This window comes from Curtobacterium salicis (genome assembly GCF_011759505.1).
In the GTDB taxonomy this organism is placed as follows: Bacteria; Actinomycetota; Actinomycetes; order Actinomycetales; family Microbacteriaceae; genus Curtobacterium; species Curtobacterium salicis.
This window is the reverse complement of record NZ_JAAOYO010000003.1, coordinates 456,747-570,484: the sequence shown is the minus strand read 5'-3', so window position 1 is coordinate 570,484 and position 113,738 is coordinate 456,747. Positions and strand designations below refer to the sequence as shown.

The following is a 113,738-nucleotide window of genomic DNA, read 5'->3' as shown; positions in this document are numbered from 1 at the left end:
CGGGCGATCCCTGGATGAGGTACCGGAGGAGCGAGAACTCCTTGACGCTCAACGGGAGGTCCCGGCCGCCCACGCTGGCCCGGACCGCGACGACGTCGAGTCGGACGTCGGCGGCCTCCACCACCGTGGACCCCGCTGCCCGCCGCCGCAGGTGCGCGCGGATCCGGGCGTTGAGCTCGGCGATCGCGAAGGGCTTGGTGAGGTAGTCGTCCGCGCCGGCGTCCAGGCCGAAGACCCGGTCGTCGACGGCGTCCCGGGCGGTCACGAGGATCACCGGCAGGTCCTGTCCCATCTCCCGCAGGCGCCGGCAGATCTCGAACCCCGACATCTCCGGCAGCATCACGTCGATCGCCGCGGCGTCGAACGGGTCCGCTCGCGCTGCGGTCAGCGCTGCGATGCCGTCGGTCACCACCGTGACGGCGTGCCCTTCGTCGCCGAGGCCCTGCGCCACGAGGGCCCCCATCTCCGGGTCGTCCTCGACCACCAGGATCTTCGCCATCTGGACCTCCCGCTCCGCGCCCGCAGCACCATCATGCGGGAGCGGTGGTGCGCACCGCACCCGGTCGCACCCGGACGGGGGTTCGTGTGTGGTCTCGAACGAACCGAGCACCCGGCACGCAGTCCACGAGCGGCGGGTTCCGGTTGCCTGGACCGGTGCGGCCGACCTGGGTCGCCCCGGCACGGAAGGTCCGACATGGACTGGCAACTCGGCGGACTCCCGCTCCACCCGCTCCTGGTCCACCTGACCTCGGTCGCGGTCCCCGTGGCCGCACTGGTCGCGATCGCCGTCGCGGTCTGGCCGGCCGCACGCCGGTGGCTCGCCGTCGGCGCGCCCCTGATCGCGCTGGTGGCGCTGGTCTCCGTGCCCCTGGCGACGTCCTCGGGCGAGTGGTTGGAGTCACGCGAGAAGGAGACCGCACTGCTGCAGCGGCACACCGAGCTCGCCGACGGCCTGCTGCCCTGGTCGATCGCGGTGTTCGCGCTGCTCGTCCTGTGGTGGGGCTGGCACCGCTTCGGCATCGCACGCGTCACGAACGGCGGCGCCGTCCGCGCGGTCGCGGTCGTCGGACCGGTCCTGCTCGTCGCCGTCGGCGTGGTGTCGCTGGTCGAGGTCGTGGTGATCGGCCACGCCGGGGCCGTCTCGGTGTGGCAGGGCTGACGCCGGTCAGCCGCCGTACTGCGCCGACACGACGACGTTCGACCCGGCTTCCCGACAGGCGGTCGTGATCGTCCGCCCCCGGAGGTCCCAGTCGGCCGTCGTGTCGTCGATCACCGGGCCCGGGTGCTGCTCGAGGTACCGCTGAGCGGACTCCACCGCGGGCGACACCTTCGGGTCGGAGCTGGCGAGGTGCTCGAACCCGAACCGGACGGCCGCCGCCAGGGCGTCGGACTGCGCCCGGGTGAGCGTCCCGCGGGCGAGGCCGTCGTGCGCGTTCAGGGCGATCGACTCGAGCGCGCTGACCTGGCCGCACGTCGCCGCGGCGCTGCCGTCCGCGTCCATGTCGACGGGTGCCGGGCTGGCCTGCTCCGGGTCCACGGCCGCGGTCACCGCGCTGGAGGGGGTGCGCGACGGGTCCGCGGCGGCGCCGGCGGGGTCGGCTGCCGAGCACCCGGCGAGCGCCGACGATGCGAGCAGTGCGACGGCGGCGGCGATGACGGACGTCCGGACGGTTCGGTGGTTCCCCATGCGGACGATCCTGACGGAGCGCGCCGGTCCGCCGACGGGCCGATGCGGGATCGAGACCGGCCCGAGACCGACTCGTGACCTCTCCGGGAGGCACGTGTCACCCGGGCAGACCGGCTCGTGACCCACGAACGGGCGCGTTCCCCCGGACCCGTGCTGCCGGTAGCGTCGAGCCCTGATGACGAAGACGCCTGCCGGTCCGACCGTCGTCCCGGACACCGCGGTCGACCGAGCGGGCGCCGCCCCCGGGCGGACCGGGGCGAGGACGACCCCGGTGACGAACCAGGCCGTGATCGCCGTGGTGTCCGTCCTCGCCGCCGTGTGCAGCGTCCTGCTGCCCTGGTTGACGGTGACGGACGCGACGAGCATGTGGACCGGGACGGCACTCGCGGTCGTGGGGCTGGCGTTCACCGTCCTGCTCACGGCCCGACCGTCGCTGCTGCGCTTCGAGCTCCTGGTGCCGGCGCTCGACTTCGTCGCGATCGGCCTGCTGCGGTACGGCACCGGTGACGCGCGCTCCCCGTTCCTCGCCGCGGTGCTGTTGCCCCTGATCTGGATCGCCGCGCGACCGGGCCGGCAGAACGTCCTCTACCCGTTGGTCGGGACGGCGGCGACCTTCCTGGTGCCGATGCTCCTCGGGCACGCGGACCTGGGCGCGAGCGAGGTCGTCCGGCTGGTCGTCGTGCTGGTCGTCTTCACCGCGGTCGCCGGCGTCACCAACGAGCTCGCTCGCCAGGGGGCCTTCCGGCTGCAGACCGTGCAGGAGCTGCGGCAGCAGGCCGAGGCCGAGATCTCGCAGGCGGCCCTCGTCCAGCGCTCCCTGTTGCCCGTGTCGACGGCGGACCTGCCGGCGGTGTTCACGGTCCGTGCCGTGTGCCTGCCGACCCGCTCGGTCGGTGGCGACTTCTACGACTGGTTCCCGACCACGGACGGCGCGGCCTTCACCCTCGGCGACGTGATGGGCAAGGGCGTCGGCGCGGGCATGATCGCCGCGGTGGTGCGGTCGGTCCTCCGTTCGTCGGTCCGGGTGGGCGCGCCCGACGAGGCGGTGAGCCGGACGGCGACCGGTCTGGACGTCGGTCTGGACGCCCCGGCGACCGAGCAGTTCACGACGTGCTTCCACATGCACCTGGACGTCGACGGGGTCGCCCGGTGGGTCGACGCCGGACACGGTCTGGCCCTGGTGCTGCGTGCGCACGGGGGCCACGAGTGGCTCCGGAGCACGGACACCCCGATCGGCGTCGGGACGAGTTGGACGACGCAGGAGACGGTGCTCGGCCACGGCGACGTGGTCCTCGTCGTCAGCGACGGCGTGCTCGACCTCTTCGGCGACGGCATGGACGCACTCGACCGGTTCGAGGCGTTCGCCGTGGCGGAGTCGGACCCGGAGCGCCTGGTCTCGCAGCTGGAGGAGCTCGGACGCGCCGGCCACCACTCGGACGACGTCACGGTGCTCGCCGTCCGGTACGACGCGCGTCCGGACGGGGCCGTCACTCCCCCGCGGTGAGGGTGGTCAGCGTCCGCATCAGCGCCGCACGCTGCGGTTCGTCGAGCGGCGCGAACAGCTCGTCGAGCACGCGGGCGGCCACTCGGTGTCCGTCGTCGAGCGCCTCGCGCCCGGTGTCGGTGAGGGTGTGCACGAGTCGACGCCCCCGTCCCGCCGTCCGCTCGATGAGCGCGCGCTCGACGAGTCGCGTCGCGAGCGTCCCGAAGGCCTGGTCGCTCTGGAACGTGGCGACGGCCAGGTCGTGACCGGACGCGCCGGGCATCCGGTCGACGGCGCGCAGGGCGTCCCACTGCACCAGCGTCACCCCGACGTCCTGCAGCGCGAGGTCCATCGTGCGGTGGTTCCGGTACTGCGCCCGCTTGATCGCCTGCCCGAGCCGTTCGAGGTCCGTCGTCATGGTGCTACGGTATCAACACATTTAGATCAACATGTTGATTCAGGAGACCCGACCATGCCGAACACCCTCCCCGACGACCTGCCCGTCCTCCGCGCCGGCGACCCCGCCGCACCGACCGCCCTCGTGCTGCACGGCGGCGGCGGACCCCGGACGGTCGCCCCGGTCGTCGGACACCTCGCCGCCTCCCGGTCCGTCCACGCCCCCACCCACCCGGGCTGGGACGGCACCGAGCGACCGGGGTCGATCGCGTCGGTCGCCGACCTGGCGTCCGCGTACCTGGCCCGGCTCCTCGACCACGGCGAGCGCGACGTGCTGGTCGTCGGCTCCTCGATCGGCGGGTGGATCGCGCTCGAGATGGCCGTGCAGGCCGCGGCGGACGAGCGGTTCGCCGGCGTCCTCGGCAGCGTGGTCGTCATCGACACCGTCGGGGTCGTCGTCGACGGGGAACCGATCGCGGACTTCTTCGCGCTCGACGCCCGCGGTCTGGCCGAGGTCGCCTGGCACGACGCCGAACGCGGCTTCCAGGACCCGGCACTCGTGACCGAGGAGCAGCGCGCGATCCTGCGGTCGAACGGACAGACCATGGCCGTCCTCGCCGGGCGGGACATGAGCGATGCGACCCTGCTCGGACGCCTGGCGGCGGTGGACGTGCCGACCCTCGTGGTCTGGGGCGCCAGCGACCGCGTCGTCACGCCGACCTACGGGCGCGCGGTCGCCGGAGCCGTCCCCGGTGCCGTGTTCGCCGAGGTCCCCGCGGCCGGACACCTGCCGCACCTCGAGGCACCCGAGGCGACCTGGGCCGTGCTCGACCCGTTCGTCACGCAGCACTGAGCGGACGGCGGGCATGGCTCACTCCGCGGTGACGCCCGCCCACCGCAGCGCCTGCGCCACGAGCAGCCCGTGGCGGTGCGACCCGAGCTCGGCGATCGGCACCCACGCCGCCAGGTCCGTCGTCCCCTCGGCCTCGTGGCGCAGCGCACCCCCGACGACCCGCGCGCGGTGCACCACCTGCACGGCCTTCATCGGTCGGCCGTTCCGGGTCTTCCGACGCTCGGGCGGGACGACGTGCGACCGCACCCCGAGCAGTTCCTCGACGACCACGTCGTACCCGGTCTCCTCGAGGACCTCGCGGACCGCGCCCTCCTCGACGGTCTCGTCGAACTCGACACCACCGCCGGGCAACGTCCAGAGCCCCGCGTCCGGCCAGCTCAACCGGGCGAGCAGCACCCGGTCCCCGTCGGTGACGACGGCGTAGGACGCCAGCCTGGTGTCGTAGTCGGTGTACTCCATGTCCCGACCATCCCAGGGACCGGACCGATGGCGGAGCGCCGCGCCGCGCCTGGCGACCGACCTGCATCGAAGGACGCAGGGCCCGACAGTCCCACCGTTCGGCCCTGGGGCGGCGACCCGCGCGTTCCTAGCGTGGACGGCGTCGTTGCGAACCCGCGCACCGCCGAGCGAGGAGTCCCCCGTGTCCACAGCCATCCGCCCCGAACCCGGCACCGTCGCCCGCCGCACCGGCGCCGCCGTGCACCTCGACCAGGTCACCAAGACGTACCCGAACGGCCCGTCGACCGTCCGCGCCCTCGACGGGGTGAGCCTCGACGTCGCCGCCGGCAGCTTCACCGCCGTGATGGGTTCGTCGGGCTCCGGCAAGTCGACCTTCCTCAACTGCGCCGCCGGCCTCGACACCCCCACGAGCGGTCGGGTCGTCATCGGCGGGGTCGACCTCGGCACGCTCTCCCCGGACGCGGTCACCCGGTTCCGCCGCGACCACGTCGGTTTCGTGTTCCAGGGCTACAACCTGGTGCCGCACCTGACCGTCGGCGAGAACGTCCAGCTGCCCCGCACCCTGGCCGGTGTCCGCGAGGACGACCACCGGGTGACCGAACTGCTCCACGCCGTCGGGCTGGAGGGCATGGCCGACCGCCTGCCGGGCGAGCTGTCCGGCGGGCAGGCGCAGCGGGTCGCGATCGCCCGCGCGCTCGTCGCCGGGCCGGACGTGGTGTTCGCCGACGAGCCGACGGGGGCGCTCGACACCGCGACCGCTGACCGGGTCCTGCAGCTCCTGCAGCACGCGGTGCGGTCCCTCGGGCAGACGCTGGTGCTCGTCACGCACGACCCCCGCGCCGCTGCCTTCGCCGACCGCGTCGTGTTCCTGGCGGACGGGCGGGTGCAGGGCGACCTGGTCGCCCCGACCCTCGAGTCCGTCACCGCCCGCGTGCTCGGCCTGGGGCACTGAGTCGTGCGCGCCGCGCTGCGTTCGCTGCTCGTCGTCAACCGGGCCGCGGTGTCCGGCGCCGGGGTCGTGGTGGCCCTGGCCGCCGTGCTCCTCGGGGTCACCGCCGCGTGGCTCGAAGCGGGGGTCCGGCACCCGGAGCTGCCGTTCCTGTCCAGCGTCGCCGGGTCCTTCGCGGGCACGCTGCTCCTCATCACCGTGTTCATGGTCGCGAACGTCTTCTCCGGGGTCCTCCGCGAGCGCCGCCGCGAGTTCGCCCTGCTCCGTGCGGTGGGCGCGACCGCCGCCCAGATCCGCGGCACCGTCCGGACCGAGGTGCTGCTCCTGCTCGCTCTCGTCGCCCCCGTCGGTGCCGTCGTCGGGACGTTCGCCGCCGCCTCGGCCACGCCGCTCCTGCGGGCGAGCGACATCGTCCCGTCGGGCTTCACGCTGACGGCGAGCATCGTGCCGCTGGTCGGCACACTGGTCGTCCTCGTGCCGACCGGGCTGCTCGCCGCCGCGATGGCCGCCCGGGCCGCGACCCGTCCGAGTCCGACGGACGCCGTCCGCGCCAGCACCACCGACGTGCCGACGCTGTCCACCGGTCGCCGGATCGCCGCCGGGGTGACCGCCCTCGCCGGACTCGGCATCGCCGCCACCCCCTTCTTCACCCCGGGTCTCGTCGGCAGCGCCACCGGTGCGACCTCGGCGATCGTGCTGGTCGTGGCCGCGGCCCTCGCCGGACCGCTCCTGGTGCAGTGGACGGCACGTCGCGGGCTCGCCGTCGCGCGGTCCGGAGCCGGCGGAGCGGCCAGCGTCCTCGCCCTCCTCAACGCGCGTGGTGCCTCCCGGCGGCTCAGCGCGGCCGTCGTGCCGCTCGCACTCCTCGTGGCGCTCGGCACGGTGCAGACCGGGACGGACGCCGCGCTCGGCCGGGCCACGGCGGACCAGCTGGTGGCGGGCCTCCCGTCCGACTTCGTCGTGACCACCACAGGCGGTGTCACGGCAGACCAGGCGCGGCGGATCGCCGCCCTGCCGGGCGTGAGCGGGACCACGACGATGCGCGACCGCTCCGGATCGGTGCAGGTCGAAGCCGACGACGAGGACCTCGGCGCCCTCGGTTGGGAGCCGACGGTCGTCCGCGGCTTGTCCGCCGACACCCGCTCGGTCGACCCCGACGTCCGGTCCGGATCGCTGGCGGCGCTCGACGCCCCCGGCACCGTCGCGGTGAGCAGTGACCTCGTCGCCCTGACGCCCACCGGCCTCGGTGACACCGTCCAGCTGCGGACCGGGGACGGTCCGGCCACCTCGGCCCGGGTCGTCGCGGTCTACGACCGCGGGCTGGCGTTCGGGGACCTGCTGGTCCGCGACCGCTCGGCCGGTCCCACCGACACGCTGCTGGTCGACGTCCGTCCCGGCGAGGGTGCTGCCGTCCGGGAGGCGCTCCTCGGCCTCGACCTGCGGGTCACGTCCGTCGACGCGTACGCCGCGACCGTGCTGCGGTCCGGCGACGGCGACCGGCGGCTGTCCCTGGTGCTCATCGTCGCGCTGCTCGCGTTCGTGGCGGCCGCGGCGGGGAACACGCTGCTCACCGCGATGCGGGGTCGGCGGGACGAGTTCGGGCTGCTGCAGCGGACCGGGGCCACGCGCGGACAGCTGCTGCGGATGGCGGGGGTCGAGACGGTGTTCACGGCGGTCGCGGCCGTGGTGATCGGGACGGTCGCCGTCCTGCCGGCACTGGTCGGGGTCGGGCAGGGGCTCGCCGGGGCGCCGGCCTCGGGGTTCGACGTGCCGGCGTGGGCGGGCTTCTCGGGCGCCGCTGTCGTCGTGGCGGTGCTCGGGGTGTTGCCCGGGGTGCGGCGGATCGTGCGGGGCCGGTGAGGAGCGCCGCGGCAGCGCACCGGTCTCGGTGCTAGGTTGACGACACGCAGTGTCATCGATCCGGAGGTCGACATGGAAACGCAGCGGATGGACGGCACGACCGTCCTCGTCTCGGGCGGCTCGTCCGGCGTGGGGCTCGCGGTCGCGAAGGGGCTCGCTCGCCTCGGTGCGCGGACGGTGCTGCTCTCACGGGACGCCGACCGTGGGCGCGATGCCGTCCGTGCCGTCCAGGAGGCGACGCCCGGTGCCGACGTCGACGTCGAGTCCCGCGTCGCCGACCTGACGTCCCCGGCCTCGGTGCGTCGTCTGGTGGAGGACCTCGGCGGCACGGTCGGCAGCCTGGACGTCCTCGTGAACGCCACGGGATCGGTGGGCGAACGTGGTGACCTGCGGCCCGGCATCCCGCGGAGCTTCGCGACGAACGCCCTGACGCACTTCCTCCTGACCCGAGCAGCGTTGCCGCTCCTCCGCGACGCTCCGGAGGCCCGCGTCCTCACGGTCGGCGTGGCGCCGGCACTCGTCCGGCGCCTGAAGGACTTCGCCGTCGACGGCGTGGACGCGAACGCCTCCGGGGTACGGGTCCTGACGCAGGCGGTCGCGTGGAAGCTGCTCATGTCGCGGCACCTCGCCGAGACCGGAGCCGGCATCAGCGCCGCGGTCTTCCACCCCGGGTTGATCACGTCCGACCTGCTCGGTCGACAGGCGCTGCCACTGCGGATCGTCGGCACCATCGCGAACCGGTTCGCGCGCACCACCTGCCCGGTCGCGGAGCACCTGGGGTCACGCACCGCCGACCTCGGGCCGGTCGGCGGGATGGTCGACGACCGTGGACGGACGGTCGCCCTGCCGCCGACGATCAGCACCGCGAACGCCGCGCGGTCGTGGGCGGCGAGCGAGGCCCTGGTCGACCAGCTGGAGTGACTCCGGCTGGAGCCGGCCCGGCACCTCGTCAGAGCACGAACAGGGCGGTGACCAGCGACAGCAGCAGCAGGCACGACGTCAGGACGGTCGCGACGATCGTCGTCACACGTGACCGGTCCGGACCGCGGGTGCGCCACCAGGCGACGACCGTGCACATTGCGGCGACCAGTGCCAGCGGGAGCACGACGAAGAGGTCGCCGATCCGCGTGATCTGCCGGAACAGGCCGCCGTGTCCGGCCTCGCCCTGACTCGCGGCGTAGATCAGCCCGCTCCCGAGCAACGAGGCCACTCCCAGCACAGCACCGATCAGCGCGGCCGCGAACCCGACCGCCGCGACGACGATGCCCTCGACGGCCCAGACGGACCCGCGACGACGCGTCGGTACGGCCGGCGGTCCACCCCACACCGGTACCGGACTCCCGTTCCCCCACTCCTGCATGGGACGAGCCTGCCATGCTCCGGGCGTCCCGCCGGAGCTGACGGACGGGAGGCGCGGTGCCGGTGACCTCGTCGGCCCACCGGCACCGCGCCTCCCGTCCGGTCCGCTGCGGACGCGGCGTCGGCGACGTCAGCTCCGGATGAACGCGAGGATGTCCGGGTTGATGACGTCGGCGTGGGTGGTCAGCATCCCGTGCGGGTAGCCCTCGTAGACCTTCAGCGTGGCGTCGCTGAGGAGCTCGGCCTGCTTCAGGGCGGCGGCCTGGTACGGGACGACCTGGTCGTCGTCGCCCTGCAGGACCAGGACCGGCACGGTGATCGCCTGCAGGTCCTCGGTCTGGTCGGTCTCCGAGAACGCCTTGATGCCCTCGAGGTGGGCGAGGGCGCTGCCCGCCATGCCCTGACGCCACCAGTTGGCGACCACGGGCTCGGACGTGGTCACGCCGGGACGGTTGAAGCCGTAGAACGGGCCCGAGGCCACCGCCTGGAAGAACTCGGCGCGGTTCGCGGCGAGCGCGGCGCGGAACCCGTCGAACACCGAGATGTCGGTGCCCTCCGGGTTGGACTCCGTCTTGAGCATCAGCGGCGGCACCGCGGACACGAGGACCGCCTTCGCGACCCGTCCCTGCGGCTGGCCGTACCGGGCGACGTACCGGGCGACCTGGCCGCCGCCGGTGGAGTGGCCGATGTGGATCGCGTCGTGCAGGTCGAGGTGCTCGACGACGGCGGATACGTCACTGGCGTAGTGGTCCATGTCGTGGCCGGTGCCGATCTGCGACGACCGTCCGTGGCCACGGCGGTCGCTCGCGACCACGCGGAAGCCCTCGGCCAGGAAGTACAGCATCTGCGCGTCCCAGTCGTCCGAGGACAGCGGCCAACCGTGGTGGAACACGATCGGCTGCGCGTCGGGGTCCCCCCAGTCCTTGAAGTAGATCTCTGCCCCGTCGTCGGTGGTGATGTAGCCCATGTGTGGTGCCCTCCTGTGGTGGTCGTGCGGTGTGCTGGGTCGGTCGGTCGGTCGTCAGCTGAGCTCGGCGACGGCGTCGGTGATGACGCCGGCGACCTCGGCCGGATGGGTCTGCATCACCAGGTGCGGCGCGTCGATCTCGGTCACCGTGCGGACTCCGGCCCGCTGGTAGCCGAAGCGCTCGACGTCCGGGTTGATGGTGTGGTCGGCGCTGGAGACGATCCCCCAGGACGGCTTGGTCTTCCACGCGGCGACGGACGCGGGCTCGCCGAACGCGACCGCGGACAGCGGGCGCTGCGAGACCGCCAGGACCGTCGCCACCTCCGGTGCGAGCCCGCCGGCGAACACGGCGGGGAAGGCGTCGATCGCCACGGAGACGTCCGTGCCGGGTTCGGCACCGTCCACCGGGTACGGCGCGTAGACGAGGGCTGCGGCGAGGTCGCTGTCGGGGAACCCGCCCTGGAGGGTGCCGAGGCTCTCGCCCTCCTCGAGCGCGTAGGCCGCCACGAACACCAGGCCGACGACGTTCTCCGCGACACCGGCGACGGTGATCACCGCGCCGCCGTACGAGTGTCCGGCGAGCAGGACCGGTCCGTCGATCTGCTCGACGAAGGACCGGATGTACGCGGCATCGCCGGACAGGCTGCGGTTGGAGACCGGCGGGACGAGGACCCGGTGGCCCTGGTCGAGGAGGAGCTTCGTGACGGGTGCCCAGCTGGCGGCGTCGGCGAATGCTCCGTGGACGAGGACGATGGTGGGGGATCCGGACATGGTGCGTGCGCTCCTTCCTGGTCCGCAGCCGGTGGCGCGGACCAGCGTCGGTGGTGGAGGTGCGTGGTTCCGTTCCCGACGGTACGAGCGGACACGACCGGTGCACATCCGTCACGGTGACCGAGATCCGCCACCGGGATGACCTAGATGCCCGCCGACCGACCGGTGGTCGCCCCGGTCTCGTCGGACTCGTCCGCCACGAGGACGTCCGTCACGATCACGCCGGACAGCTGCTGCCGTGTCGAGATCCCGAGTTTCTGGAACGCGGCGTACAGGTGGGCGCCGACCGTCCGGGGCGAGACGAACAGGTGCTCACCGATCGCCCGGTTGCTCATCCCCTGGGCGGCGAGCGTGCAGACCCGGAGCTCCTGCGGGGTGAGCAGGTCGACGCTCCGCCGTCCGGAGGCCGGCAGGCGCTCCCCCGTCGCCCGGATGGCGTCGCGTGTCCGCTCCGCCCAGACCGGGGCGGGCATCGCCTCGAACAGCTCCAGGGCGGCGTGCAGGACGACGCGTGCGGTGGCGCTCCGTCGCGCGCGACGCAGACGACGACCGAGCCGCAGGAGCGCTCGGGCCTGGAGGTACGGCATCGGCCAGTGCGCGTGCCGCAGGGTCGCCCACGCCGCCTCGAGCTCGTCGTCGGGGATCAGCGCGAGCCGGGCGTGGTCGACCGCCGTCCGGACGAGCGGTGCGCTCCACCGGGTCATGAGTTGCTCGAGGTCCGCCAACCGCTGCTCGGCGTCCACCCGACGCCCCGCCTCCAACGCGGCGTCGACGAAGTCGTGCGAGGTCGCGACGCCGAACCACGGGTGGTACGCGTCGTCATCGGGGTCGAACAGACCGCGGAGACCCTCGAGTGCATCCGCCGCCCGTCCAGCGAGCAGGTCGACCACGCCCTGCGCGCCGCGGAGCGTCGCGCGCATCGCACCGGAGCGGAGGACCTGTGCGCCCGCCGGGGTCCCGCCCGCGATCTGCTCGACGTCCGGCTGGACGCCGTCCAGCGCGTCGAACCAGGCGAGCGCGCACCGGGCAGCAGCGGAGAACCCGGCATCGCCGAGGTCACGGCCGAGCGATTCCGCCTGCTCCGCGAGGACCCGGGCCTCCGCGACGTCCCCGGCGAGGTACGTCGTCATCGAGGTCCCCATGAGGGCCTGCGGGAACGTCCGCAGCTCGCCACGCGTCCGCATGCTCGCCAGGGCCCGGTCGAGCAGGACGCGGGCGGTCTCGATCTCGCCGACGAGGTTGAGCGCGTACCCGAGCAGCCACGCAGACTCCTCGTCCTGTGCTGCCGGGGCCGCCGCGAGCGCGCGCTCCAGGACGGCGTCGCCCCGGACGACCGGCTCGGTCCGGGCGGCCAGGAGGATCGCCCGCGGGTCGTCGTCCGGCAACGCGAGCGCCTCGACGACGACGAGCATCGGGTCGCCCGGGTTCGCCTCGACCGTGTGGTCCCAGGCGATCGCGGCCAGGTGGAGCAGGGCGGCGGTGGCGTGTTCCACCCCGCCGGCCGCCTGCATCTCGGAGACGGCCTGGAGCGCCGGTCCGAGGTCGCCGACCGCGAGCCCCGTCCTGCCGGTCGGCAGGACCTCGGCCACCCACGCCGCACGCGCTGCGAGCAGCCGGTCGGGCGCCTCGTCCCGCGCTCGCTGCGCCACCAGGGCCGCGTCCGAGATCCGCCCGGACAGTCCGGCGAGCTCCGCCGCGACGAGGCGCCGCTCCACACGCCGGGCGACGTCCGACGTCAGTTCGGCGGCACGTTCGTAGGCGCGACTGGCGACGAACGGGTCGGACATCGCCGTCCGTCCGTCACCGAGCGCGGCGATCTCGTCCGCGAGCGGGTCGTCGTGTCCGGTGGTGAGCTCGGCCCGCCACCAGATGGTCCGTGCCGGGTCGTCCTCGTGCTCGAGGACGAGCGACCGGAGGACCGCGGTGCGTTCCGTGGGCGACGCCGCTGCCAGGACGGCCGACTGCACGAGGGGGTGGCGGAAGCGGATCGCCCGCGGAGCGACCCACTCGAGGAGCGAGGACGCCGACGCCTGCTCCGTCCACGTCGGCGTGGGGAACCGCCCGAGCGCTCGCGCAGCCACCCGGGACGCCCCCTCCGCACTCGTGCTGCCGGACAGGGCCACGGCGAGCACCGCCAGCCGGACCGACTGGTCCAGCTCGCGGTAGCGCGCGGCGAACTCCTGCTCGACCCGGCCCACCACGGGTCGTTCGCGGGCCTGCTCCCCGGACGCCGACCGACCGAGTTCGTGCAGCGCCAGCGGGTTGCCCTCGGCACGGACCACGAGGTCACGTCGCGCCGGTCCCCGGGGTGCTCCGGGGATGCCGTCGAGCAGCTCGTCGGCGGCCGACGCGTCGAGCGGCGCGAGGTGCAGGCGTCGGAGTCCCGGCTCCTCCGCCGTGTCCGTGTGCCGCGTGGTCATGACGATGACGACCGGGTCCTCGCCGACGCGGCGGGCCATCATCCGGAGCGCCCACTGCGACGGGACGTCCATCCAGTGCAGGTCCTCGGCGACGACCAGGAGCGGACGAGCGGCCGCGGCGTCGCAGAGCAGGGTCAGGGCCGCGAGTCCGGCCAGGAGTGGCGAGGGCTGCACGCCCGTCACGACCCCGAACGCGACCTCCAACGCCCGTCGTTGCGGGTGCGGCAGGTCCGGGATGCCGGCGCGCAGCGGGTACAGGAGCATGTGGAGCGCTGCGTAGGGTTCAGCCGACTCGGCCAGGGTGCCCATGGTCATGAGGACCCGGACGTCGTGCCGACCCGCGTCCTCGAGCACGCCGGCGACCAGCGTCGACTTGCCGATCCCCGCTTCCCCGTCGATCAGGAACGCGGAACCGCCGCCGCCACCGGCAACGCCACGGACCGCATCGCGGAGGGCCGAGGTCTCCCGCTCACGCCCGATGACGGGCTGCGCCGTCGTCATGGGGTCAGTATGGCAGCGGCACGGTCAGCTCGGGGAGCCGTCGTCCCACCGGATCGTCAGGGTGCTGTCCATCACGCCGGAGCCGGTCGCGTCGGCCGCATCGGCCGCTGACACGCCGTCCGCGCCGTCCGCTGACACGCCGTCCGCCACGGTCACCGCGCTCGCCTGCCCTCCGTGCGGCGGGTGCGGGACGGCCTCCCAGTCGACGGTCACGCGCTCACCCGGAACGAGGTACCGGAGATCACGTCCCACGACCGCGCTGAAGTGCACCCAGACGTCGCGCACTGCCGGGAGGCACGGATCACCTCCGACGACCGGGTCCAGGTCGACGACTCCCCACCCCTCGTCCGCACGCCAGCTGCGCACCGTCCCGGTGGTCGTCGTGGTCATGTCGCCATCGTGCGCGCCGCACGCGGCGGACGTCCAGGAAGCCGCCACCGGCCCGGTCGCTCAGACGAGCGCGACCGCACCCCATCCGGCCCGCATCCGGGCGATGGCCCGGTCCCACCCGGACAGCAGGTCGTTGTCGTCCCGCATGAGCGACTGCACCTGCAACCCCTCGTAGAGCGCGACCAGTTGCTCCGCCGCGTGCCGCGGTGACGTCCCGCGGGGTTCACGACCGGCGACCACGTCGCGGACGAGTGCGAGGGTGATGTCCTCGAACGCGTGCACGTACTGGTTCCGGAACCACCCGGCGGCCGGGTGCGTCGGCGCGGACGCCGCACTGAGGGTGGCGATCCGGATGCGCACGAGCCCGGGATCGGCCAGGCCGGACTCCAGACGGGCGCGGAGGTAGGCGGCAGCACCGTGCTGTTCGGCGATCGGCCACAGTGCTGCGCGGTCGCCGTTGTTCCAGCGGTTCATCACGGCGACGACGAGCAGCTCCCACACCGGGTACGCGTCGGTGACGTCCTCGACGGTGAGCTCGGCGATCGCGGCGACCTCTGCCGGCCCGACCGCGTGGAAGTCCGAGCGCCGGAAGGCCTCGATCGCCGCCTGGACGATGCGTGGACGGAGGTCGGCATCGGGCACGGGCATGAGGACGATCATCCGGCCCCGGGCAAGGGTGGCGCGACCGCCAGTTCGAGGGGGGCGGATGATGCGCCTCGGGTCGGAGCGGGATGCGGCCCACTCAGCCCCGGTCGAACGTCAACGTCTCGTCGTCGGCTGCCGTGATGCGTCCCGAGCGCGCGAACTCCGCCCAGATCGCCCGGTGCCCCGGCCCGCGGCGTTCGACGGCCGGCCAGTCCTGCTCCGGCACGAACCGGCTGCCGGCCCACGCCGCGCGGTCGCCGAGCAGCAGCGGGACGTCGCTCATGTGCACCGCGCCGGTCGGCCGCACGGTCACGCCACGGTGCAACCGGTAGACGACGGCCCGTCCACCCGCGGCACGGTGCCGGGCGGCGAAGGCCCGGGCGTCCCGGCCGTAGATGACCTCGCTGAGCGGACGGACGAGCCACCAGCGGAGCAGGGCCCGCCCGAGCCGGGTGCGGGCGACGGTCGGCAGCCCGGGGACCATCGGCACGTAGAGGGCAGCTTCGTCGGACGCGGACCCGATGAGCACCTCGACGTGCGGGGCGACCCGGCGCCAGGCGTCGGGCAGGTCGCGTTCGGCCGGGAGCGGCGCGTGACCGTACTGCGTGCCGAACGGCATCCCGCCCCGCAGCCCGTACGGCAGCGCGACCTTCTCGGCCGCCGCCTGCAGCGCGAGCACGTCGTCCAGCGCGGTGTCCGGTGCCACGGTGCCGACCGCGCGGAGCATCGCACGGTTCATCCGCGCCCGCCGTCGGGAGAGCCCGAGCGGAGCGCTCTGCACGATGGCCCGCTGGAACAGCCCGGCCGTGCCCTCGGCCACCATGAGGTGCGCGATCGCGTCCCCGCCCGCCGACTGCCCGAACAGGGTGATGCGGTCCGGGTCGCCGCCGAACCCCGCGATGTTGGTGTGCACCCACCGCACGGCCTCGACCAGGTCGAGCAGCCCGAGGTTCGCCGGCACCCGTTCCCCGTCGCCGAGGAACCCGAGCACACCGAGCCGGTAGGTGACCGCGACGACGACGACCCGCTGCTCCTCGGCGAGCGCCCGGGGATCGTGGATGGGGATGTCCCCGCCGCCGACGACGTAGGAGCCGCCGTGGATCCACACCATCACGGGCAGCCGTTCGTCCTCGCCGAGGTCGCCGGGCACCGTCACCGAGAGGGCCTGGCAGTCCTCGGAGACTTCAGCCTCGATCGGGTGGATGAGCTCTTCGAGGACCGGCGTCGACGGCTGCGGCGGCACCGGTGCCAGGGTGTCGGCGACGAAGTCCTCGGTGAACGGCGGGACCGGTCGCGGCCGCCCGAACCGCTCGGCGCGCGCGTACGGGATCCCGAGTGCGCGCAGCACGCCGCCGTCCCGGTGACCGACGACCCGGCCGACGGGGGTGGTGAAGGTGCGGGTCGGCGCGGCGGTCATCAGGCAACCGTACGACGGTCCGGGAGGCACGGATCACGTCATGCGGAGATGAAAACTACACACCGGGTGGTTTCTGCGGTAGCGTCGGATCGTCTCGCCGTGGAGCAGTGTCTCCGTCGGCCGCACACCACGTCAGGATCGAAGGAGCCTCTGCAATGCCCACCACCTCTGTGCAGCTGTACTCACTGCGCGACGCGATCGCCGAAGACCTCGACCAGGCCATCGCCCGGGTCCGCGAGATCGGCTACGAGAACGTCGAGCCCTACGCGTTCGTCGAGCGCGCCACCGACCTCGAGCGTGCGTTCGCGGCCACCGGCCTGAAGGCCCCGTCCGGCCACGTCGCCGTGATCGACGCCGACGACACCGCCCCGATCTGGGACGCGGCGGAGCGCCTCGGCATCCACACGGTCATCGACCCGTTCATCCCGACCGACCGCTGGCAGACCGCGGACGACGTCAAGGCGATCGCCGAGCGCGTCAACGTCCTGACCGCCGAGGCCGCGTCCCGTGGCCTGCAGTTCGGCTACCACAACCACCAGTGGGAGTTCACGAACAAGGTCGACGGCCGCACCGTCTACGACCTGTTCGTCGAGCAGCTCGCGCCGGAGACCGTCCTCGAGGTCGACACCTTCTGGGCGACCGTCGGTGGTGCGGACGCCGCTGCCGTGCTCCGAGGCCTCGGCGACCGTGTCGTCGCCATCCACGTGAAGGACGGCAAGGTCGACGGTGACATCCGCACCGCACTGCCCTCGTCCGAGAGCGCCCTCATCGTGCCCGAGGCCCTGCAGCGTGCCTTCGAGAACCAGACCCCGGCCGGCCAGGGCGACGTCGACGTGGCGGGCATCCTCGCCGCGGCGCCGCAGGCCATCCGGGTCGTCGAGTTCGACGCGTACAAGGGCGACGTCTTCGAGGGCATCACCGAGTCCCTCACCTGGCTCCGGGACAACGACAAGTGAGCCGCTCCGGCATCGGCATCATCGGCGCGGGGAACATCTCCACGCAGTACCTCGAGAACCTGACCCAGTTCGCCGACGTCGAGGTCCGCTTCGTCGCCGACGTGCTGCTCGACCGGGCCGCCGCGCAGGCCGAGAAGTACGGCGTCGCGGGTTCCGGCAGCGTCGACGAGCTCCTGGCCCGTGACGACGTGCAGATCGTCATCAACCTGACGATCCCGGCCGTGCACGCCGAGGTCGACCAGCAGATCATCGACGCCGGCAAGCACGTCTGGAGCGAGAAGCCGATCGCCACCGACCACGACTCGGCCGCAGCCGTGCTCGCGTCGGCGCAGGCGAAGGGCCTCCGTGTCGCGACCGCTCCGGACACCGTGCTCGGCGCGGGCATCCAGACGGCACTCCGGGCCATCGCCCGCGGGGACATCGGCGAGCCGCTCACCGCGACGACGCTGTTCCACGTGCCGGGGCCCGAGGCGTGGCACCCGAACCCGGACTTCCTGTTCGCCACCGGTGCCGGCCCCCTGTTCGACATGGGCCCGTACTACGTGACCACGCTCGTGCACGCGTTCGGCACCGCCAGCCGGGTGCAGGCCGTGTCCTCGAAGTCGCTCGACCGTCGCACCATCGCGTCGGGCGACCGTGCCGGCGAGACCTTCCCCGTCGAGGTCCCGACCCACCACGCTGCGCTCATCGAGTTCGCCGGCGGGCAGTCCGCCCAGTCGACGTTCTCGTTCCAGCACGCGCTGCCGCGGATGGGCTTCGTCGAGATCAACGGCACGCTCGGCACGATCTCGCTGCCGGACCCGAACACGTTCGAGGGCGAGTCGACCCTCTGGCGGTACGGGCAGGACGAGCCCGAGACCCTGCCCGCCGTCGGTTCCACCTGGGGCCGTGGCACCGGGGTCGTGGAGCTCGCCCGCGCGATCGCCGAGGACCGACCGGAACGCGCCTCCGGTGCCGTCGCCCTGCACGTCCTCGACGTGCTGCTCGGCATCCGCGACGCTGCCGAGTCCGGCTCCGCCGTCGAGATCACGTCGTCCGTCGACGCGATCCCCCCGCTGCCGGAGGACTTCGACCCGGCCGCCGCGGTCCTGACCGCCGGCGAGTAGCCCGACAGCACCACCACCGCGAACGGCCGGCCCTCCCGAGGGCCGGCCGTTCCGTGTTCCCCGGCGAGGGAGCAGGATGACCGCATGGGCAACGCGTTCTCGACCGGTTGGCGCATCGCGCGTGCACGCCGGTCGGAGTTCCTCGACCCGGCGCGACTCCGACGCCGGACCGTGGTGAGCGGCGCGGTCGCGGTCGTCTCCGGCACGGTCCTGGTGGTTGCAGACCTGCTCTGGGGCGTCTTCGACGGGCAGTGGCCCCTGCGCCTCCTGGCGATCGTCTGCTTCGCGGCCGCACTCGGGTGCCTCGTCGCGGTGTTCCTCCGGGTCCACCGTCGGGAACTCGACGGCCGGGACACCGCCACGCCATCGGGCGACTGGCGCCGCGGCGAGCGCATCGCACGGCAGTTCGCCGCGCGTCCCCCGGCGATGCTCCCGGAGGACCGTGACGAGGTCCTCGCCCGGGCCGAGCGCATCCTCGGACCGTCCGTCGCCCTCGCGGCCCGGTTCGTCCTGCTGCCGACCACCTGGGCGCTCGCGTGGGCCGGAGCGCTGCTGTCCGGGCTCGGCACGCTCGATCACCCGACGCCGTTGCTGATGCCGCCGTTGCTCATGGTGCTGCAGTCGGCCACCTTCATCGTGGTGGTGACGGGCATCGGACGGTCCGACGCCGCACGCCGCCGAGCCCTCGCGCTCGAGCCCGCTCCGGTCGTCGCGGCACCCCCACGGCGGAACGTCGACCCACGCGGCTCGAAGGTCGGTCTCCCCGGCGACTGACCCGCGCTCAGCGGACCGTCCGGCCGCGTGCTCCGGCCACCCGGTGCCCGCGCGCAGCAGGCCGATCGGCAACAACGATGAACAGGCGATCGTCTCCACGCTGACCGGGTCGAGTACGCCTTGCCGGTGAACCCCCGCCGACATCGAACGAACGAGAAGGCACAACGCCCGGACGGGCGCATCCGGCGACGTCTTGGAGCACCGGCCTCATGATGTGCGCCGACACCCATTCGGGAGGTGGCTAGCCACCCCGTTTTTCTGAGAACCTCTCATCAGCATCGCCGTCGATGCTGATGAGGGGGCGCACGATGCAGTTGATCAGCACCTTGGGCACGGGGTCCGGGTTTGTACAAGTCCACGTTCGTGAACTGGTCCGGACAGGCGCAACGTGAATGGAATCGCTGCACGGCCTCGTGATGTGCCGATGTTCACCACCGCGACCGCGAACCGCATGACACCACAGGTGACAGCGGCGCCGCCAACGCCCTTACCCGGGCTCTCCGCATGTCATCGTCTCATCACGCTGGGGGTGGGCGCAGCGGTGCTCTTCGTTCTCGCGGTACTCGCCACCTCGTTACTGAACGACGCCCCCAGCATGCGGATAGTCGTGCCTGTTGTCTTCCTCGGCGGAGGCGGTCTCCTCGCGGTTGTCGCCCTGCGGTTGCAAACCAGGCTCCTCGCCGAACTGCAACACGGGTACACGACTCTCCGCATCCAATTCGGTCGCGCTCGCGGTGACCGGTGGCGTCAACAGTCCGTCGGCGGCGGTCGGCTCGCCTGGGACTACCGCGGCACCTGGTTCCTCCGTTCCGACGGAACTGTTCGAACCCCACCCGTCCCCGACGTCGATCCTCCGGGTTTCTACCCGTCGCCGACCGAAGCCGGCCGTTTCGAGCTCTGGACAGGCCGGAGTTGGGCGGGTCGCTTCCTGCGCTGACCTTGCTCTGAGGATCCGGCTGCCTGTTCACGATCTGAGCGTTCCGGAAGTGCCGACCCCACCGGGTGAGTCACCACTCGCGCTCGCTTTCGCTCAGAAACCCGCACTTGTTCCGACCGCGTCGGCGCACGTGCAATCCGCTTGACGTCGTCGTCGCACGGTTGAGGCCCTCGGCCGTTCCTGAAAGGTTCATTGTGAAACGCTTACTCGCTGCGAGCACTGCTGCTCTGCTCTTGACGACGGTGCTCGTCTCCATTCCGATCGCGGCTGAGGCGGCGGCCAAGACCGGTACCGCCTCAGTGAAGATCGGTACACCGAAGAACATCCCGGCGAACGTCGTGCTCAAGAAGCAGCACTCAGCAGGAGCGCCGCGCTCCGCGATCAAGCCTGGGCAGGGAAGCAGCAAGACGGTGTCGCTCAGCATCGCCCCTGGTGTCTACTCAGTCAGCGTTCCGACATTCGTCTACCGCGGGGTCGCATACGGCGGCAAGGCCTCAGTGTCTCGCGTGAGTATCCGCGCCGGAAAGAAGGCCAGCATCTCGGCCAAGATCACCGCACTACCGGGATCGAAGTCGTTCACCGCGACCGACATCAGCACCACCACGGCCGACCTCAGCTGGTCGGCTCCGAAGGGCTCGTCCGTGTCACTCCGACGGGCATCGGGCTCTGCCGCGCCCAAGACGCGATCCACTGGTTCCCGTGTCGCCGTCACCGGCCACACCGCCCACGTCACCGGTCTGCAGCCGGGCGCCGACTACGCCTACTCGCTGTTCACCAAACTCAAGGGCAAATGGACAGGGCCGCTCACGCTGCGCAGCCGCACGGATGCCGTCGGGACGTCGAACAACGCCGCGTACGTAGCCAATCCTGGGACCGTGTTCGCCAAGTCATCGCAGATCTCAACTGTGTCGATGGTCGGTGCGAATCTTGCGCTGTCCCTCAAGGCCGGCGCGCCCCTGTTGCAGTCCGGAAGCGGTGTGGTCGTCCCCGCGAACCGCGCGCTGCCAGCGGGGTACCTCGGCATCGTCACCGGTGTCGCGTCAGACGGCGTCACCGTACAGCTTCGCCCAGCGGGACTCGCCGACGTGTTCCAGCAGTACCACCTGAGCACCGGGGACACCACCCTCGGTGTCGATCCAACATTCCCGAATGGGTTGAGCACCTCGGCCGTCGACGCGGCACGGGTGAAGCAAGCTGAGTCCGCTGCGTCGCCGGGCGGGGCGCCGGTCTCCACCCCGACGCAGAACAAGAGACTCGACTGCTCCGTGGACACCGGCGCTGATGTGTCATTCGAGAACGCGCTGACTTTCCACCGCATCGTCGAGATGGACATCGACAAGGGCAAGGTGAAGTACAACCTCGGGTTCTCCGTCACGGCCAAGGGTGCTCTCTCGGTGGAGACCACTGTGAGCGCCACCTGCGTCGCGGACATCTTCAGCGGCGCTCAGACGATCCCTGCCAGCCCGGTTCCCCTGATGGTCAAGTGGGACATTTCTGGCTCCGCCGCTGTCAGCGGGGCAGTGAAGGTGTCGAACATCGGTGCAACGGCTACCGGCGGCTTCGGTGCGAAGGGCACTCTGACCACCAAGGGGTTCAAAGCCACGCCCTACACGATCTCTCACGCCGCGCAGCTCACCCCCGTTGTCTCCGCTGAGAACCTCGCGGAAGTGACGCTGGAACTCGGTGGGTCGGTCGCGTTCGGTGTCGGCACCGGCAGCGCCGCTGCTGGTGCTCTCGTCGGCCTGAAGGGTGAGCTCTACCCGCTGAAGGCAACCGCAACACTGTCGCGGACGCCACAGAACTCGACCTGCACAGCGCTGAAGCTCGGGCTCGAATGGAAGGCAGCCCTCGACGCCGAAGCCTGGTTCGGGCCAGAAGGCTGGTGGGGGTCTTTCGAGGCAGAATCCACAAAAGACCTCGTGGGCGGGGAATTCCCCTACATGGACACCGTCCACCTCCCCGAGGGGTGCGACGCCACCGGAGGCAACGAACCAGGCACACCGCCGACCGACACACCGGTCACCCCGCCCATCACGGACGCTCGAACCATCTCGTCCGCGTCGACCAGCCCGGACCTCAGCTGCACGCTGAACACCAACGAGGACTTGATGGGTGAGTACTACAGCGACACGGCGTGCGGCACATTCGTCGCCGTGAACGGAACTCTCTACGGCCCCAATGACATCCCGGCGGCGCACCTCTCGTTCGAGCCGTGGACGCCGATGGCTCAGTCCAACTCAGGTTCCGGTACCGCGGCTGACCCGTTCCGTACCGTGACACGGGTCACCGCCGGAGAGACGGGAGTGCAACTCGTACAGACCGACAGCTGGGTCGCGGGTGGCAGCAGCGTATCGACGCACGTCGAGGTCCAGAACACGACCAACACCACTCAGGACGTTCGCCTGTACCACGCGATCGACTGCTACACGGCCGACGATGACACCGGTACTGGCGGCATCGACACGGCGTCCCAGACGGTCGGGTGCGTGCACGTCGATGACAGCGACGCTGTTCTGTCCCTGCGACTGACGGCAATCACACAGGGCGCAACGATTGCCGAGGGGCTCTATCGCGATGTCTGGTCGGCGATCGACCTCCAGGGTGACCTCAACAACAGCGCCGACGTCGGTGGCGACTATGACAACGGAGAGGCCGTGGCGTGGGCGCTGACCGTTCCCGCCAATTCATCGCGGGAGTTCGAGGCAGTGACGGCGTTCGCCGGACCGATGTAGCGAACTCACGGCTCGGCAAGTCCTGGCGGCCGGGAAGAACCGATCGGTTCCTCCCGGCCGTCAGTTCTCCCCCTGGCAATGAGTCGCGGCGGTCACCAAGATCAGTCCCAGGGTTGCGTTGCTGTCCAAGACTGGGATCCCACACGGGCTTCGGTCCGGATTCCGAAGCCGCCGATGCATGACTTGCGCCTGACCGTTGCCGGATCACTTGTGGGATCCGTGGATCATGCTGTCGGTGGAGTGCAACTCGGTCCGACGCCGCACGCCGCCGAGCCCTCGCGCTCGAGCCAGCCCCGGTCGTCGACGCACCCCCACGGCGGAACGTCGACCCACGCGGCTCGAAGGTCGGTCTCCCCGACGACTGACCCGCGCTCCGCGGACCGTCAGGCCGCGTGCTCCGGCCACCCGGTGCCCACGCGCAGCCGATCCCGGATTCACTCGGGGCATGCGCACCATGGGAGTCGAAGAAGAGCTGCTGCTCATCGACCGGACGACGGGTCACCCGGTCCCGGTCGCGGACCAGGTGCTCGCCCGCGCCGTCGCGGCCGGCGGCCCGGGGGACGGTGGCGAGGTCGTCGGCGAGATGCACCGGGAGGCGATCGAGCTCATCACCCGCCCGCACTCGTCCCTCGCGGCGCTCGGCGGCCAGGTCCTGGCGAACCGCGAGTTCACGGAACTGCTCGCGTCCGAGGCCGGAGCGCATGCCGCCCCGCTCGCCACGTCGCCGTGCCCGGTCACCCCGCACCCCACCGATTCGGCGCGGTACTCGACGATCATGGAGCGGTACGGCAGCCTGCCGCGACGGGTGCTCACCTCGGGTCTGCACGTGCACGTGTCGGTCGACTCACCGGAGGAGGGCGTCGCCGTCCTCGACCAGATCCGCACGTGGACGCCGATCCTCATCGCCATGACCGCGAACTCGCCGTTCCACGACGGTGTCGACACCGGGCACGCCAGCTGGCGGTCGATGCTCTGGAACCAGTGGCCGTCGTCCGGCCCGCAGGAGCGCTACGGCTCCCTGGCTCGCTACCGCGCCGTGACCGAGGCGATGCTCAGCACCGGCACACTGCTCGACGCGGGCATGCTCTACCTCGACGCCCGCCTGTCGCGGAACCACCCGACGGTGGAGGTCCGCGTCGCCGACGTGCCGCTCGACCCCGGCACGACGGTGACGGTCGCCGGTCTGGTCCGTGCCCTGGTGGACACGGCGGCGAACGACGCGGCGGTCGGCCGGGAGGCCCCGAACACGCCCGCCTGCGCGGTCCGGATGGCGAACTGGCGGGCTGCCCTCGACGGACTCGACGGGTGCCTCGTCGACCCGACGACCGAACGCCCGGCACCGGCCCGCGACGTCGTGATGCTGCTCCTGGCCCACGTGCTGCCGGCCCTGACGGCGAACGGCGACGACCAGCTGGTCGAACGCGGCATCGCCGATCTCTTCGCCCGGGGCACCGGTGCCGCCCGCCAGCGTGCGGCACGGCGTCGGGTCGCGGACTCCGGTGCCGAGACCTCCGCGCAGGACCTGGGGCACGTCGCCCTCGCCGCGGCCCGGGCGGTCCCGGCTCCCCGCACCCATCTCGACGCAGCACGCCCTCGGACCGTCGTCGGCCCCGTCCCGGCCGGACCGGACCCGCAGCAGCGCTGACGCTCGGGAGCACCGACGGTCGGGAGTGCTGCCGCTCGGGAGTGTTGCCCCGACGTCAGGCCGGAGCGCCCGGGGCGGTGGTCCCGCCGGTCGGCACGATGCGTTCCAGCAGCCGCAGCACCCGCTCCCCGTCGACCGCGTCCGGGTCGAGCAGCCACTGCACCTGCAGGCCGTCGGACACCGCGATGCTGAGGCTCGCCAGGTCCTCCGCGTCCAGGTCGTCCCGGATCCGTCCCGCCGCCTGGTCGCGCCGGATGAGCTCGGCCAGGTCGGCACGCAGCCGGGTGAACCGGTCGCGCATGAACTCCCGTGTGGCCGGGTGTCCTTCCTGCACGGCGTCGGCCGAGAGGGTCGTGTAGAGCTGGACGAGCCCCGGCACGGCCCGGTTGCGGGCGGCGCTCTCGCGCATGTCGCCGATGGCGGACTTCATCCGCTCGGGTGCGCCCTGCTCGCGCACCTCGTGCTCGCGGTAGACGGCGAGGAGCAGTTCGTCGCGGCTCGGGAAGTAGTGCCGGAGCGCCGCGTGGGTGATCCCGAGGGCGTCGGCGACGGAACGGAGCGAGGACGCGTCGACGCCCTGCTCGGCGACCATCCGGATCATCTCGTCGAGGATCTGGGCCCGTCGCTCGGTGCCCTTGCGGTAGCCGCCGCGGCGCGACGGCGTCGCGGCGTCGTCGTCGGCGGGCTCGGTCACCGTGCCAACTTACCGCTGGAAGGTTTTCGCGGCCAGTGGCGGACGGGAGGCACGGATCACCACCCGGAACGCGCCTCCCGTCCGACGGGTGTCAGGAACCGGCGCCCGACCCGTCGGCGTCCGCGCCGGCCTCTGGCACCGTGTACTCGTCGACCGGTGTCGGCAGGCCGGCGTCGAGCGCGGCCGTGATCTGGGCGAGGCACCGCGCCAGGACCTCGTTGTCCTCGGCGGAGAGGTGGTCGATGACCTCGACGACGGCCTCGTGGAAGATCTCGTACGACTTGTCGATCTTGCGGGCGGCCTGCACGGTCGGCTCGAGCACCTGTGCCCGACGGTCGGTGGGGTGCGGGACCCGGAGCAGGTCACCCTTCTCGACCAGGCCGTCGACGATCTTCGTGACCGAGGCGTTCGACACGGACAGCATCACGGCCAGGTCCTTCGGGCCCATGCTGCGGCCGTCTCGGTGCGCCTGCAGCATGTAGCGGACGGTGAGGAACTCGTTCTTCGTCAGCCCGCTCTCGCCGCGGGCACGTTCGAGCTGGTCCTCTTCGGCGTGCTGCAGGCGGAGCAGGGCGTCGACGGCGGTCTTGGCGGACCGGGTGCGGGGCTCACGCGCGTAGAGGTGGACGTGCTCGCGGCGGACGACGGTCAACGGCATGTGTCGGTGTCTCCCTCACCCGTCCGGCGGGTGGTCGTGCTGGTGGGGCGGACGCTGGCTCGCGCGGTGGGCGGTCAGGCGGCCGGCGCGACGAAGAAGTCGGCGTAGGACAGTTCGGTGCGGCGGGACAGCAGCGACGGGTCCTCGATGCGCTGGGCGACCCAGGCTTCGATGACGGCCGGATCGGTGAGTCCCACACGCGGGTGGGAGCCGCCGAACCGGGTGTCGTGCGTCGTGCCGCGGTACGTGCTCTGCATGGGTGCGCCTTCCTCGTCGAGGGTCTGCTGTCCGTGCGGACGAGGGAACTCTTTCACATCGTGAACTATGAGGGCAACAAACATTTTGTCGAGTTGTACAGTTCGCGCAACGAACGACCCGTAGAGCGTGGGAACGCGGACGAGCCCCTCCTCCGGGCGGAGGAAGGGCTCGTGCGCCGGTCCGGACGGACTACTCCTTGTTGAGCTTGTCCTGCACCGTGCCGGCGATCTTCTCGACCGTGTTCGGCAGCTCCGTCGTGCCGTAGAAGCGCGAGTCCGGGTGCGTGGGCGGCGGCATCGGCACCGACGTCGTGGGGCCGTCGTGGTACGAGTACTCGCCCTTGCCGTCGAACGACGGACCACTCGCCCACGGACCGTTCTTCGCTTCGGCACCGTCGGAGAAGTTGAGGTACTGGTAGTTGACCTCCTGGTTCTCCTTGTGCTGCGGGAAGTTGCTCGGGACCGGCATGGTCTCGAGCCCCTTCTCGCGGAGCTCGGCAGCGGCGGTCGCCCACATGTTCTGGTGCATGGTGTCGCGGGCGATGAGGAAGCTCAGCAGGTCCCGCACGCCGTGGTCGTCGGTCATGTGGTACAGCCGTGCGGCCTGCACACGGCCCTGCATCTCGGCGTTCTCGTTCGCCGTGAAGTCGGCCAGCAGGTTGCCGCTGGCCGTGATGTACGAGCCCTGCCACGGGTTGCCCATGCTGTCGACCGGACGCGCACCGGCGCCGGCGACGATGGCGTGCTGGATGTCCGTGCCGCCGACGACCGCCGCGACCGTCGGGTCGTCCTGCAGCGCGTCTTCCGTGATGCCGAGGGGGGACTTCTCGAGCAGCTGGGCGATCATCGTCGCGAGCATCTCGACGTGGCCCATCTCCTCCGCGCCGATGCCGAACACCATGTCGCGGTACTTGCCCGGGATGTGCATGTTCCACGCCTGGAACTGGTACTGCAGGGCGACGGAGATCTCGCCGTACTGACCGCCGAGCACCTCCTGGAGCTTCCGCGCGTAGACCGCGTCCGGCTTGTCGGGGGTCGCCTTGAACTGGAGCTCTTGCTCGTGGAAGTACAAATCGTTCTCCTGTTTCCGTGTCGGTTCAGATGATCGGGTCGGAGGTGCCGGGTCAGGTGCCGGGTCAGAGGATCGGCGTGCCACCGGTGACGGCGATGCGTGCACCGGAGACGTAGCTGCCGTCGTCACTCGCGAGCAGGACGTAGACCGGGGCCAGCTCGGCGGGCTGACCGGCGCGGCCGAGCGGTGTCTGCGTGCCGAACTGCTCGACCTGCTCGGCGGGCATCGTCGAGGGGATGAGCGGCGTCCAGATCGGCCCGGGCGCGACGCTGTTGACCCGGATGCCGCGTTCCCCGACGAGCTGCGCGAGCGCGGCCGAGAAGTTGGCGATCCCGGCCTTGGTCACGTCGTAGGGCAGCAGCGTCGGGACCGGGTTGTCCGAGTTCACCGAGCTCGTGCCGATGATCGACGCACCGGCGGTCATGTGCGGCAGCGCGGCCTTCGTCAGGTGGAAGTAGGCGCTGAGGTTCGTCGCGAGGGTGTGGTCCCACTCCTCGTCCGTGATCTCCTCGAGCGTCTCGTGGGTCATCTGGTAGGCCGCGTTGTTGACCAGGACGTCGATGCCGCCGAGTTCGGACACCGCGGTGTCGATGACACTGCGGCAGTACGCCGGGTCGCTGACGTCGCCGGGGAACAGGACGGCCTTCCGACCGGCGTCCTCGATCCAGTGCTTGGTCTCCTGCGCGTCCTCTTCCTCCTGTGGCAGGTAGGAGATGAGGACGTCGGCACCCTCGCGGGCGAAGGCGATCGCGACCGCCTTGCCGATGCCGCTGTCCCCGCCGGTGATGACGGCACGCTTGCCGGTGAGCTTGCCGGATCCCCGGTAGCTGGTCTCACCGTGGTCGGGCTTCGGCCCCATCCCCTGCTCGGACCCGGGGGTTGCTGCTGCTGATCGCTCATGTCGCTCCCTGGACGAAGTTCGTCGTGCAGGGGCGATGGTCGGCTGGGGCCGCTGGACGGCCGTCCGGAGTGTTCAGATCACGCGGACGGTCGACCCGGCGCCGGTCAGTACAGGGCCGCGATCCCCCGGGCGTCGCCGGCGCCGAGGGTGCGTTGCGCGGTCTCGCACGTCGACGCGGACGCCTTCATGACCTGCCCGGTCCCCTGCGCCACGTGGCCGAGGCCGTAGACGTGTCCCCACTCGTGCGTCGCGACCCCGCGGAAGTCGAACCGGTTGCCGGAGCAGGTCGCCGCGGAGCCCCACAGGTACCGCGTGGAGTAGCGCTGGTCGGTCTCGACGGCGACACCACCGGAGCGCGACCAGATGCAGGTGACGCCGAGCGTGCCGGCCGGGAGCGCTCCCCACCCGACGACGCTGTACCCGTTCGACGCACCGCACCCGCCCTGGTCGGTGAGCGCCGGGGCCTGCCGCGCCGTGCCGAGGTACTGCTGCGACGCGCTCGAGGTCACGGTCCGGCCGCACGTCGTGATCGATCCCGTCCAGGCCGCGGCGCCCGCCCGGAGCGCCGACACGTTCGAGGCCTTGGCGTTCGTGGGGTTGTACCGCCAGTCCACGGTCCCGTTCCAGTGGTGCCCGGTCAGCGAGTACGCGGTGCTGCCACAGCTCGCCGACGTCGCCTGGCCGGACACCGCCTGCGGGCCGGCGACCGACGCCCCGAGGACGCGACGCTGCAGCGCGGCACGCTCGCGGGTGACCGCCACGGGGGAACCGGACCACGAGCCGTCCGTCTGCACGGCCACACCGGCGCTGCCCGTGTTCGTGACCACGACGTCACCCGGGTCGGCGGACCCCGCGACGGTGACCGGGGCGACCGTGAGCGTCGTGCCCGCGCCGGGGATGACGACGGTCCGTCCGTCCGGCAGGACGAGGGTGGCGGAGGTGACGGTGCACCCGGTCGCCAGGTCGGCCGTCGAGACCGTCGTGCCGGAGCACGTCGTCGTCGCTCCGGCAGGAGCGGCCACGACGGTGGCCAGTGTGATGCCCAGTGCCGCGACGATCGCCGCTGTCATCCGACGCATGGTGGTGCCCCTCGGTTCCGTTCCCGCACCGCCTGATCGGCGCAGGGACCCGAGCCAGTGTGCGGAGCCGGGTGCTCGGGCGTCAAGGCCCCGTCAGGGGCGGACCGTCAGGAGGCCGTGGCGGCCCGACCGAGCCACTCCTCGAGCATCGCCCGCTCGCGTCCGGTGAGCCCGGGCAGCTCCGGAGCGGCGGCACGGACCGCCTGGAGCGCACCGAGGGGCATCGCTCTGCCCTCCGCGGTGCGTCCGTCAGGGGTGTCCACATCGGGGCTGCCGGTGTCCGCCCACGCCGGCGGTCCGGTGACGATCGCCGCCAGCACCGTGTCGAGCATGAGCTCGGGGAGCGTCGACTCGCCGTCCGCCCCACCGCTGGAGAGCATCGTGAGCATGGCACCCGCACCGGCGGCACGGATCATCGCGACCGCTCGCTCCTCGGTGACGCGGAGGCGCCCGGCCGCGGCGATCCGGCGTACCCGGGCGCGCAGGACCGCGAGACCCGCGGCGACGGCCGGTGACCTGTCGTCCCGGTCCGAGGCGTACAGGAGCCGGAACAGCGCGGGGTTCGCGAGCCCGAACGCCACCTGCACACGCCAGGACGCCCGCAGGTCCTCGACGGGGTCGCCGTCATCGTCGGCCTCGGCGGCCGCGTGCTCGGTCTTCGTGGCGACGAACTCGGCCAGCACGTGCTCGGCGACCGCGTCGAGCAGTCCGTCCTTGTCGCCGAACAGCCGGTAGATCGCCGGTGCCTGGACGCCGGCGGCGAGCGCGACGCTCCGCGTGGTGACCGCCGACGCACCGTCCTCGGCGAGCAGGCGTGCGGCCGCCGTGACGATGCGGGAGCGCGGGTCCGGTGCGGGGCTCATGGTTCCGATGCTACTGAGACACGCGGTACCGCTGTTCCCCTGACCGTGTTTCCGGTGATACCTTGCTCGTGTTACCAATGGAAACACGATCGGAGCAGCCATGATCATCGTCACCGGAGCCACCGGACAGCTCGGCGGAGCAGTCGTCGACCAAATCCTCGAGCACCTCCCCGCCCGCGAACTCGCCGTCAGCGTCCGCGACCCCCGCTCGGAGGCCGCCCGTCGCCTCGCCGACCGCGGCGTCCAGGTCCGTCGCGGCGACTTCACCGCGCCGGAGACCCTCCCCGCCGCCTTCGCCGACGCCAGCAGCGTGCTCATCGTCTCCGGACCCGCCGACCCGGAGCCGCACCGCGCCGCCGTCGAGGCCGCCGTCATCGCCGGCGCCGAGCGCATCGTCTACACCGCACACATGGCGGCCTCGCCGGAGTCCCACTTCGGTCCGGCCCGCCAGCACGCCACCACGGAGCGGGACCTCGCGGCCACCGGCATCGCCACGACCTCGCTCCGCAACGGCTTCCACGCCTCCAGCGCACCGTTCATGCTCGGCGCGGGTCTCCGGACCGGCGGACTCCGCCTGCCCGCGGACGGCCCCGTAGCGTGGACCGCGCAGCAGGACCTGGCCGTCGCCGCGGCGATCGCCCTCACCGATCCCGACCGGCTGCACGGCACCACCGCGCCGCTGACCGCGTCCCGTGCCCTGGACATGGACGAGCTGGCCGAGGTGGTCTCGCGGATCACCGGCCGCACGGTCACCCGGACCGTCGTCGACGAGGACGAGTACCGCGCTGGACTCGTCGCGGGCGGCCTCCCCGAGGCGCTCGCCCCGATGATGACCGGGTTCTTCGCAGCCGCCCGCGACGGCGAGTTCGCCACCGTCGACCCCACGCTCGCCGACCTCCTCGGTCACGAGCCGCGCTCCGTCGAGGACGTCCTCACCGAGGCCCTCCGCGCGCGCTGAGGGGTGAGCAGTTGGGCGGGTGAGCAGGTGGGCACCGACGACCGTGCCGGCCGGCACCGACGTCGGACGGGAGGCACGACGGCGGTCCGGCACCGCGCCTCCCGTCCGGCATCCGCACGGCCGGCGTAGCGTCCACGACGTGGATCTCCAGCTGCAGGACCGTGTCGCACTCGTCGTCGGTGGGAAGGGGTACGTCGGCGCCGCCGTCGTCGACCGCCTCCGGCAGGAGGGCGCGACCGTCGTCGTCGCCTCCCGCACCGCCACCGACTCGGCGGACAGCGTCGCGATGGACACTGCCGACCAGGCGTCCGTCGACACCGCCGTCGCCCGGGTGCTCGAGCAGCACGGACACGTCGACGTCCTCGTCGTCACCGCAGCGCCCGCGGCGGACACCCTCGACCCCGACCGTCGCTCGGATCCAGAACAGGTCGCTGCGGCGATCGACGGCAAGGCCCTCGGTTTCCTCCGTGTCGCGAACGCCGTCCTGCCGGCGCAGCGCCGGGCCGGCTTCGGCCGGGTCGTCGTCGTCAGCGGGCAGAACGCCTACCTGTCGGGCAACATCACCACCTCGCTGCGGAACGCGGCGACGAACGTGATCGCGAAGAACCTGGCCGACGAGACCGCGGGGACCGGTGTGACCGTGAACGTCGTGAACCCCGGCACCGTGACCGACGAGCCGAGTGCCGCGGTCCGAGCCGGCGCCGGCGGCGAGTCCAGCCCGCAGCAGATCGCCGACCTGGTCGCGTTCCTGTCGTCCCCGCTGTCGGTCGTCTCCGGCGAGTCGATCTCGATCGCGCACCGCGTCCTCGGCAGCGTCGTCGTCTGACCGACCGGTCCGGCCACACCCCTTCCGTCCCGAGCCGGGCGGGTGTTGACTGCCGCCATGCACCAGGTCCGCTCCGCCGACGGAACGCCCATCGCCTGGGAAGCGATCGGCGCGGCCGACGCTCCCGGTGTCGTCGTCATCGGTGGGGCCTTCAGCACCGCTGACGCCGCGCGGCCGCTCGCCCACGCCCTCACGGAGGTCGGCCTGCGCGGAGTGGTCCTCGACCGCCGTGCCCGAGGCGGTTCCGGTGACACCCGCCCGTACGCTCCCGAGCGCGAGGTCGAGGACCTCATCGCTGTCGCCACGGCGGCCGGCGGGGTCCGAGCCGCGCTCGGGCACTCCTCGGGCGCAGTCCTGACCCTCCGCGCCGCGGCCGGCGGCCTGGACGTCGACCACCTCTTCCTCTCCGAACCACCGTTCGCGTTCGACGACTCGCGCCCGCCGCAGGCGCCCGACCTGGTCGACCGCCTGCAGGCGCACGTCGACGCCGGTCGGCCGGAGGACGCCGTCGTCCTCTTCCAGCGCGAAGCCGTCGGGCTGCCCGCCGAGGTCGTCGAACAGATCCGGAACGCACCCATGTGGCCGGCCCTGGTCGCCGTCGCGCAGTCGACCGTGTACGACGCCACGATCACCGCCGAGACGCCGGTCCCCTCCCCGGCGATGGCGGCCGTGTCGATGCCGGTGACGGTGCTGCGGGGCGGCCGGACCTGGCCGTTCCTGGTGGTCGCGACCGACCGGCTGGCGGAGCTCCTGCCGACCGGGCGGCTCGTGGTCGTCCCGGAGTCGCAGGACCATGCTCTCCACCCGGCGGGAACGGCGCGGGAGGTCGCGGCGGCGCTCGGGTGGGCGGGGCACGGGTGACCGGCGAGTCACCCGGAGAACGACGAAGGCCCCGATCTCTCGATCGGGGCCTTCGTCGTTCTTCGATTGACACTGGTGCGCGAGGGGGGACTTGAACCCCCACGCCGTTTCCAGCACACGGACCTGAACCGTGCGCGTCTACCAATTCCGCCACTCGCGCCAGCGACGAGAACACTACCATGCACAGACGGTGCCCGGAGCCAACCACTACCATGCAGAGGTCAACGACCGAGAACGTGGGGACCATGGGCTTACTGGACAACTTCGAGCGAGGGTTGGAGCGCGCCGTCAACGGTGCGTTCGCCAAGACCTTCCGCTCCGGTGTGCAGCCGGTCGAGATCACCGCGGCCCTGCGGCGTGAACTCGACACGAAGGCCGCAGTCGTCTCCCGCGAGCGCATCCTCGTGCCGAACGAGTTCACGGTGCGTCTCGCTCCGCCGGACCACACCCGCATGAACGACGTCGGGCGTCCGCTGATCGACGAACTCACCCAGCGGGTGCAGCAGCACGCGGTCGCACAGAACTACTCGTTCTCCGGGCCGGTCACGATCCGCCTGCAGCAGGACGGCACGCTCTCCACCGGCATCCTCGAGATCGACTCCACCACGGTGCAGCGTGACCTCGCGTGGGTGGCCGTCCTCGACATCGGGTCGCAGCGCCACCGGCTGCAGCGCGGCCGGACCGTCATCGGACGTGGCACGGACGCGGACATCACGGTCGCCGACACCGGGACGAGCCGCAAGCACGTCGAGGTCCTGTGGGACGGCAAGCACGCCCAGGTGAACGACCTCGGGTCGACGAACGGGTCGAAACTCAACGGTGAGCGCTTCTCCCAGGCCATCCTCGAGCCGGATTCAACCATTGAGATCGGTCGGACCCGTATGGTGTTCCGGGTGATCCCGGAGAACGACGGAGGTGCGCGATGACCACGGGCCTGACCCTGCTCGTGCTGCGCTTCGCGTTCCTCGCGGTGCTGTGGCTCTTCGTCTTCGTGATCGTCTTCGCCCTGCGCAGCGATCTCTTCGGCCAGCGTGTCCGTGCCATCCCGACGGACCCGAAGGCCGGTCCGTCCACACCGACCACCCCGCCGATGCCGGCCGGCGCCGGTACCGCAGCTGCCGCCTCCGGAGCGTCCCCGAGTGCATTCACCGAGCTGATCGGGCAGCCGAGTGCCCCGACCGCCGCTCCCGGCGCGCCGGTCGCCACCCGTCTCGTGATCACCGAGGGCGCCCGCGAGGGCATGGAGATGCCGCTCGGCGGCGGTCCCATCACGATCGGCCGCTCCAGCGAGAGCAACGTCGTGATCCGTGACGACTACACGTCCACGAACCACGCCCGCCTCGACCTGCAGGGCGGGGCCTGGGTCCTCACCGACCTCGGATCGACCAACGGCACCTTCGTCGGCGGGCAGAAGGTCACCGTCCCCACCACCGTGGCGGAACGCACCCCGATCACCATCGGGACGACGACGTTCGAGCTGCGGCGGTAGTCCCGGGATGACGGCTCGCACGCTGAGCGCCGCTGTGTCCCACGTCGGGCGCATCCGCGCGAACAACCAGGACTCCGGCTACGCCGGGCAGCACCTGTTCGCCGTGGCCGACGGCATGGGCGGGCACGCCGGCGGCGACGTCGCCTCCGCGATCGCGATCCGTCGCATCCGTGAGGTCGACCGCGAGTTCCCCTCCGCGCACGACGCCGAGTTCGCCCTGCAGTCCGCCCTGATCGCCGCGAACCAGCTCATCACCGAGACCGTGTTCGAGCACCAGGAACTCACCGGCATGGGCACCACGGTGAGCGCCATGATCCGGGTCGGCGACCAGCTCGCGATCGCCCACATCGGCGACTCCCGCATCTACCGCTGGCGCGACGGCGAACTGCAGCAGATCACCTCGGACCACACCTTCGTCCAGCGCCTCGTCGACAGCGGCCGCATCACGCCGGAAGAAGCCGCGGTGCACCCCCGCCGCTCGGTCCTGATGCGCGTGCTGGGTGACGTCGACGCCGCGCCGGAGGTCGACACCGCGATCATGGACATCCGCCCGGGCGACCGGTGGCTGCTGTGCTCCGACGGACTCTCGTCGTACCTCGCCGAGGAACGCATCCGCCACGCGCTCGCGTCGACGATGGACGCCAACCAGGTCACCCAGCGCCTCGTCAAGGAGACGCTGGACCACGGCGCCCCGGACAACGTCACCGTCGTGGTGCTCGACGTCACGGACTCCGAGCCGGGCGACGACGACGACGCGGCCACCACGGTCGGCTCTGCCGCGGCACCGCTGACCTTCGAGGCCTCGACCGGCCGCAAGCCGATCCGCCTCCCCACGATCCTGCTGCACCCGCTGAAGGTGTCCAGCGCCCCCGAGGACTCGCACTTCGAGCCCGAGTCGGACCAGTACTTCGCCGAACTCATCGCCGAGGACCGCCGTCGCCGCATCCGCCGCCGGGTCTCGTGGTCGATCGCCCTCGTGGTCGCGATCCTGGCGCTCATCGGCGCGCTCTTCCTGGGGTACCGCATCGTCCAGGACCACTACTACGTCGGCACGGACCGCGGATCGGTCGCCATCTACAAGGGCGTGCAGCAGTCCATCGGCCCGATCGCGCTGTCGGACGTCTACGAGGACACCGACATCGCGTTGACCGAGCTCCCCGACTACACGCGCCAGAACGTCCGGTCGACGATCAACGCGACGTCGCTCGGCGACGCCAGGGCGATCGTCGAGCGACTGCGGACGGCCGCCGAGACCGGCCAGGACCAGAGCGGGACAGGAGGCTCCGGTGACGCCCCGACGCCGTCACCGTCCGCCTCGCCCACCGGGTCCGCGACGCCCCGATCCCCGTCACCCTCCCCGTCGAGGAGCGCACGATGAGCGCCACGACCGCACCCTCGTTGACCCAGGCGATCACGATCAAGCTGCGGGAGCCCGCCCGCGCGCGGAACCTCGAGCTCGTGCTGCTCGTCATCGCCTGCGGCATCTGCGCCGGCGCCATGGTGCTCGTGCAGCTCGGCACCAAGGGCCGGGTCTTCGACACGTCGGTGCTGTGGACGGCGGCCTCGATCCTCGGCCTCGCACTGGTGATGCACGTCATCCTGCGGATCGTCGCGAAGAACGCCGACCCCTTCATCCTCCCGGTCGCCCTCGTGCTCAACGGCATCGGCATCGCGGAGATCTACCGGATCGACATCCACAACGGCGTCGAGGGGTGGGCGGCGATCGGTGTGAAGCAGATCGCCTGGACCCTGCTCGCCATGGTGTTCGCCATCGTGACGATCCTGCTCGTGCGCAACCACCGGTTCCTGCAGCGCTACCGGTACATCTTCATGCTGCTGACCATCGTGCTGCTCCTGCTGCCGATGCTCCCCGGCATCGGCACGAACATCGGTGGTGCCCGCGTCTGGATCCGGATCGGGCCGTTCTCGTTCCAGCCCGGCGAGCTCGCGAAGATCACGATGGCGCTGTTCTTCGCCGGCTACCTCGTCACCGCCCGGGACAGCCTGTCGATCGTCGGCCGGAAGTTCCTCGGCATGACGTTCCCCCGCGCCCGCGACCTCGGTCCGATCCTCATCATCTGGGGTGTGGCGATGAGCGTGCTGGTGTTCCAGCGCGACCTCGGCACCGCGCTGCTGTACTTCGGCCTGTTCCTCGTGATGATCTACGTCGCGACCGCACGCCTCAGCTGGGTCGTGATCGGTCTGGTGCTGTTCATCGGCGGCGCCCTCGTGGCGGCGAGTGTCCTGGTCTACGTGCAGGGCCGGTTCGAGCAGTGGCTCAACCCGTTCGACCAGCAGATCTTCCTGCGGCAGACGCAGGGCAGCTACCAGCTCGTGCAGGGCCTGTTCGGGTTCGCCAACGGCGGCATCACCGGCACCGGACTCGGGCAGGGCCGCCCGTACATCACCCCGGTCGCCAACGCCGACTACATCATCTCGTCGCTCGGTGAAGAGCTCGGGCTGATCGGTGTCTTCGCGATCCTCGGCCTGTTCGTGATCCTGGTGTCCCGGGGCATCCGCGTCGGCTTCATGGCGCAGGACGACTTCGGCAAGCTGCTCGGCATCGGCTTCGGCTTCACGATCGCCCTGCAGGTCTTCGTCGTCGTCGGGGGCATCACCCGCATCATCCCCGTCACCGGACTCACCACGCCGTTCATGGCAGCCGGTGGTTCGTCACTCGTGGCGAACTGGATCATCGCGGCGATGCTGCTGCGGCTGACCGACTCCATCCCCGCCGAGCAGCGTGTCCAGCAGGGTGCGTTCTCCGAGCGGGGCAACACCGGCCGCGGCCGGTCCAGGAAGGAGCGCCGGTGAACCGCCAACTCCGCGGCGTCTCGACCGTCGTCGTGCTCATGTTCGTCGCGCTCTTCGTGTCGACGACGTCCATCCAGTTCTTCGCGGCGGACTCGCTCCGTGCCGACAGCCGCAACTCCCGAACCATCCTGGACAGTTACTCGACCAAGCGCGGCGCGATCCTGGTCGACGGCAAGCCGATCGCCGAGTCCACCGCGGTCGACGACCAGTACCAGTACCAGCGCAAGTACAACAGCGGCGAGCTCTACTCGGCCGTCACGGGGTACTTCACGATCGGGCAGGGCAACGCCGGCATCGAGGGCGCGGAGAACGCCGTGCTGTCGGGCAACAGCGACGACTCGTTCTTCCAGAACCTCAACTCGATCCTCACCGGTCAGGACGTCCAGGGCGACAACGTGAACCTGACGATCGACCCCGACGTGCAGCAGGCCGCCTACGACGCCCTCGGAGCCAACACCGGCGCCGTCGTCGCGATCCAGCCGAAGACCGGCAAGATCCTCGCGATGGTGTCGAAGCCGGGCTACGACCCGAACACGCTCACCTCCCACGACACCAAGGACGTCATCGCGCGCTACCAGGCGCTCGAGTCGGACGCGTCCAAGCCGCTGGCGAACCGGGCGATCGCCGGCGACCTCTACACGCCCGGATCGGTCTTCAAGCTCGTGGTGGCCTCCGCCGCACTGGCGAGCGGGGACTACACGCTCGACTCGACCCTGCCGAACCCCTCGACGCTGACCCTGCCCGGCACGAGTTCGCGGATCAACAACGCCGAGGGCGGCAGCTGCGGCGGCGGCGACCAGGTGAAGCTCCGCGTCGCGATCCAGTACTCGTGCAACATCCCCTTCGCGGAACTCGGGCGGAAGCTCGGGTACGAGACGATCAAGAAGACGGCCGACGCGTACGGCTTCGGCAGCGTCATCGACGTCCCGACCTCGGCGACGCCGAGCCAGTACCCCGAGCCCGAATCGACCGCGCAGCTCATGCTCAGCGCCTTCGGTCAGGCGAACGACCGGGTGACCCCGCTGCAGATGGCGATGGTGTCCGCGGGCATCGCGAACGGCGGCAAGGTCATGCAGCCGTCGCTCGTCGAGTCGATCGAGACCAGCGACCTGAAGACCGTCGAGTCCTTCTCGCCGAAGCAGTACAGCGCCCCGCTCTCCTCCGGCGACGCGTCCGACCTGACCGAGGCGATGCAGAGCGTCGTCAACGCCGGGACCGGAACGAATGCGAAGATCGACGGTGTCGACGTCGCGGGCAAGACCGGTACTGCCGAAGGCGGGACCGGCGATCCCTACACACTCTGGTTCACGGGCTTCGCCCCGGCCAAGGACCCCGAGGTCGCGGTCGCCGTGGTCGTCGGGAACGGCGGCGGGCTCGGGCAGTCCGGAGTCGGCAACACGGTCGCGGCTCCCGTCGCGAAGAAGGTCATGGAGGCGGTGCTGAACAAATGAGACCCACCAGCGGACTCACCTTCGGTGGGCGGTACCAGCTCTCGTCCCGGGTCGCCATCGGCGGCATGGGAGAGGTGTGGCAGGCGACTGACCTGGTCATCGGGCGCACCGTCGCCCTGAAGATCCTCAAGGACGAGTACCTCGGCGACCCCGGGTTCCTCGAGCGCTTCCGCGCCGAGGCCCGGCACGCCGCGCTCGTCAACCACGAGGGCATCGCCAACGTCTTCGACTACGGCGAGGAAGACGGCAGCGCCTACCTCGTCATGGAACTCGTCCCCGGCGAGGCCCTGTCCACGATGATCGAGCGCGAGCACACCCTGCCCGTCGACAAGGTGCTCGACATCGTCGCCCAGACCGCGAACGCGCTGCAGGCTGCGCACGCCGTCGGACTGGTCCACCGCGACATCAAGCCGGGCAACCTGCTCATCACGCCGGACGGCCGCGTCAAGATCACCGACTTCGGGATCGCCCGCATCGCCGACCAGGTCCCGCTCACCGCGACCGGCCAGGTCATGGGCACCGTCCAGTACCTCTCGCCCGAGCAGGCCAGCGGTCACCCGGCGTCCCCGTCCACGGACGTGTACTCGCTCGGCATCGTCGCGTACGAGTGCCTGGCCGGACGTCGTCCGTTCACGGGCGAGTCGCAGGTCGCCATCGCGATGGCGCACATCAACGACCAGCCGCCCGCGCTCCCGGGGACCGTCCCGGAACCGGTCGCCGCGCTCGTGATGTCGTGCATCGCGAAGAAGCCCGCCGACCGCCCGGCCACCGCGGCGAACCTCGCCCGCGCTGCCCAGGCCCTCCGTCGTGGTGACGTCGCCGCGGCGACCGTCGCGGTGCCCGCCATCGCCGGCGCCGGCACGGTCGCGTTCAACCCGCCGCCCGGCAACGACGCGGCGACCGCGCTCATCGGGACCCAGGCGAACGCCCCCGTCGTCGGTGCCGGCGTGCCCCGCAGCCCGGCCGGTCCCGAGGACGACTCCGACGAGCGGAAGAGCCGGGCCTGGATCTGGTGGGTCGTCGGGGCCGTCGTGGTGATCGCCGCGATCGTGATCGGGGTGCTCGTCTTCGCGAACGGGGACCCGGACCCGAAGCCGACCTCGCCGCCCACGCGCGACTCGACACCGTCGCAGGTGCAGACACCGAGCCAGGAGCCGTCGGCCACCCCGACGGAGACCCGGACGACGATCAACCCCGCGGACTACGTCGGTCGTCCCACCGACCAGGTCACCGGTGAACTGCAGGGCATGGGACTCGCGGTGCAGGTGCAGGACGGCGACCCCGCCGAGACCGCCGAGCAGGCGAACACCGTGCAGTCGATCAGCCCGACCGGCAGCCTGGCGGACGGCTCGCTCGTGACGCTCCGCGAGTACACGGCACCGCCGTCGGTGAACAAGCCGAACACGCCGAGCGCCGGTGCGGTCTCGGCCACGGGCGCCGTGACGTTCAGCTGGTCCACCGCGACCTGCCCCACGGGCTACACGGTCTCGAAGTACTCGTGGACCGTGTCCGGCGGAAAGGACGCGTCCGGCGCCACGAGCGGTGACACGTCCGAGACCTCGGTCGACATCCAGGCGGACCAGGCGGGCAACGACGTGACGCTGTCCTACACGGTCACGTGCGGCAACCTCGCCGCGTCGAGCAGTTCCGACCCCGCGACCGCCACCTGGGTCGCTCCGCCGGAGCCGACCGACGCGCCGACGCCGACGGCCACGCCCCAGGACTGACCGGACCTGATGTCCCAACCCGAGGCCCCGACACACTGCGTGTCGGGGCCTCGCCACGTTCCGGTAACGGTTGCGTCAGCACCCCCGCAGCCAGCCTCCCTCCAGAGACCCCTGCCGTACACTTGCTCGGACGGACATTCGGAGGAGTACGTGCCAGAAGGTGTGACCGCGGGGATCACGCTCCTCGCCAACCGCTACGAGATCGGTGACGTCATCGGTCGCGGGGGCATGGCCACCGTCCACGTCGGGACCGACACACGTCTCGGCCGACGCGTGGCCGTCAAGCTGCTCAAGCCCAGCCTCGCGAACGACCCGGCGTTCCGCACGCGCTTCCGCCAGGAAGCCCAGGCGGCCGCACGGATGGCCCACCCGACGATCGTGCGCGTCTACGACGCCGGCGAAGAGACCGTGCGGGAGTCCTCGGGCGCCGAGTCCCAAGTGCCGTTCATCGTCATGGAGTACGTCGAGGGCCGTCCGCTGAGCGACATCGTCGCCGAGGGCCCGGTCGTGCAGGAAGAAGCCGCTCGCATCGTCGAGGGCATCCTCACCGCCCTCGAGTTCTCACACCGCGCCGGGGTCGTCCACCGTGACATCAAGCCGGCCAACGTGATGATCACGCACTCCGGCCAAGTCAAGGTCATGGACTTCGGCATCGCCCGGGCCATCACGGACACGTCCGCGACCGTCGCCCAGACGACCTCGATCCTCGGCACGGCGTCGTACTTCTCGCCCGAGCAGGCCCGCGGTGAGACCGTCGACGCCCGCACCGACCTCTACTCCACCGGCATCGTGCTCTTCGAGCTGCTCACCGGACGACCCCCGTTCCGCGGCAGCACGCCGGTGGCGGTCGCGTACCAGCACGTCAGCGAGCAGCCCGTCGCGCCGTCCACGATCACGTCGACGGTGTCGCCCGCGCTCGATGCGGTGACCCTGCACGCGCTCGTGAAGGACCGCACACGGCGGTTCCAGAACGCCGCCGAGTTCCGACGCGACCTGCAGCAGGCCGCCGCCGGTCACGTCCCGATCTCGAAGAAGAAGCTCGCTGCCGCCGCAGCGGACGACGCCTCGCTCCTGTTCAACGTCAACCCGCGCGCTGCCGGCAACGCCGACGTGGCCTTCCGCGAGCTCGACGACACGCAGGAGCACCGTCCCCAGCGGACGCAGCGGCGACCCCCGGTGGCGTGGATCTGGCTCGGCATCATCCTGACCGCGGCGGTCATCGCGGCGATGGGCTACTTCGTCGCCAACCTCACGCCGGGCAAGCCGCCGGTGAACTCCTCGATCAGCGTGCCGGACGTGTCCGGGCAGACGTACAAGGACGCCCGGGCGACCCTCCGGAAGAGCGGGCTCGATCCGATCGGGGTCGCGCAGAACTCGGACACCGCGGACCGCAACGACGTCATCAAGACGGTCCCGAGCAAGGGCACCTCGGTGGCGCGTGGTCAGGACGTCCGGATCTACTACTCGCTCGGCGTCGAGAAGATCGCGGTCCCGAACGTCGAGGAGCAGTCGCAGGACGCGGCGACGAGTGCGCTCACCGACGCCGGCTTCACGGTCGGGGCAGTCGACTCCGACTACTCGCCGTCCGTCCCGGAGGGAACCGTCCTCAGCACGGACCCGGCCTCGGGCAGCTCGCATGAGAAGGGCTCCGTCGTCGACCTGGTCGTCTCGAACGGCAAGGTGCAACTGCCGGACGTGACCCAGCAGCCCTTCGAGACCGCGAACTCGACGCTGGCCGGACTCGGACTGACCGTGCAGCCGTCCCCGTCGTACGCGTGCACGGGCAGCACCGTCACGCAGCAGAGTGTCCCGTCGGGCGATGTCGCCCAGGGCAGCACCGTGATCCTGACGTACTGCGCGGCGTCGGCGCAGCCGTCGCGGCAGCCGGCACCCCCGGCGAACGACAAGGGCCAGGGCGCCGGGGACGACAAGGACGGTTGACCACCGGTCTGGCTGCCCGCGCGGTCAGCGGGCTGCGGTCAGCGGCCTGAGATCAGCGGGCTGCGGACAGCGGCCCCAGATCAGCGGCCCGAGATCAGCGGCCCGAGGCCGGCTGCACGCTCGGCTGCTCCGCTGAGGCCGGCGGTCTCGAGCCAGTTGCCGACCATCCGGTAGCCGCCCTCGGTCAGGACGGACTCGGGGTGGAACTGCACGCCGTAGACGGGCGCATCGCGGTGCTGGACACCCATGATGACGCCGCCGGCGGTGCGGGCCGTGACGGTCAGTTCGTCCGGGACCGTCCCGTCGACGATCGCGAGCGAGTGGTACCGCGTCGCGGTGAAGGGGTGCGGGACGCCCGTGAACAGCACGCTGTCGTCGTGGTCGACCTGGGACGTCTTGCCGTGCATGAGCTCGTCGGCGTGCGTGACGGTGGCGCCCAGGGCCTCTGCGATCGCCTGGTGACCGAGGCACACGCCCAGCAGGGGCTTGTCGGCTGCGATCGCTGCACGCACGGTGGGGATCGAGACTCCGGCGTCGGCGGGCGTGCCCGGGCCGGGAGAGAGCAGCACAGCGTCGTACTCCGCGATCCGGTCGGCGATCTCGTCCTCGGGGAAGGCGTCGTTGCGGACGACGTCGGTGTCCGCGCCGAGCTGCTGGACGTAGCCGTTGAGGGTGTACACGAAGCTGTCGTAGTTGTCGACGACGAGGATCTTGGTCATGGGCCGCTCACCGTACTCGTGGGGGGATGTGAGTCGCCTCCGGCGGGCCGGAACTCACGCATGGTGACGGTAGGATACCGGCCATGGCCATGGACAAGGACCGCACCAAGCCCGCCCGGACGACCCGAGCCGACTCGGTGGACACCGCGGGGGACCAGCCGAACCCGGTGTGGTTCAAGCCCGTCATGTTCGGCTTCATGCTGATCGGGCTCGCGTGGGTCATCGTCTTCTACGTCTCGGGCGGCACACTGCCGGTCCCGTCGCTGAACTCGTGGAACATCCTGATCGGCTTCGGCATCATGTTCGTCGGCTTCCTCATGACGACGCGCTGGCGCTGACACCGCCCGCACGCTTCCTCGACGCCCGTCGCACCGTTCCCGGTGCGGCGGGCGTCGTCGTCGGTGCCGCAGCCGTCGAGGGCTCTCTCCACAAGCAACGGTCTGGACGATCCGTCGCCCAGGAGGCACGTCCGCAGTTCTCCACAGATCGTGCAGTTCTCCACACCCCTGTCCCCACCCCCGTGCCCGAGTTGTCCACAGGCTCCTCCACAGTGGGGATAATCACACCCGTGTAACTCACCGATCTGTCCACAGCTGTGGAGAACTCCGGTGGGAGGTGTGGAGAACCAGGTCGAGCCTGCTGCACTGCACCACGTCGCCCTGCTGTCGCACAACCGGGGACGGCAGAACGCCCCGCCGCGAGAGCGACGGGGCGTTCGGTGGACCAGGCGTGGCGGCGTCAGCCGGTGGTGACCGCGTACCCGACGAAGCAGAGCGCGATGGCGACCACGGCCTCCAGGGTCAGCAGCGCCACCTGCAGTCCGCGCTGTCGGACGTTGCGCGTCCGCGCGAAGACGAACCCGGTGACGAACCCGGCGAGGACACCACCGACGTGCGCCTGCCACGAGATGTTCGTGCCGGGCAGGAAGCCGATGACCAGGTTCAGCCCGATGATGACGAGCAGCTGCACCGCGTTGTTGCCGAGGCTGCGCTGCAGGACGAAGAACGCCGCGAACAACCCGAAGATCGCTCCCGATGCGCCCACGACCCACGTCCCCGGTGCCAGGAACGTGACGAGCATCGACCCGGCGATCCCCGCGATGAAGTACAGCGCGAGGAACCGCCAGGTCCCGAGCATGTTCTCGAGCATCCGCCCGAAGATGAACAGCGCCCACATGTTGAACAGGATGTGGAAGAAGCCCGAGTGCACGAACAGCACGGTCACGATGCGCCACGGCTGTGTCGGGAGCAGGGCCGAGTTGTACGCGAGCCACTGACTCAGGAACCCGCCGGACACCCGGTCGAGCAGCCAGATGGCCACCGAGACCGCGATGAGGACGACGGTGCCCTTCTGGTCGAGCATCGCGAACCGGCGCCGAGCCACCGTCAGGCTGCTCGGACCGGACGCGCGACGGTTCTCCGTGAACTTCGCCCGCTGCTCACGGACGCACTCGGGGCAGTGCACCCCGACCGCCGCCGGCGTCTGGCACTCCGGGCAGATGGTCCGCCCACAGCGCTGACAGAGCACGAAGCTCTGCCGATCAGGGTGCCGGTAACAGGTGTTCGACGAAGCCGAGGTGGAGTCGGTCACTCGGTTCAGACGTCCTCGACGTCGATGCTCTGGATCACGACGTCGTCGACCGGCTTGTCGCGACCGTCGGTCGGCACGGCCTCGATCGCGTCGACGACCGCACGGGACTCGTCGTCGGCGACCTCACCGAAGATGGTGTGCTTGCCCTGCAGCCAGGGGGTCGCGACCGTGGTGATGAAGAACTGCGAGCCGTTGGTGCCGCGGCCGCCCTGGAGGCCAGCGTTCGCCATGGCGAAGATGTACGGGTTCTGGAACGTGAGCTCCGGGGAGATCTCGTCGTCGAAGCGGTACCCGGGGCCGCCGATGCCCTGGCCGAGCGGGTCGCCGCCCTGGATCATGAAGTCCTTGATGATGCGGTGGAAGACGACACCGTCGTAGAGCTTGTCGGTCGACACCTTGCCGGTGCCGGGGTGCGTCCACTCCTGGGTGCCGGTCGCGAGACCGACGAAGTTCTGGACGGTCTTCGGTGCGTGGTTGCCGAACAGGTTGACGCGGATGTCGCCCTTGTTGGTGTGGATCGTTGCGACAGCGGTGTGCAGAGACATGACCCGATTCTCGCATGTGCCGCTGGATGTGCACGGGACGCACAGCCGGGGTTCTGTGACCTGTCAGCCGCTCGGGTGGCAGGATGGGGTCACGTCGACCCATGGAGGTACCGAATGTCGATCGAGATCCCGCGCAAGCGCCGGAAGCAGATCAAGAAGCTCAAGGGCAAGACCGCCTCACTGCTCGGTGAGCAGCGGAAGGTCCTGGAGCACGCGAACGCCATCCTGGCCGAGGCCCGGGGACACGCCGCCGATGCTGCCCGGAAGGACCTCGCTCCCCGCGTGCAGAACGCGATCGACAACGGGCTCCGTCCCGCGGTCGCATCGGGGGTGCATGCTGCGACCTCTGCGGCGCAGAACGCCTCGCACCGGTTCCAGTCCGAGGTCGTCCCCGGCCTCATCTCCACCGCTGGCTCCGTGCTCAGCGTCGGGGACCTGGCCAAGGACCCTCGCGTGCAGAAGATCGTGAAGGAAGCACAGAAGCGCAGCAAGACCGCGCGCAAGGCTGCTGGCAAGTACGTGCCGGCCGTCGCACCGAAGAAGCAGGGCATCGGGTTCGGTGGGGTCGCCCTCATCATCGTCGGTGTCGTTGCGGTCGCCGGTGCTGCGTACGCCGCCTACCAGACGCTCCGCGCTGACGACGACCTCTGGGTCGCCGATGACGCGGACAACGTGGGCAAGCCCGCCGCCTGACCTCCTGGTTCGCTCGAAGGGCCCCGGCACTGCGCCGGGGCCCTTCGTCGTTCCCGGGTGGCGAGCGTGCTCTCGCCGCCGAGGTTGCACAACACGCCGCCTCCCCTCCGCCGAGGTCGCACGATCTGCCGCCGGCGTGCGCCGAGGCCGACAGTTCCCGCGACCTCGACGATCGGCGCGCGGCGAGTCCTGCGACCTCGGCAGGTGGTCGGCACCGGCTGCACCCGACCGCGCCCGCTTCCGAGGTCGCACAACACGCCGCCTCCCCTCCGCCGAGGTCGCACGATCTGCCGCCGACGGGCGCCGAAGCCGACAGTTCCCGCGACCTCGACGATCGGCGCGCGGCGAGTCCTGCGACCTCGGCAGGCCGCCACCGCCAGCAGCCCGTCCGGTCAGGACACCGCGCGGGACTCCCGCCCACCGGTCACGAACCGTCGCCTGGAGGCCCGGCTGGCGAGCGCACCGGAACCGAAGCAGCGGGAGCGACGGGGGACGACGACGCAGCGGGATCGAGGGCAGACGCCGACGCGCTGGACGCAAGCACGCACGACGACGCGCCGCAGGGGCGGCGGCGCGAATCGGCACGACGACCGAGACAGGCGAAGCGAGGAACGAGCGGAGCAGAGCTCACGCCGAGGGAGTGGAGCCTAGGAGATTCGAACTCCTGACATCTGCCTTGCAAAGGCAGCGCTCTACCAACTGAGCTAAGGCCCCGGAGCGACCGGACCGGACGCAACGTCGAGAGTTCCGACGCGGGAGTTGAGTTGTGGTGGGGCTACAAGGACTTGAACCTTGGACCTCTTCGTTATCAGCGAAGCGCTCTAACCGCCTGAGCTATAGCCCCTCAGACCGGATGAAAGCCTACCCCACGATCGCGCCTGAGCGAAATCGAGCGAGTCGGCCCACCCGGACCGGGTCAGTTGTTGGTGAAGCCCACGAGCACGCCGCCCGTGATCCGCACGCTGAGGTTGTACAGGACGCTGACGATCGCGCCGAGCACGGTCCCGACGACGACGTTGAGGATGCCCACGACGATCGAGAACCCGAGCACCTGGCCCAGCGAGAACTGGTCCATGATCGAGTAACTGTTCTGCCCGGTGACGTCCTTCAGCAGGCTGTCGATCTGCGTGAAGACGCCGGTCTGGTTGAGGATGACCCACACCAGCGCGGTGGCGACGACGATCACGATGGACCCGGCAAGGGCGATGAGGAAGGACAGCTTCACCATCGACCAGAAGTCGACGTAGACCAGGCGGAGTCGGACCTGACGAGTCCCGACGGGCCGCTTCGCTTTCCGCTGGAGCTTCTCGGCGACACTACTCATTGCTTGACTCGTCCTCTCCGGCCTCGACAGGCGCGGCGTCGGTGGGCAGTGCGTCGGTGGAGACTTCCTCCACCAGCTCTGCGTCGGCGGCGTCGGCGACCGCTTCGTCCGGGCTGACGGTCTCGACCGGGCCCGCGGGCTCGATCTCGGCGTCCTCCTGGTCGTCCAGGTTCCGCTCACTGTTGCGGGCCACAGCGATGATCCGGTCGTTCTCCGCGAACCTCGCGAAGACGACCCCCATCGTGTCCCGGCCCTTGGCGGGGACCTCGGCCACGGCAGACCTTACCACCTTGCCCGATTGCAGCACGACGAGCACCTCGTCGTCCTCGCCGACGATCAGGGCCCCCACCAGGTCGCCCCGGTCCGCGGCGAGACGGGCGACCTTGATGCCGAGACCACCACGACCCTGGATCCGGTACTGGTCGACCGACGTGCGCTTGGCGTAACCGCCTTCGGTCATGACCCAGACGAACCCGTCGTCCGAGACCACCGACGCCGACAGCAGCGCGTCGTCCCCACGGAAGGACATGCCCTTCACGCCGGAGGTCGATCGACCCATCGGGCGCAGGGTGTCGTTGGTGGCGGTGAAGCGGAGCGACATGCCGTGGCGGGAGACCAGGAGCAGGTCGTCGTGCTCGTCGACGAGCAGCGCCGAGCGGAGCTTGTCGCCCTCGCGCAGGTTGATCGCGATGATGCCGCCGGACCGGTTCGTGTCGTACTCGGTGAGCGCGGTCTTCTTCACGAGACCCTGCTCGGTGGCGAGCACGAGGTACTGCGCTGCCTCGTAGTCGCGGATGTCGAGCACCTGCTGGATCTTCTCGTCCGGCTGCATCGCCAGGAGGTTCGCCGAGTGCTGGCCCTTGGCGTCACGCCCGGCCTCCTGCAGCTCGTACGCCTTCGCGCGGTACACGCGGCCCTGGTCCGTGAGGAACAGCAGCCAGTGGTGCGTCGTCGTGACGAAGAAGTGGTCGACGACGTCGTCCGCACGGAGCTGGGCGCCGCGGACGCCACGGCCGCCACGGTGCTGCGAGCGGTACTGGTCACTGCGGGTGCGCTTGACGTAGCCACCGCGGGTGATGGTGACGACGACCTCTTCCTCGGGGATGAGGTCTTCCATGCTCATGTCACCGTCGAAGCCGAGCATGATCTCGGTACGACGGTCGTCGCCGAAGCGGTCGACGATCTCGGTGAGCTCGTCGATGATGATCGTGCGCTGACGCTCCGGGCGGGCGAGGATGTCCTCGAAGTCGGCGATCTTCAGCTCGAGGGCCTCGGCCTCCTCGTGGATCTTCTGGCGCTCGAGGGCGGCCAGACGACGCAGCTGGAGTTCGAGGATCGCACGGGCCTGGATCTCGTCGACGGAGAGCAGCTCCATCAGGCCGTTGCGGGCCTCTTCGACGTCGGGCGACCGACGGATGAGCGCGATGACCTCGTCGAGGGCGTCGAGCGCCGCCAGGTAGCCGCGCAGGATGTGTGCGCGCTTCTCGGCCTCGCGCAGCCGGAACTGGGTGCGGCGGACGATGACCTCGACCTGGTGGTCGACCCACGCGCTGATGAACCCGTCGAGCGCCAGGGTGCGGGGCACCCCGTCGACGATGGCGAGCATGTTCGCGCCGAAGTTCTCCTGCAGCTGCGTGTGCTTGTACAGGTTGTTGAGGACGACCTTGGCGACCGCGTCACGCTTCAACACGATGACGAGGCGCTGTCCGGTACGACCGGAGGTCTCGTCGCGGATGTCGGCGACGCCGGCGAGACGGCCGTCCTTGACGAGCTCGGCGATCTTGATCGCCAGGTTGTCCGGGTTGACCTGGTACGGCAGCTCGGTGACGACGAGGCAGGTCCGGCCCTGGATCTCCTCGACGCTGACGACGGCTCGCATCGTGATCGATCCGCGGCCGGTCCGGTAGGCGTCGACGATCCCGCGGGTACCGAGGATCTGCGCGCCGGTCGGGAAGTCCGGGCCCTTGATGCGCTGCATCAGCGCTTCGAGGAGTTCCTCGCGCGTCGCGTCGGGGTGCTCGAGCGCCCAGACGGCGCCGGCGGCGACCTCGCGCAGGTTGTGCGGCGGGATGTTCGTCGCCATGCCGACGGCGATGCCGACGGAGCCGTTGACGAGCAGGTTCGGGAAGCGGGCCGGCAGGATCGCCGGCTCCTGTGTGCGACCGTCGTAGTTGTCCTGGAAGTCGACGGTCTCTTCCTCGATGTCCCGCACCATCTCGAGGGCGAGCGGGGCCATCTTGGTCTCGGTGTACCGCGGGGCCGCTGCACCGTCGTTGCCGGGTGAACCGAAGTTGCCCTGCCCGAGTGCGAGCGGGTAGCGCAGCGACCACGGCTGCACGAGACGGACCAGCGCGTCGTAGATCGCGCTGTCACCGTGCGGGTGGAACTGCCCCATCACGTCGCCGACCACACGCGAGCACTTCGAGAAGGCCCGGTCAGGACGGTACCCACCGTCGTACATCGCGTAGAGCACGCGGCGGTGCACCGGCTTGAGGCCGTCGCGGACCTCCGGCAGGGCACGGCCGACGATGACGGACATCGCGTAGTCGAGGTACGAGCGCTGCATCTCGAGCTGCAGGTCGACCTGCGAGATGCGGTCACCGGAGACGACGATGTCCCCGCTGTCGCCGTGCACGATCTCGGGCTCGTCGGCGCCGTTCTCGTTGTCGTCAGCCATGTGCTTGCGTTGCCTTCCTTGACAGCCTGGAGGCTCGTCGTCCGTTGGTCGCGCCGGGCGCGACCACGTGGGGTCGGGTCGGGTCGACGCGGCTCACGCCGCGCCTCCCGGCCTAGATGTCCAAGAAGCGGACGTCCTTCGCGTTCTGCTGGATGAACTGGCGACGAGCGTCGACGTCCTCACCCATGAGCGTGGCGAACACGCTGTCCACCGCTGCCGCGTCCTCGAGCGTGACCTGCAGGAGCGTCCGGGTGTCCGGGTTCATCGTGGTGTCCCACAGCTCCTTGTAGTCCATCTCGCCGAGGCCCTTGTAGCGCTGGATCCCGTTGTCCTTCGGGATGCGCTTGCCGGCGGCGATGCCGGTCTGCAGCATCGCGTCGCGCTCCCGGTCGCTGAAGACGTACTCGTGTGCCGAGTTCGACCACTTCAGGCGGTACAGCGGCGGCTGCGCGAGGTACACGTAGCCGCGCTCGATGAGCGGCCGCATGTAGCGGAACAGCAGGGTGAGCAGCAGCGTCGTGATGTGCTGGCCGTCGACGTCGGCGTCGGCCATGAGCACGATCTTGTGGTACCGGGCCTTGTCCGGGTCGAAGTCCTCACCGATGCCGGCGCCGAACGCCGTGATCATCGACTGGATCTCCTGGTTGGCGAGCGCACGGTCGAGCCGGGCCTTCTCGACGTTGAGGATCTTGCCGCGCAACGGCAGGATCGCCTGCGTCATCGGGTTGCGGCCCTGCACGGCGGAACCACCGGCGGAGTCGCCCTCCACCATGAAGATCTCGGAGAGCGTCGGGTCCTTCGACTGGCAGTCCTTGAGCTTGCCGGGCATGCCACCGGACTCGAGCAGACCCTTGCGGCGCGTGGTCTCACGCGCCTTGCGCGCAGCGAGTCGCGCCTGGGAGGCCTGGATCGCCTTCCGCACGACGTCGCGCGCCTGCGTCGGGTTGCTCTCGAACCAGTGGGTCAGCTCGGCGCCGACGACGCGCTGCACGAAGCCCTTGGCCTCGGTGTTGCCGAGCTTCGTCTTGGTCTGGCCCTCGAACTGCGGTTCGCCGAGCTTGATGGAGATGACGGCGGTCAGCCCTTCACGGATGTCGTCACCCGTGAGGTTGTCGTCCTTCTCCTTGATGATCTTCGCTTCGCGGGCGTACTTGTTCACCAGGTACGTCAGTGCGGAGCGGAAGCCCTCTTCGTGGGTGCCGCCCTCGTGCGTGTTGATCGTGTTCGCGAAGGTGTGGACGCTCTCCTGGTAGGAGGTGTTCCACTGCATCGCGACCTCGAGCGCGATCTTGCGCTCCGGGTCCTCGGACTCGAACCCGATGACGTCGGGGTGGACCAGGTCGGCCTTCTTCTGCGCGTTGAGGTACTCGACGTAGTCGGCCAGACCGCGCTCGTAGCGGAAGGAGTCCTTGCGGGCCTCTTCACCCTCGGCCGGGGTGCGCTCGTCGACGAGCGTGATGCGCAGGCCCTTGTTGAGGAACGCCATCTGCTGGAAGCGGGTCCGCAGCGTCTCGTAGTCGAACTCGACCGACTCGAAGATCTCGGCGTTCGGCCAGAAGGTGATCGTGGTGCCGGTCTCGTCGGAGGCTTCGTCCTGCGAGAGCGGCGACACCGGCACACCGTCGGTGTAGCTCTGGCGCCAGACGTGTCCCTGCCGACGGACCTCGACGTCGAGCTCGCTCGAGAGCGCGTTCACGACGGAGGAGCCGACACCGTGCAGACCACCGGACACCGCGTAGCCGCCGCCGCCGAACTTGCCGCCCGCGTGCAGGACGGTCAGCACGAGCTCGACCGTCGAGATGCCCTCGTTCGGGTGGATGTCCACGGGGATGCCACGGCCGTTGTCGATGACGCGGACGCCGCCGTCTTCACGGATGGTGACGTTGATCGTGTCGCAGTAGCCAGCCAGGGCTTCGTCGACGGAGTTGTCGACGATCTCCTGCACCAGGTGGTGGAGACCGCGTGGGCCCGTGGACCCGATGTACATGCCCGGGCGCTTGCGGACGGCTTCGAGGCCCTCGAGCACCTGGATCTGGTCTGCGCCGTACGATGGTTCGCTCTGCGGGGCCCGCTCCTGCGGCTGGGCCTCGTCACTCTGCGGGTCTCGCTGGTCGTCGTCAGATTCAGATGTCATGTCGAGAGTGCTCCTGCCTGCGCGCGGAACGCCCGCACACTGCACTCCCCAGTCTACCGCAGCGAGGCCCCGGTCCGGGGGCCGTACGCCCCACAGAGCGACGAATCCCAGACGGATGGATGATTTCGTCTGGTCAACCGTAGGTATCGCGAGGGCCGCGCCCCTGGACCGACCTGAGGCCGCGTTTCCATGTGGGGGCGTCCGGGCCGGAAACCCTGATCGACTCGACCCCCGCCGCCGGGTACCGCTGGGCGATCGTCGTCGTGACCGTCCCGCGCATCAGCCGGAGCTGCGTCGCCCAGGCCGTCGAATCGCACCGGATGACCAGCGCACCGTCCTCGATCGTCACCGGCGTGGAGTGCTTGGCGAGCTCCTCACCGACCACGCTCGGCCAGTCCACGAACAGTTCGGAGCGCGCCAGCGGCTCGGTCCAGCCGAGCTCCGCGGTGAGGGCGCCCATGACGTCGCCGAGCCCGGTCGGCTCGCGTCCCTTGCCGTACGGCACCGAGTCCGGGTCCTGGCCGGCGGCACGGCGACGGCGCGCGTCGAGCCCGCGCTTGGACGGGTCACCGAAGACGGCCTTGAAGTGCTGGTAGACGCGGGAGGGCTCCGCGGGCTTCCGGGGCGCGGGCATCAGGAGGCCGCCGGGGTGGGATCCGGACGGGAGGCACGGTCCGCGTCCGCCTCGTCGGTCGCGTCCGGCTCGTCGGTCGCGTCCGGTTCTCCGGTCGCGTCCGACGCCGGGTCCGGCAGGATCGCGCCCGCCTCGATGCGGACGGTGTGGGCGGCGAGCTGCCCGGGGACGTCGCCGTGCACCGCGGCCGTGATGAGGACCTGCTCGTAGTCGGCGACCGCCCCCGCCAGCCGCTCACGACGGGATTCGTCCAGTTCGGCGAAGACGTCGTCGAGGATGATGATCGGGTCCCCGAGCGAGGACTCGGCGCGGAGGATCGTCGCCGAGGCCAGCTGGACCGCGAGCGCGAACGACCAGGACTCGCCGTGACTGGCGTACCCGCGGGCCGGTAACCCGTTCAGCTCGAAGAGCACGTCGTCCCGGTGGGGTCCGCTGAGGGTCAACCCGCGGTCGAGTTCGTCCCGACGGCGACGCTCGAGGGCCGCACGGAAGGCCTCGGCGGCGGCGGAGATCGTCACGGGCTCCTCCGGTGTGCCGAGCACCGGGTCGGTCGCGGCCGCGTCCTCCGGGTCGGCGCCCCGGACACTGAGCACGCCGGCGATCGACGCCTGGTGCCGCTCTCCCGCGACGGTCGCGTACGACTCCGTCACGAACGGCGCGAGCCGACGGGTGAGGTGGTCGCGTGCGGCGACGATCTCGGCACCGAACTCGACGAGCCGGTCGTCCCAGACGTCGAGCGTCGAGAGCGCCCCGGCCTTCGCCCCGGTCGCACGCGCCGACTTCAGCAGGGTGTTCCGCTGCCGGAGCGTCCGGTCGTAGTCGGCCAGGACGCCCTGCATCCGCGGCGCGATCTGGACGAGGAGCTCGTCGATCATGCGTCGACGGCCGGACGGTTCGCCGCGGACGAGCGCCAGGTCCTCCGGTGCGAAGAGGACGCTCGTGCAGTAGCGCGGCAGCTCGCGGGGCTTGATCGCCGAGCGGTTCACCTGCGCGCGGTTCGCTCCGGTCCGGTTGATCTGCACCTCGGCGAGGATGCTGCGGTCCTCGTGCGCGAGCCGTGCCCGGACGATCGCCGAATCGCAGCCCTGACGGACGAGGGCGGCATCGGTGGGGACCCGGTGCGAGCCGAGGGTCGAGAGGTACCCGATCGCCTCGACGAGGTTGGTCTTGCCCTGGCCGTTGCGGCCGACGAACAGGTTCGGCCCGCGTGCGAAGTCGACGTCCGCCTCCCGGTAGTTCCGGAAGTCGGAGAGCTGGAGATGGTCGACGTGCACGCGGGCCGAGACGGGTCGAGGGGGTTACCCCGACCGACTACGCCTTCTTGACGGCGTGGCCGCCGAACTGGTTGCGGAGAGCGGCGACGGCCTTCATCGTCGGGGACGCACTGCCCTGACGCGAGACGAAGCGCGCGAACATGGCCGCGGAGAGCGCCGGCATCGGCACCGCGAGCTCGATGCCCTCCTCGAGGGTCCACCGACCCTCGCCGGAGTCGTCGACGTAGCCCTCGAGCGCGTCGAGCTTCGGGTCCTCGTTGATCGCGAGGACGAGGAGGTCGAGCAGCCAGGAGCGCACGACGGTGCCGCGCTGCCATCCGGCGAAGACGGCGGGGACGTCCGTGATGATGTCCTTCGCCTCGAGGAGCTCGTAGCCCTCGCCGTACGCCTGCATGATCGCGTACTCGATGCCGTTGTGGACCATCTTCGCGTAGTGGCCCGCGCCGATGCCGCCGGCGTGCGAGAAGCCCTCTTCGCGCGGGCCCTCGGGACGGAGCGCGTCGAAGACGGGCATGGCGCGCTCGACGTCGGCCGCGTCGCCGCCGGCCATCATGCCGTAGCCGTTGTCCTTGCCCCAGACACCGCCCGAGACACCCACGTCCATGTAGCGGATGCCCTTGGCGTCCAGCTGCTTGGCGTGGATCTCGTCGTCGAGCCACTTCGAGTTGCCACCGTCGATGACGAGGTCGCCCGGTTCGAGGACCTCGGCGAGGTCGGTGATGACGTCGTCGGTGATCTTCCCGTGCGGGACCATGACCCAGACCAGACGCGGGCCGGTGAGGGCCTTGGCGAGGGCGCCGAGGTCGGGGACGTCCGAGACGGCGGGGTTGGCGTCGTACCCGACGACGTCGATCCCTGCGTTGCGCAGACGCGCACGCATGTTGTTGCCCATCTTCCCGAGGCCGACAAGACCGATCTGCATGATTTCCTCTTCTTCGTCGATGTCGCGCTGATGCTGGTGTCCACGCGCCAGCGCTGGATGTCTGTTGCGGTTAGCGCAGCAGCAGGTTGGGCTGCAGCAGGTACCGGTATCCGTCTGTGGCCGGTTCCTCTCGCGAGGACTGTCCGGTGATCAACACCGGACCCGGCTTGTTCGGGTTCTCCGTCTTGGTGAAGGAGATCCGGACGAACTCGGAGTGCACTGCATTCAACCCGTCCAGGAGGAAGGCCGGTTTCAGGGAGACAACCGTTTCCTCACCGGTCAGCAACGCATCGATCGACTCTGACGCCTGCGCTTGTTCGGAACCGATCGCCTCGAGCGTGAGCCCGTCGACCGAGAAGGAGAACCGGAGCGCGGCTTCGCGCTCCAGGACGAGGGAGACCCGTCGGACGGCTTCGACCAGTTCCGCGGTGTTGATCACCGCGTGGTCCTGGACCGTGTCCGGGAAGAGCCGGCGGACCGGCGGGTAGTTGCCCTTGATGAGCAGCGAGGTGACCGTCTTGTCGTCGGCGTGGAACGCGATGAGCTCGCGGTCCGAGCCTCCGCTGATCGAGACCGACACCGTGGTCGCCGAACCGAAGGTGCGACCGACCTCTTGCAGGGTGCGCGCCGGGACGAGGGCGTGGAGGGTCGTGGCTGCGTCGCCGTCGTCGCCGGCACGGCCCGAGTCCCACTGGATCGTGCGGACCGCGACGCGGTAGCGGTCGGTCGCGATGAGCGAGACGTCGTGTTCGCCGACCTCGAGCTGCACGCCGGTGATGACCGGGGTGACGTCGTCGCGGCTGGCGGCGACGGCCACCTGCGAGACGGCTTCGGAGAACGAGTCGCCGGGGATGACACCGGTCTGCGGACCGATCTCCGGCAGCGTCGGGTACTCCTCCACCGGCATGGACAGCAGCGTGAAGTGTGCCGAGCCACAGGTGACGGTGATCCGTGAGTCTTCGGTGGAGAAGCTCACCGGGGCGTTCGGCAGGCGGCTCGCGATGTCGTTCAGCAGCCGGCCGGAGACGAGCACCGTGCCGGGATCGTCGATCTGTGCGGCGATCGAGGTCTGCGCCGAGACCTCGTAGTCGAACGACGACAGTGTCAGACGATCGCCGTCGGCGTGGATCAACACACCGGACAGGATCGGGAGGGTCGTGCGCTGTGGGAGGAGCTTCACCGCGAAGGAGACGGCTTCGGAGAAGACGTCCCGGTTGACCTCGAACTTCACAGCGTGGACCCCTGTCGATCGGTTGACTGCCCGGCGGCCCCATTGTGGCACAGCGGCGGCAGACCACCGATCCGTGTCATTCGCCGTCCCCAGAGGTTGGCCCAGGGAGATGGAGAGAGAAGAGAGGAGTAATGGTCTTAACGCCTGTGCACACTGTGGACAACTCTGGGGATGCCGCTCCCCGACTGGGAACTACAACCGTGTGACTTGTTGGCGGCGTGTGAGCGACCTCTGGATGAGCAAAGATCATCTATCCACTTCTCTCCCCAGTTTCCACAGGTGCCCCTCCAGCTGTGTACAAGCGAGCGGCGTGTCCTCCACAGTTATCCACAGGCTTTCCACACTGTGGGGAATCCGCCCCATGGAACCGTCTCAGATGGTGGACGCACGCAGAAGGAGGCCGATCCCGGGTGTGGGACGGGCCTCCTGGACGGGGGGTGGCGGGGTGGTGCGCCCTACCGGTACCGACGGTCCTGCTTGATCCGACTGGTCAGTTCGGTGACCTGGTTGTAGATCGAGCGGCGCTCCTTCATGAGCTCCGCGATCTTCTTGTTGGCGTACATCACGGTCGTGTGGTCGCGGTTGCCGAACAGCTGGCCGATCTTCGGCAGCGACAGGCTCGTGAGCTCCCGGCACAGGTACATCGCGATCTGGCGGGCCGTCGCGATCGCCTGCGACCGGGACGAGCCGTAGAGGTCGTCGACCGACAGCTTGAAGTAGTCCGCGGTGTGGTTGATGATGTCGGTCGGCGCGATGACGTTGTCCTCGTCGAGGGTGATCAGGTCCTTGAGGACCGTCTGCACCAGCGCCATGTCGACCGCCGTCCGGTTCAGGCTCGCGAACGCGGTCACCCGGATCAGGGTGCCCTCGAGCTCGCGGATGTTGCTCGACACCTTGGACGCGATGAACTCGAGGATGTCGTCCGGCACCTGCAGGTGGTCGGACTGCGCCTTCTTGCGGAGGATCGCGATGCGCGTCTCGAGGTCCGGCGCCTGGACGTCCGTGATGAGACCCCACTCGAAGCGGCTGCGCATCCGGTCCTCGAACCCGGTGAGGTGCTTCGGCGCGACGTCCGACGTGATGACGACCTGCTTGTTGTGGTCGTGCAGGGTGTTGAACGTGTGGAAGAAGGCCTCCTGCGTGGAGTCCTTCCCCTGCAGGAACTGGATGTCGTCGATCAGCAGGATGTCGATGTCGCGGTACCGCTGCTGGAACTGGTTCGAGCGGTTGTTCGCGATCGAGTTGATGAAGTCGTTCGTGAACTCCTCACTCGACACGTAGCGGACGCGGATCCCCGGGTAGAGGCTCTCGGCGTAGTGGCCGATCGCGTGCAGCAGGTGGGTCTTGCCGAGTCCGGAGTCGCCGTAGATGAACAGCGGGTTGTACGCCTTCGCCGGCGCTTCGGCCACGGCGACCGCTGCGGCGTGGGCGAACCGGTTCGAGGCACCGATGACGAAGTTGTCGAAGTTGTACTTCGGGTTCAGCCGGGACTCCGGACGGCCACCGGTACCGGGCGAGTCCACCGGGCTCGGCACGAAGGGCGCCTCGATGTACTGGCGGGGCGCGGCGGTCTGCGGCACGTGCTCCTGCACCGGCTCGGCGTAGGACGGCACCGCGACCGCGTCCACCCGCGGCTCGGAGGCCATGTCCGGGTTGACGGTGATGGCGAAGTTCGCGACCGAGTCGTCACCGATCCGCGAGACGGCCTCGGTGATGGGCACCCGGATGCGCTGCTCGAGCATGCCGCGCGTGAGGTCGTTCGGGACCTCGAGGTACAGGGTGCCGGCGAGGACGCCCTTCGGTTCGACGAGGTTGAGGAACCCGTGCAGCTGCGGCGTGATCCGGTCGTCGTCGGAGAGGATCCCGAGCACTGACGACCAGAGGTCCTCGACGGGGTCGGCCGGCATCGTCATGGCGTGCTCGTCTCCTGGTCTCACTGCTCGGGTGTGTCACTCTGCGGGCGCGGTCGGTGCGGGGCGGCTCGTCCGGCGCCGGGCTGGGCGGCGGACGACGTGCGAGCCACGCCGGGGCCGACCCGCGCCTCCTGGATGGCCGGAGGCGATCGGCGCGGTGTTCTGGGCGCCGTTCCCCGTCGAGCTTCCCACAGGGTTGTCCACAGTCTGCTCCACGGCCGCGCGGACCGAGGTCGAGGGGGTACTCCCCCGTACTACCGGGCTTCCGGCGGTGCGGTGACACAACTGTAAAGGACCGGGGCGCGTCGTACCCAACGGAAGTTCTCCCCAGTGTGGAGAATCGGGAGGCGGTGGTCACCCCGCCGCTCGCGGGGCCAGGGGTATTTGACCTCGCAGCGCTCGTCACGTACCGTTGTCCAGTTGACTGCGGCCGATCGGTCGCGCCTTCCGCGTCAACCAATTGCATACGTGACGGCTCGCCGCGAGCAGCCGTGTGGAGATCATCATGAGCAAGCGCACCTTCCAGCCGAACAACCGCCGCCGCGCCAAGAAGCACGGCTTCCGGGCCCGCATGCGCACCCGCGCCGGCCGCGCCATCCTCGCCGCACGCCGCGGCAAGGGGCGCACCGAGCTCTCCGCCTGATCCGCGGGGGTCCTCGTCGTGTTGGCCCGAGCCAACCGCATCGTCCGAGGCGACGACTACCGGATGGTCGTGCGCCGTGGCCGCAGGAGCGCCACGGCCCACGCCGTCGTGTCGGTGGTCCGTCGCCTCGATGACGATCCTGGTCCCACCAGGTTCGGGTTCATCGTGGCGAAGACCGTCGGGAACGCGGTGACGCGCAACCTCGTGCGTCGCCGTCTGAAGGCGATTGCGCACGGGGTCCTGCCGAGCGCGCCGCTCGGGTACGACGTGGTGGTGCGTGCACTGCCAGCCGCCGCGCAGGCCGCATGGCCTACCCTGCTCGAAGACATCACGCGTTCCTTTGCGCGCGGTGTCGAGAAGGCAGCATGAACCGGTTCCTCTGGGTCGTCGCGTTGCTCCCACGCAACGCGTGCGTCGTGGTGCTCCGGGCCTACCGTGCGGTGATCTCGCCGCTCTACGGCAACGTCTGTCGGTACCACCCCTCGTGTTCGCGGTACGCGCTCGAGGCGATCCAGCAGTACGGCGTGGTCCGCGGATCGGCGATGGGCGCTTGGCGCATCGCTCGGTGCAACCCGTGGGCAGCCGGCGGGATCGACGACGTCAGGGAACGTCGCCGCCCCTTCACCGTCAGTCGGTTCGGGTTCGTCCTCGCGCCGACCCCGCAGCAACAGCAGACCTCGGCCGGCACGGTCCGTCCGGTGCTGCTCCCTCAGCGCACTCGAAAGGCGTGACCGTCCCCATGGACCTCATCGGTACGATCCTCTGGCCACTCAAATGGGTGGTGTCCGCGATCCTGGTCGGTTTCCACTGGGTCTTCGAGAACCTCGGGATGGACCCGTCCGCGGGCGTCACATGGGTGCTGTCGATCATCTTCCTGACCTTCGTGGTCCGCGCCGCGCTGATCCCCATCTTCGTGCGACAGATCAAGTCGCAGCGACGGATGCTCGAGGTCGCCCCGCAGCTGAAGAAGATCCAGGACAAGTACAAGGGCAAGAAGGACCAGTTCTCGCGTGAGGCCATGTCCCGCGAGACCATGGCGCTGTACAAGGAGACCGGGACGAACCCGCTCAGCTCCTGCCTGCCGCTGCTGATCCAGATGCCGATCTTCTTCTCGCTGTACTCCGTCCTGCACGAAGCGCAGATCAACAAGACGGGCGTCGGCCTGCTCACGAGCGACCTCGCTCGGTCCTTCGGCAACGCGTCGCTCTTCGGGGCGCCCCTGCACGAGACGTTCACGAACGCCTCCGGCTGGGAAGTCCGGATCATCGCCGGCTTCATGATCGTCGTCATGACGGCCTCGCAGTTCATCACCCAGCTGCAGCTCGTCGCCAAGAACATGTCGCCGGAGACCAAGGCGTCCCCGATGTACCGCCAGCAGAAGATGATGCTGTACGTGCTCCCGCTGGTCTTCGTGATCTCGGGTCTGTCCTTCCCCCTGGGCGTCATGTTCTACTGGCTGGCCTCCAACCTGTGGACGATGGCGCAGCAGTACTTCGTCATCCGCAGCATGCCCACGCCGGGCTCGGAAGCTGCTCTCGCACGTGAGGTCCGCCTCGCGAAGAAGGCGCAGCGTCGTGGGACCCCGGCGACCACCGGTGTCCTCACGGAGGCCGGGACCGGCGCGTCCATGGCCGAGGTCGAAGCGCGTGTGAACAACCAGCGCCAGCAGCCGGTCGGCAAGACGCGCGCCAAGAAGAACGGGAAGACCAAGTGAGCGAGCAGGACACCGCCGCCGTCGTCGACACCACCGACGAGGAGCAGCACCTCGCCGCTGCGGGCGAGCACGCCGGGCCCGATGTCGACGACGTCGACGGCGACGACGAGGTCCGCGACGAAGCGGACATCGCAGCCGACTACATCGAGGAGCTGCTCGACATCTGCGACCTCGACGGTGACATCGAGATCGAGGAACGTGCTGGTCGCGTGTACCTGACGGTCACCGACGACGGGTCCGCCCTTCGGGTTCTCGCCAAGCCGGACACGGTCACCGCCCTGCAGGAACTCACGCGCATCGCGGTCCAGGCCGAGACGGGTGAGTTCAGCCGCCTCATCCTGGACATCGGGGGTTCCCGTGACGCCCGCGCCACCGAGCTCCAGCGCCTCGTCGACACCGCGGTCGAACGCATCGAGGCCGGCTCGACGACCGCGGCCCTCCCGCCGATGTCGTCCTACGAGCGCAAGTTGGTCCACGACCTGGTCGCCGAGAAGGGGTTCCACTCGGAGTCCGAGGGCGAGGGTCGCGACCGTCACACCGTCGTCACCCGATGACGGACGTCGACGTCACGGCCGGTTCCGAGCCTCCAGTCCTGGAGACCGAGCCGGCCGTCGCCGCAACCGTCTTCGGGGACCAGATCGAGGGTGCCCGGTCCTTCACGAACGAGCTCGCTCGTCGCGGGGAGGAGCTCGGTCTGATCGGGCCCCTCGAGCTTCCCCGACTGTGGACACGACACATCCTCAACTCTGCGTTGCTCGCACCCCTCCTCCACGACGGAGCATCCGTCGGCGATGTGGGCTCGGGTGCCGGCCTTCCGGGGCTCGTCCTCGCCATCGCGCGTCCCGATGTCTCGATGACGCTCATCGAGCCGATGGAGCGCCGGACCGACTGGCTCCGGGGCGAAGCGGATCGGCTGGGCTTGCAGAACGTCACGGTCGTCCGCGCACGGGCTGAGGACGTCGCGGACGAGTTCGTGCTCGATCAGGTGACGGCGCGCGCGGTGAGTGCCCTGTCGAAGCTCATCCCCCTGACGGTCCCGCTCGTCCGGTCCGGTGGTCAGCTCATCCTCATGAAGGGCGCTCGGGTCGACGACGAGGTGACGGCCGCGCGGAAGGTCATCCTGCGGAACCGTCTCGAAGACGTCGAGGTCCTCGAGCTCGGGGTGGGTGTGGTCGACGAGACCACGCGCGTCTTCCGGGCTACAGTTGACTGACGCCACCGGTCCGGTCTGATCGGGCTCGGCCGTTGCACGTTCACACCGCTGCACGGTCGAACGCGTCGTGGGGCGACGGCATCACCGTTCCGCCCCGATGTTCCACGTGAAACACAGACCGGGGAAGAGGCACTCGTTGAGTTCATCCACTGACTACGACGCGTCAACACCCCTGGCGCGCGAGATCGCCGATCTCAACCGGCGCCGACGCGCGATCGCCACGCAGCAGTTCCCGCTGCCCGAGAAGACCCGTGTCTTCACGGTGTCGAACCAGAAGGGTGGCGTCGGGAAGACGACCACCACGGTCAACCTCGCAGCGGCTCTCGCACACGGTGGCGCGCGGGTGCTCGTCATCGACCTCGACCCGCAGGGCAACGCTTCCACCGCCCTCGGCATCGACCACCAGGCTGAGGTGGCGAGCATCTACGACGTCATCGTCGACGAGGCGCCCATGGCGGACACCGTGCAGCGCTCCCCCGAGTCCGAGACGCTCTGGTGCGTCCCGGCAACCATCCACCTCGCAGGGGCCGAGATCGAACTCGTCTCACTCGTCGCCCGCGAGCAGCGCCTGCGTACTGCTCTCGACGAGTACCTCGCGTCCGTCGAGGAACCGTTCCACTACGTCTTCATCGACTGCCCGCCGTCGCTCGGGCTCCTCACGATCAACGCGTTCGTGGCGGCCAAGGAAGTCCTCATCCCGATCCAGTGCGAGTACTACGCGCTCGAGGGACTGAGCCAGCTGCTGCGGAACATCGAACTCATCGAGCGGCACCTCAACCCGCACCTTGCTGTGTCGACGATCCTCCTGACCATGTACGACGGTCGGACGAACCTGGCGAATCAGGTCGCCAACGAAGTGCGCACACACTTCGGCGACCAAGTCCTGCAGGCGATGATCCCGCGGTCAGTCCGTGTGAGCGAAGCGCCCAGCTACGGCCAGAGTGTGGTGTCGTACGACGTCAACTCCACCGGCTCGCTCTCCTACCTGGAGGCCGCTGCCGAGATCGCAGAACGAGGAGCGAAAGCCTGATGGCACCCAAGCGGACCGGACTTGGGCGCGGTATCGGCGCCCTCATCCCCACGACGAACGAGCAGCAGGAGCGGCCCGTCGACGTCTTCTTCCCCTCGGGTGGGACCTCGGCAGCCGACACCTCCGGTGGAGTGACCGGAGCCGGGACCGCGGAGGAGCTGCTCGCGGTTCCGGGCGCGCGCCTGGCGAACCTCAACCCGCTGGACATCGTGCCGAACGCGCAGCAGCCGCGGAAGGAGTTCCGCGAAGAAGAGCTGCAGGAACTCGTCCACTCGATCCGCGAGATCGGGCTCCTCCAGCCGATCGTCGTTCGACCGATCACCGGTGCCGCGGGTACGGCTCCCCAGTACGAGCTCATCATGGGTGAGCGCCGTCTCCGTGCCACGAAGGAACTCGGCCTCGCGACGATCCCGGCGATTGTCAAGGAGACACCGGACGACGCGATGCTGCGGGACGCCCTGCTGGAGAACCTGCACCGCGCCCAGTTGAACCCGCTGGAAGAGGCTTCTGCCTACCAGCAGCTGCTCGCAGACTTCGGCATCACGCAGGAGCAGCTCGGGCAGCGGATCGGGCGTTCGCGCCCGCAGATCACGAACACGATCCGTCTGCTGCGCTTGCCCTCCCCCGTCCAGCGCCGCGTCGCCGCGGGCGTTCTGTCGGCAGGTCACGCTCGAGCGATCCTCGCCGCCCCGGATGCTGAGGCCATGGAGTACCTGGCAGAGAAGATCGTCAACGAAGACCTGTCGGTGCGGGCCGCAGAGGCGATCGCGCAGCAGCTCTCCTCGAAGACGCCGGCCAAGACCCCGGCGGGGCCGTCGAAGCGCCAGGTGCACTTCAACGACATGGCCGAGCGACTTGGTGATCGGCTGAACACTCGGGTCAAGATCGCGGTCGGCGCCCGGAAGGGTTCTGTGACCATCGACTTCGCGAACCCGGACGATCTGTCGCGGATCCTGGGCGAACTCGGGATCCAGGACGTGGCCGGCTAGCCAGGTCCCCGCCAGCGGCGTTGTGCGGCTCTCTGAGCGCACGGCAGTGACCGGATGAGTGCCGGTGAGGGTCCGACTCGATTCGCCCGGCAGCGGGCAGCAGGGCGTCTGGGTGTACAGCCGGGTCGACGGTCTTGGCATGCCGCCGCTGTGGAACCGTTAGTCGGACCATTCGCGCCTTCCGGCGTGATCGCCCGCGGGTACAGGTTCCACGTGGAACAGTCTGGCCAGCTTCCTGTAACCGCTTGCTTGTGCGTGGTCGGCTGAACGGAACCATCGCGGTCTGCATGCTCGATCTCCACGGCGGGTGTGCTCTCCGCCAGGTCTACGATCCAGCAGATCAGGACCTCCCGCGCAGGCCTATGCCTACATGCGCCCGGATGCGGCAACGGAGTGCGATGTTCCACGTGGAACATCGCTGACCAGACGCGATGATGCGATCCCGGCCCGATGCAGGCAGTCACAGGACTCGAGAGCATCCTGATTGACCGACGACGGGTGCCCGCGGATCAACTCCCCCCCGCAAGGCGTTGAGGCAGTCCGCCGTCGGGCTCACGGCGGCCCTCCGGAGCACTGTCTGCGAGCCCCTCCAGAGCCGCCCTAACGCGCGTGCCTGGCGGACTGGTATCGAGATTCGCTCCGTCGTGAGTGCCGACCCCCACCGCGAAGCGTCCGAACCCGCCGCATAGACGGTCCAGACCCTCAGCGATCCGCGTGTTCAGCGCTGAACGCCATCGCGAAGAGGAGCGAGCCGTAGGCTGACGGAGGGTCCATCGGGTCCGTTCCATCGGACCAGGACCAGGTGCCAGAGGCCTGGGGTCGTGCGCGATGGGTCGATCAGCCGATTCGCCCCCAGTACGACCAGACGGTCACGAACGGACCAGAACTTCGGTGTGTCGCCAAGGGCTGCGATGTCCTGCGACGGGTCGACGACATCAGCGAGGTCGATGCCGGCCGGTGTCCGACGCAGCGGCATCGTGCAGGTCGACGATCCCGAACACTTCGACGTCGGGCTCGATGATCTCCTGAGCTGCGGAGCGCGCTGCCTCGTGCGCGATCATCGCGGCGATGACTCCGTCGACCAATGAGCTCAGGTACAGCGTCGGCTCGTGCAGTCTCGAGTACCGGCCAGCAGAGCGTGAACCCGAGAGTGCGTACTCGCGGTGAACCGCGTTGATGGCAGGGGAGAAGGTGCCGCGCACGACTGGGGCAGAGACTGGGTCGCGGTCCCGGTCACCTCGACAGGCTCCCGCGAGATGTCGACCCTGGCCTCGGTAGAAGGACGACCGGGCCTCGCTACGCGATGTGCGGACCAGAGAACCATGTTCCACGTGGAACATCCGCCGCCGTGATCGCGCGCCGGCGCAGGTCAGGCCGAGTGGTCCCGGATGGCCTGCTCGGCGAGTTCGGCGTACGTCCAACCGAGGTCGAACCCCGAGGCCGACAACGCCTGCGGCACGAGCGACGTCTCCGTGAGCCCTGGCAGCACGTTCACCTCGAGGAACCACGGCGTCCCAGCGCCGTCGACGATCAGGTCCACCCGCGAGACATGACGCAGGCCGAGTGCGCGGTGCGCCAGGACTGCAGCAGCGGAAGCCGCCTGCGATTGCTCCTCGCTGAGACGAGCCGGCGTGAAGAACGTCGTCTCCCCCGCGTTGTACCGCGCTTCGTACCCGTAGAACCCGTTCCGCGGGACGATCTCCACCGGTGACAGTGCGAGCGGCCCGTCGCCGGTGTCGATGATCCCGACGGCGATCTCCGTCCCACGGATCAGCTGCTCGACGACGGCGTCCTCGCAGTACGTGTACGCCGCCACCATCGCACGGGGCAGATCGTCCACGTTGTCGACGAGCGTGACGCCCTGCGCGCTGCCACCCCGGGCCGGCTTCACCGCGAGCGGGACCGGGTGCTCCGAGGCGATGGCCTGCAGGACACCGACGGCGCCGAGTTCACGGAAGACGTCGTGCGACAGGGTGATCGACCGCGGAGTGCGAACACCGGCACGGGAAACGAGCGCGGAGGCGGTGGGCTTGTACCATGCCAGTCGAGCGGAGGTGGACCGGGACCCGACGTACGGAATGTCCAGGGCCTCAAGGATGCCGCGCAGCGCGCCGTCCTCACCCGATGCGCCGTGCAGCGCCGGCCACACCACGTCCGGGCGGTCGGCAGCCAATGCCGGCAGCAGGGAGGCGTCGGCGTCGCGCAGGTCGACCTGCCAGCCGTAGCCGGTCAACGAGTCCGCGACCCGGCGACCGGAGCGCAGCGAGATGTCCCGCTCGTGGGAGATCCCCCCGGCGACGACGACGACGTGACGGCGGGCGAACTCAGCCATGGTGCGATCCTCTGCGGATGGTGTCTGGAACGTGCGAAAGCCCAGGTCAGGGCATGTTGGGCTGCGGCGAACTGACGGTGGAGGTACTCACCGAGGAGCTCGACCGGCTGGCCGACCCGAAGGTCTCGACGAGCTCGAGTTCGTCGTTGACCACCGAGGCGAGCCGCTTCACGCCGACCCGGATCTGCTCGGGCGTCGGGTAGCAGAACGACAGTCGGATGTTGCCGGCTCCGCGGCCGTCGGCGAAGAACGCGGTACCGGGTGTGTAGGCCACGAGCTCCTTGACGGCGCGCGGCAGCATCCCCTTCGAGTCCAGGGACTCGGGCAGGGTGAGCCACACGAAGAACCCGCCGTTCGGCACGGTCCAGCTGAGGTCCGGCAGGAACTCCCCCAGTGCGGACAGCATCGCGTCCCGGCGCTCGGCGTAGATGCCGCGGAAGGTGTCGACCTGCCCCTTCCAGTCGGCGGCGTCGAGGTAGGCGTTGACGACGTACTGGCCGAACGAGTTCGGCGCGAGGACCGCGGACTCGTTGGCGAGCACGAGCTTCTCGCGGATGGCGTGCGGGGCGAGGGCCCAGCCGACGCGGAACCCGGGCGCGAGGGTCTTCGAGAACGAGCCGAGGTAGACCACACCCTCGTCGTCGATCGAGCGGATCGCCTGCGGTGCGGGCTCGTCGAACCAGAGCAGTCCGTACGGGTTGTCCTCGAGCACCAGGATGTTGTTCGACCGGCAGATGTCGAGCACCTCGATGCGGCGCTCGCGGCTCATCGTCACCCCGGCCGGGTTGTGGAAGTTCGGGATCGTGTAGAGGAACTTCATGCGCTTGCCAGCAGCCCGCAGACGGGCGATCGTCTCGCGCAGCGCCTCCGGGACCAGTCCGAGCTCGTCGGTCGCCACGTGGACCGTCTCGGCCTGGTACGACCGGAACACACCGATGGCGCCGACGTAGGACGGGGACTCGGCCAGGACGACGTCGCCCGGGTCGATGAACAGCCGCGTGACGAGGTCCAGGGCGTGCTGGGACCCCGTGGTCACCACGACGTCCTCGGCGCTGGCTCGGATGCCCTCGAGGGACATGACGTCGACGATGTGCTCGCGGAGGGAGCGCAGACCCTGTCCACCGCCGTACTGCAGCGCCATCGCGGCGTCCTCGGCCATCACGCGGTCGATGGAGCCGGTGACGAGTTCACGGGGCAGCGCGGAGACGAAGGGCATGCCACCGGCGAGGGAGACCACCTCGGGCCGCGACGCGACGGCGAACAGCGCTCGGACCTCGGAGGCGCTCAGCCCGGCGGTGCGCTGGGCGTAGGAGTCGTACCAGGGGTCGAGACTGTTGCCGTTCGTCATCGAGTTTCCTCCACTCGGTCGTTCTCGCCACAGTACGACATGCAGCCGGGCATCCGTCGCTGTGGGTCACAGGCCGATCGGCGATCCGTGGCCTGGTGCCGGCCTGGAGGCCCACCCAGCGTCCGCCGGGTCGGCGGACGTGGGACGGGCCTCCAGACAGGCGAACGCCCCGCCCTCCGATGGAATGGAGGACGGGGCGTCCGGGTCTGTGCGACGGATCCTTACGCGAGGAAGTCCGCGAGGTCGGCCTCGAGGGCCGGCTTCGGCTTGGCGCCGATGACGGTCTTGACGACCTCGCCGCCCTTGAACACCTTCATCGCCGGGATCGACGTGATCTGGTAGTTCATGGCCGACTGGGGGTTGTCGTCGACGTTCAGCTTGACGATCTCGATCTTGTCGGCGTGCTCCGCGGCGATCTGGTCGAGGATCGGCGAGACCGCGCGACACGGGCCGCACCACTCGGCCCAGAAGTCGACGAGGATCGTCTTGTCGGACTTGAGGACTTCGGCCTCGAACGTGGCGTCGGTCACTGCCTTTGCGCTGGACATGTTTGCTCCTTCGACGGGAAGTCGGTTCGGTGTGGTGAACGAGGACGCAGCGACGTGCATTCCCGTGGCGTGCAGGGCCGGGGTCAGACCCGGGCGGTGACGTCGATGATGGCCTCGGTCGGGGTGACGCCCTCGGCCTGGTCGGTCAGCTCGTGGTCGAGGTCCGCCAGGAACTTCTCGGCGTCGAGCGCTGCGACCGCACCGGAACCGGCGGCGGTGATCGCCTGGCGGTAGGTCGGGTCGAGCACGTCACCGGCGATGAAGACACCCGGGACGCCGACGGCGCGGGACGAACGACCCTCCACCGCGAGCGTGCCGTCGGGGGCGATCTCGAGCTGCTGGTGGACGAGGTGCGTGCGCGGGTCGTTGCCGATCGCGATGAACAGGCCGTCGAGGGCGAGCGAGGACTCTTCGCCGGTGACGGTGTCCTTGAGCGTGACGCCCTCGACCGCGGAGTCACCCGTGATGCCGGTGACCTCCTTGTTCCAGGCGAACTCGATCTTCGGGTCGTTCATCGCGCGGTCCTGCATGATCTTCGACGCACGCAGGGAGTCCTTGCGGTGGATGACCGTCACCTTGTCGGCGAAGCGGGTGAGGAACGTGGCCTCTTCCATCGCGGAGTCGCCGCCGCCGACGACGGCGATGTTCTTCTGACGGAAGAAGAAGCCGTCGCACGTGGCGCACCAGGAGACGCCGTGGCCGGAGAGGCGCTCTTCGTCGGCGAGGCCCAGGTGGCGGTACGCCGAGCCGGTGGCGTAGATGACCGTGAGGGCTTCGTACGTCTCGCCGGAGCCGACCGTGACCTTCTTGACCTGACCGGTGAGGTCGACCGAGACGGCGTCGTCGTACAGGACCTCGGCGCCGAACTTCTCGGCCTGTTCCTGCATCTTGATCATGAGGTCGGGGCCCTGGACACCCTCGGGGAAGCCCGGGAAGTTCTCGACCTCGGTCGTCTTGGTGAGTTCGCCGCCGGTCTCGACACTCGAGGCGACGATGAGCGGCTTCAGCTCAGCGCGCGCGGCGTAGATGCCGGCCGTGAACCCGGCAGGACCGGAACCGATGATGATGAGCTCGCGCATGCGTGATTGCCCTTCCGTTGCTTGCTGACCGGGTCAACCAATGGTACCGGCGTGCCATTCCCGCAGCCTGGCTCTGCGGTCAGCGTCCCAGACGTGCGCGCACGAGGTCCACGGCGCTGCGGATCTCGGCGTTGCGCAGGAAGACCAGCACCCCGAAGTACACCGCCACCATGACGACCCCGCCGAGGACGACGGTGATCAGCGCGCTGGTGAAGTCCGCCATCGCGAAGCCGTCCGCACGGAAGGCGCCGAAGAAGTTCACGACGACCAGGCCGACGACGCCGGCGACGACCGCCGCGACGACGAACTGCAGGTGCGAGCGGGTGACGATCGGACCCTCGATGCCGTGCAGCCGACGACGGACGACGACGAGGGCGACGACGGTCTGTGCGGACCCGGCGATGGTCGTGCACGCCGCGACGGCGACGCCGATGACGTTGCCGGGCAGGGTCGTGACGGCGAGGGCCCCGATGACGAAGAGCCCGGACTGCACGAGCTGCATGAGGAACGGGGTGCGGTGGTCGTGCATCGCCCAGAAGACCCGCTGGATGATGAAGAGCATGCTGAACAGCACCAGGCCCGGCATGTAGGCGAGCAGCACGGCGCCGATCGACAGGGCGCCGTCGAAGGTGTTCGCGAACATCCGGCCGAACGGCACCGCGACGACCATCAGCGCCACCGACGAGAACACGGTGAACAGGCCGACGATCCGGAGCGACAGGGACAGGTTGCGCCGGACGGCGGCCAGGTCACCGCGTTCGGCGTCGTGGCTCATCCGGGTGAAGTAGGCGGTGGCGATGGACACGGCGATGATCGAGTGCGGCAGCATGAACAGCAGCCAGGCGTTCTGCAGCACGGCGTTGCCGGCGTCTCCCGATCCGAGCGACGCGACGCGGGACTGCACGATGCCGGCGAGCTGCGTGACGAGGATCATCGCGAACAGCCAGCCCGCGGCGGTGCCGGTGGCCTTGAGGCCGACCCCGCGCCACCGGAAGTCCGGTCGGAAGGTCAGGCCGGCGCGCTTCCAGAAGAACGGCAGGAAGGCGGCCTGCGCGAGGACGCCCAGGGACGCGCTGCCGGCGAGCACCGCGATCTTCAGCGGCGTCCAGTCGTCGGTACCGGAGTTCACCGCGCGGGTGCCGAACATCGCGATGAACACGATGAGGCCCGAGATGGCGATGACGTTGTTGATGAGGGGCGCCCACGTGAACGGTCCGAACACCTGCTTGGCGTTGAGGACCTCCCCGAGCAGCGAGTAGACCGCGTAGAACAGGATCTGCGGCAGGCACCAGAACGCGAATGCGACGGCCAGGTCGGTGGTGGCGGGCGCGAAGCCCTTGCCGTCGTGGGCCTGCGCCGAGTACAGGCGGACCAGCAGTGGCGCGAGCAGGGTGGCGACGATCGTGATGACGACGAAGGCCGAGCCGCCGAGGGTCACGATCTTGTTGACGTAGGCGCGCCCACCGTCGCTGTCCTGCGACATCGAACGCACGATCTGCGGGATGAGCACGGCGGACAGCAGGCCGCCGGCGATGAGCGCGTAGATGTTGTTCGGCAGCTGGTTCGACACCGCGAACGCGTCGGCAGACGGCGAGTTCGTCTGGCCGATGGCGTAGGCGAGCACGAAGGTCTTCGCGAACCCGAGCAGGCGGGAGATCATCGTCCCCGCTGCCAACATGGCGCTGGCCCGGCCGAGACCGCGCCCCTCGCCCTGCTCGGCGTCGACGTCGGCGCTGGGCGGGGTGGTGCTGATGATCGGCTCCTCGTGGTGCTGGCGGTCACGTCGGGCGTCACGGGCGTCACGGGCGTCACGGGCGTCGGGGGCGTCCGGTGCGGACGGGAGGCTCGCCGCCACTCCGGCACGGGCGATCGCGTCCTCGAGACGGTCGCCGTCGGCACCGACGGTGTCGGCCCCGGAACCGGCCACGGCGACGGCGGTGGCTGCGCCGGGGACGGGAGTCGTGCCTCCCGGCCGGGAGGTGGCGACGGGTTCGTCGGCGGGTGCCGCGACGGTGGACGGGACGGCAGCGGCGGACACGGTCTCGCCCGGTCCGGGCGGCTGGACCTCGAGCAGTCGGTTCGGGTCGTCGTCCTCCGGTTCGGGTTCGCCGTTCCGACGACGCAGTCGACGGCGGACGTTGCGGAGGATCCCCAGGCCGAAGACCGCGACCACGGCGATGGCGGCGACCGCGGTGATGACGGTCTCCCACTGTGCCTGCACGTTGATCTCGACCGTCGCCGGCGTGGCGATCCGGGCACCGGTGCGACTGGTCAGGGCCATCGACAGGGCGACCTTGCCGTTCGCGACCGACTGCACCGGGAAGGTGGTGCGGGTCGAGGAGCGGGGCTGGATGGTGACCTCGACGGCGTTCCGCTCGATGCGCAGGAACGAGTTCGACGGGGTGACCGTCAGGAACACCGTGACCGGCCAGTCGGATCGGTTCCGCACCGAGATCGGCAGCGAGGAGCGGTCGCCGAGCAGTGTGATGTCGCTCGAGTTGACGATGCCGACGCTGCGGATGGTCTTCTCGTGGGCTGCCGCGATCCGGTCGACCTGCTCGGTCAGCCCGTCGGTGTCGGCGCGCCAGGCGTTCGAGGCTGCGGCGAGCGTGGTGAGGCGTGCCGGAGCGGTGACCTGCGCCGGGTCGGTGACGGCGCTGGCGAAGTCGACGAGTGCCTGCTCGGAGCGGACCAGGCGGCGGAGCACCGTCAGGCGGTCGTCTCCGTCGTCGCTGCTCTGCAGGGTGAGCGAGCCCGCTTTCGCGTCGACGACAGTGGAGAAGTCCGTCGGCGCGATCCAGGGCGTGCTCTCGAGGGCCCGGAGCGACTGCTCGAGGCGCGTGGAGTCCGTCGGCCAGGACCGGTCGAGGGTCAGCAGGAGCGGACCGGTGGCGGTGCCCTGGACGGCGATCGTGGCGAGGGTCGCACGGAGCCGTGACATCGCGGTCTCGTAGGCGATCGGGGTCCGGGCCTCGGCCGCGTCGCGGAGCAGGTCGGACATCGCCTGGTCGGAGACGAGCGCGCCGGCGGAGCCGATCTGTTCGGCGGCGGCGACCGTGGTGCTGCCCCCGGCCGAGGTGTTCGCGCTCGACAGGATCGTGGAGCGGTAGCCGGCGTCGCCGAGGGCGGGGAGGTCGGCGGCGGCGACGGTGCCCTCGACCGGCCACGCGACGGTGTCCGTGCTCCAGGGGAAGGACACGAGCGAGGCCGACGTGGGGATGGTGGCGCCGACGCCCGTGCCGGCGTCCGTGGTGCCGTCGTCCGGGGTGGCGGTGTCGCTCGGCGCGGTGGCACCGTCGGCCGGCTCCTGCGTGCTGCTGCCCTGGTCGGCGGGGCCCTGTGTCGGGTCGGTCGCCGGGTCCGTCGCGGTGCTGCTCGGGGTCGGGCTGGGCGTCGCGCCGGGGAACCGGTCGGCGTCGACCGCGGCGGCGATGGCCTGGTCGAAGGAGATCGGTGCGGCGATGCCCGGCAGGCCGGCCTGGCGGAGCCCGGTGACGTCGGCGTCGGCGTACGAGAGCGGGAACTTCTCGTTCCGGAGGCCCTCGAGCCGGTCGAGCCACGCGGTCGCGCTGCTCGGGGCGTCGTCGCCGAGGACCCGGATCGACGCGATGATCCGCGGGTCGACGGCCAGGGCGACGCTGTGGCCCTCGGCGGCGTCGAGCTGCTGGGTGAGCGTGCCGTCGAGGGCGGTGTCCGCCGCGAGGGTGTTGGCGCTGAGCAGGCCGTCCGCGGTCGCCGGGACGGTGACGGGCATCGCGACCGCGACGTCGACGGGGGCCGGGTCGACGCCGGGGTTCCACGTGAAGGCGGAACGTCCGACGGCGACGGTCGACCCGGCGACGTAGGACGCGGCGATGCGTCGGGCGCCGAAGGGGTTCAGGGTGCCGAGGCGCACGTCGGCGAAGGGCACGGAGATCGAGTCGACGGTGACCGATCGGTGCGCCGGGACCGCCGGGATCGTCACGTCGTCCATGGGCTCGCCGGGGTAACCGTCTGGGGTGGTGTCGCCGAGCCAGTCGGTGAGGATGTCCCGCGTACCCACCACCGGCCGGATGATGTCCAGGTCGGCGCGGCCCGCGGGCAGGGCGGTGTCGGTGTCGTTCGTCACCGTGAGCGTCAGGGACAGGTCGTCGCCGAGGTCGAGGACACCGCGGCCGCCGGGCGTGAGCTGGACCGACGTGGTGCCGGCCTGGGCCGCGGCCGGGGCGGCGGGTCGGGAACTGGTGGCGGCGTCGGCGACGTCCACCGCGGACGGCGCGATGACCAGACCGGTGGCGACCAGGGCGGACGCGGCGGCGGCGAGCACGGTACGGAGAATCTGCATGTGGGAGGGCCCTGGTCGGGGCGGGCCACGACGAGTGTACGAGGGGTGACCATGACAGCAGGCGAGCGCGCAGGTGCTCGCGCTCACTATCTGGGATGATCGACGGCGTCATGCAGTCCGTAGCCCAGGCCGTCGAGCGACTCGACGCACTCGCCGCCACCGACACCGTCGACGTCCTCGCACGGGCGTTCGCCGCAGCCGGTCACGAGCTCGCCCTCGTCGGCGGGCCCGTCCGCGACGCCTTCCTCGGTCGCCCGGTGACCGACCTCGACTTCACCACCGACGCCCGACCCGACGCCGTCCTGGCGATCGTCGAGCCCCTCGCGAGCAGCACCTGGGACGTCGGTCGCCAGTTCGGGACGATCGCCGCGATGGTCCGCGGCGAGCAGGTCGAGATCACCACGTACCGCAGTGACGTCTACGACGGCGAGACCCGCAAGCCCGAGGTCACCTTCGGCGACACCATCGAAGCGGATCTGCTCCGGCGCGACTTCACCGTCAACGCGATGGCGCTCCGACTCCCCCAGCGCGAGCTCGTCGACGTGCACGGCGGCGTCGAGGACCTGCTCGCGCAGCGCCTGGCGACCCCGCAGGCCGCACGGGTCTCGTTCCGCGACGACCCGCTCCGGATGATGCGGGCCGCCCGGTTCACCGCACAGCTCGGGTTCACCGTGTCCGAGGACGTGCGCGACGCGATGACCGACCTCGCCGACTCGATCGAGAACATCTCCGCCGAGCGTGTGCGTGACGAGCTCGTGAAGCTGTTGGACACGGACGACCCGGTCGAGGGCATCCGGCTGCTGGTCGACTCCGGCATCGCCGAGCGGATCCTGCCCGAGCTCCCCGCGATGAAGCTCGAGATCGACGAGCACCACCACCACAAGGACGTGTACGAGCACTCGCTCACCGTCTTGACGCAGGCCATCGGGTACGAGGCCGAACGCCACCCCGGCGACGCCCCGGACACGGTCCTGCGCCTCGCCGCACTGCTGCACGACATCGGCAAGCCGGCGACCCGGAAGCTCGAGCCGGGCGGCGCCGTGAGCTTCCACCACCACGACCTGGTCGGCTCGAAGCTCGCGAAGAAGCGGCTCCGTGCCCTGCGCTTCGACAACGACACCATCGCCTCGGTCTCGCGCCTGATCGAGCTGCACCTGCGCTTCTTCGGCTACACCGAGGGCGCCTGGACCGACGCGGCCGTCCGCCGCTACGTCCGCGACGCCGGCGACCAGCTCGAGCGGCTGCACGAGCTCACCCGCTCGGACGTCACCACCCGGAACCGTCGGAAGGCGGACCGGCTCGGGTTCGCCTACGACGACCTGGAGGCACGGATCGCCGTCCTCGCGGAGCAGGAGGAACTCGACTCCATGCGTCCCGACCTCTCCGGGGACGACATCATGCGGATCCTCGGGATCCCGCCGGGGCGCGCGGTGGGCGAGGCGTACCGCTTCCTGCTCGAGGCGCGGATGGACGAGGGGCCCCTCGGGCCCGAGGACGCGGAGGCGCGCCTCCGCACCTGGTGGGCCACGCGCGACGCCTGACCCGTGCCTCCCGTCCGGAGAGGCGACCACCTGGCGGGCCGGCGGGCTGGCGGGCTGGCGGGCGGGCCGGCGGGCCGGCGAAACACCGGTGTTCATGCGTCCAGCCGCGGAATCACGCGGCGTGACCGACGAACACCGGTGTTTCGCGGTCTTCCCCAGGCGGTAGCGCGGCCGGGAGGCGTCCGCTAAGCTTGCGGGGTTGTGCCGGCGCACCTGCGTGCGGGCACACATGCATCAACCCTCCTGTTCCGGGAACCGCCCGGAGCCGTTCGAGACCAAAGGAGGTGGGTTCCGCATGCACCAGTACGAACTGATGGCGATCCTCGACCCCGAGATCGATGAGCGCACCGTCGCTCCCAGCCTGGACAAGTTCCTCGCGGTCATCCGCAACGACGGTGGCACCGTCGACAACGTGGACGTCTGGGGCCGTCGCCGGCTCGCTTACGAGATCGCGAAGAAGAACGAGGGCATCTACGCCGTCGTGAACTTCACGTCGTCCGCCGACTCCGCCAAGGAGCTGGACCGCCAGCTCGGTCTCTCCGAGGCCGTCCTGCGCACCAAGGTCCTCCGCGCCGAAGAGGGCATGGCCCAGGTCGCCGCGCAGAAGCAGCGCGACGAAGCCCGTGCCGCCCGCAAGGCAGCCAACGCGTCGGCCTCGGCCGCCACGACCGCGAGCGCCGAGTAGCCCGTGGCCGGCGAAACCGTCATCACGGTGGTGGGCAACCTCACCGCGGACCCGGAGCTGCGCTACACGCAGAACGGGCTCGCCGTGGCGAACTTCACCATCGCGTCGACCCCTCGCACGTTCGACCGTCAGGCGAACGAGTGGAAGGACGGCGACGCGCTGTTCCTCCGTGCGAGTGTGTGGCGCGAGTTCGCCGAGCACGTGGCGGGGTCGCTGACGAAGGGCTCGCGCGTCATCGTGCAGGGTCGTCTCCGTCAGCGTTCCTACCAGGACCGTGAGGGTCAGCAGCGGACGAGCATCGAGCTCGAGGTCGACGAGATCGGCCCCTCGCTGCGGTACGCGACCGCCCAGATCACCCGTGCACCGGGTGGCAGTGGTGGTGGCGCCGGTGGTGGCCGTGGCCAGGTCGGTGGAGGGAACTCCTCCGGCGGTGGCAACGGCGGCTACAACGGTGGCGCGTCCGCTGGCAACGGTGGCGGTCAGTCCGACGCCCCGTGGTCGCCGCAGGGTGGTCAGCAGGGTGGCGGGAACGCACAGTCGAACGACGTGTGGTCCACCCCCGGCGGCACCTACGACGACGAGACCCCGTTCTGATCCTCAGCGGTCTGACGACACAACTTCTTCTTCTCTAAGGACACACAATGGCTGGAAAGAGCACCGGCGACCGCCGGAAGCCTCGCGGTAAGGGCGGCAAGAACGCCGCTCCCGCGAAGTCGATCAAGGTCGGCGTCATCGACTACAAGGACGTTGCGACCCTTCGCAAGTTCATCTCGGAGCGTGGGAAGATCCGCGCCCGTCGCATCACCGGCGTCTCCGTCCAGGAGCAGCGCCTCATCGCCCGTGCCGTGAAGAACGCCCGTGAGATGGCGCTCCTCCCCTACGCCGGCTCCGGCCGCTGATCGGAGGTCGACGAATGTCGAAGCTCATCCTCACCCACGAGGTCTCTGGCCTCGGTTCCGCCGGTGACGTCGTCGACGTCAAGAACGGCTACGCCCGCAACTACCTGATCCCGCAGGGCTTCGCCGTGTCGTGGTCGAAGGGCGGCGAGAAGCAGATCGAGTCGATCCGTGCTGCTCGCACCGCACGCGAGCTCGCCACCATCGAAGAGGCACAGGACCTCAAGATGAAGCTCGAGAACGCCACCATCCAGCTGTCGGTCAAGGCCGGCAAGGACGGTCGTCTCTTCGGCTCCGTCCGCCCGGGTGACGTCGCTGACGCCGTCCAGGCGCAGGGCGTCGGCTCGCTCGACAAGCGCAAGGTCGAGGTCCCCGCGACCATCAAGACCGTCGGTGACCACGAGGCCACCGTGCGTCTGCGCGAGGACATCGTCGCGACCATCTCGCTGAAGGTCGTCGCCGCGAAGTAGTCCGGTCGCTGCACACGCAGCACCAGCACCGCCGGAACGGGCGGGTCTCCCCGAGTGGGAGACCCGCCCGTTTCCGTGTTCCTGCCGGGCGCGATCCTGCCCAGGCGTGCTCCTGACGAACGCTCGGTGAACAAGCGTTGCAGGCCCTCGTCCGGGGGTCGACCGCTCGGTACGTTCGACGAGGCCTCCAGTACCGGAGGTGAACGAGATCGAGAGCAGGAGCACCACATGCCCAACTTGAACGTCACCTACGGCGAGATGCAGGATGCCGCCACGCGCCTCGTCAACGGCGAGCAGGACATCACCTCGAAGCTCCGCGAGCTGAAGTCCCTCGTCGACTCGCTCATCTCCGGCGGGTACGTCACCGACCAGTCGTCCGTCGCCTTCGGCAACTCGTACCAGGAGTTCAACGACGGTGCCACGAAGACCATCGAGGGTCTCGAGGGCATGTCGATGTACCTCAACAAGGCCGCCGAGGCCCTGCAGCAGACCGACACCGAGCTCGCCAACGCCATCAAGTAGCGCACGGACTCCGGGCGGCCCGACGACGGGCCGCCCGGTCCACCTCCACCGGCACGGGCATCGATCGGGAGCACCCATGGCAGACCTCATCATCACCAGAGCCGTCCTCGAGGACTCGGCCAGCAAGCTGCAGCACATCTCGGACGAGCTCGAGCACCAGAAGTCGGACGACCGCGCCCTGACCGAGGTGTACGGCCAGCACGACGTGCAGAAGGCGATGCACGACTTCTCCGGCGACTGGAAGATCCACCGGAACAAGATGAAGGGCGCAGTGAAGGACCTGCACGAGAAGATGCAGAAGGCGACCGAGAACTTCACCGACCTCGAGCACGACCTGACCGAGAAGCTCACCACCGAGTCGCAGCCGTCCGGTGCCGACTCCGGGACGGCCGCCTGATGCCCGCCCGCGGTGGCAACTGGACCCTGGTCGGCGAGGCGTCCGACCCGATGGTCGCCGACGTCTCCGTCGTGCAGGAGCTCGTGTCGTACTACTCGACCATGGCGCAGGAGATCACCTCCGAAGCCGCGGTCCTCAAGAGCATCGGCGACGGCGACGACTCGCAGTTCAAGGGGTCGACAGCTGACGCGGTCCGCAAGAAGAGCGGCGAGGTCGCCGGGTCCCTGACGAAGCTGTCCGGACGCTACGACGCCATCCGCGATGCGTTGACGGGGTACCTGCCGGAACTCGAGCACGGTCTCGCCGAGTCGGCCGCAGCGCTGCAGGACGCCGAGAACGCCGAGGCGTCCGGCAGCCGAGCGGGTTCGATGCCCGACCCGTCGCAGGACCGCGCCGCGGACGCGCCCGCCATCACGAGCGACGAGCAGGGACAGGTCGACGCCAAGCACCGCGCGGTCGAGGGCGCGAAGGCCGACGCGGACGCCGCGACCGCCCGCCTGCGACGCTCCGTCGACGCGCTGAACGGTGCCGGCAAGGCCGCCGCCGCGACGATCCGCGCCGCCTGGGACGACGGCCTGCACGACACCCGCGGCGACAAGATCAAGGCCTTCTTCTCGAAGCTGCTGAAGATCCTGGTCAAGATCTTCACGTACATCGGCATCGCCCTGGCGGCCCTGGCGATCCTCATCCCCGGCGTCGGCATGTTCACGTTCATGGCGGCGGTCGCGGCCTCGGTGGTCCTCGTGGCGAACATCACGCTCGCGGGCATGGGCGAGGGGTCCTGGCTGGACGTCATCACCTCGGCCGTCGGACTCGTCCTGGTCGGCATGGGCGGCGCACTGACCAAGGCGGTGTCGACGCTGAAGACCGCGGGGCTGGCGAAGGGCATCCGCGGCTTCGAGAAGGTCAACGCGGCGAAGATCGAGAAGCTCCAGAACGTCCGGAGCATCCACATCAAGGACGCCCTGACCGACCCCGCTGCCGCGCGCACGGTCGGCACGATCAACCGGCACATCAACCGGCTCACCCAGGTGCGGACGGACGTGCGGACGAAGAACGTGCTCGACGGCTTCAAGGAGAAGCCGAACTGGTGGCACCCCGGCAAGACGCTCTGGAACGAGGACAAGGGCAAGTTCCGCGACGTCTTCCAGAAGGGCGACTGGCGGGCCGAGCGTCTGTTCAGCGTGGACCGGCAGAACGAGATGCTGAAGATGCAGAAGGAGATGTGGTCGAAGTACGGCGTGCAGATCGCCGCGTCGCCCACGTGGCACTCCTGGGCGTCCGGCGGCCGGGTCGTCGCGAGCTGGGGCAACACGATTATCTACGGGCAGGGGCTCAAGCCCACCGGCTTCGGTACCGACCAGCAGCGGCTGCCGGGGTACAACGAGGCCGCGAAGACGCTCACGCACGGGTTCTGACCGGCGGGCTCCGGCCCGTCCGCCGTCCGCCCGTTCGCTCCACACCGGAAGAAGGACCATGCCCGCACCATCCGCCGTGTCGTCGCGCCTCGACGTCGAGCTGCCCGAGTGGCTCGTCGTACCGCGGCCCGAGGACGTCACCACCGCCTGGCGGACCGAGGTGGAAGCGCTGTTCACCGTGATCGCCGAGGTCGACCGAGGCGAACACGGAGCGCTCGACGATGACGACGGTGCGCTGTTCGCCGGGACGCGGCACGTCGACACCCGCGCGACGATCGAGGACCTGCTCGCCCCCGCCGCATCGCTCGGTGACGGCCAGTGGCTCGTGGCCGGTCTCGGCGTGCCGGACCGGTGGCCGTTGCCGGTCGTCGTCTCGGTCGAGATCGTGGACCTGCTCGCCCCCGCCGACCTGCTCACGCTGGCCGGGGCGACGGGTGGACTACCGACCGATCCGCCGCAGGTCGACGAGTTGCCCGAGGGCCTGGGCGGCGAGGGGCCGGTCGTCACCCGGTACGACATCGACGACGACGGGGCGATCTGGGCCACGGTCTGCGCCGTCCGCCGCCAGGACGGCATCGACACCCGCGTGCTCTGGCGCACCCGCGACCTCGACGTCGTGCCCGTCTTCGCCCCGGCGGTCGTCGCCCTGGTCGGCTGCGTCGTGAACGAGGTGTCCGCATGACCGCCCCGATCTCCTCGTTCCTCATGGTCGTCCCGCCGGGATGGGCACGCCTGCCCGCACGGGAGGACGACCGGCAGGCCCTCGCCGCCACGGTCCGCGAGGTCGTCGCCCGAGCACTGCCGGACACCCTGCCGCGCGACCGCGCCGAACCCCTCCGCCAGGAGATGCAGAAGCGCCTGCTGTCGACGGTCGTCGAGGCGGGCGACACCGGCGCGACGGCGGTCTACCTGCCCGTGCAGCCCGTCGACGGGTTCACGCCCCCGGTGTCGATCATCGAGAGCGAGGTCGACGACGAGTCCGACCAGGCGCCGGAGCAGGTCATCGCCGAACTGCTGGCCGACGCCCTGCCGGACCGGCACGACCGACAGGACCCGGGCCTCCGCGAGGTCGACGGTGGCATCGCCGCCCGCACCGAGACGCAGCTCCGTCGCGCCGTGCCGGACGAGGTCGCGGGTGAGCTGCCCGTCGTCGACGACCGTCAGGTCGTGTACACGATCCCGGTGCCGCACCGACCGGGCCGCTGGGTGGTCATGTCGTTCTCGGCCATCAGCGCGCCGCGCGACGAGCCCGCTCCCAGCACGGGCCAGCGGCCCGACGTCGGCACCGACGAACGGATCACCGACGCCCTGGTGATGCTGTTCGACGCGATGATGACCACGTTCCGCTGGACCGACGTCCCCGACGTCGAACCGACCCCGCTCGAACTCCGCCTGGCCGAGATCGGTGGCACCGCGTGACCTGGGACTTCCTGCACCCGGTGTCCCACCTGGTGCTCACCTGCGCGGCCCTGCTGTTCGCCGCCACCCTGGCCTTCGTCGTCCCGGTGATGGTCGCCCTCCGCCGCGGCACCGCGACCGACGCCATCGCCTGGGCCGACCGGGTCCGCCGCGACGACGCGACCCCGTGGGCCGTCGACCGTGTGCTCCGGAGCGTCGAGGCCTCGTGTCGCGTGGCCGGCGTGGTGTTCCCCGGGTTCGTGCGTGCCGCCGTCGGGGCGACCGTCCGACTCGACCTGACCTCGCCCACGGTGGCCCCGCCCGAACCGTGGACCGCCACCGCGGACGGCCGCTCGTGGTCCGCTCCGATGCACGCCCTGCAGGCGGTCGCCCTGACCGAGGACGCCTCGGCCGCGTTCGCGACCGTCGTGGGACTCGGCACCGACGAGGACGGCAGCGTCCTGGTCGACCTCTCCGCGGTCGCCGGGGTCGTCGCCCTGGGCGGGGACCGCGCCGCCCGGGTCGCCCTCGCCCGCCGGGTCGTCGACCAGGTGCGCACCGACCCGTGGTCCCGGACGACGCCGGTCCTCACGGTCGGCGTCCGCGCCGACCTGTTCGGACCCGCGGCGTCCGTGTCCGTCGCCGAGGCGGTCGCGACGGTCGCGGCGGACACGACCCCGGGCCTCCTGGTCGTCCAGAGCCTGCCCGGCGGTGCGGACGGCCGCGAACTGGTGCGTCTGCTCGAGCGGCCGAGCGGCCGCTGGGCGGTCCTCGCGATGCAACCGAGTCCGCTCGCCCGCTGGACGCTCGAGTGCCGACGTGACGGCACGTCGACCTCGGCGGAGCTCGGGACGGTCCGGTGGACGGACCTCGGGCTGTCCGAACCGGTCGTCGAGGAGTCCGGCACGGCCGCTCCGGCGCCGACCGGGACCGCCCCGGCGCAGACGGCCAGCGCCTGATGCAGGTCGTCGTCACCGTCGTCGACGACGTCACGGGCGTGCGCTCGGACGTCCTCATCGACGCGCCCGGATCCGCCACCATGCGCTCCGTCGTGGACGCGCTCGCCCGCCGGACCGGTGGCACACCGCTGCCCGCCGAGGCCGGTGACGCCGACGTCCGGTTCGCCGACAGCGGCCTGGTGGACGGCGCCGTCCTGCACATCGGCGCGGACGCCGACACCGGTGCGGGGCGAGGTCTGGTCGACCTGCTCGTCGCCGGTGGCGTCGGGGCCGGCCGGTGCGTCCGGGTCGGCGTCGGGACCGTCCGCCTGGCGTTCACCCCGGACAGCGACACGCTCACCGGTTCCGAGACGGCGGGGCTGGCCGGCCTGGAGGCACGGATCGCCTTCGACGGCACCGTCACCGTCCGCCTCGCCCCGGCCCTCGTCGCCGAGCCGGACCCGGACACCGACGACGACGGCCCGTCCGCGACCGAGGGTGCTCCGGACGGCGCCGCGCTGCCCGAGGTCACCGTCGACGGCGGACGGATCGGCGACGAGTGGACCGAGTGGGAGCCGGGCGCGGTCCTCCGGGTGGCCGAGACGGCACTGACCGTCCGTCCGGTGGCCGTGGTCGACCGGATGCTGCTGCGGCCGCCGGACTCCGGCCAGCTCGACTTCAACCGGCCGCCCCGCCTGCTGCCGCCGCTCCGTCCGACCGCGTTCCGGATCCCGAAGCCGCCCGTGCCGCCGCAGCGGTCGGCACTGCCGTGGATCATGGTGTTCGTGCCGGCGATGTTCGGCATCGTGATGGCGACCGTCTTCCACTCGCCGTTCTACCTGCTGTTCGCCGCGATGACGCCGATCATGGTGATCGGCCAGACCGTGACCGCGCGGAAGACCGGCAAGAAGAGCCACCGCAAGGCCCTGGCGGACCACGCCGACCGGGTGCGGGCGATCGAGGCCGCCGTCGCCGGAGCCGTGCTCGCCGAGCGGGACCAGCGCCGCGAGGACTCCCTCGACGCCGCGGCGCTCCGGATCACCGCGACGACCCCGACCCGGCGGCTGTGGGAGCGACGGCCGACGGACGCCGACCACCTGCACGTCCGCGTCGGCATCGGCGACCTGCCCGCCACCGTCACCGTGGAGGACGAGCGCGACCAGGACCGCCTGGGCCAGGAACCCCGGTGGACCCGCGGTGTGCCCGTGACGGTGCCGCTCGCCGAGGTCGGCGTGGTCGGCATCGCGGGGCCCGGCACCTGGCCCCGCTCGGTCGGACGCTGGCTGCTCGGCCAGCTCGCCGTCACGCAGTCCCCGCGCGAGGTGCAGTTCGTCGTGCTGACGTCGAAGGCCGCCGTGCCGGACTGGGCGTGGACGGTCTGGCTCCCCCACGTGCGACCGGTCGACGGGCAGGAGGCACTGGCCCTGGTCGGGTCGGACGCCGAGACGATCGGCCGTCGCCTGGCCGAACTGACGCAGGTGCTCGCCGAGCGTCGGGCCGAACGGCAGAAGCACGTCAACAGCCGGCGTCGGTTCTCGCCCGAGGTCGTCGTCGTGCTGGACGGTGCACGGCGGCTCCGTGCGATGCCCGGGGTGGTCGGACTGCTCCGGGACGGGCCCGCCCTGGGCATCCGACTCATCTGCATCGACGAGGAGGAGTGGCAGCTGCCGGAGGAGTGCGTCGCCACGGTGCTGCACCGCTCGCCGACGCAGCTCGTCCTCCGCCGCCAGATGTCCGCGCCGGTCGACCTCGTGCTGGCCGACCGCGTCGACGACGACTGGTTCGACGAGGTCGCCCGGGCGCTGTCCCCACTCCGCGACACCTCGGGCTCGGGCAGCGACGGCCTCGTGCCCGACAGTGCGCGGCTGCTCGACGTGCTCGACCTGCCCCAGCCGACGGGATCGGTGATGGCGGCCCGCTGGCGCTCCGGCTCCCCCACGACCTCGGCGGTCGTCGGCGTCGGCATCGACGGGCCGTTCGCCCTCGACCTGGTGCGGGACGGCCCCCACGGGCTCGTCGCCGGCACCACCGGGTCGGGCAAGTCCGAGTTCCTGCAGACCCTCGTCGCCTCGCTCGCCGCCGCCAACCGGCCGGACCGGATGACCTTCGTGCTCGTCGACTACAAGGGCGGTGCGGCCTTCAGCGTCGCCTCGGAGCTGCCGCACACCGTCGGGCTGGTCACCGACCTGGACCAGCACCTGGTGGAGCGGGCACTCCGTTCCCTGCGTGCCGAGCTGACCCGCCGCGAGCACGTGCTGGCCGCGTCCGGGGCGAAGGACATCGAGGACCACGAGGCGCACCTGGCCCGCGGTGGGTCGGGCGAGCAGATGCCCCGGCTCGTGCTGGTCATCGACGAGTTCGCCGCGATGGTCACCGAGTTGCCCGACTTCGTCGCCGGGTTGATCGGCATCGCCCAGCGCGGTCGGTCCCTCGGCGTGCACCTGATCCTCGCCACCCAGCGCCCCGGTGGCGTGGTCGGTCCGGACATCCGCGCGAACACGAACCTGCGCGTCGCGCTCCGGATGACGGACGGCGGCGAGAGCACCGACGTCATCGACGTGGCCGATGCGGCACGCATCCCGAAGAGCGTGCCCGGACGGGCATACGCCCGGTTGGGGCACTCGTCGGTCGTGCCGTTCCAGTCCGCCCGCGTCGGTGGACGATGGGCCGGAGAAGCGGACGCGAGTGCCGTCCTGCCGTTCGTCCGCGTGCTGGAGTGGCGGGACTTCGCGATGTCGCCGCCCGAGCGACCGTCGAAGTCCGGGCCGGGGTCGGCGGCGACCGACCTGTCCGTCCTGGTCGGCGCGATGCGGGACGCCCGGGAGCAGATGGGCATCGGCCCACTGCACTCGCCGTGGCTGCCGCCGCTGCCCGAGCTGCTCCCCCTGTCCACGGTGGCCTCGGCGTCCGTCGGAGGCACGTCATCCGGCGTCGATGCCGATGCTGCTGTCGGCGAAACCACCGTCGGGGGTTCGGCGCTGACCTTCGCCTGGGGCCTCGAGGACCTGCCCGACACCCAGCAGCAGCGTGCCGCGACCATCGACCTCGAGCGTTTCGGCCACCTCTACGTCGTGGGTGCCCCCGGCTCCGGCCGGTCGCAGGCGCTCCGCACCCTGGCTGCCTCGGCAGCCGGTTCGATCGCCTCCAGCGACCTGCACCTCTACGTCGTCGACTGCGGCAACGGCGCCCTGGCGTCGTTGCAGTCCCTGCCCCACTGCGGGGCCGTCGCCCAGCGCACCCAGGTGGAGCGTGCCTCCCGGCTGATCGAACGGCTGACCCGCGAGATGGCGCGACGGCACGACGTGATCGCCGCGGCCGGGGCCGCGAACATCACCGAGCAGCGGATGCTCGCCGCCGTGGCGGACCGCCTGCCGCACGTGCTCGTCCTGGTCGACCGGTGGGAGAACTTCACGACCACGCTCGGCGAGTTCGACGGCGGGTCCCTCACCGAGGCGATCCAGTCCCTGCTCCGGGACGGCACCGGAGCCGGCATCCACGTCGTGATCTCCGGCGACCGGACGCTGCTGACCTCGCGGATGTCGACGCTCACCGACGACAAGATCGTGATGCGCCTGACCGACCGGCTCGACTACTCGCTCGGTGGCATCAACCACCGGCAGCTGCCGGCCGCCATCCCACCGGGCCGCGGCTTCCGTGCGGACAGCGCGACCGAGCTGCACGTCGCCACCCTCGGCGAGGACGTCTCGGGTCAGGGGCAGACCGCTGCCGTCCAGGCGCTCGCGCGACGGATCCGGGCGGACGAGGAGACGCGTGGACTCCCCCGCATCCGGCCGTTCCGGGTCGACGCGCTGCCGAAGGACCTGGACCTCGACGGCGCGCTCGCCCTCGGCGGGGCGCCCGCGCCGGCACCGATGGTCGCGGTCACCGGCATCGGCGGCGACGACATGTCGCTGCAGACCGTGGACCTGCGCGAGGGCGGCGGCACCTTCGTGGTGGCCGGGCCGTCCCGCGCCGGCCGATCCACCATGGTCGCCGCGATGGCGCGGTCGCTGCTGGCGGGCGGGACGCCGATCGTGGTCTTCGCACCGAGGCCCGGCGCCGTCCGCGACCTCGCCGGCCTGCCCGGTGTCCTGGCGACCGTCACCGGGGACGACGTCACCGCGTCCGACGTCGAGGTGCTGCTCGGCCGGCCCGGCGTCGTGCTCGTCGTCGACGACGGTGAGCTGCTCATCGACTGCTCCGCCAAGGCGGAGCTCCGCACCTTCGTCCGCGGGTTGGCCGACAACGGGCAGGGGCTGGTGCTCGGGGGCAACACGACCGGGCTGGCCTCCGGGTTCGGCGGGTGGCAGGTGGACGCCAAGAAGAACCGTCGCGGTGCGCTGCTGTCGCCGCAGGACACGCTCGCCGGGGACCTGGTGGGCGTGCGGATCTCGCGCTCGTCGCTCTCGTCACGCGTGCAGCCCGGTACGGCGCTCGTGCACCTGGGGACGGGCATCGCCTCGACCGTCCAGGTGCCGATGGTCACGGCTGCGACCCGGACCGGTTCGATCGACGTGTCGTCCTCCGTCGTGGCCGTGTCCTCCGCCGTCGCCGTGTCTTCGGCCGGTGACGGCGTGTCGGCGGCGGCCGGGGACGTCCTGGAGGCGCGGGCCGGCTGAGCAGGTCCGGCCCCCGAAACACGACTGGCTGGTTACCTCCTGCCCCGGTCTGCCCACCTGGGAGCCAGCCGAGTGCATCGGGACGCCGAGACCGTTTGTCAAGTCGGTTCTGCCCACCGGGGGCCTCGGAAGGGAACCTTCGACTCCCACTTGAAGCCGAGTTCTCCACACACGGTGTGGAACAGGAAAGCCCCGGTCAAGTGTCGAAAGTGTGTTCCCCAGGGCAGTTCTCCACAGCTGAGTGCACAACCCTCCACACAGGAGTCCGGCGTGTTCCACGATCTCTCCACAGAGTTGTCCACAGGGCCGTTTGCTGGGGATAACTCCGTACCCGTAGCTTGTGCGAGCGACTCGGGGATGTCGGTCGCCCGGGGTAGAACTGCTCGGTGGGGAACGGTTCACCGAGCCGTCCGCCAGCACCGCCAAACACTGAGGAGCACGTGTGTCGATCGCGCATCTGGACCCGGCCCCCCGGGAGTACGCCGAGCGGAACGCCGACCGGACTCCCCCGCACGACATGCTCGCCGAGCAGTCGACCATCGGCGGCATGATGCTGTCGAAGGACGCCGTCGCCGACGTCATCGAGACCGCCCGCGGCGTCGACTTCTACATCCCCAAGCACGAGGTCATCTTCGACGCGATCCTCTCGCTGTACTCGCACGGCGAGCCGACCGACGTCATCGCCGTCACCGACGAGCTGACGAAGACGGGCCTGCTGTCCCGCGGCGGCGGCGCCGAGTACCTGCACAGCCTGACGAGCATGGTGCCGACCGCGGCGAACGCCGGCTACTACGCCGCCATCGTCGCCGAGAAGGCCGTCCTCCGCCGCCTGGTCGAAGCCGGCACCCGCATCGTCCAGATGGGCTACGCCAGCGAAGGCGAGGTCACCGACCTCGTCAACAGCGCCCAGGCCGAGGTCTACAACGTCGCCGGCGGCGTGCAGACCGAGGACTACGTCCCCCTCACCGAAGCCATCGGCACCGCCATCGACGAGATCGAAGCCGCCAAGGGCCGCGACGGACAGATGACCGGCGTCCCCACCGGGTTCGCCCAGATGGACGCCCTGACCAACGGCTTCCACCCCGGACAGCTGATCATCGTCGCCGCACGACCCGCACTGGGCAAGTCGACCCTGGCGCTCGACCTGTGCCGCTCCGCAGCGCTCAAGCACAACCAGACCGCCGCGTTCTTCTCGCTCGAGATGGGGCGCGCCGAGATCGCCATGCGCCTGCTGTCCGCCGAGTCCAGCGTGCCGCTGCAGAACATGCGCAAGGGCACCGTCGACGCCCGCGACTGGACCACCATCGCGCAGACCCGCGGCCGCATCAACGACGCCCCGTTCTTCATCGACGACTCCCCGAACATGACCCTCGTCGAGATCCGCGCCAAGTGCCGTCGCCTCAAGCAGCAGCACAACCTGAAGCTCGTCGTCATCGACTACCTGCAGCTGATGACCTCCGGCAAGAAGGTCGAGAGCCGCCAGCAAGAGGTCTCCGAGTTCTCACGTGCGCTCAAGCTCATGGCGAAGGAGCTGCAGGTGCCCGTCATCGCCCTGTCGCAGCTGAACCGTGGGCCCGAGCAGCGTGCCGACAAGAAGCCGATGATCTCCGACCTCCGTGAGTCCGGGTCGATCGAGCAGGACGCCGACATGGTCATCCTGCTGCACCGCGAGTCCGCGTACGAAAAGGACAACCCGCGTCAGGGTGAGGCGGACCTGATCGTGGCGAAGCACCGTAACGGGCCGACGGACACCATCACTGTTGCGTTCCACGGGATGTTCTCGCGGTTCGTGGACATGCCGCAGTAAGGGAGTTGTCTGTGAACGGACACGCAAAGTGTCGTCGGCTCACGAAACGTGTCGCCGGCAGCTCGGAGCGACAGATTGCCTGACCATCGCGTCACGCCTGCAAGACACGTCGAGCCTCTCAAAGGCGTTTGATGACGCTTGACAGACGGGCATGTTTTTTGTCCTGTATCCCGTCAACTGCGAAGAGCCCTTTCACCTCGGGGCAGCCGAGGCCTCAAAGGTCTGAACGCGCACCACAACAACCGTCGACCCCACGCACGACGCCGGCGACCGGCCGCCAGTGTGAACCTCTCCGCCAGCGTCAGCAACGTCGCGGCCTCCCGAAGCGCCAGGCGTGGATCGTCGGATACCACGGATAACCTAAAGCCTCGTGGCTATCGCAACCGTTGGCGCCTCCGCTGAATCGGCGCTGACGACGCGAAGATGTGTGGCCACCTACTCAGTCCCTCTTACGTACGGAGCGCGCTATGACTGGTATCGACACCTCGCTAGCGCCGCGAGGAGTCCTGGCTGCGCAACGTCTCGTGATGGCTGCTGCTGAGCACGGAGACTTGGCCGAGCGTCACTATCTCGAACTGAAGAGCATCCTCGATCTGTCCACGAAGAAGGACAAGGAGAAGATTGCCAAGTTCATCCTCGGCGCAGCGAACCGCATGCCGGAGACAGCAGCGGCTGCCTTCGAGGGCTACGCCGCGATGGTGATCGGCGTTGGCGGAGGTTCGATCATGGGTATTCCGCCGATCGAGATGATGGAGATCGCAAAGATCGTCCAGCAGTACGTCGGTGCAGCCGGCCCTCGCTGGGACATCGTGTGGGTGCCAATCCACAACGCCACGAATCAGGTACTGGTCGTGCTGGTTGACCCGCCTATGCCCGGACAGGGGCCCTTCCCGTGCCGCAGCAGTGGTGACTCGCTGACCAACGGCCGCATCTACATCCGGGCCGATGGCGAAACGCGCGAGGCGAATGCTGACGAAGTCGACCTTCTTATCCAACGTGGAAGCGCTGCGTCGAAGGTGGAGGTCGACTTCGCGGTAGAGGTGCTCGGGGAGATCTCGCCGATCAGTCACGACGACGAGCGAACGATCGATGAGTATCTGAGCCGACAGACCGCTCGGCTGCTTGGCGCCCTCCCGACTCCGCAGCCGCCCACCACCGTCGACGATGATTATCCGGGCAGCTCTGGCCGTACGGCGCTTATGGGGCTCAACGGGATCTCATCGATCGTGAGCGCAATGCTGATCCCGGAAGAGCGAACCGAAGAGACCTATCGTGCCTCCATCGATGCTTGGGAGGATCGTTTTCGCGCTGCATGGTCCTCGGCGCGCGCCCGAGTCGCGGCTAGCTTGCTCACCCCGATCATCGTCAAAGTGACCAACCGGACAACCGTGTTCTTCCACGATGTCGAAATGAAGCTTCATCTCGAAGGCGAGGTGTTCGCGACAGCATTCGTGGATCCGGAGTGGGCAGATGACTTCTCGAATCTCGAGCTTCCACGCCCTCCACGCATTTGGGGACCGACCCAGCGGACGCTCGGGGTTCCGGACTACTCGCACCTTGCCTATATGCATCCCTCGACGCCGGGTCAGTCTTTCCCGCCGTCTGTCAGCTTCAAGAACGGCGGATCGGTAGATCTCGATCTCGACATCGGCGAGCTTCGACCGCTCGGGAGCTACGAGTCTGAAGACGAAGAGTTCGTACTCTTCGTGGCGGATGCCTCTCTCACCGCCATCCACGGCACTTGGCAGCTGACGGCCCGCGACCACAACGAGGTGTTTAAGGGCGAGATCTCGATCCCGGTCGCGAGCCCAGTCGACGTAACGAGCGCAGCAAGACGTGTGCTTCTTCTCCAGGACGAGGAGGAATAGCCGATGGCGAGCGTAGGAAGTCAGATCGCGTCTGCCGCCACGACTATCTCGGAGAATATCGAGGAACTCGCCGGCAACCGAAAGCTAATGTCGAAGAATGTCATTAAGCAGCTGCGCGATCTAACTGAAGGCGTCATCGTCCGCGCACACACGAAGTCGGATGACACGACGTACGATCACGATGCGATCAAGGCGGGGACATCCTGGATTGGCTCGTCCGGGAAGAAGTTCGTTTTTCTGCACCGGTTCCACAAGCTGCTGCAGCAGAGCGAGTCGCACTACACGTTCGACGGTGACGTCTCCGAGCGTTTAATGCTGAAGTACTATACGTACCTCCTTCGCATCCGCGCTCTTCTTCGAGACGAGTTCGGGCTGGACGTCCTCGCGAATCTTGAAGACTTCCCGGTGGATCTGGATCCATCGCTTCGCGAGTATCACGAGAAGATCGCAGAGCGGATCGATGCCACGGCGATGTTGGCTCCCGGCGAGGGTAAGGAGGACCACTTCTACGTGCAGTCCGTGAGGCCGTTCGTAACGGGTGGCCGCATCCTTTACGAGGTCACCTTCACGAGCATCACTGATAATACAAGCAAGTTCGCCCGCATCATTGCGTTCACGGACATCGACATGACGTCGCGCTATGCCGCTCACCTGTTCCTTGTCCACGACGAGATTATGGTGCTCGGGCGCAAGATGCCGATCACTATTATTCGTGGTTGGAAGGTGGCGATCCGACCCTGCGAGATCCAGCACCTCGCCGAAATCTTCGGCAAGGAGACGTCGTCCAGTCGGACGAATGAGTACAACGCGCTCATGCGCTACCTCACCGAGGTCGGCGCGAGCTTGCTCGATCTCATGGACATGGATCAGGCCCAGTACGACCGCATCAAGGCATTTGCCGTTGCCACTGCGAAGCCACCTCGAATCTTCCCGATGCTCGATAGCGTGCGCTCGTTAGTGCAGTCGAAGGCTCCAGGCACCAATATCGTCCGGTATCTGATGCTGGAGATGAACAACCGCGTCATCAAGCTGCAACAGGATGGCCGACCGAACCGGTATCTGTCGAATCTCCGGCTAACGTCTCGTGCGAGTCCATTTGACTCCATGCCATTCGCTGCCAGCCCCGCCGGCCACGTACCGCGCATGGCGGACCTGTTCGAAGCTCTCGACACCTCTGGCCGCGAGCACGAGCTCCTCGGCCGACGGATACGAACGAACGTGGAGCAAGAGGGTCGGCTCTATACGTCTGTCGACGATCTGGCTGGCTTAGACGACCTCGACGCCCTGATCAAGCGGCACAACGACACCCTGCCGCCGACCCCTCGCCATGCAGGACGCGCGCTCGAGAAAGACAAGGGTCATGTCTTCATGCATCAGTACGAAGATGACACGGTCGGCATCGTCGAGCGCCTGCAGGCGCTGGCGGACAGCGGCGTAAGCGGACACGAGCAAGCGGTCGACCGCTGGCTCGACGAAACGCCACTGAAGGTAGACGACGAGTCGAAGCGCGAAGCTCTGAAGTCGCTCTTCGCGCGATCCCGCGTCGCCTTCATTTACGGAGCCGCAGGCACTGGCAAGTCCACGATGGTCAACTACATCGCCAACTACTTCGGCGAGAACTCCAAGCTCTTCCTCGCACACACCAACCCTGCAAAGGCCAATCTGGAGCGCAAGGTCGCTGCCCAAAATGCCGAGTTCCGTACCATCGCAAGCCACCTGGGTCGCGGGGGCGGGGGTAGCTACGACGTGCTCGTCATTGATGAGTGCAGTGTCGTCAGCAACGCTGACATGATCAAGATTCTGGACAACACCAACTTCCAGCTGCTCGTTCTCGTGGGTGACGTCTTCCAGATCGAGGCGATCCAGTTCGGCAACTGGTTCAGCATCGTTCCGGAGTTCTTGCCAAAGCAGGCGGTTTTCCAGCTCACGAAACCATGGCGCACCAGTGACGAGGGCCTGCTCGATTTCTGGGACAAGGTGCGAAACCTCGAAGACGGCATCGAAGAATCAATTGCGCATCACGGCTTCTCCGGGGTGCTCGATGATTCCCTGTTTACGCCGCTTCGAGAAGACGAAATCATCCTCTGCTTGAACTACGACGGACTCTACGGCATCAATAACATCAACCGATTCCTTCAGGCGGGTAATACAGGCAATACAGTTACCTGGGGTGCCAGCACGTACAAGGTCGGAGATCCGATTGTCTTCGGAAACTCCGGTCGATTCGCGCCGCTGATCCACAACAATCTCAAGGGTCGAATTGTCGATGTTCAGGTCGATGCGGGTCGAATTCAGTTCGACGTGTGGCTCGATCGCAATTTCTCCGAGCTAAGCGTGTGGGGCGTCGACGATCTCGAGTACGTCGACGAGTCCGTCGTTCGGTTCAGCGTCTATCTGCCTGCTAACACTGACGCCGACAGTGAAGACGACCGCAGTACTGTGCCGTTCCAAGTTGCTTACGCCGTCTCGATTCACCGCTCACAGGGCCTCGAATACGACTCCGTGAAGGTCGTCATTACCGACGCCAACGAGGACGATATCTCGCACGGAATCTTCTACACAGCGATCACCCGCGCTCGCGAAGAGCTGAAGATCTACTGGACCCCTGAGACCCAGGCCAAGGTCATGAGTCAGCTCGACCCGAAACGAAATGGGAGCGACGTGGGTCTGATGAAGGCACGACGTGGCCTAAAGCGCCTCCCCTAGGTCCGCCGACCCATGATGGCGACACTCAGGCTGCGGGTGTGAATCCGTGGCTCGCGTGGATCAGGCCAGTCGCGGCGAGAGCGTGGCGCCCAGTCAGTCACCGGTCTGGTGCGCTTCGCGAATGTGGCGGAGGCCAGCGGAGAGCGCTTCGTCTTCGGACCGCTGGCCGCGCAGCACATCGCGGATGAGTTCCACGAGAAATTGATCCCGAAGCTCCAGGTTGTTATCGAGACCCGAAGCGCCGACCGCCTGTCGGAACGCCCTGTCGCACCGCTTCGCACTAGAAGCCCGAGCTGTTGCGTCGAAATGTGCGGTGTCGCGGCGGTCGACTGCCCCCTGCAGGTCAACACCCCAATGCGTTGTCTCCACCTGGTGCCCGGGATCGGAAGGTGCATCGGGATCGAGAAGGCAGGCCTCGTCGTCGATTAGGACTGTGATGAACGCGACCGCCTCATCACCGCTCATCCGTCCCTCGGCAACCCACCGGGCGAGCTGTCGTGCGTAGGGGTCGATGACCTGGCGGACGACAACTGTTAGCCTCGTGGACGTCGAGTGCCTCTTGATCCGCGGGTTCAGAGAACTTGGCAGCGCTTTCGGTTCTTGGGATCCGCGACACATCGCACTTTCCGACCGCAAGTGTGCGGAAGGCTGCTCGCAGCGGATGACGCGCTTGAGAGGAAGCCAATATCTCGGCATTGGAAATGGAAGCGGGCGTTGCGCGGCAGTTCGCGACCCGCGGCGTCACTTTCATCGCAGGTGCAAGGGGTCCGGAGATCCCCGACGTCCTGGTGACCATCTATGGTGCGGTGGACGGGAACCCGCTTAGAGTTGATTTCCACGGGCCGAAGGGCGTGAGTGACGGCTCGTACATTGTCCTGATATTTGACCTTCGCACGAAGAACGAAGTCGGTAACTCGTCGAACTCGATCAGTTTCGACCGTGCCCTCGATGGCATGGACTGGCGGAACGTGATTGGTGCCCTGACTCACTGACCCAGTGGTGCCGTGTTTGCCGCATTCTCGCGGATAGTGGCTCCTTCCTCCTGCCTATTCACCGAGCACGCCTGCCAAAAAGTTCCAGGTGGGCCAACTTGTCGAGGAGCGAAAGTCACGCGAGGCCATCACGATCGTGATGATCACCGTGCACCCGACGAACCGAACCGTTGACGGGGATGACGGAGGTATTTACGGCGATCCCGTCACGCTTTAAAAAGCGGCGCTTGTGTTTGCCGATGATCTCCCCGGACACCGACGAGGAGATCGCAGCCCGGAACGCGCAGCTCCTCGCGATGTGATGAGCAGGCCGCAGCGAAGTGATCGGCAGGCCACTCTGCGCTGCGACGGGCTCCGCCCGGTGGTCGGTCGACTACCGGGTGCTCCGCTCGTCCGTGTCCGTGTCCGGGTCGACGCTCGGGTCCAGGCTCGGGCGCGCGAGCTGCGTGGCGAAGAAGTCGGTGAGCCGGTCGAGTGTCTCTACGATGACCGATCGATCGCGGCCCGCGACGAAGTCGTGGTCCGACCCGACGAAGACGTGGTGCTCCGTGTGGACGCCCCCGTTCCGGAGCTGCGCGACGAGCTCGGCCGCCTCGGGGGCGAGCGTGTCGTCACCGCCGGTCAGTACGAGCGTCGGCGGCATCGCCTCGGGTAGCGCGTTGTCGCGGGACGGGGACGCGAGCGGCTCCTGCTGGCGGGCGGTGTCCGGGAAGTACGCCCAGCCGACGAAGCGCTGCACGAACGGACTGATCGCCGGGCGACGGACGTTCGACGTGCGGTCCGTGCGCATCACGTCCGTCACCGGGACGACGAGCGCGACGGCCAGGGGACTCGGCAGCGACGCGGCATGCAGCTGTTGGCAGACGTTGATCGCGAGTTTTGCTCCAGCGCTGACGCCGCTGAGCAGGAGCCGAGACCCGGACCGCCCGGCTCCGATCTCGTCCTGAAGCCACCGCGCGATGTCGTAGGCCTCTTCCTCGGCGACCGGGTACTGCACACGCGTGCCGGTGTCGTAGTCGGGCAACACCACGACGGCACCCAGCCGGTCGGCCATCGCTCGGGCGATGTGGAGGTCCTGCTCGGGGTACCGGTTGACGAAGCCGCCGCCGTGCAGCTGCATCACGACCGGAGCGTCGGTGACGTCGACGGCGGGGCGTTGCACCACCGCGCGGACCGTGCCGTGCCGGGTCGGGATCTGGAGGTCCGTCGGGGCGGGCAGCGGCGTGCTCGGTCCCGGCAGGCCGCGCGGGGATCCGGCGCGGACGCGGGACCCGACTTGTGCGAGGGCCCAGAACATCGGGCTGCGAGGACGGCGGACGGTCACGCCTCCACCGTACCGAGCGGGCGGGCGTCAGAGCCGTCGGTACACGGTCATGGTCTGGCCCGGGCGTTCTGCGACGTCGAACGACGTGAACGCCAGACGCTGATCCTCACCGTCGACCAGACGCACGCGCTTGATGCCGGCCCCCTCGGTCCCGATGTCGTACCGCGGCCACCAGAGGTCGGCCTCCGGGCTGGCGCTCCGCAGTTCGGCCTCGAGCTCCGCGAAGGACGTGCGACCCAGCTGTCGTCCGGCGCGCGTGCGCAGCCGTGCGAGCAGGCTCTGCGCCACGTCTGTCCAGTCGGGCAGGACGTCGCGAGCGTCGGGGGAGAGGAACACCCAGCGGACCAGGTTCGGGTGCTCGTCGTCCTTCAGGGCGCCCCGGAACAGCTCGGCCGCGGAGCGGTTCCACGCAAGCACGTCGAAGGTCTCCCCGGTCACGTAGGCCGGGTTCGGGTCGAGCTGGTCGACGATCCGCGCCACCTCGGTGTCCAGCTGCTGCGCCGTGACGCGATCTGCGGGCGGCTCCGTCGCGATCGCGAACAGGTGGGTCCGCTCGGCACCGCTGAGTCCGAGCGCCCGGGCGACTGCGTCGAGCACCTGGTGCGACGGGCGGACGTCGCGGCCCTGTTCCAGGAAGGTGTACCAGGTGGGGCTGATCCCGGCGAGCATCGCCAGTTCCTCGCGACGGAGGCCCGGTGTGCGTCGCCGGGGCGAGCCCGGCATCCCGACGTCCTCCGGAGGTGTGCGCTCGCGACGCGCCCGCAGGAACGCGCCGAGTTCCCGGCGCTGCTGCTCGCTGACGTCGCTCACGCCGGTCCTTCCCTGGTGGTCTGGGTACCAGTATGCGGCGGCTCTGGATGCTGTCCCGGAAGCGCCGGAGACTCGGGACATGCAGGCATGGACACTCGATGAACTCGGCTCGGCGCTCACCCTCGAGGAGGTACCCGACCCCCTGGTCCGGAGCGGCGGCGTGGTGCTGCGGATGCTCGCGGTGCAGGTGCCCGCCTACACACGGGCGCTCGTCGAGGGCGGACGCGGCGTCATCGCGACCCCGACGGTCCTCGGTATCGGTGGCATCGGGGTGGTCGAGGAGGTCGCGGACGACGTCACGACGGTCCGCCCGGGGGAGACCGCACTGTGCACGGGCTTCCTGCGGAGCGGTCGGGTCGCCGACCCGGAGGAGGTCCTGCTCGGCTGGACCGGGATCGGCGGTCGCGGTGTCACGACGGCGACCACGGACCGGATGCGGCGGGTGTGGCGCACAGGGACCTTCGCCGAGCGCGCCCTGATGCCCGGGTCGGCGGTCCTCGCACTGCCCGGAGCGGATGTCCACGCGGACCCGACGAAGCTCGCGTTCCTGCCGTGGTTGAGCGTTGCTGCGGGTGCGGTGGAGCGCAGCGGGATGACGGCGGGGGACCGAGTCGTCGTGCTCGGCGCGAGTGGCCAGATGGGCGGAGCCGCGGTCCTCGTGGCGCTTGCGCGTGGCGCTTCGCGAGTCGTCGCGGTCGGGCGTGACGCCGCCAGCCTCGACCGCCTGGAGACCCTGGACAGCCGGGTGGGTGCCGTACGGTCCGTCAGCGGTCGCGCTGGCGACGCGGCGGCGATCAGCGCGGCGCTCGGCGGGGAGGCGGACGTGGTCATCGACGCTCTCGGTCCGACACCGACTTCCGATCTGACGATGGCGGGGTTCGACACCGTCCGCACCGACGGCACGATGGTCCTCCTCGGGGGAGTTCGTCAGTCCCTCCCCATCCCGTACGACCAGCTGATGCGCCGCCGGATCACGCTCCGCGGGTCGTGGATGTGCTCGGAGGAGACCGCGTTCCGAGTGTGGCGTCAGGTCGAAGCGGGCGTCATCGACCTCAGTGCCCTCGACGTCCGCACCGTCGGGCTCGAGGATCCCGAGGCAGCGCTCACGCAGGCGGAGCAGAGCCGCGGGTTGTCGATCCTGGCACTCACCCCCCGACCATGATGAGCACGGCCGGCAGGTCGGGGCGGTCACGAAGTACCGGCGACCCGCCCTCGGAACACCGCCGGCGACACCCCGACGTGCCGCTTGAACGCCGCACTGAACGCGCTCTCCGAGCTGTACCCGAGGGTGAACGCCAACGCTCCGACGCGGGTGTCACTCGAGCGCAGTGCACGCTGTGCCAGCAGCATCCGCCAGGCGATCAGGTAAGCCAGCGGGGGAGTCCCGGCCGCTTCGCGGAAGCGTGCCGCGAACGTGCTGCGGGACATCGATGACGCGCGGGCCAGGTCCTCCAGGCTCCAGCTCCTGGCGGGCCCGTCGTGGATCAGGTCCAGCGCGGGCCGGAGCTGCTCGTCCGCCAGGACCTTGAGCCACCCGGCTGGCAGTTCGGCGTCGTCGGCGAACCCGCGGATGACGTCGAGCACCAGCAGCTGCGCGTACTGCCGCATCGCGAAGTCCGACCCCATCCGCTGGCCGGTGATCTCGTTGAACAGCCGTTGCACGTGGCCCCGAGCGTGTGCGCCCACCGTGCTGTCCACACCGACGTGCATCAGGGGAGGCAGGACGCGCAGGAGCAGTTCCCGTCCGGTGGCGTTCAGGTCGATGCGGCCTCCGATGACGACGTCCACGTCGGTCGCGGCCACGTCGGCGTCAGAGATCCTCGATCCCGCGGTGGGCGGCTCGACGATCGCGGGTGCTTCCGGGCCGTCACCGCCGTCGAGTGTCAACCACGACCTCCCGTTCAGGACGGCGACGTCGCCGGCGACGAGGCGGACCGGTGCTGCGGCCCCCTCGGTGTCCAGCGTCGCCCACCCACGGACGACGGCGATGAACTTCAGGTCGTCGTCGATGACGCTCTGGGTGTGCCACCGGCCCCGCAGGGCCGAGCTGCCGGATACGACCCCGCGGACCTCGATCAGGTCGAGTACCTCGGACAGGCGATCGGCAGGCATTCCTGGACTCTAGGACATGGAAAGCGGACGCTGCATGATTCCGGATGCGACGGCCGACCTGGAGGCTGGTCTCCGGACCAGGCGCCCCTGGTCATGACGTCACGTCGCCGCTCGGCGGCACGAAAGGGACCCCACATGACCGCACCACTGATCACCCTGGTCACCGGAGGTAACAAGGGCATCGGCCGCGAGATCGCCGCACAGCTCGCACGCCTCGGCCACACCGTCGTCATCGGCGCACGGAGCCTGGAGCGTGGGGAGGAGACCGCGGCGGAACTCCGGGCCGACGGAGGCGAGGTCTCGGCCGTCGCGCTCGACGTCACCGACGCCGCCTCGGTCGCCGCCGCCGCGGAGCACGTCGCCGAGGCACACGGCCGGCTCGACGCCCTGGTCAACAACGCCGGCATCAGTCACCAGCCCGGCGCCGACTTCGCCGGCCAGCTGCCGCGCTCGGCCGACGTCGACCACGTCCGAGCCGTGTTCGAGACGAACGTCTTCGGCGTCATCACCGTCACGAGCGCGTTCCTGCCGCTGTTGCGCCGTTCGGCATCGCCCCGGATCGTCAACGTCTCGAGCAGCGCGGGGTCGCTGGCGGCCATCTCGGACTTCGGCAACACCGACCCGATCGCCCTCGGCTACGTGCCGTCGAAGACCGCGCTGACGGCCGTGACGATGATGTACGCCCGCGACCTGGCCGCGGAGGGCATCCTCGTGAACGCCGTCTGCCCGGGCTTCGTGGCGACGGACCTCAACGGCCACCGCGGTCTGCTCACCCCGGCAGAAGGAGCCCGGTCCGCCGTGACGATGGCGACCATCGCCGCCGACGGGCCGACCGGCACCTTCACCGACGTCAACGGACCGGTGGCCTGGTGACGCGCTGCGGGGGAGTGTCCGCGCCGCCTGCGGCTGCGCCGCCACCGCAGACGCCCCTCAGCTGAACCCGTCGAGGGCCGCCGTCAGCGTCGCGCTCCCGCCCGGCCCACCGTGCCCCTCGTCCTCCACGATGGTGAGCGTGCTCCCCGGCAGCCCCTGGTGCAGTCGCCAGGCGGCGACGGCGGGCCCGCTGATGTCCCGCCGCCCGTGCACGAGCGCCGTCGGGACGTGTGCGATGCGGTCCAGCCGTGCGAGCACGGCCTGGTCGCCCGGCAGGAACCCGTCGTTCGCCCAGTAGTGCGTGACGAGGGTGGCGAAGCCCTCGCGGAGCTCCGGACCCAGGTGACCGTGCTCGCGGAGGCCGGGGTCGTCGAGGGAGACGTGGACGTTCTCCCACCGGTCCCAGGCCTGCGCGGCGTCCGCACGTGCCTCCCGGTCGGTGCCGGCCAGGCGACGCGCGTACGCGTCGACGACGCGCTCACCCGGGAGGCGCTGGCCGGCCTGCTCGAACGCGTCCCACTCCGCCGGGAACACGCGTCCCACGCCCTCGGTGATCCAGTCGACCTCCTCGCGGCTCGTCGTCGTGACGGCCATCAGGGCCAGCGCGCGGACGCGCGCCGGGTGCTGCTGCGCGTACGCGAGGGCGAGGGTGGTGCCCCACGAGATCCCGGTGACGACCCAGTCCTCGATGTCCAGGTGCTGCCGGACCGCCTCGATGTCGGCGATCAGCCGCTGCGTGGTGTGGTCGGCGAGACGGTCACGGGACTCGGTGACGAGCGGCCGGCTGCGGCCGCTGGCGCGCTGGTCGATGCCGATCAGGCGGTACCGGGTCGGGTCGAAGTGGGTCCGGTACCAGCCGCTGCCGAGCGAACCGCCGGGGCCGCCGTGCAGCCAGAGCGCGGGGACGCCGTCGGGGGAGCCGGACTCCTCCCAGTACAGGGAGGTCCCGTCGCCGACGTCGAGCATCCCGGAGGCGGTGGGTTCGGTCCTCGGGTAGGGCATGGCTCGACGGTAGCGTCACGGTCCGTGGCCGGCACGCGCTGCGCACGGCAGCACCGTCGGAGGTCGCCCGCATGATCAGGGGGTGTTCATCCCGACCAGAGCTGCCGGCCTCGACGCCCTCGACGAGTTCGTCCCGCGCGCCGGCCGGGACTACGCCCGCGACCGCAACGCCGACCTCGGGGCTTCGCGGACGAACGTCTCGGGTTTGTCGCCGTACGTCCGGCACCGCCTGGTGACCGAGCACGAGGTCGTCGCGGCCGTCCTCGAACGGCACAGCCTGCCGGCCGCCGAGAAGTTCGTGCAGGAGGTGTTCTGGCGGACCTACTGGAAGGGCTGGCTCGAGCAGAACCCCGAGGTGTGGCGGCGGTACCGGCGCGAGGTCGACGAGTTCGCGACGGGGACCCGGCCGGCCGGCTACGACGACGCGGTCAACGGCCGGACCGGCATCGACGCGATGGACGCCTGGGCGCGGGAGCTCATCGACACGGGCTACCTGCACAACCACACGCGCATGTGGTTCGCGAGCATCTGGGTCTTCACGCTCGGGCTGCCGTGGCAGCTCGGCGCCGACTTCTTCTCCGGCCACCTGCTCGACGGCGATGCCGCGTCGAACACGCTGTCGTGGCGGTGGGTCGCAGGGCTGCAGACCGCCGGCAAGACCTACCTGGCGTCGGCGTCGAACATCGCGCGGTACACGGACGGGCGGTTCTCGCCGGGTGGACTGGCGACGACCGCCCGGGCACTCTCCGAGGAGCCGTTGCCACCACGCACACCGGTTGCATCCGAGGACGTTGTGGGGACCATCGGCGAGCGGGTCGGGCTGCTGCTCCACGAGGAGGACCTGGAGGCGTCGAGCCTGCTCGCCGAGCACCCTCGGCTGTCCGACCCCGTCGCGACAGCGGTCTCCTCGGACTCCGCCGCGCGGTCACCGTTCGCGGTCTCGGACCTCGTCGAGGCCTTCACGGCGACCGCCGTCGACGACGCGGCCGAACGGACGCTGGACGCGAGCGGCCGTCGGGCGCAGGTGCTGGGCGACACGCTGCCGTCGACGGTCCTGCGCTGGGCGGAGTCCGAGCAGCTCGACACCGTGGTGGTCCCGTACGCGCCGGTCGGGCCGGTCCACGAGCGCCTCGGCGCACTGCGTGCCGCCCTCGCGGCGGAGGGTGTCGGCCTCGTCACCGTTCGTCGCCGGTGGGACAGTGCGGCGTGGCCGTACGCGTCCCGCGGGTTCTTCCCGTTCCGCGAGCGCATCCCGGCGCTCGTCCGTGAACTGGTCGTGGACTGAGCTGTCCGCACGACCGGACTCATCTGACGGCAGGGCTCGACCGTGGCGGCGCGGTCAGCCGTGCAGGGCGTCGGCGAGGGTGAGGCGGTCAGGGAGTTCGTCGCCCTCGTCCATGCCGCGCCGGAAGTCGCTGCGACCGTCCTCGCCGACGTACACACCGGCGGCCCCGCCGGTGACGAAGTACTGGCTGGCCAGGTCGCCGTCGAGTGCGGACGGGCTGAGGTAGAGCAGGTACGTGCTCCCCTCCTCGAGGAGCATCCCCGGGTCCGACGACCGGGCGGTGCCGTGCTGGCGGACGACGACCGTGGATCCCGCCGGGTGGTCGGCGTCGGTCTTGGCGGTGTCCACGACCCGGACGGTGGACAGTGTGGTGGAGCCGGCGTCCGCGACGTCGTCCGCGACCCGTTGCTCGCCGACGGTTCCGGTCACGACGAGGGAGCTGTCGTCAGCCATGCTGCTGACGGAGTCGTACATCCGCGCCCGTGAGCCGCTCGACTCGGACGAGCAGCCGGCGACGGTCAGCAGGCCCGCGGCGAGCAGGGCCGCAGCGGCGAGGGTGCCGAGCCGGAGCCGGGTCACGGCTCGCTCCGGGTGGGCCAGTCGCTCGGGTCGGGCCAGTCGCTCGGGTCGGGCCAGACCAGCCGGAAGCGCTCGCAGACGACGGGCATGTCCGGCGCCCAGCGCCGCGGGTCCTCGGAGTGCTCACGCCAGTAGCGCTCGTGCGAGGCCCGCCAGTAGTCCAGTGTCCGGTCGCCCTCACCCTCGGCCCGAGCGTGCTCGGCGTCGACCTGGTCGAACGACACGGTCCGGACGTCCGTCGTCACGATGACCGCTCGGGGCTGACCGGCTCCGTCGAGGACGACGCTGTGTTCACCGACCTCGGGCAGTGGGTCCGCGGTCGCCTCGTAGTCCCAGCGCGACGACGCCGTGCCGTCCTTCACGCCGGCGAGGACCAGCGCGAGCAGTCCGTCGGCATGCTCGGGCGTCGCGCCGAAGCCCCACGCAAGGGGGACCTCGCCCGGCAGGTCCGGCGACTCCAGACGGCGGGCGGCCCAGAAGGCAGCCACGGAAGGCGACGGTGCGTCCATGACGCGACCCTAGCGCGCGCACGGCCTCGGCAGCCGGCGGGGCCCCGTCGGGTCGGGACCCCGCCGGCCCAGAGCGCGCCGCCGCCCCTCCGCGACGGTGCACTCGCCCACGCGGGACGGCCGTCGGGTGTGCTGTCGCCCGGGTCCCGCGGGTCGGCCCGTGCCGGTGCGGCACGGTCGAGCTCGATCGGGTGGCCGGGGTCCAGGGTCACTGCGCGGAAGGCTACGCCGATGCAGCCGCATGCACCAGGGGTGGTGACCGCTCTCGTCAGCGGCTCGGCCACGGCTGGTCAGCGGCTGGTGCGCGGCTGGTCAGAGGGCCGCAGCGAGGAACCGCAACTGGTCCGGCGCCACCCGCCGCCAGTACGACCAGTCGTGCGCCCCGAGCGTGAAGCTCGACTGCGGCGCCGGTGTGATGCGGTGGACGAGCTGCTCGTCGCCGGGGCAGAAGGCGTCCGCGGTGCCGCAGGTGATCCGTGCGTGCAGGGCCCCGAGCGCCGCCGTCCGGGTCGTCAGGTCGTGCTGCGCGAAGTCCTTCGCGCTGTCGAACGCCCCCGAGGCCGCCCGCTGCGGGGTGGGCCAGAGCGCCACCGAACTCGCAGCGACGGCCCGGACGCGCTCCGGTCCGAGCGTGCTGCCGACCAGGAGCGCTCCGTACGCCCCCATCGACCAGCCGAACAGCCCGAGCCGTCCGACGTCCAACCCGCGGTCGTGCAGCAGGGGTAGGAACTCGTCGACGAGCATCCTGTGCGGGTCACGACCTGCGGCGCGGGGGTGCCAGTAGTCGTTCCCGCCGTCGACGGAGGCGATCGCGACGGCCGGCTCGCCCGCTGCCCGACCCGCGGCCTGGAACCGGTCGAGGTGCATGCCGTGGTCGAAGCTGCTGCGGTGGTCGCCGCCGTACCCGTGCAGGGACACGACCACCGGCAGTGGGTCACCCTCTGCAGAGCCGGGCGGGTAGCTGATCGTCCACCCCGTCTCCGCGCCACCACGGGCGGCCGAGGCGAACGAACCCTGGAGGCGTCGGCCGGCCTCGGTGGTCGGGACGACGCCAGCCGGTCCGGTCATGCCGAGCGCCCGTTCGGCCGATGCCCGTCCGGGCAAGACACCCTGCTCGACCAGGACGGCGCCGGCTGCAGCGGCGAGGACGGCCGATCCGCCGCCGATGAGCAGCGTGCGTCGGGACAGTGTCGGCATCGGACCCCTCTTCCGGTGTGGATGCCACGACGTTCCCAGCGCGGACTGGAGAGGTCCTCACGACACGCTGCGGGACCGCTCAGCCGGTGGCTCTTACCACGGATCCCCCGCGAGGAGCGCGTTGCCATATCAGTTGCCATCACGTACAAATGAGGACGTTGAAACATCAGCGTTCAGATCCGTTCGATCCGGCGCTCCACCGATCCCCGGGAGGGACGACCGTGCTCACCACCATCACCCCGATCGCGACCCGGATCGACCCGGCCGACGTGTCCCTGCCGCCGACCCGCTCGATCAGCCTCGGTCGGTGCCACCAGCCGTCCGACGCCCCACGCGAGTCCCTGCACCGCGTCGACCGACCGGCGGCAGTCCGTGGCTGACCGGCACGCGATCAGGGCTGCTCGCGCCGACCCGGCGCAGTGGCGACGGCACGGGCTGACGCCGCCGGAGGACCTGGCAGCGATCGTGACGGCCCGTCTGTGGGAGCCGAGCGAGCCGCGCTACTCCGACTTCTTCCGCGCCGAGCCCCGCATCCGCTGACCGGCCGTCCGGTCCGTGCCCTCCGTCCGGGCAGCTCGCAGACCGGTCCGCGTCGCCGTCCGCTCAGCCCGCCGTCTTCCGGTAGGCGCTCAGGCTCGTCGTGTGCACCGCCGTCGGGTCGTCGAGCAACCGCAGGTCGTAGGCCGCGCAGTCCCCGAACGTCCCGATGCCCGGCGTCCCCTCGGTCCGCTCGAGCACGCCCTTCGAGGGTCCGTCCGACCCGATGCCGGCACGGTGCACCATCCACTCGATGTCCATCGCGTCGTCGGCCAGGTACCGCATCACCGCCTCGTTGTCCCGGTGCTGGCCGTCGTAGCTGCGGGCGACCGTGTTCCGGATCGCCCAGAGCACCGGCGTCAGCCGCGCGTGCGGCGGGGCGCTCAGGGCACCCGCCTGGTAGAGGAACCGGCGGACCCCGGTCCGGCGCATCGCCGGCACCAGACGGTGGACGAACGCCGTGTTCACCAGCGCGGTCCGCTGCGCCTGCACGTCGCCGAGTAGCGAGACCACCGAGTCGACGCCGTCGAGCAGCCCGTCCAGGTCGAGCTCGTCGGTCACCGACCCCTGCCGCACGTCGAGGCCGGCACGCGGGGGACCGGCCTTGGCGGGCGTCCGGGCGAGGACACGGACGCGGTGTCCGGCCGCGAGGGCGAGATCCGTGAGGTGTCGCCCGGTCTGCCCGGTCCCGCCGAACACCAGGATCGTGCGCTGCGACTCCATCAGGCGTCCATCCCGACGACGACCTTGGTCGCCGAGACGCCGTCCCGGAGGGTCTGCAGGGCGGCGGGGAGTGCCTCCAGTCCGTGACCGACGACCGTCGGGTCGGGTGCCGGCCGGAACCGTCCGTCGGCCAGGGCCGCGGGCAGGAAGTCGCGGAAGACCGCCGGGCCGACCGGCGAGACGACGGGGGTCCCGCCCCAGATCGCGGTGACGTGCATGCCGCGGAACCGCTCGATGCGCGAGCGCACGGCGGTCACCGGGTCGGGGTAGGCGGATGCGATCCGCTTCGTGCCGGGGACGGCGCGCGCGATGCGTAGTGCGTGGCCGAGGGAGCCCTTCCCGATTGCGACGGTGCCGACGAGTCGCCGTCCGCCGATCGCGGCGACGACCTGCCGGTCGACGTCGGCGTCGCGGTAGTCGACGGCGGTCTCGGCGCCCAGGGAGCGGACGAGGTCGTGGTTCGCTCGGCCGGCCGTCGCGACGACCGTGTAGCCGCTGGCGCGGGCGAGCTGGACGGCGTTCATCCCGACGCTCGTCGACGCGCCCCAGACCAGGACGACCTCGTCGGCGCGGGAGGCCCCGAGCGTGGGGAACGGCAGGCCGAGCTGGTCGGTCTCGTACAGGCCGGCCGAGGCCGTCGCGAGTGCCAGCGGCAGGACCGCGGCACGCTCGGCGGACACGTCGGCCGGGAGGCGCGTGGTGACGCGGTCGAGGACCGTCACGTACCGCTGGAACCCGCCTTCGGACGCGCGGTTCCGGGCCTTCTCCTGTCCGGCGGCGAACGCGGTCACCCGGTCGCCGACGCGGAGGTCCGTGACGTCGGGGCCGATCGCGACGACCTCGCCGGCGACGTCGCTGCCGAGGACGGTCGGGAAGCGCACCCACGGTGAGACGAGTCGGCGGAGCGGGCCGGTGATGGCGTCGACGGGGTTCACGGCGACGGCGTGGACGCGGACGACGAGCTCGCTGGCGCCCGGGGTCGGCATCGGGGTCGGGCGGACCTCGAAGGGACCGCGGGGTCCGAGCAGCCAGAGGGCTTCGTTCGGTGGTGTGGTGGTGGGGTCGGCGGTCATGCGAGCTCCTCGCTCCTGGATGTCTCACTGTGATGACACGTGATGTCATCGTATGCCCTCATGGCACGTCGTGTCATCAGGTACGATCGACCGATGCGATGGGCTCCGGATGCACGAGGTCGACTCGAGCGGGCGGCCTTCGAGCTCTTCGCCGAGCAGGGCTTCGCCGCGACCACCGTGCCGCAGATCACCGCACGCGCCGGCCTGACCACGCGGACGTTCTTCCGGCACTTCGCCGACAAGCGCGAGGTGGTCTTCGCCGGCGACGAGATCCCGGTCACCGCCGCACGACTCATCACCGAGGCACCCGCCGACCTCGCGCCGATGGAGGTCATCCGCCGCGTCCTGCACCAGGTCGCCGCCGCCCGCTTCGACGGCAACCACGCGCAGACCGCCGCCTGGCGCCGGATCGTCGAGGGCAACGACGAACTGCGCGACCGGGACGCCCGGAAGCGCTCCGACCTGGTCCGCGCTGCGCAGGCCGCCTTCGTCGAGCGGGGGGAGACACCCCTGCAGGCCACCGTCCTGGGTGAGCTCGGCGTGCTCGTGTTCCAGGTGGCGCTGGAGTCCTGGGTCGACGAGGACCCGGCCGCCGACCGCCCGATGTCGGCGACGATCGACGAGGTCCTGGCCGCGCTGCCCTGACCCCGATCCGCCCGGGTGGCAGGATCGGGCACATGCGTGCCGTGACCTTCGACTCCTTCTCCGCGACGCCCGTCGTCACCGACGTCCCGGAGCCCGCGTGCCCACCGCACGCCGCCGTCGTCCGGGTCGTCGCCACCGGGGTCTGCCGCAGCGACTGGCACGCCTGGCACGGCCACGACGACACCGTCGCGCTGCCGCACGTCCCCGGCCACGAGTTCGTCGGCGTCGTCGAGCGCGTCGGCGACCAGGTCCGACAGTGGCGGCCCGGCACACGGGTGACCGCTCCGTTCGTCAACGCGTGCGGCACCTGCCCGACGTGCGTCGCCGGCCGCCAGAGCATCTGCCCGAACCAGACCCAGCCCGGCTTCGACCGCCCCGGCTCGTTCGCCGAGCAGGTCGTCGTGCACCACGCGGACACGAACCTGGTCGCCGTGCCGGACGCCATCGACGACGCCACGGCCGCGGGGCTGGGCTGCCGGTTCGCCACCGCCTACCGGGCCGTCGTGAACCGCGGCCGCACGGCATCGGGGGAGCACGTGGTCGTCCTCGGCTGCGGGGGAGTCGGGCTCTCGGCGATCGTCGTCGCCGTCTCGCGGGGCGCCCGGGTCGTCGCGGTCGACGTCTCCGCCGAGGCACTCGCACTCGCCCGCACCCTCGGCGCCGCCACCACGGTCGACGCACAGACCGACGACGTCGACGAGCAGATCCGCATCGCCACGGACGGCGGCGCCCACGTCGTCGTCGAGGCCCTCGGTCGTGCGTCCCTCGTCCGCCAGGGCATCGCCGCCCTCCGCCCGGGTGGTCGGCACGTGCAGGTCGGACTCCTCGCGGGCGCGGACGCGACCCCGCAGGTCGACCTGGGCCGCGTCATCGGACTCGAGCTCGAACTGCTCGGCAGCCACGGCATGTCCGCCCACGAGTACCCGGCGATGCTCGCCGAGATCGCCGACGGCCGGCTCGACCCCGCGCCGCTGGTCGGCCGGACCATCCCGCTCGACGAGGCGCCGGCGGCGCTCGAGGCGATGGACCGCCCGGCGACGTCGGCAGGGACGACGGTCGTCGTCCTGTAGTCGGGTGCGAGGCGGACGGGAGGCGCCGGACCAGCCGGGCACGGGCCTCCCGTCCGTCGAACCGCTGATCGCGAACATCCCGGACCCCTGTCCGGGCAATGCGGTTACCATGCCGTCCATGGGGGTCGAGTTCGACGACGCTGCAGCGGGGGCGCTGGTCAGGGCGACGCAGTCTGCAGACGCGGTGTTCACCGGGCAGAGCGGTGCGCGGCGCGGCGCGGTGGAGACCGCGTTGCAGGAGTTCCGCGGCGGGTACGCCGAGTTGTTCCGGACAGCGAGCGTCACGGAGTCCGCGGAGCGGGGTCGGCTCGCGCGTGCGATGGACGAGCTTACGCGACAGGTCGAGCATGCGAAGCAGCAAGCCGCCGACGAGAACCGACGGTTGGACGCCGTGCGCGCGTGGGAGGGACGCGAGGCCGACCGGGACGAGCGTCGACGGACGCAGCCACTCGGTCCAGTACGACGTCATGCGGGAACACCCCGTCACCGGTGAGGCCTTCACCACGGTGCTCGGCATCGTCGGTGACGCATCCGTTCCGGGGACCAAGACGCTCGGCCAGTACGAGGGCGGGGCGTCATTCTCCTACGACGCGATGCCGGCCGTCCCCGGGGTGCAGGGAGCGACCGAGACGGTGTACGTCCCGACGGAGAACCTCGCCGACTTCTCGGTCCGCTGGGACTACATCGAACACGACACGTTGCCCGCCTGGCAGGCCCTCGCGCACGACGACCCGGAGCGGGCAAGAGCGCTCGTCGGCACATCGGTCCCGGACCGGATCGAGGACCGCCGGCTCGACAACCGCCTGGGCGACCTGGTGGACGATCTCCACGACACGGAGTTCTCATGGCGGTGACACCGACACGGCGGGTCCTCGGGCCCGCGGTCGCGACCCTCGTGGTCGTGCTCCTCACCGGGTGCACACCCGGACCCGACGGCCCGGCACCCGCCGGGTCGGCCAGCTCCGACGGAAGCGAGCACGGCGTGAGCCATCGAGGCCCCGAACCCACCGCACGGTCCTCCGAGAACGGGATCGAGACCTGGGACCTGACGGTGCCGCCCTCGGTCGAGGCGTTCGGGATCGACACGGACGTCCCGGACGGCGCGCGGACCCGGGTCGGTGCGTACGGCTCGGAGGCAGCCGGGGGACGACCGGTCCGGTTCCTGCTCCCCGGCGGCGAGCAGGTCCGGGTCCAGGCGACCCAGGTGATCTTCGACGCGCTCGACAACGCGCAGGAGATGAAGGACGCGTCGGGCGAGGTGGTCCTGCCGAAGGGACGGCTGTTCCACCTCCGTGTCAACACGGTGCCGGTGGCCGGCGCGAAGGCCGGGGTGGACGGCTACCGCGACGTGCTCCGACAGCTCGATCTGCCCGACACCTCCGTCGGCGAGCTCGAGGAGAAGATCGCATCGGCCGACGCGGTCGACCCGGTGGATGCGTCCCAGCGGGTCGGTGTCGAGGCCGGCGTGCCGAAGGCTGGTGGGTTGGACTTCGGGCCCAGCACGTCGTTCCGGCCGAACGACGATCCGCTGCTGTTCACCCTCCGGTTGAACGGAGCGTGGGACCCGGTCCCGACGCCGTGAACCCGAGCGTCTGATCGACACCGTGTGGACTGGACAGGTCTTGTACATGTAGTCTCCTGTCCATGCCGGTCTCATCGAAGCGACGCCTCGTCGCCGACGCCCTGCGCGACGCGATCGCCACGGGTCGCTACGCGCCGGGCCAACGCCTGCCGGGCGAACACGACCTGGCCGAACGCTTCGCCGTCAGCCGCGGCACCGTGCGGGCTGCGCTCGCCGACCTCGCCGACCAGGAGTACATCGCCATCCACGGCGGCATCGGCTCGATCGTCACCTTCGACGGCGCCGCGCTCGACCCCCGCAGCGGATGGGCGCGCTCGCTCGAGGCCACCGGCACCGAGATCGCCGTCCGGGTCCTGCGCATCGCCCGGGTCAGCCGACCGGGCCAGGCAGCAGAGCTCGGCCTCGACGACCCCGACTTCATCGCCGTCGACCGTGTCCGCCACATCGTCGGCGGGCCGGACGTCTCGCTCGAGCGCAGCCTGGTCCCACCACTCGGGAGGCTCGCCCGCGCCGTCGACGACGGGCTCGTCGACGACTCCCTCACCGCCACCATCGCCAGTGCCGGCCTGGTGCCCGCGCTCGCCGAGCAGTGGGTCGACGTCCAGCCACTCACCGCGGAGGAGGCGGCGTCCCTCCACAGGGCGGCCGGCGAGCCGTTCCTCCACAGCCGACGGGTCTCCCGCACGGCGGACGGCACGTTCGTGGAGGCTGTCGACAGCCTGCTCGACCCGAGCCGGTTCCGCATCCACATGAAGTTCGGGAGCGCATCGTGACCCCCACCACCGGCACCGTGCACGAGCACGCGCTCGCGGCCTTCCGTGGGCTCGCGATCGGGGACGCACTCGGCATGCCCACGCAGTCGATGTCCCTCGACCAGATCCGCGCCGACCACGGCGTCATCAGCGGTTTCGTCGACGCCGGGCCCCACCAGCGGATCGCGCACGGCATGCCCGCGGCGAGCATCACCGACGACACCGAGCAGGCCGTCCTGGTGGCGCAGCTGCTCGTGCAGGGCGACGGTCGACTCGATCCGGTGCAGTTCGCCGAAGCCCTCATCGCCTGGGAACGGACGATGGCGGCCAAGGGGTCGCTCGACCTGCTCGGCCCGAGCACGAAGACGGCCGTGCAGCGCATCCTCGACGGTGTCCCGGCGTCCGAGGCCGGGTCGACGGGCACCACGAACGGGGCCGCGATGCGGATCACCCCGGTCGGCATCGCCACGCCCCTCGGGGGGACCGGTGCAACCGGCTCGGACGGTGTCGCGGCCCTCGTCGACGCCGCGCAGGACGCCTCTCGGGTCACCCACGACACCGGGCTCGGCATCGCCGGCGCCAGCGCCATCGCCGCGGCGGTCTCCGCCGGCATCGACGGTGCGAGCCGGTCCGGAGCTCTCGACATGGCCGTCGCTGCCGCCCGCCTCGGTGCGACCCGCGGGCACTGGGTCGCCGGAGCCTCGATCGCCGATCGCACCGAGTGGGCCCGGGGACACCTGGCCACCGTGCCGACCGACCAGCGGATCGACGTCGTCTCCGGACTCATCGGCACGAGCGTGGCCTCGCAGGAGTCCGTCGTCGCCGCGCTCGCCCTCGTCGCCCTCGACCTCGACCCGTGGCAGACCGTGTGCACGGCGGCGAGCATCGGCGGCGACACCGACACGATCGCCGCCATGGCCGGAGCCGTCCTCGGCGCCGTCCACGGGGCAGCGGCCTGGCCCGATGCCGCCGTGCACCAGGTCGAGACCGTCAACGACCTGCACCTCGAGGAGCTCACCGAGCAGCTCCTCGCCCTCCGCGCCGCCGCACACCGGTAGCGCCCCCAGACCGCCGGGCGGCGGTGATCCCCCGTCACCGTCGCCCGGCCCCACCCCTCGCACCCTTCCGATGACGTAAGAGGACCTGATGACCACCACCCCCACGGACGCCGGCACCAAGTCCGGCACCCTGACCACGATCGAGCAGCGCGGTATCGAACCCGTCCCCGTGGCCGAGCGCACCGGCACCCCCGGAGCACTGTTCTGGGTCTGGTTCGCCGCGAACATCTCGATCCTCGGCCTGCCGCTCGGCGCCACCCTCGTCGCGTTCCAGGGCCTGACCGTCTGGCAGGCGCTGCTCGTCGCCGTCATGGGAGCCGCCGGGTCCTTCGCGGTCGTCGGGGTCATCTCGATCGCCGGCCGACGCGGCGGAGCGCCCGGCCTGACGCTGAGCCGCGCGGTCTTCGGTGTCCGCGGCAACGTCGGTCCGACCGCCGTCTCGCTCCTCAGCCGCCTGGGCTGGGAGACCGTCAACACCACGACGGCCGCGTTCGTGCTGCTCTCGCTCTTCACGATCCTGTTCGGCACGGACGGCGGCTCGAAGGCGCACCCGGTCATCACCGTCGTCGCGATCCTGCTGTTCGTCGCCGCGACCGTGCTCATCTCGGGTCTCGGCCACGCGTTCATCGTCGCCGTGCAGAAGTGGGCGACGTGGGTCTTCGGTGCCCTGAACGTCTTCGTCGCCGTGTTCCTCGTCGCCCGCATCGACTGGGACGTCGTCGGTGCCCAGCCCGCCGGGCCCGTCGCTGCGATGGTGATCGGCATCGGCACGATCGCCGCCGGCACCGGCATCGGTTGGGCCACCGCCGGCGCCGACATCGCCCGGTACACCCGCACCGGAGTCCGCGCCGGCAAGCTCGTCGCGGCCAGCGCCGCGGGCGCGGGTATCCCCCTGGTCGTCCTCGTCGGCCTCGGTTCGCTGGTGTCGGCCGGCGACCCGACCCTGGCCCAGGCCGGTGACCCGGTCGCCGCGATCCGCGACATGCTGCCCAGCTGGATGGCCGTGCCGTACCTGATCGCCGCGTTCGGTGGACTCCTGCTGTCGAACCACCTGTCGGTGTACTCGGCGAGCCTCACCACCCTGACGCTCGGCGTCAAGGTGCCGCGCGTGTGGGCCGTCGCGGTCGACGTCGTGATCACCACCCTCGGTGCCATGTACTTCATGCTGGTCGCCGACGGCTTCTACGCACCGTTCATCACGTTCATCTCGGTGCTCGCCGTCCCGATCACCGCCTGGCTCGGCGTCTTCATCGCCGACATGCTCCGCCGCACCTGGTACGACCCGACCGCACTGCTCGACCTGCGTCGTGGTGGCCGCTACTGGTACGCGGGCGGGATCGCCTGGCGTGCCGTGACCGCGTGGGTCGTCGCGATCGTCGTCGGCTTCCTGTTCACCAACGTCCAGGTGGGCGACGCCGACCCGGTGTTCGTCGGCGCGTTCTCGGACACCTGGATCGGTGCGAACGGCCTCGGCTGGGTCGTCACCTTCATCGTCGCCGCGGCGGTCTACCTGCTCACCGGCGGCCCGCGCGGCACCCTGCACGAGCAGCCCGACCAGTCCGCGCCGCTGCCCCGCACCGAGCACACCGTCCGATGAGCCGCCTTGTCTCGGTCGGCAACGTCATCGTCGACATCGTCATGCGCATCGGCACCCTGCCGGAACCGGGCGGCGACGTGATCGCCGACGGCTCCGAGATCACGGCCGGCGGCGGCCTCAACACGATGGTCGCCGCCCGCCGCGACGGCATGGACGTGGTCTTCGCAGGGCAGTACGGCACCGGACCGTTCGGTGACGTCGTGCGCCGGGCGCTCGCCGGGTCCGGCGTCACCGTGGTGCAGCCGGGGCTGCCCGACGTCGACAGCGGCTACTGCGTGGCCCTCGTCGACGCCACGACCGAGCGCACCTTCGTCACGAGCGTCGGCGCGGAAGGACAGCTCACCCGCGCGGACCTCGACCGTGTGGAACTCCGCGACGACGATGTGGTGTTCGTCTCCGGGTACGGGCTGGCGCACCCGGTGAACGGTGCCGCCATCGCCGACTGGCTCGACACCGTGCCGTCCAGCGTCCGCGTGGTGTTCGACCCGTCGCCACTCGTCGACACCCTGCCCACGGCCGTGCTCGCCGCCGTGTCGGCGCGGTCGGACGTGGTCAGTGCCAACAGCCGGGAGGCACGTCTGATGTCCCCGACGTCGGCCACCCTCGCCGAGGCGACCTCGGCCATCGCCGCGGCAGCGCGCGGCACCGCCCTCGTCCGCGACGGCGCCGACGGCTGCTGGATGGTCGAACCCGGCCGCGAACCGGTCCTGGTCCCCGGGTTCCCCGTCGTCGCGGTCGACACCAACGGGGCGGGAGACGCGCACGACGGCGTGCTGGTGGCGGCGCTGGGACGCGGGGCGAGCCTCCCGGACGCCGTCCGACGGGCCAACGCGGCGGCCGCGCTGGCGGTGACCCGGACCGGACCGGCGACCGCACCCACGGCGGACGAGACGGACGCGTTGCTCGCTGCGTAGGCTGCCCTCCAGGAGGCCACCATGGACGAGCGCGACGCACGCGACCGGTACACGCAGCTGCCCCCGACCGTCGACCCGGCGGCCTTCGTGGTCGAGGTCCCGGCGTTCGAGGACGACCGCCCGGCGCCGCCACCGATCCCGCCCGCCGCGGCCCCGGAACTCGTCGCCGCGACGGAGTTCGCGCGCGGCGCCGGCGGCCCTCGGACCATCCGTCGCACCCAGATCCCCGCGGCGCTCCTCATCGCGGGCATCCCGATCGGTGCGGTGGCCGTGATCGCCGTCGTGCAGATCCTCGTCACGCGCTGACCCCGGAGCACCCCGCCCGGCTCCGCGTTGCGTTCTGCGGCTCAGGCGTGCCCGCGGTGTTTCCCGCCCGTCAAGTGTTGGTTACGAGCCCGTTTCCGATCCACGGCGAACGCTGAGGTACCTCGAAGCTTCCTCATGAGAACCCCTTCACTCGAGGAGCCCCTTGTCCAGAACCCGTTCCCGGAGTCGTCTCGCCGCACTGGCGATCACCGCCACGCTGACTCCCGCCCTCGTCCTGACCGCAGTCCCTGCGTTCGCGGCACCGACCCCTGACCCCGTCGTCGCCTCCGGCAGCGACTGGGACGTCACGACCGCTCCCGGCGGCTACCTCGTGTCCCTCGACCTCGACGCGCCCCTGCCGATGGTCGACGACGCCCCCACGCTCGTCGTGGACGGCGAACCGATCGGCCTCGCCACCGAGTCCGCGGACGGGAAGACCCTCCAGGTCCTCACCGCCGACCCGTCCGTCGCCAAGGCCACGGACGTCACCAAGGCCTGGTCGAGCGGCGACGCGGACAAGGCCACCGAGACGACGACGGCACCGGTCACCCCGCCCGTCCCCGAGAACCGCACCCTGAAGCGCCAGATGAAGTCCCTGGCGACGGCCGACGCGGTCGAGGACCCGTCCACGCCCGGCGAGTACGAGGTGACGGAAGCCGAGTACGACTTCGGTGACCAGGCGATCCCGCTCGCGGCGATCGGCGGCATCCGGGGCGAGCTCACGGGCAAGATGTACCTGACGAGCGCCGCAGGCGAGCG

The 113,738-nt window shown here is 70.3% G+C and carries 107 protein-coding genes and 3 tRNA genes (2 of these 110 cut by a window edge); 62 read left to right on the top strand and 48 right to left on the bottom strand.

The genetic code is table 11. The annotated features are described in order from the left end of the window. Positions 1-499 carry the 5' portion of a response regulator transcription factor gene (locus E9228_RS11240; RefSeq protein WP_166780630.1) on the bottom strand. 182 nt of this gene lie to the left of the window's left edge, so the window shows 499 of its 681 coding nt (coding positions 1-499); the start codon lies at positions 497-499; its stop codon lies off the left edge, out of view. Between the two features lie 195 nt (positions 500-694). Here E9228_RS11240 and E9228_RS11235 point away from each other — a divergent pair, with 195 nt between their 5' ends. Next, positions 695-1,159, top strand: a complete 465-nt coding sequence (locus E9228_RS11235; RefSeq protein WP_166780629.1) for a DUF2231 domain-containing protein — start codon at positions 695-697, stop codon at positions 1,157-1,159. 6 nt (positions 1,160-1,165) lie between these two features. Here the strand turns inward: E9228_RS11235 and E9228_RS11230 are convergent, their stop codons facing one another. Further along, positions 1,166-1,687: a hypothetical protein gene (locus tag E9228_RS11230; protein ID WP_166780628.1), complete on the bottom strand. Its 522-nt coding sequence runs from the start codon at positions 1,685-1,687 to the stop codon at positions 1,166-1,168. Between the two features lie 175 nt (positions 1,688-1,862). On the opposite strand from E9228_RS11230, the gene E9228_RS11225 reads away from it, so the two are divergent. Next, complete coding sequence (locus E9228_RS11225) at positions 1,863-3,191, top strand: PP2C family protein-serine/threonine phosphatase (protein ID WP_166780627.1); 1,329 nt, start codon at positions 1,863-1,865, stop codon at positions 3,189-3,191. Here the strand turns inward: E9228_RS11225 and E9228_RS11220 are convergent. Further along, on the bottom strand, positions 3,175-3,588 hold the full coding sequence (locus E9228_RS11220; RefSeq protein WP_166780626.1) for a MarR family winged helix-turn-helix transcriptional regulator: 414 nt from the start codon (positions 3,586-3,588) through the stop codon (positions 3,175-3,177). The two genes, E9228_RS11225 and E9228_RS11220, sit on opposite strands and share 17 nt — an antisense overlap. A 54-nt stretch (positions 3,589-3,642) precedes the next feature. On the opposite strand from E9228_RS11220, the gene E9228_RS11215 reads away from it, so the two are divergent. Then, positions 3,643-4,419, top strand: a complete 777-nt coding sequence (locus E9228_RS11215; RefSeq protein WP_166780625.1) for an alpha/beta fold hydrolase — start codon at positions 3,643-3,645, stop codon at positions 4,417-4,419. Between the two features lie 18 nt (positions 4,420-4,437). On the opposite strand, the gene E9228_RS11210 is transcribed toward E9228_RS11215, so the two are convergent. Beyond that, positions 4,438-4,878, bottom strand: coding sequence for an NUDIX hydrolase (locus E9228_RS11210; protein WP_166780624.1), 441 nt, complete (start codon positions 4,876-4,878; stop codon positions 4,438-4,440). A gap of 181 nt (positions 4,879-5,059) precedes the next feature. On the opposite strand from E9228_RS11210, the gene E9228_RS17355 reads away from it, so the two are divergent. From E9228_RS17355 to E9228_RS11195, 3 genes are all read left to right on the top strand, one after another. After that, complete coding sequence (locus E9228_RS17355; protein WP_341849867.1) at positions 5,060-5,830, top strand: ABC transporter ATP-binding protein; 771 nt, start codon at positions 5,060-5,062, stop codon at positions 5,828-5,830. A 3-nt stretch (positions 5,831-5,833) separates the two neighbouring features. After that, entirely contained in the window at positions 5,834-7,687 is a 1,854-nt protein-coding gene (locus tag E9228_RS11200; protein WP_166780622.1) for an FtsX-like permease family protein, read from the top strand. A 72-nt stretch (positions 7,688-7,759) separates the two neighbouring features. Beyond that, complete coding sequence (locus E9228_RS11195) at positions 7,760-8,608, top strand: SDR family NAD(P)-dependent oxidoreductase (protein WP_166780621.1); 849 nt, start codon at positions 7,760-7,762, stop codon at positions 8,606-8,608. Between the two features lie 28 nt (positions 8,609-8,636). Here the strand turns inward: E9228_RS11195 and E9228_RS11190 are convergent, their stop codons facing one another. The 7 genes from E9228_RS11190 to E9228_RS11160 form a co-directional block, all read right to left on the bottom strand. Then, the gene (locus E9228_RS11190; protein ID WP_166780620.1) at positions 8,637-9,047 is read right to left on the bottom strand and encodes a hypothetical protein; all 411 of its coding nucleotides are present in this window, start codon (positions 9,045-9,047) and stop codon (positions 8,637-8,639) included. 129 nt (positions 9,048-9,176) lie between these two features. After that, the gene (locus E9228_RS11185; RefSeq protein WP_166780619.1) at positions 9,177-10,013 is read right to left on the bottom strand and encodes an alpha/beta fold hydrolase; all 837 of its coding nucleotides are present in this window, start codon (positions 10,011-10,013) and stop codon (positions 9,177-9,179) included. Between the two features lie 54 nt (positions 10,014-10,067). After that, positions 10,068-10,784 (bottom strand): alpha/beta fold hydrolase, encoded by a 717-nt coding sequence (locus E9228_RS11180; RefSeq protein WP_166780618.1) that lies wholly within the window; start codon positions 10,782-10,784, stop codon positions 10,068-10,070. 143 nt (positions 10,785-10,927) lie between these two features. After that, on the bottom strand, positions 10,928-13,705 hold the full coding sequence (locus tag E9228_RS11175) for a helix-turn-helix transcriptional regulator (RefSeq protein ID WP_166780617.1): 2,778 nt from the start codon (positions 13,703-13,705) through the stop codon (positions 10,928-10,930). Between the two features lie 24 nt (positions 13,706-13,729). Continuing rightward, entirely contained in the window at positions 13,730-14,095 is a 366-nt protein-coding gene (locus E9228_RS16790; RefSeq protein WP_208385844.1) for a S1 domain-containing protein, read from the bottom strand. 60 nt (positions 14,096-14,155) lie between these two features. Beyond that, positions 14,156-14,743 (bottom strand): TetR/AcrR family transcriptional regulator, encoded by a 588-nt coding sequence (locus E9228_RS11165; RefSeq protein WP_166780616.1) that lies wholly within the window; start codon positions 14,741-14,743, stop codon positions 14,156-14,158. A gap of 94 nt (positions 14,744-14,837) precedes the next feature. Then, positions 14,838-16,157, bottom strand: coding sequence for a carboxylesterase family protein (locus E9228_RS11160; protein ID WP_166780615.1), 1,320 nt, complete (start codon positions 16,155-16,157; stop codon positions 14,838-14,840). A gap of 155 nt (positions 16,158-16,312) precedes the next feature. Here E9228_RS11160 and E9228_RS11155 point away from each other — a divergent pair, with 155 nt between their 5' ends. The 5 genes from E9228_RS11155 to E9228_RS11135 all read left to right on the top strand — a co-directional run bounded on the left by E9228_RS11155 (position 16,313) and on the right by E9228_RS11135 (position 24,307). Then, positions 16,313-17,113 (top strand): sugar phosphate isomerase/epimerase family protein, encoded by an 801-nt coding sequence (locus tag E9228_RS11155; RefSeq protein ID WP_208385843.1) that lies wholly within the window; start codon positions 16,313-16,315, stop codon positions 17,111-17,113. Continuing rightward, entirely contained in the window at positions 17,110-18,219 is a 1,110-nt protein-coding gene (locus tag E9228_RS11150; protein ID WP_166780614.1) for a Gfo/Idh/MocA family oxidoreductase, read from the top strand. The genes E9228_RS11155 and E9228_RS11150 overlap by 4 nt, the downstream gene beginning before the upstream one ends. A gap of 84 nt (positions 18,220-18,303) precedes the next feature. Beyond that, positions 18,304-18,993 carry a hypothetical protein gene (locus tag E9228_RS11145; protein WP_166780613.1) on the top strand — a complete coding sequence of 230 codons (690 nt, stop codon included), beginning with the start codon at positions 18,304-18,306 and terminating at the stop codon, positions 18,991-18,993. A gap of 1,131 nt (positions 18,994-20,124) precedes the next feature. Beyond that, positions 20,125-22,662 carry a fibronectin type III domain-containing protein gene (locus E9228_RS11140; RefSeq protein ID WP_166780612.1) on the top strand — a complete coding sequence of 846 codons (2,538 nt, stop codon included), beginning with the start codon at positions 20,125-20,127 and terminating at the stop codon, positions 22,660-22,662. A gap of 445 nt (positions 22,663-23,107) precedes the next feature. Continuing rightward, positions 23,108-24,307, top strand: coding sequence for a carboxylate-amine ligase (locus tag E9228_RS11135; protein WP_166780611.1), 1,200 nt, complete (start codon positions 23,108-23,110; stop codon positions 24,305-24,307). Between the two features lie 55 nt (positions 24,308-24,362). Here E9228_RS11135 and E9228_RS11130 read toward each other — a convergent pair whose 3' ends face one another. From E9228_RS11130 to E9228_RS11100, 7 genes are all read right to left on the bottom strand, one after another. After that, on the bottom strand, positions 24,363-25,001 hold the full coding sequence (locus E9228_RS11130) for a TetR/AcrR family transcriptional regulator (protein ID WP_341849866.1): 639 nt from the start codon (positions 24,999-25,001) through the stop codon (positions 24,363-24,365). Positions 25,002-25,092: 91 nt separating this feature from the next. Further along, positions 25,093-25,659, bottom strand: coding sequence for a MarR family winged helix-turn-helix transcriptional regulator (locus E9228_RS11125; protein ID WP_166780610.1), 567 nt, complete (start codon positions 25,657-25,659; stop codon positions 25,093-25,095). Positions 25,660-25,733: 74 nt separating this feature from the next. Beyond that, a complete protein-coding gene (locus E9228_RS11120) occupies positions 25,734-25,916 on the bottom strand; it encodes a hypothetical protein (protein ID WP_166780609.1) in 183 nt (60 codons plus the stop codon). 190 nt (positions 25,917-26,106) lie between these two features. After that, the gene (locus tag E9228_RS11115) at positions 26,107-26,988 is read right to left on the bottom strand and encodes a manganese catalase (RefSeq protein ID WP_166780608.1); all 882 of its coding nucleotides are present in this window, start codon (positions 26,986-26,988) and stop codon (positions 26,107-26,109) included. Between the two features lie 64 nt (positions 26,989-27,052). Continuing rightward, complete coding sequence (locus E9228_RS11110; RefSeq protein ID WP_166780607.1) at positions 27,053-27,847, bottom strand: SDR family oxidoreductase; 795 nt, start codon at positions 27,845-27,847, stop codon at positions 27,053-27,055. A gap of 146 nt (positions 27,848-27,993) precedes the next feature. Beyond that, a complete protein-coding gene (locus E9228_RS11105) occupies positions 27,994-28,959 on the bottom strand; it encodes a matrixin family metalloprotease (RefSeq protein WP_166780606.1) in 966 nt (321 codons plus the stop codon). 116 nt (positions 28,960-29,075) lie between these two features. Continuing rightward, a complete protein-coding gene (locus E9228_RS11100; RefSeq protein ID WP_166780605.1) occupies positions 29,076-29,831 on the bottom strand; it encodes a TetR/AcrR family transcriptional regulator in 756 nt (251 codons plus the stop codon). Between the two features lie 100 nt (positions 29,832-29,931). On the opposite strand from E9228_RS11100, the gene E9228_RS11095 reads away from it, so the two are divergent. The 3 genes from E9228_RS11095 (at position 29,932) to E9228_RS11085 (ending at position 32,476) form a co-directional block, all read left to right on the top strand. After that, on the top strand, positions 29,932-30,789 hold the full coding sequence (locus tag E9228_RS11095) for an NmrA family NAD(P)-binding protein (protein ID WP_166780604.1): 858 nt from the start codon (positions 29,932-29,934) through the stop codon (positions 30,787-30,789). A 139-nt stretch (positions 30,790-30,928) separates the two neighbouring features. Next, a complete protein-coding gene (locus E9228_RS11090; RefSeq protein WP_166780603.1) occupies positions 30,929-31,615 on the top strand; it encodes an SDR family NAD(P)-dependent oxidoreductase in 687 nt (228 codons plus the stop codon). A gap of 57 nt (positions 31,616-31,672) precedes the next feature. Beyond that, positions 31,673-32,476 (top strand): alpha/beta fold hydrolase, encoded by an 804-nt coding sequence (locus E9228_RS11085; RefSeq protein WP_166780602.1) that lies wholly within the window; start codon positions 31,673-31,675, stop codon positions 32,474-32,476. A gap of 73 nt (positions 32,477-32,549) precedes the next feature. Here E9228_RS11085 and E9228_RS11080 read toward each other — a convergent pair. Continuing rightward, positions 32,550-32,636 (bottom strand) — tRNA-Leu (locus E9228_RS11080). Positions 32,637-32,721: 85 nt separating this feature from the next. On the opposite strand from E9228_RS11080, the gene E9228_RS11075 reads away from it, so the two are divergent. From E9228_RS11075 to pknB, 7 genes are all read left to right on the top strand, one after another. Continuing rightward, positions 32,722-33,402 carry an FhaA domain-containing protein gene (locus E9228_RS11075; protein WP_166780601.1) on the top strand — a complete coding sequence of 227 codons (681 nt, stop codon included), beginning with the start codon at positions 32,722-32,724 and terminating at the stop codon, positions 33,400-33,402. Then, on the top strand, positions 33,399-33,965 hold the full coding sequence (locus tag E9228_RS11070; protein ID WP_166780600.1) for an FHA domain-containing protein FhaB/FipA: 567 nt from the start codon (positions 33,399-33,401) through the stop codon (positions 33,963-33,965). The genes E9228_RS11075 and E9228_RS11070 overlap by 4 nt, the downstream gene beginning before the upstream one ends. A 7-nt stretch (positions 33,966-33,972) precedes the next feature. After that, positions 33,973-35,343, top strand: a complete 1,371-nt coding sequence (locus tag E9228_RS11065; protein WP_166780599.1) for a Stp1/IreP family PP2C-type Ser/Thr phosphatase — start codon at positions 33,973-33,975, stop codon at positions 35,341-35,343. Then, positions 35,340-36,779 (top strand): FtsW/RodA/SpoVE family cell cycle protein, encoded by a 1,440-nt coding sequence (locus E9228_RS11060; RefSeq protein WP_166780598.1) that lies wholly within the window; start codon positions 35,340-35,342, stop codon positions 36,777-36,779. The genes E9228_RS11065 and E9228_RS11060 overlap by 4 nt, the downstream gene beginning before the upstream one ends. Then, on the top strand, positions 36,776-38,230 hold the full coding sequence (locus tag E9228_RS11055) for a penicillin-binding transpeptidase domain-containing protein (protein ID WP_166780597.1): 1,455 nt from the start codon (positions 36,776-36,778) through the stop codon (positions 38,228-38,230). Before E9228_RS11060 ends, E9228_RS11055 begins: the two co-directional genes overlap by 4 nt. Further along, complete coding sequence (locus E9228_RS11050; RefSeq protein ID WP_166780596.1) at positions 38,227-39,957, top strand: serine/threonine-protein kinase; 1,731 nt, start codon at positions 38,227-38,229, stop codon at positions 39,955-39,957. Before E9228_RS11055 ends, E9228_RS11050 begins: the two co-directional genes overlap by 4 nt. A 150-nt stretch (positions 39,958-40,107) precedes the next feature. Then, a complete protein-coding gene (pknB, locus tag E9228_RS11045) occupies positions 40,108-41,898 on the top strand; it encodes a Stk1 family PASTA domain-containing Ser/Thr kinase (protein ID WP_341849865.1) in 1,791 nt (596 codons plus the stop codon). Between the two features lie 80 nt (positions 41,899-41,978). Here pknB and E9228_RS11040 read toward each other — a convergent pair whose 3' ends face one another. Beyond that, positions 41,979-42,617, bottom strand: coding sequence for an anthranilate synthase component II (locus E9228_RS11040; RefSeq protein ID WP_166780594.1), 639 nt, complete (start codon positions 42,615-42,617; stop codon positions 41,979-41,981). Positions 42,618-42,700: 83 nt separating this feature from the next. Here E9228_RS11040 and E9228_RS11035 point away from each other — a divergent pair, with 83 nt between their 5' ends. After that, a complete protein-coding gene (locus tag E9228_RS11035) occupies positions 42,701-42,955 on the top strand; it encodes a cell division protein CrgA (RefSeq protein ID WP_110902913.1) in 255 nt (84 codons plus the stop codon). A 400-nt stretch (positions 42,956-43,355) separates the two neighbouring features. Here the strand turns inward: E9228_RS11035 and E9228_RS11030 are convergent, their stop codons facing one another. Next, a complete protein-coding gene (locus tag E9228_RS11030) occupies positions 43,356-44,000 on the bottom strand; it encodes a rhomboid family intramembrane serine protease (protein WP_341849864.1) in 645 nt (214 codons plus the stop codon). Between the two features lie 212 nt (positions 44,001-44,212). Beyond that, positions 44,213-44,752 carry a peptidylprolyl isomerase gene (locus tag E9228_RS11025; protein WP_166780592.1) on the bottom strand — a complete coding sequence of 180 codons (540 nt, stop codon included), beginning with the start codon at positions 44,750-44,752 and terminating at the stop codon, positions 44,213-44,215. A gap of 114 nt (positions 44,753-44,866) precedes the next feature. On the opposite strand from E9228_RS11025, the gene E9228_RS11020 reads away from it, so the two are divergent. Then, positions 44,867-45,445 carry a hypothetical protein gene (locus tag E9228_RS11020; RefSeq protein ID WP_166780591.1) on the top strand — a complete coding sequence of 193 codons (579 nt, stop codon included), beginning with the start codon at positions 44,867-44,869 and terminating at the stop codon, positions 45,443-45,445. 641 nt (positions 45,446-46,086) lie between these two features. Here E9228_RS11020 and E9228_RS11015 read toward each other — a convergent pair. The 10 genes from E9228_RS11015 to dnaA form a co-directional block, all read right to left on the bottom strand. Further along, a tRNA-Ala gene (locus tag E9228_RS11015) sits at positions 46,087-46,159 on the bottom strand. Between the two features lie 53 nt (positions 46,160-46,212). Continuing rightward, positions 46,213-46,289 (bottom strand) — tRNA-Ile (locus E9228_RS11010). A gap of 72 nt (positions 46,290-46,361) precedes the next feature. Continuing rightward, positions 46,362-46,769: a DUF3566 domain-containing protein gene (locus E9228_RS11005; RefSeq protein WP_166780590.1), complete on the bottom strand. Its 408-nt coding sequence runs from the start codon at positions 46,767-46,769 to the stop codon at positions 46,362-46,364. Continuing rightward, positions 46,762-49,446: a DNA gyrase subunit A gene (gyrA, locus tag E9228_RS11000; protein WP_208385841.1), complete on the bottom strand. Its 2,685-nt coding sequence runs from the start codon at positions 49,444-49,446 to the stop codon at positions 46,762-46,764. Before gyrA ends, E9228_RS11005 begins: the two co-directional genes overlap by 8 nt. A 112-nt stretch (positions 49,447-49,558) precedes the next feature. After that, positions 49,559-51,580, bottom strand: coding sequence for a DNA topoisomerase (ATP-hydrolyzing) subunit B (gene gyrB / locus E9228_RS10995; protein ID WP_166780589.1), 2,022 nt, complete (start codon positions 51,578-51,580; stop codon positions 49,559-49,561). A gap of 133 nt (positions 51,581-51,713) precedes the next feature. Continuing rightward, complete coding sequence (locus E9228_RS10990; RefSeq protein ID WP_166780588.1) at positions 51,714-52,214, bottom strand: DciA family protein; 501 nt, start codon at positions 52,212-52,214, stop codon at positions 51,714-51,716. Next, positions 52,214-53,488, bottom strand: a complete 1,275-nt coding sequence (gene recF / locus E9228_RS10985; protein ID WP_166780587.1) for a DNA replication/repair protein RecF — start codon at positions 53,486-53,488, stop codon at positions 52,214-52,216. Before recF ends, E9228_RS10990 begins: the two co-directional genes overlap by 1 nt. A 37-nt stretch (positions 53,489-53,525) precedes the next feature. Continuing rightward, on the bottom strand, positions 53,526-54,410 hold the full coding sequence (gene gnd / locus E9228_RS10980) for a phosphogluconate dehydrogenase (NAD(+)-dependent, decarboxylating) (protein WP_204610594.1): 885 nt from the start codon (positions 54,408-54,410) through the stop codon (positions 53,526-53,528). A gap of 70 nt (positions 54,411-54,480) precedes the next feature. Then, entirely contained in the window at positions 54,481-55,641 is a 1,161-nt protein-coding gene (gene dnaN, locus E9228_RS10975) for a DNA polymerase III subunit beta (RefSeq protein ID WP_166780586.1), read from the bottom strand. A gap of 455 nt (positions 55,642-56,096) precedes the next feature. Continuing rightward, complete coding sequence (gene dnaA / locus E9228_RS10970) at positions 56,097-57,554, bottom strand: chromosomal replication initiator protein DnaA (RefSeq protein WP_166780585.1); 1,458 nt, start codon at positions 57,552-57,554, stop codon at positions 56,097-56,099. A gap of 505 nt (positions 57,555-58,059) precedes the next feature. Between dnaA and rpmH the strand changes: the two genes are divergently transcribed. The 8 genes from rpmH to E9228_RS10930 all read left to right on the top strand — a co-directional run bounded on the left by rpmH (position 58,060) and on the right by E9228_RS10930 (position 63,143). Then, a complete protein-coding gene (gene rpmH / locus E9228_RS10965) occupies positions 58,060-58,197 on the top strand; it encodes a 50S ribosomal protein L34 (protein WP_043595303.1) in 138 nt (45 codons plus the stop codon). A gap of 18 nt (positions 58,198-58,215) precedes the next feature. Then, positions 58,216-58,566, top strand: coding sequence for a ribonuclease P protein component (gene rnpA / locus E9228_RS10960; protein WP_111075313.1), 351 nt, complete (start codon positions 58,216-58,218; stop codon positions 58,564-58,566). After that, complete coding sequence (yidD, locus tag E9228_RS10955; protein ID WP_166780584.1) at positions 58,563-58,928, top strand: membrane protein insertion efficiency factor YidD; 366 nt, start codon at positions 58,563-58,565, stop codon at positions 58,926-58,928. Before rnpA ends, yidD begins: the two co-directional genes overlap by 4 nt. A gap of 8 nt (positions 58,929-58,936) precedes the next feature. After that, positions 58,937-59,911, top strand: coding sequence for a membrane protein insertase YidC (gene yidC, locus E9228_RS10950; RefSeq protein ID WP_166780583.1), 975 nt, complete (start codon positions 58,937-58,939; stop codon positions 59,909-59,911). Then, complete coding sequence (locus E9228_RS10945; protein ID WP_166780582.1) at positions 59,908-60,465, top strand: R3H domain-containing nucleic acid-binding protein; 558 nt, start codon at positions 59,908-59,910, stop codon at positions 60,463-60,465. The genes yidC and E9228_RS10945 overlap by 4 nt, the downstream gene beginning before the upstream one ends. Then, positions 60,462-61,124 carry a 16S rRNA (guanine(527)-N(7))-methyltransferase RsmG gene (gene rsmG, locus E9228_RS10940; RefSeq protein ID WP_166780581.1) on the top strand — a complete coding sequence of 221 codons (663 nt, stop codon included), beginning with the start codon at positions 60,462-60,464 and terminating at the stop codon, positions 61,122-61,124. The genes E9228_RS10945 and rsmG overlap by 4 nt, the downstream gene beginning before the upstream one ends. Positions 61,125-61,221: 97 nt before the next feature. Next, positions 61,222-62,154 carry a ParA family protein gene (locus E9228_RS10935; RefSeq protein ID WP_166780580.1) on the top strand — a complete coding sequence of 311 codons (933 nt, stop codon included), beginning with the start codon at positions 61,222-61,224 and terminating at the stop codon, positions 62,152-62,154. Then, entirely contained in the window at positions 62,154-63,143 is a 990-nt protein-coding gene (locus E9228_RS10930; protein WP_166780579.1) for a ParB/RepB/Spo0J family partition protein, read from the top strand. The genes E9228_RS10935 and E9228_RS10930 overlap by 1 nt, the downstream gene beginning before the upstream one ends. 935 nt (positions 63,144-64,078) lie before the next feature. Here the strand turns inward: E9228_RS10930 and E9228_RS16785 are convergent. The 6 genes from E9228_RS16785 to E9228_RS17105 form a co-directional block, all read right to left on the bottom strand. Continuing rightward, positions 64,079-64,345, bottom strand: coding sequence for a hypothetical protein (locus tag E9228_RS16785; RefSeq protein ID WP_208385837.1), 267 nt, complete (start codon positions 64,343-64,345; stop codon positions 64,079-64,081). 167 nt (positions 64,346-64,512) lie between these two features. Then, complete coding sequence (locus E9228_RS10920) at positions 64,513-65,475, bottom strand: D-alanine--D-alanine ligase family protein (RefSeq protein WP_166780578.1); 963 nt, start codon at positions 65,473-65,475, stop codon at positions 64,513-64,515. A gap of 46 nt (positions 65,476-65,521) precedes the next feature. Continuing rightward, on the bottom strand, positions 65,522-66,823 hold the full coding sequence (locus E9228_RS10915; RefSeq protein ID WP_166780577.1) for an aminotransferase-like domain-containing protein: 1,302 nt from the start codon (positions 66,821-66,823) through the stop codon (positions 65,522-65,524). A 221-nt stretch (positions 66,824-67,044) separates the two neighbouring features. Continuing rightward, the gene (trxA, locus tag E9228_RS10910) at positions 67,045-67,371 is read right to left on the bottom strand and encodes a thioredoxin (RefSeq protein ID WP_110902894.1); all 327 of its coding nucleotides are present in this window, start codon (positions 67,369-67,371) and stop codon (positions 67,045-67,047) included. An 83-nt stretch (positions 67,372-67,454) separates the two neighbouring features. After that, on the bottom strand, positions 67,455-68,450 hold the full coding sequence (trxB, locus tag E9228_RS10905; RefSeq protein ID WP_166780576.1) for a thioredoxin-disulfide reductase: 996 nt from the start codon (positions 68,448-68,450) through the stop codon (positions 67,455-67,457). 79 nt (positions 68,451-68,529) lie between these two features. After that, entirely contained in the window at positions 68,530-72,774 is a 4,245-nt protein-coding gene (locus tag E9228_RS17105) for a DUF6049 family protein (protein WP_252727981.1), read from the bottom strand. A 110-nt stretch (positions 72,775-72,884) separates the two neighbouring features. On the opposite strand from E9228_RS17105, the gene E9228_RS10895 reads away from it, so the two are divergent. From E9228_RS10895 to E9228_RS10825, 15 genes are all read left to right on the top strand, one after another. Continuing rightward, positions 72,885-74,315, top strand: coding sequence for a CCA tRNA nucleotidyltransferase (locus E9228_RS10895; RefSeq protein WP_166780575.1), 1,431 nt, complete (start codon positions 72,885-72,887; stop codon positions 74,313-74,315). Positions 74,316-74,610: 295 nt separating this feature from the next. Further along, a complete protein-coding gene (gene rpsF / locus E9228_RS10890; RefSeq protein WP_110902892.1) occupies positions 74,611-75,000 on the top strand; it encodes a 30S ribosomal protein S6 in 390 nt (129 codons plus the stop codon). 3 nt (positions 75,001-75,003) lie between these two features. Further along, on the top strand, positions 75,004-75,594 hold the full coding sequence (locus tag E9228_RS10885; protein ID WP_166780574.1) for a single-stranded DNA-binding protein: 591 nt from the start codon (positions 75,004-75,006) through the stop codon (positions 75,592-75,594). Positions 75,595-75,641: 47 nt separating this feature from the next. Beyond that, positions 75,642-75,899, top strand: a complete 258-nt coding sequence (gene rpsR, locus E9228_RS10880; protein ID WP_017887834.1) for a 30S ribosomal protein S18 — start codon at positions 75,642-75,644, stop codon at positions 75,897-75,899. Positions 75,900-75,913: 14 nt separating this feature from the next. Further along, complete coding sequence (rplI, locus tag E9228_RS10875) at positions 75,914-76,366, top strand: 50S ribosomal protein L9 (RefSeq protein WP_166780573.1); 453 nt, start codon at positions 75,914-75,916, stop codon at positions 76,364-76,366. Between the two features lie 228 nt (positions 76,367-76,594). Further along, complete coding sequence (locus tag E9228_RS10870; RefSeq protein ID WP_111075300.1) at positions 76,595-76,888, top strand: WXG100 family type VII secretion target; 294 nt, start codon at positions 76,595-76,597, stop codon at positions 76,886-76,888. Positions 76,889-76,964: 76 nt separating this feature from the next. After that, positions 76,965-77,285 (top strand): hypothetical protein, encoded by a 321-nt coding sequence (locus tag E9228_RS10865; RefSeq protein ID WP_166780572.1) that lies wholly within the window; start codon positions 76,965-76,967, stop codon positions 77,283-77,285. Next, complete coding sequence (locus E9228_RS10860; protein WP_166780571.1) at positions 77,285-78,703, top strand: hypothetical protein; 1,419 nt, start codon at positions 77,285-77,287, stop codon at positions 78,701-78,703. Before E9228_RS10865 ends, E9228_RS10860 begins: the two co-directional genes overlap by 1 nt. Before the next feature lie 58 nt (positions 78,704-78,761). Continuing rightward, positions 78,762-79,385, top strand: a complete 624-nt coding sequence (locus tag E9228_RS10855) for a hypothetical protein (RefSeq protein WP_166780570.1) — start codon at positions 78,762-78,764, stop codon at positions 79,383-79,385. Beyond that, positions 79,382-80,122: a hypothetical protein gene (locus E9228_RS10850; RefSeq protein WP_166780569.1), complete on the top strand. Its 741-nt coding sequence runs from the start codon at positions 79,382-79,384 to the stop codon at positions 80,120-80,122. The genes E9228_RS10855 and E9228_RS10850 overlap by 4 nt, the downstream gene beginning before the upstream one ends. Then, positions 80,119-81,060 (top strand): hypothetical protein, encoded by a 942-nt coding sequence (locus E9228_RS10845; protein ID WP_166780568.1) that lies wholly within the window; start codon positions 80,119-80,121, stop codon positions 81,058-81,060. The genes E9228_RS10850 and E9228_RS10845 overlap by 4 nt, the downstream gene beginning before the upstream one ends. Further along, positions 81,060-85,658, top strand: coding sequence for an FtsK/SpoIIIE domain-containing protein (locus E9228_RS10840; RefSeq protein ID WP_166780567.1), 4,599 nt, complete (start codon positions 81,060-81,062; stop codon positions 85,656-85,658). Before E9228_RS10845 ends, E9228_RS10840 begins: the two co-directional genes overlap by 1 nt. A 442-nt stretch (positions 85,659-86,100) precedes the next feature. Further along, the gene (gene dnaB, locus E9228_RS10835) at positions 86,101-87,465 is read left to right on the top strand and encodes a replicative DNA helicase (RefSeq protein WP_166780566.1); all 1,365 of its coding nucleotides are present in this window, start codon (positions 86,101-86,103) and stop codon (positions 87,463-87,465) included. Positions 87,466-87,932: 467 nt separating this feature from the next. Beyond that, positions 87,933-89,333 carry a hypothetical protein gene (locus E9228_RS10830; RefSeq protein WP_166780565.1) on the top strand — a complete coding sequence of 467 codons (1,401 nt, stop codon included), beginning with the start codon at positions 87,933-87,935 and terminating at the stop codon, positions 89,331-89,333. Between the two features lie 3 nt (positions 89,334-89,336). After that, positions 89,337-92,039, top strand: coding sequence for an ATP-dependent DNA helicase (locus E9228_RS10825; protein ID WP_166780564.1), 2,703 nt, complete (start codon positions 89,337-89,339; stop codon positions 92,037-92,039). A gap of 93 nt (positions 92,040-92,132) precedes the next feature. Here the strand turns inward: E9228_RS10825 and E9228_RS10820 are convergent, their stop codons facing one another. Continuing rightward, positions 92,133-92,504: a hypothetical protein gene (locus E9228_RS10820; RefSeq protein ID WP_166780563.1), complete on the bottom strand. Its 372-nt coding sequence runs from the start codon at positions 92,502-92,504 to the stop codon at positions 92,133-92,135. A 230-nt stretch (positions 92,505-92,734) separates the two neighbouring features. Between E9228_RS10820 and E9228_RS10815 the strand changes: the two genes are divergently transcribed. Beyond that, positions 92,735-93,031: a hypothetical protein gene (locus tag E9228_RS10815; RefSeq protein WP_166780562.1), complete on the top strand. Its 297-nt coding sequence runs from the start codon at positions 92,735-92,737 to the stop codon at positions 93,029-93,031. A 373-nt stretch (positions 93,032-93,404) separates the two neighbouring features. Here the strand turns inward: E9228_RS10815 and E9228_RS10810 are convergent, their stop codons facing one another. Together E9228_RS10810 and E9228_RS10805 are read right to left on the bottom strand one after the other, a co-directional pair. Then, entirely contained in the window at positions 93,405-94,355 is a 951-nt protein-coding gene (locus E9228_RS10810; RefSeq protein ID WP_166780561.1) for an alpha/beta fold hydrolase, read from the bottom strand. 27 nt (positions 94,356-94,382) lie between these two features. Then, a complete protein-coding gene (locus tag E9228_RS10805) occupies positions 94,383-95,165 on the bottom strand; it encodes an MmyB family transcriptional regulator (RefSeq protein ID WP_208385829.1) in 783 nt (260 codons plus the stop codon). Positions 95,166-95,244: 79 nt separating this feature from the next. On the opposite strand from E9228_RS10805, the gene E9228_RS10800 reads away from it, so the two are divergent. Continuing rightward, a complete protein-coding gene (locus tag E9228_RS10800; protein ID WP_166780559.1) occupies positions 95,245-96,327 on the top strand; it encodes a zinc-binding dehydrogenase in 1,083 nt (360 codons plus the stop codon). A 26-nt stretch (positions 96,328-96,353) separates the two neighbouring features. Here the strand turns inward: E9228_RS10800 and E9228_RS10795 are convergent, their stop codons facing one another. After that, entirely contained in the window at positions 96,354-97,277 is a 924-nt protein-coding gene (locus tag E9228_RS10795; RefSeq protein ID WP_166780558.1) for an AraC family transcriptional regulator, read from the bottom strand. A 135-nt stretch (positions 97,278-97,412) separates the two neighbouring features. Between E9228_RS10795 and E9228_RS10790 the strand changes: the two genes are divergently transcribed. Further along, entirely contained in the window at positions 97,413-98,150 is a 738-nt protein-coding gene (locus E9228_RS10790) for an SDR family NAD(P)-dependent oxidoreductase (RefSeq protein ID WP_166780557.1), read from the top strand. A gap of 57 nt (positions 98,151-98,207) precedes the next feature. On the opposite strand, the gene pip is transcribed toward E9228_RS10790, so the two are convergent. Continuing rightward, positions 98,208-99,152, bottom strand: a complete 945-nt coding sequence (pip, locus tag E9228_RS10785; RefSeq protein ID WP_166780556.1) for a prolyl aminopeptidase — start codon at positions 99,150-99,152, stop codon at positions 98,208-98,210. An 82-nt stretch (positions 99,153-99,234) separates the two neighbouring features. Between pip and E9228_RS10780 the strand changes: the two genes are divergently transcribed. Next, positions 99,235-100,437 (top strand): FAD-binding domain-containing protein, encoded by a 1,203-nt coding sequence (locus E9228_RS10780; protein ID WP_166780555.1) that lies wholly within the window; start codon positions 99,235-99,237, stop codon positions 100,435-100,437. Between the two features lie 54 nt (positions 100,438-100,491). Here the strand turns inward: E9228_RS10780 and E9228_RS10775 are convergent, their stop codons facing one another. The 3 genes from E9228_RS10775 to E9228_RS10765 all read right to left on the bottom strand — a co-directional run bounded on the left by E9228_RS10775 (position 100,492) and on the right by E9228_RS10765 (position 102,722). Then, on the bottom strand, positions 100,492-101,016 hold the full coding sequence (locus E9228_RS10775; protein ID WP_166780554.1) for a hypothetical protein: 525 nt from the start codon (positions 101,014-101,016) through the stop codon (positions 100,492-100,494). Beyond that, the gene (locus E9228_RS10770) at positions 101,013-101,525 is read right to left on the bottom strand and encodes an ASCH domain-containing protein (protein ID WP_166780553.1); all 513 of its coding nucleotides are present in this window, start codon (positions 101,523-101,525) and stop codon (positions 101,013-101,015) included. The genes E9228_RS10775 and E9228_RS10770 overlap by 4 nt, the downstream gene beginning before the upstream one ends. Positions 101,526-101,837: 312 nt before the next feature. After that, entirely contained in the window at positions 101,838-102,722 is an 885-nt protein-coding gene (locus E9228_RS10765; RefSeq protein WP_166780552.1) for an alpha/beta hydrolase, read from the bottom strand. A gap of 221 nt (positions 102,723-102,943) precedes the next feature. Between E9228_RS10765 and E9228_RS10760 the strand changes: the two genes are divergently transcribed. After that, entirely contained in the window at positions 102,944-103,102 is a 159-nt protein-coding gene (locus tag E9228_RS10760; protein ID WP_166780551.1) for a hypothetical protein, read from the top strand. After that, complete coding sequence (locus E9228_RS10755; RefSeq protein WP_166780550.1) at positions 103,095-103,262, top strand: hypothetical protein; 168 nt, start codon at positions 103,095-103,097, stop codon at positions 103,260-103,262. The genes E9228_RS10760 and E9228_RS10755 overlap by 8 nt, the downstream gene beginning before the upstream one ends. Positions 103,263-103,325: 63 nt before the next feature. Here the strand turns inward: E9228_RS10755 and E9228_RS10750 are convergent, their stop codons facing one another. Beyond that, positions 103,326-103,982 carry an NAD(P)-dependent oxidoreductase gene (locus E9228_RS10750; RefSeq protein ID WP_166780549.1) on the bottom strand — a complete coding sequence of 219 codons (657 nt, stop codon included), beginning with the start codon at positions 103,980-103,982 and terminating at the stop codon, positions 103,326-103,328. Continuing rightward, the gene (locus E9228_RS10745) at positions 103,982-105,055 is read right to left on the bottom strand and encodes a zinc-binding alcohol dehydrogenase family protein (protein ID WP_166780548.1); all 1,074 of its coding nucleotides are present in this window, start codon (positions 105,053-105,055) and stop codon (positions 103,982-103,984) included. The genes E9228_RS10750 and E9228_RS10745 overlap by 1 nt, the downstream gene beginning before the upstream one ends. A gap of 93 nt (positions 105,056-105,148) precedes the next feature. Here E9228_RS10745 and E9228_RS10740 point away from each other — a divergent pair, with 93 nt between their 5' ends. From E9228_RS10740 to E9228_RS10695, 10 genes are all read left to right on the top strand, one after another. Continuing rightward, a complete protein-coding gene (locus E9228_RS10740; RefSeq protein ID WP_166780547.1) occupies positions 105,149-105,700 on the top strand; it encodes a TetR/AcrR family transcriptional regulator in 552 nt (183 codons plus the stop codon). 32 nt (positions 105,701-105,732) lie between these two features. Beyond that, positions 105,733-106,770 (top strand): alcohol dehydrogenase catalytic domain-containing protein, encoded by a 1,038-nt coding sequence (locus E9228_RS10735; RefSeq protein WP_166780546.1) that lies wholly within the window; start codon positions 105,733-105,735, stop codon positions 106,768-106,770. Between the two features lie 467 nt (positions 106,771-107,237). Then, a complete protein-coding gene (locus E9228_RS10730) occupies positions 107,238-107,624 on the top strand; it encodes a hypothetical protein (RefSeq protein ID WP_166780545.1) in 387 nt (128 codons plus the stop codon). Next, the gene (locus tag E9228_RS10725) at positions 107,615-108,352 is read left to right on the top strand and encodes a hypothetical protein (protein ID WP_166780544.1); all 738 of its coding nucleotides are present in this window, start codon (positions 107,615-107,617) and stop codon (positions 108,350-108,352) included. Before E9228_RS10730 ends, E9228_RS10725 begins: the two co-directional genes overlap by 10 nt. 62 nt (positions 108,353-108,414) lie before the next feature. After that, on the top strand, positions 108,415-109,125 hold the full coding sequence (locus tag E9228_RS10720) for a GntR family transcriptional regulator (protein WP_166780543.1): 711 nt from the start codon (positions 108,415-108,417) through the stop codon (positions 109,123-109,125). Further along, positions 109,122-110,162 (top strand): ADP-ribosylglycohydrolase family protein, encoded by a 1,041-nt coding sequence (locus tag E9228_RS10715; protein WP_341849863.1) that lies wholly within the window; start codon positions 109,122-109,124, stop codon positions 110,160-110,162. The genes E9228_RS10720 and E9228_RS10715 overlap by 4 nt, the downstream gene beginning before the upstream one ends. Positions 110,163-110,250: 88 nt before the next feature. Beyond that, positions 110,251-111,759: a purine-cytosine permease family protein gene (locus E9228_RS10710; RefSeq protein WP_166780542.1), complete on the top strand. Its 1,509-nt coding sequence runs from the start codon at positions 110,251-110,253 to the stop codon at positions 111,757-111,759. Next, positions 111,756-112,673 (top strand): PfkB family carbohydrate kinase, encoded by a 918-nt coding sequence (locus E9228_RS10705; RefSeq protein ID WP_166780541.1) that lies wholly within the window; start codon positions 111,756-111,758, stop codon positions 112,671-112,673. Before E9228_RS10710 ends, E9228_RS10705 begins: the two co-directional genes overlap by 4 nt. Positions 112,674-112,694: 21 nt before the next feature. Then, positions 112,695-112,979 (top strand): hypothetical protein, encoded by a 285-nt coding sequence (locus E9228_RS10700; RefSeq protein ID WP_166780540.1) that lies wholly within the window; start codon positions 112,695-112,697, stop codon positions 112,977-112,979. Positions 112,980-113,142: 163 nt separating this feature from the next. Continuing rightward, positions 113,143-113,738, top strand: partial view of an alpha/beta hydrolase gene (locus tag E9228_RS10695; protein ID WP_166780539.1) — the beginning only. Its footprint extends 2,614 nt past the window's final position; 596 of the gene's 3,210 nt are visible here — the first part of the coding sequence; it begins with the start codon at positions 113,143-113,145; its stop codon lies beyond the right edge, outside the window.

Coding starts and splice junctions, on each gene's coding strand:
- E9228_RS11235 (WP_166780629.1), top strand. CDS start 695: ATGGACTGGCAACTCGGCGGACTCCCGCTCCACCCGCTCCTGGTCCAC.
- E9228_RS11230 (WP_166780628.1), bottom strand. CDS start 1,687: ATGGGGAACCACCGAACCGTCCGGACGTCCGTCATCGCCGCCGCCGTC.
- E9228_RS11225 (WP_166780627.1), top strand. CDS start 1,863: ATGACGAAGACGCCTGCCGGTCCGACCGTCGTCCCGGACACCGCGGTC.
- E9228_RS11220 (WP_166780626.1), bottom strand. CDS start 3,588: ATGACGACGGACCTCGAACGGCTCGGGCAGGCGATCAAGCGGGCGCAG.
- E9228_RS11215 (WP_166780625.1), top strand. CDS start 3,643: ATGCCGAACACCCTCCCCGACGACCTGCCCGTCCTCCGCGCCGGCGAC.
- E9228_RS11210 (WP_166780624.1), bottom strand. CDS start 4,878: ATGGAGTACACCGACTACGACACCAGGCTGGCGTCCTACGCCGTCGTC.
- E9228_RS11195 (WP_166780621.1), top strand. CDS start 7,760: ATGGAAACGCAGCGGATGGACGGCACGACCGTCCTCGTCTCGGGCGGC.
- E9228_RS11190 (WP_166780620.1), bottom strand. CDS start 9,047: ATGCAGGAGTGGGGGAACGGGAGTCCGGTACCGGTGTGGGGTGGACCG.
- E9228_RS11185 (WP_166780619.1), bottom strand. CDS start 10,013: ATGGGCTACATCACCACCGACGACGGGGCAGAGATCTACTTCAAGGAC.
- E9228_RS11180 (WP_166780618.1), bottom strand. CDS start 10,784: ATGTCCGGATCCCCCACCATCGTCCTCGTCCACGGAGCATTCGCCGAC.
- E9228_RS11175 (WP_166780617.1), bottom strand. CDS start 13,705: ATGACGACGGCGCAGCCCGTCATCGGGCGTGAGCGGGAGACCTCGGCC.
- E9228_RS16790 (WP_208385844.1), bottom strand. CDS start 14,095: ATGACCACGACGACCACCGGGACGGTGCGCAGCTGGCGTGCGGACGAG.
- E9228_RS11165 (WP_166780616.1), bottom strand. CDS start 14,743: ATGCCCGTGCCCGATGCCGACCTCCGTCCACGCATCGTCCAGGCGGCG.
- E9228_RS11160 (WP_166780615.1), bottom strand. CDS start 16,157: ATGACCGCCGCGCCGACCCGCACCTTCACCACCCCCGTCGGCCGGGTC.
- E9228_RS11155 (WP_208385843.1), top strand. CDS start 16,313: ATGCCCACCACCTCTGTGCAGCTGTACTCACTGCGCGACGCGATCGCC.
- E9228_RS11145 (WP_166780613.1), top strand. CDS start 18,304: ATGGGCAACGCGTTCTCGACCGGTTGGCGCATCGCGCGTGCACGCCGG.
- E9228_RS11135 (WP_166780611.1), top strand. CDS start 23,108: ATGCGCACCATGGGAGTCGAAGAAGAGCTGCTGCTCATCGACCGGACG.
- E9228_RS11125 (WP_166780610.1), bottom strand. CDS start 25,659: ATGCCGTTGACCGTCGTCCGCCGCGAGCACGTCCACCTCTACGCGCGT.
- E9228_RS11120 (WP_166780609.1), bottom strand. CDS start 25,916: ATGCAGAGCACGTACCGCGGCACGACGCACGACACCCGGTTCGGCGGC.
- E9228_RS11110 (WP_166780607.1), bottom strand. CDS start 27,847: ATGGGGCCGAAGCCCGACCACGGTGAGACCAGCTACCGGGGATCCGGC.
- E9228_RS11105 (WP_166780606.1), bottom strand. CDS start 28,959: ATGACAGCGGCGATCGTCGCGGCACTGGGCATCACACTGGCCACCGTC.
- E9228_RS11100 (WP_166780605.1), bottom strand. CDS start 29,831: ATGAGCCCCGCACCGGACCCGCGCTCCCGCATCGTCACGGCGGCCGCA.
- E9228_RS11095 (WP_166780604.1), top strand. CDS start 29,932: ATGATCATCGTCACCGGAGCCACCGGACAGCTCGGCGGAGCAGTCGTC.
- E9228_RS11085 (WP_166780602.1), top strand. CDS start 31,673: ATGCACCAGGTCCGCTCCGCCGACGGAACGCCCATCGCCTGGGAAGCG.
- E9228_RS11075 (WP_166780601.1), top strand. CDS start 32,722: ATGGGCTTACTGGACAACTTCGAGCGAGGGTTGGAGCGCGCCGTCAAC.
- E9228_RS11070 (WP_166780600.1), top strand. CDS start 33,399: ATGACCACGGGCCTGACCCTGCTCGTGCTGCGCTTCGCGTTCCTCGCG.
- E9228_RS11065 (WP_166780599.1), top strand. CDS start 33,973: ATGACGGCTCGCACGCTGAGCGCCGCTGTGTCCCACGTCGGGCGCATC.
- E9228_RS11060 (WP_166780598.1), top strand. CDS start 35,340: ATGAGCGCCACGACCGCACCCTCGTTGACCCAGGCGATCACGATCAAG.
- E9228_RS11050 (WP_166780596.1), top strand. CDS start 38,227: ATGAGACCCACCAGCGGACTCACCTTCGGTGGGCGGTACCAGCTCTCG.
- E9228_RS11040 (WP_166780594.1), bottom strand. CDS start 42,617: ATGACCAAGATCCTCGTCGTCGACAACTACGACAGCTTCGTGTACACC.
- E9228_RS11035 (WP_110902913.1), top strand. CDS start 42,701: ATGGCCATGGACAAGGACCGCACCAAGCCCGCCCGGACGACCCGAGCC.
- E9228_RS11025 (WP_166780592.1), bottom strand. CDS start 44,752: ATGTCTCTGCACACCGCTGTCGCAACGATCCACACCAACAAGGGCGAC.
- E9228_RS11020 (WP_166780591.1), top strand. CDS start 44,867: ATGTCGATCGAGATCCCGCGCAAGCGCCGGAAGCAGATCAAGAAGCTC.
- E9228_RS11005 (WP_166780590.1), bottom strand. CDS start 46,769: ATGAGTAGTGTCGCCGAGAAGCTCCAGCGGAAAGCGAAGCGGCCCGTC.
- gyrA (WP_208385841.1), bottom strand. CDS start 49,446: ATGGCTGACGACAACGAGAACGGCGCCGACGAGCCCGAGATCGTGCAC.
- gyrB (WP_166780589.1), bottom strand. CDS start 51,580: ATGACATCTGAATCTGACGACGACCAGCGAGACCCGCAGAGTGACGAG.
- E9228_RS10990 (WP_166780588.1), bottom strand. CDS start 52,214: ATGCCCGCGCCCCGGAAGCCCGCGGAGCCCTCCCGCGTCTACCAGCAC.
- gnd (WP_204610594.1), bottom strand. CDS start 54,410: ATGCAGATCGGTCTTGTCGGCCTCGGGAAGATGGGCAACAACATGCGT.
- dnaA (WP_166780585.1), bottom strand. CDS start 57,554: ATGACGATGCCGGCCGACCCCGTCGAGGACCTCTGGTCGTCAGTGCTC.
- rpmH (WP_043595303.1), top strand. CDS start 58,060: ATGAGCAAGCGCACCTTCCAGCCGAACAACCGCCGCCGCGCCAAGAAG.
- yidD (WP_166780584.1), top strand. CDS start 58,563: ATGAACCGGTTCCTCTGGGTCGTCGCGTTGCTCCCACGCAACGCGTGC.
- yidC (WP_166780583.1), top strand. CDS start 58,937: ATGGACCTCATCGGTACGATCCTCTGGCCACTCAAATGGGTGGTGTCC.
- rsmG (WP_166780581.1), top strand. CDS start 60,462: ATGACGGACGTCGACGTCACGGCCGGTTCCGAGCCTCCAGTCCTGGAG.
- E9228_RS10935 (WP_166780580.1), top strand. CDS start 61,222: ATGTTCCACGTGAAACACAGACCGGGGAAGAGGCACTCGTTGAGTTCA.
- E9228_RS10930 (WP_166780579.1), top strand. CDS start 62,154: ATGGCACCCAAGCGGACCGGACTTGGGCGCGGTATCGGCGCCCTCATC.
- E9228_RS10920 (WP_166780578.1), bottom strand. CDS start 65,475: ATGGCTGAGTTCGCCCGCCGTCACGTCGTCGTCGTCGCCGGGGGGATC.
- E9228_RS10915 (WP_166780577.1), bottom strand. CDS start 66,823: ATGACGAACGGCAACAGTCTCGACCCCTGGTACGACTCCTACGCCCAG.
- trxA (WP_110902894.1), bottom strand. CDS start 67,371: ATGTCCAGCGCAAAGGCAGTGACCGACGCCACGTTCGAGGCCGAAGTC.
- trxB (WP_166780576.1), bottom strand. CDS start 68,450: ATGCGCGAGCTCATCATCATCGGTTCCGGTCCTGCCGGGTTCACGGCC.
- E9228_RS17105 (WP_252727981.1), bottom strand. CDS start 72,774: ATGCAGATTCTCCGTACCGTGCTCGCCGCCGCCGCGTCCGCCCTGGTC.
- E9228_RS10895 (WP_166780575.1), top strand. CDS start 72,885: ATGCAGTCCGTAGCCCAGGCCGTCGAGCGACTCGACGCACTCGCCGCC.
- rpsF (WP_110902892.1), top strand. CDS start 74,611: ATGCACCAGTACGAACTGATGGCGATCCTCGACCCCGAGATCGATGAG.
- rpsR (WP_017887834.1), top strand. CDS start 75,642: ATGGCTGGAAAGAGCACCGGCGACCGCCGGAAGCCTCGCGGTAAGGGC.
- rplI (WP_166780573.1), top strand. CDS start 75,914: ATGTCGAAGCTCATCCTCACCCACGAGGTCTCTGGCCTCGGTTCCGCC.
- E9228_RS10870 (WP_111075300.1), top strand. CDS start 76,595: ATGCCCAACTTGAACGTCACCTACGGCGAGATGCAGGATGCCGCCACG.
- E9228_RS10865 (WP_166780572.1), top strand. CDS start 76,965: ATGGCAGACCTCATCATCACCAGAGCCGTCCTCGAGGACTCGGCCAGC.
- E9228_RS10860 (WP_166780571.1), top strand. CDS start 77,285: ATGCCCGCCCGCGGTGGCAACTGGACCCTGGTCGGCGAGGCGTCCGAC.
- E9228_RS10855 (WP_166780570.1), top strand. CDS start 78,762: ATGCCCGCACCATCCGCCGTGTCGTCGCGCCTCGACGTCGAGCTGCCC.
- E9228_RS10850 (WP_166780569.1), top strand. CDS start 79,382: ATGACCGCCCCGATCTCCTCGTTCCTCATGGTCGTCCCGCCGGGATGG.
- E9228_RS10840 (WP_166780567.1), top strand. CDS start 81,060: ATGCAGGTCGTCGTCACCGTCGTCGACGACGTCACGGGCGTGCGCTCG.
- E9228_RS10830 (WP_166780565.1), top strand. CDS start 87,933: ATGACTGGTATCGACACCTCGCTAGCGCCGCGAGGAGTCCTGGCTGCG.
- E9228_RS10825 (WP_166780564.1), top strand. CDS start 89,337: ATGGCGAGCGTAGGAAGTCAGATCGCGTCTGCCGCCACGACTATCTCG.
- E9228_RS10820 (WP_166780563.1), bottom strand. CDS start 92,504: ATGAGCGGTGATGAGGCGGTCGCGTTCATCACAGTCCTAATCGACGAC.
- E9228_RS10800 (WP_166780559.1), top strand. CDS start 95,245: ATGCAGGCATGGACACTCGATGAACTCGGCTCGGCGCTCACCCTCGAG.
- E9228_RS10795 (WP_166780558.1), bottom strand. CDS start 97,277: ATGCCTGCCGATCGCCTGTCCGAGGTACTCGACCTGATCGAGGTCCGC.
- E9228_RS10790 (WP_166780557.1), top strand. CDS start 97,413: ATGACCGCACCACTGATCACCCTGGTCACCGGAGGTAACAAGGGCATC.
- pip (WP_166780556.1), bottom strand. CDS start 99,152: ATGCCCTACCCGAGGACCGAACCCACCGCCTCCGGGATGCTCGACGTC.
- E9228_RS10770 (WP_166780553.1), bottom strand. CDS start 101,525: ATGGACGCACCGTCGCCTTCCGTGGCTGCCTTCTGGGCCGCCCGCCGT.
- E9228_RS10765 (WP_166780552.1), bottom strand. CDS start 102,722: ATGCCGACACTGTCCCGACGCACGCTGCTCATCGGCGGCGGATCGGCC.
- E9228_RS10750 (WP_166780549.1), bottom strand. CDS start 103,982: ATGGAGTCGCAGCGCACGATCCTGGTGTTCGGCGGGACCGGGCAGACC.
- E9228_RS10745 (WP_166780548.1), bottom strand. CDS start 105,055: ATGACCGCCGACCCCACCACCACACCACCGAACGAAGCCCTCTGGCTG.
- E9228_RS10740 (WP_166780547.1), top strand. CDS start 105,149: ATGCGATGGGCTCCGGATGCACGAGGTCGACTCGAGCGGGCGGCCTTC.
- E9228_RS10735 (WP_166780546.1), top strand. CDS start 105,733: ATGCGTGCCGTGACCTTCGACTCCTTCTCCGCGACGCCCGTCGTCACC.
- E9228_RS10730 (WP_166780545.1), top strand. CDS start 107,238: ATGCGGGAACACCCCGTCACCGGTGAGGCCTTCACCACGGTGCTCGGC.
- E9228_RS10725 (WP_166780544.1), top strand. CDS start 107,615: ATGGCGGTGACACCGACACGGCGGGTCCTCGGGCCCGCGGTCGCGACC.
- E9228_RS10720 (WP_166780543.1), top strand. CDS start 108,415: ATGCCGGTCTCATCGAAGCGACGCCTCGTCGCCGACGCCCTGCGCGAC.
- E9228_RS10710 (WP_166780542.1), top strand. CDS start 110,251: ATGACCACCACCCCCACGGACGCCGGCACCAAGTCCGGCACCCTGACC.
- E9228_RS10705 (WP_166780541.1), top strand. CDS start 111,756: ATGAGCCGCCTTGTCTCGGTCGGCAACGTCATCGTCGACATCGTCATG.
- E9228_RS10700 (WP_166780540.1), top strand. CDS start 112,695: ATGGACGAGCGCGACGCACGCGACCGGTACACGCAGCTGCCCCCGACC.